Source organism: Ruegeria sp. S84 (assembly GCF_056583445.1).
Genome location: NZ_CM152618.1, coordinates 2,659,310 through 2,770,757, shown reverse-complemented (window position 1 = coordinate 2,770,757; position 111,448 = coordinate 2,659,310). Strand labels below are relative to the sequence as shown.

General features: G+C 54.6%; 118 protein-coding genes, 1 tRNA gene and 3 pseudogenes (2 of these 122 cut by a window edge). 67 read left to right on the top strand and 55 right to left on the bottom strand.

All coding sequences use genetic code 11. The features are described from left to right. The 3 genes in view from AC1DFB_RS13970 to AC1DFB_RS13960 are tightly spaced (at most 10 nt apart) and all read left to right on the top strand, a layout consistent with a single transcriptional unit that may run on beyond the window. Nucleotides 1-447 carry the end of a DUF6638 family protein gene (locus tag AC1DFB_RS13970; RefSeq protein ID WP_480921504.1) on the top strand. The gene continues 891 nt to the left of window position 1, outside the view, so only the last 447 of its 1,338 coding nucleotides appear in the window; its start codon lies off the left edge, out of view; it ends in the stop codon at nucleotides 445-447. Between the two features lies 1 nt (nucleotide 448). After that, complete coding sequence (locus AC1DFB_RS13965; RefSeq protein ID WP_480921503.1) at nucleotides 449-715, top strand: hypothetical protein; 267 nt, start codon at nucleotides 449-451, stop codon at nucleotides 713-715. Between the two features lie 10 nt (nucleotides 716-725). After that, nucleotides 726-1,370: a DUF1523 family protein gene (locus AC1DFB_RS13960; RefSeq protein ID WP_170395244.1), complete on the top strand. Its 645-nt coding sequence runs from the start codon at nucleotides 726-728 to the stop codon at nucleotides 1,368-1,370. Nucleotides 1,371-1,408: 38 nt separating this feature from the next. Here the strand turns inward: AC1DFB_RS13960 and AC1DFB_RS13955 are convergent, their stop codons facing one another. The 6 genes from AC1DFB_RS13955 to AC1DFB_RS13930 form a co-directional block, all read right to left on the bottom strand. Beyond that, nucleotides 1,409-2,503: a flagellar basal body P-ring protein FlgI gene (locus tag AC1DFB_RS13955; protein WP_170597146.1), complete on the bottom strand. Its 1,095-nt coding sequence runs from the start codon at nucleotides 2,501-2,503 to the stop codon at nucleotides 1,409-1,411. Further along, nucleotides 2,500-3,507, bottom strand: a complete 1,008-nt coding sequence (locus tag AC1DFB_RS13950) for a flagellin (protein ID WP_480921502.1) — start codon at nucleotides 3,505-3,507, stop codon at nucleotides 2,500-2,502. Before AC1DFB_RS13950 ends, AC1DFB_RS13955 begins: the two co-directional genes overlap by 4 nt. 2 nt (nucleotides 3,508-3,509) lie before the next feature. Beyond that, complete coding sequence (gene flgK, locus AC1DFB_RS13945; protein WP_480921501.1) at nucleotides 3,510-4,961, bottom strand: flagellar hook-associated protein FlgK; 1,452 nt, start codon at nucleotides 4,959-4,961, stop codon at nucleotides 3,510-3,512. A gap of 33 nt (nucleotides 4,962-4,994) precedes the next feature. After that, the gene (locus AC1DFB_RS13940; RefSeq protein WP_480921500.1) at nucleotides 4,995-6,290 is read right to left on the bottom strand and encodes a flagellar hook protein FlgE; all 1,296 of its coding nucleotides are present in this window, start codon (nucleotides 6,288-6,290) and stop codon (nucleotides 4,995-4,997) included. A 98-nt stretch (nucleotides 6,291-6,388) separates the two neighbouring features. Beyond that, nucleotides 6,389-7,228 (bottom strand): flagellar motor protein MotB, encoded by an 840-nt coding sequence (locus AC1DFB_RS13935; RefSeq protein ID WP_170636512.1) that lies wholly within the window; start codon nucleotides 7,226-7,228, stop codon nucleotides 6,389-6,391. Nucleotides 7,229-7,311: 83 nt separating this feature from the next. Further along, nucleotides 7,312-8,637, bottom strand: a complete 1,326-nt coding sequence (locus AC1DFB_RS13930; RefSeq protein WP_480922619.1) for a FliI/YscN family ATPase — start codon at nucleotides 8,635-8,637, stop codon at nucleotides 7,312-7,314. A 107-nt stretch (nucleotides 8,638-8,744) separates the two neighbouring features. Between AC1DFB_RS13930 and AC1DFB_RS13925 the strand changes: the two genes are divergently transcribed. Genes AC1DFB_RS13925 through AC1DFB_RS13885 form a run of 9 tightly spaced genes read left to right on the top strand, consistent with a single transcriptional unit; the run spans nucleotide 8,745 to nucleotide 13,275 of the window. Next, entirely contained in the window at nucleotides 8,745-9,131 is a 387-nt protein-coding gene (locus AC1DFB_RS13925; RefSeq protein ID WP_170567490.1) for a FlgB family protein, read from the top strand. 11 nt (nucleotides 9,132-9,142) lie between these two features. After that, a complete protein-coding gene (flgC, locus tag AC1DFB_RS13920; RefSeq protein ID WP_170395265.1) occupies nucleotides 9,143-9,529 on the top strand; it encodes a flagellar basal body rod protein FlgC in 387 nt (128 codons plus the stop codon). A 12-nt stretch (nucleotides 9,530-9,541) separates the two neighbouring features. Then, entirely contained in the window at nucleotides 9,542-9,832 is a 291-nt protein-coding gene (fliE, locus tag AC1DFB_RS13915; protein ID WP_170408685.1) for a flagellar hook-basal body complex protein FliE, read from the top strand. A 3-nt stretch (nucleotides 9,833-9,835) separates the two neighbouring features. Beyond that, the gene (locus AC1DFB_RS13910) at nucleotides 9,836-10,108 is read left to right on the top strand and encodes a flagellar biosynthetic protein FliQ (protein WP_170395271.1); all 273 of its coding nucleotides are present in this window, start codon (nucleotides 9,836-9,838) and stop codon (nucleotides 10,106-10,108) included. Next, nucleotides 10,108-10,818, top strand: a complete 711-nt coding sequence (locus tag AC1DFB_RS13905; RefSeq protein ID WP_170423319.1) for a flagellar hook-basal body complex protein — start codon at nucleotides 10,108-10,110, stop codon at nucleotides 10,816-10,818. Before AC1DFB_RS13910 ends, AC1DFB_RS13905 begins: the two co-directional genes overlap by 1 nt. Before the next feature lie 21 nt (nucleotides 10,819-10,839). Then, complete coding sequence (gene flgG / locus AC1DFB_RS13900) at nucleotides 10,840-11,625, top strand: flagellar basal-body rod protein FlgG (protein WP_170395277.1); 786 nt, start codon at nucleotides 10,840-10,842, stop codon at nucleotides 11,623-11,625. Beyond that, nucleotides 11,625-12,038: a flagellar basal body P-ring formation chaperone FlgA gene (gene flgA / locus AC1DFB_RS13895; protein ID WP_480921499.1), complete on the top strand. Its 414-nt coding sequence runs from the start codon at nucleotides 11,625-11,627 to the stop codon at nucleotides 12,036-12,038. Before flgG ends, flgA begins: the two co-directional genes overlap by 1 nt. Continuing rightward, nucleotides 12,038-12,769 carry a flagellar basal body L-ring protein FlgH gene (gene flgH / locus AC1DFB_RS13890; RefSeq protein WP_480922618.1) on the top strand — a complete coding sequence of 244 codons (732 nt, stop codon included), beginning with the start codon at nucleotides 12,038-12,040 and terminating at the stop codon, nucleotides 12,767-12,769. Before flgA ends, flgH begins: the two co-directional genes overlap by 1 nt. 11 nt (nucleotides 12,770-12,780) lie before the next feature. Beyond that, complete coding sequence (locus AC1DFB_RS13885) at nucleotides 12,781-13,275, top strand: flagellar basal body-associated FliL family protein (protein WP_170408681.1); 495 nt, start codon at nucleotides 12,781-12,783, stop codon at nucleotides 13,273-13,275. 11 nt (nucleotides 13,276-13,286) lie between these two features. On the opposite strand, the gene AC1DFB_RS13880 is transcribed toward AC1DFB_RS13885, so the two are convergent. The 7 genes from AC1DFB_RS13880 to AC1DFB_RS13850 form a co-directional block, all read right to left on the bottom strand. Then, complete coding sequence (locus AC1DFB_RS13880) at nucleotides 13,287-13,646, bottom strand: hypothetical protein (RefSeq protein ID WP_480437394.1); 360 nt, start codon at nucleotides 13,644-13,646, stop codon at nucleotides 13,287-13,289. 23 nt (nucleotides 13,647-13,669) lie between these two features. Then, nucleotides 13,670-14,758: a flagellar type III secretion system protein FlhB gene (gene flhB / locus AC1DFB_RS13875; protein WP_480921498.1), complete on the bottom strand. Its 1,089-nt coding sequence runs from the start codon at nucleotides 14,756-14,758 to the stop codon at nucleotides 13,670-13,672. Then, entirely contained in the window at nucleotides 14,755-15,528 is a 774-nt protein-coding gene (locus AC1DFB_RS13870; RefSeq protein ID WP_480921497.1) for a flagellar biosynthetic protein FliR, read from the bottom strand. The genes flhB and AC1DFB_RS13870 overlap by 4 nt, the downstream gene beginning before the upstream one ends. After that, entirely contained in the window at nucleotides 15,525-17,612 is a 2,088-nt protein-coding gene (gene flhA, locus AC1DFB_RS13865) for a flagellar biosynthesis protein FlhA (RefSeq protein ID WP_480921496.1), read from the bottom strand. The genes AC1DFB_RS13870 and flhA overlap by 4 nt, the downstream gene beginning before the upstream one ends. Before the next feature lie 9 nt (nucleotides 17,613-17,621). After that, nucleotides 17,622-18,290 (bottom strand): transglycosylase SLT domain-containing protein, encoded by a 669-nt coding sequence (locus AC1DFB_RS13860; RefSeq protein ID WP_480921495.1) that lies wholly within the window; start codon nucleotides 18,288-18,290, stop codon nucleotides 17,622-17,624. A gap of 72 nt (nucleotides 18,291-18,362) precedes the next feature. Next, entirely contained in the window at nucleotides 18,363-18,791 is a 429-nt protein-coding gene (locus tag AC1DFB_RS13855) for an Lrp/AsnC family transcriptional regulator (RefSeq protein WP_480921494.1), read from the bottom strand. 56 nt (nucleotides 18,792-18,847) lie between these two features. Beyond that, the gene (locus AC1DFB_RS13850) at nucleotides 18,848-20,167 is read right to left on the bottom strand and encodes an MFS transporter (protein WP_170626320.1); all 1,320 of its coding nucleotides are present in this window, start codon (nucleotides 20,165-20,167) and stop codon (nucleotides 18,848-18,850) included. 143 nt (nucleotides 20,168-20,310) lie between these two features. On the opposite strand from AC1DFB_RS13850, the gene AC1DFB_RS13845 reads away from it, so the two are divergent. From AC1DFB_RS13845 to AC1DFB_RS13815, 7 genes are all read left to right on the top strand, one after another. Next, a complete protein-coding gene (locus AC1DFB_RS13845) occupies nucleotides 20,311-20,925 on the top strand; it encodes a ribonuclease D (RefSeq protein WP_170395306.1) in 615 nt (204 codons plus the stop codon). Then, nucleotides 20,922-21,884, top strand: coding sequence for a KpsF/GutQ family sugar-phosphate isomerase (locus AC1DFB_RS13840; RefSeq protein WP_170597161.1), 963 nt, complete (start codon nucleotides 20,922-20,924; stop codon nucleotides 21,882-21,884). The genes AC1DFB_RS13845 and AC1DFB_RS13840 overlap by 4 nt, the downstream gene beginning before the upstream one ends. A 4-nt stretch (nucleotides 21,885-21,888) precedes the next feature. Then, complete coding sequence (locus tag AC1DFB_RS13835; RefSeq protein WP_170408672.1) at nucleotides 21,889-22,497, top strand: LPS export ABC transporter periplasmic protein LptC; 609 nt, start codon at nucleotides 21,889-21,891, stop codon at nucleotides 22,495-22,497. 3 nt (nucleotides 22,498-22,500) lie between these two features. Continuing rightward, nucleotides 22,501-22,992, top strand: coding sequence for an LptA/OstA family protein (locus AC1DFB_RS13830; protein WP_255611996.1), 492 nt, complete (start codon nucleotides 22,501-22,503; stop codon nucleotides 22,990-22,992). Continuing rightward, on the top strand, nucleotides 22,992-23,750 hold the full coding sequence (lptB, locus tag AC1DFB_RS13825) for an LPS export ABC transporter ATP-binding protein (RefSeq protein WP_170395315.1): 759 nt from the start codon (nucleotides 22,992-22,994) through the stop codon (nucleotides 23,748-23,750). The genes AC1DFB_RS13830 and lptB overlap by 1 nt, the downstream gene beginning before the upstream one ends. A gap of 252 nt (nucleotides 23,751-24,002) precedes the next feature. Beyond that, on the top strand, nucleotides 24,003-24,566 hold the full coding sequence (hpf, locus tag AC1DFB_RS13820) for a ribosome hibernation-promoting factor, HPF/YfiA family (protein ID WP_039541074.1): 564 nt from the start codon (nucleotides 24,003-24,005) through the stop codon (nucleotides 24,564-24,566). 59 nt (nucleotides 24,567-24,625) lie between these two features. Next, a complete protein-coding gene (locus tag AC1DFB_RS13815) occupies nucleotides 24,626-25,090 on the top strand; it encodes a PTS sugar transporter subunit IIA (protein WP_170395318.1) in 465 nt (154 codons plus the stop codon). A 70-nt stretch (nucleotides 25,091-25,160) separates the two neighbouring features. On the opposite strand, the gene dalA is transcribed toward AC1DFB_RS13815, so the two are convergent. Further along, entirely contained in the window at nucleotides 25,161-25,676 is a 516-nt protein-coding gene (dalA, locus tag AC1DFB_RS13810) for a divisome-associated lipoprotein DalA (protein ID WP_255611997.1), read from the bottom strand. Between the two features lie 169 nt (nucleotides 25,677-25,845). Between dalA and AC1DFB_RS13805 the strand changes: the two genes are divergently transcribed. Continuing rightward, complete coding sequence (locus tag AC1DFB_RS13805; protein WP_170395325.1) at nucleotides 25,846-26,445, top strand: L,D-transpeptidase; 600 nt, start codon at nucleotides 25,846-25,848, stop codon at nucleotides 26,443-26,445. 139 nt (nucleotides 26,446-26,584) lie between these two features. Further along, nucleotides 26,585-26,767, top strand: a complete 183-nt coding sequence (locus tag AC1DFB_RS13800; protein WP_010442520.1) for a hypothetical protein — start codon at nucleotides 26,585-26,587, stop codon at nucleotides 26,765-26,767. Nucleotides 26,768-26,841: 74 nt separating this feature from the next. Here the strand turns inward: AC1DFB_RS13800 and hemH are convergent, their stop codons facing one another. Then, nucleotides 26,842-27,891, bottom strand: a complete 1,050-nt coding sequence (gene hemH / locus AC1DFB_RS13795; RefSeq protein ID WP_170408671.1) for a ferrochelatase — start codon at nucleotides 27,889-27,891, stop codon at nucleotides 26,842-26,844. 55 nt (nucleotides 27,892-27,946) lie between these two features. After that, the gene (locus tag AC1DFB_RS13790; RefSeq protein ID WP_170408670.1) at nucleotides 27,947-28,777 is read right to left on the bottom strand and encodes a methyltransferase domain-containing protein; all 831 of its coding nucleotides are present in this window, start codon (nucleotides 28,775-28,777) and stop codon (nucleotides 27,947-27,949) included. Here AC1DFB_RS13790 and AC1DFB_RS13785 point away from each other — a divergent pair. The 5 genes from AC1DFB_RS13785 to AC1DFB_RS13765 are packed head-to-tail and all read left to right on the top strand — an operon-like array spanning nucleotide 28,758 to nucleotide 31,828. Beyond that, nucleotides 28,758-29,522: a double zinc ribbon domain-containing protein gene (locus tag AC1DFB_RS13785; protein WP_480921493.1), complete on the top strand. Its 765-nt coding sequence runs from the start codon at nucleotides 28,758-28,760 to the stop codon at nucleotides 29,520-29,522. The genes AC1DFB_RS13790 and AC1DFB_RS13785 overlap by 20 nt on opposite strands. Before the next feature lie 37 nt (nucleotides 29,523-29,559). Continuing rightward, nucleotides 29,560-29,817, top strand: coding sequence for a glutaredoxin 3 (gene grxC / locus AC1DFB_RS13780; protein WP_170395334.1), 258 nt, complete (start codon nucleotides 29,560-29,562; stop codon nucleotides 29,815-29,817). Next, the gene (locus AC1DFB_RS13775) at nucleotides 29,817-30,647 is read left to right on the top strand and encodes a carbon-nitrogen hydrolase family protein (protein ID WP_480921492.1); all 831 of its coding nucleotides are present in this window, start codon (nucleotides 29,817-29,819) and stop codon (nucleotides 30,645-30,647) included. The genes grxC and AC1DFB_RS13775 overlap by 1 nt, the downstream gene beginning before the upstream one ends. 14 nt (nucleotides 30,648-30,661) lie before the next feature. Continuing rightward, nucleotides 30,662-31,102 (top strand): MarR family winged helix-turn-helix transcriptional regulator, encoded by a 441-nt coding sequence (locus tag AC1DFB_RS13770; protein ID WP_170395340.1) that lies wholly within the window; start codon nucleotides 30,662-30,664, stop codon nucleotides 31,100-31,102. Between the two features lie 36 nt (nucleotides 31,103-31,138). After that, the gene (locus AC1DFB_RS13765; protein WP_170408668.1) at nucleotides 31,139-31,828 is read left to right on the top strand and encodes a hypothetical protein; all 690 of its coding nucleotides are present in this window, start codon (nucleotides 31,139-31,141) and stop codon (nucleotides 31,826-31,828) included. Nucleotides 31,829-31,858: 30 nt separating this feature from the next. Here the strand turns inward: AC1DFB_RS13765 and ubiG are convergent, their stop codons facing one another. Beyond that, nucleotides 31,859-32,605 carry a bifunctional 2-polyprenyl-6-hydroxyphenol methylase/3-demethylubiquinol 3-O-methyltransferase UbiG gene (ubiG, locus tag AC1DFB_RS13760; protein ID WP_170408667.1) on the bottom strand — a complete coding sequence of 249 codons (747 nt, stop codon included), beginning with the start codon at nucleotides 32,603-32,605 and terminating at the stop codon, nucleotides 31,859-31,861. 48 nt (nucleotides 32,606-32,653) lie between these two features. Here ubiG and pip point away from each other — a divergent pair, with 48 nt between their 5' ends. The 6 genes from pip to infB all read left to right on the top strand — a co-directional run bounded on the left by pip (nucleotide 32,654) and on the right by infB (nucleotide 39,933). After that, entirely contained in the window at nucleotides 32,654-33,631 is a 978-nt protein-coding gene (gene pip, locus AC1DFB_RS13755; protein WP_480921491.1) for a prolyl aminopeptidase, read from the top strand. Next, nucleotides 33,628-34,440, top strand: a complete 813-nt coding sequence (locus tag AC1DFB_RS13750) for an ABC transporter substrate-binding protein (RefSeq protein WP_170408665.1) — start codon at nucleotides 33,628-33,630, stop codon at nucleotides 34,438-34,440. Before pip ends, AC1DFB_RS13750 begins: the two co-directional genes overlap by 4 nt. 160 nt (nucleotides 34,441-34,600) lie before the next feature. Further along, nucleotides 34,601-35,191, top strand: a complete 591-nt coding sequence (gene rimP / locus AC1DFB_RS13745) for a ribosome maturation factor RimP (protein WP_010442531.1) — start codon at nucleotides 34,601-34,603, stop codon at nucleotides 35,189-35,191. Next, nucleotides 35,191-36,804: a transcription termination factor NusA gene (nusA, locus tag AC1DFB_RS13740; protein WP_170423355.1), complete on the top strand. Its 1,614-nt coding sequence runs from the start codon at nucleotides 35,191-35,193 to the stop codon at nucleotides 36,802-36,804. Before rimP ends, nusA begins: the two co-directional genes overlap by 1 nt. A gap of 22 nt (nucleotides 36,805-36,826) precedes the next feature. After that, complete coding sequence (locus tag AC1DFB_RS13735) at nucleotides 36,827-37,450, top strand: RNA-binding protein (RefSeq protein WP_170395356.1); 624 nt, start codon at nucleotides 36,827-36,829, stop codon at nucleotides 37,448-37,450. Between the two features lie 8 nt (nucleotides 37,451-37,458). Next, on the top strand, nucleotides 37,459-39,933 hold the full coding sequence (gene infB, locus AC1DFB_RS13730) for a translation initiation factor IF-2 (protein ID WP_170395359.1): 2,475 nt from the start codon (nucleotides 37,459-37,461) through the stop codon (nucleotides 39,931-39,933). Nucleotides 39,934-39,994: 61 nt separating this feature from the next. Here the strand turns inward: infB and AC1DFB_RS13725 are convergent, their stop codons facing one another. The 5 genes and pseudogenes from AC1DFB_RS13725 to AC1DFB_RS13705 form a co-directional block, all read right to left on the bottom strand. After that, nucleotides 39,995-40,825 carry an alpha/beta hydrolase gene (locus tag AC1DFB_RS13725; protein WP_480921490.1) on the bottom strand — a complete coding sequence of 277 codons (831 nt, stop codon included), beginning with the start codon at nucleotides 40,823-40,825 and terminating at the stop codon, nucleotides 39,995-39,997. Between the two features lie 3 nt (nucleotides 40,826-40,828). Then, entirely contained in the window at nucleotides 40,829-41,704 is an 876-nt protein-coding gene (locus AC1DFB_RS13720) for a tryptophan 2,3-dioxygenase (RefSeq protein ID WP_480921489.1), read from the bottom strand. Between the two features lie 63 nt (nucleotides 41,705-41,767). Further along, on the bottom strand, nucleotides 41,768-42,796 hold the full coding sequence (gene tdh / locus AC1DFB_RS13715) for an L-threonine 3-dehydrogenase (RefSeq protein ID WP_170396071.1): 1,029 nt from the start codon (nucleotides 42,794-42,796) through the stop codon (nucleotides 41,768-41,770). Between the two features lie 14 nt (nucleotides 42,797-42,810). Further along, nucleotides 42,811-43,995 (bottom strand): glycine C-acetyltransferase, encoded by a 1,185-nt coding sequence (locus AC1DFB_RS13710; protein ID WP_170408661.1) that lies wholly within the window; start codon nucleotides 43,993-43,995, stop codon nucleotides 42,811-42,813. A gap of 109 nt (nucleotides 43,996-44,104) precedes the next feature. Further along, nucleotides 44,105-44,667, bottom strand: a pseudogene (locus tag AC1DFB_RS13705) (helix-turn-helix domain-containing protein). 113 nt (nucleotides 44,668-44,780) lie between these two features. Here AC1DFB_RS13705 and AC1DFB_RS13700 point away from each other — a divergent pair. Further along, nucleotides 44,781-45,956 carry an acetyl-CoA C-acyltransferase family protein gene (locus tag AC1DFB_RS13700; RefSeq protein ID WP_480921488.1) on the top strand — a complete coding sequence of 392 codons (1,176 nt, stop codon included), beginning with the start codon at nucleotides 44,781-44,783 and terminating at the stop codon, nucleotides 45,954-45,956. A 96-nt stretch (nucleotides 45,957-46,052) separates the two neighbouring features. On the opposite strand, the gene ubiB is transcribed toward AC1DFB_RS13700, so the two are convergent. Both ubiB and ubiE read right to left on the bottom strand, forming a co-directional pair. Further along, on the bottom strand, nucleotides 46,053-47,582 hold the full coding sequence (gene ubiB, locus AC1DFB_RS13695; protein WP_170408659.1) for a 2-polyprenylphenol 6-hydroxylase: 1,530 nt from the start codon (nucleotides 47,580-47,582) through the stop codon (nucleotides 46,053-46,055). After that, entirely contained in the window at nucleotides 47,583-48,335 is a 753-nt protein-coding gene (gene ubiE / locus AC1DFB_RS13690) for a bifunctional demethylmenaquinone methyltransferase/2-methoxy-6-polyprenyl-1,4-benzoquinol methylase UbiE (RefSeq protein WP_170408658.1), read from the bottom strand. Nucleotides 48,336-48,421: 86 nt separating this feature from the next. Here ubiE and mutM point away from each other — a divergent pair. From mutM to recF, 7 genes and pseudogenes are all read left to right on the top strand, one after another. Continuing rightward, nucleotides 48,422-49,272: pseudogene (gene mutM / locus AC1DFB_RS13685) on the top strand (bifunctional DNA-formamidopyrimidine glycosylase/DNA-(apurinic or apyrimidinic site) lyase). A gap of 66 nt (nucleotides 49,273-49,338) precedes the next feature. After that, complete coding sequence (locus AC1DFB_RS13680) at nucleotides 49,339-50,115, top strand: enoyl-CoA hydratase (protein WP_170395375.1); 777 nt, start codon at nucleotides 49,339-49,341, stop codon at nucleotides 50,113-50,115. Nucleotides 50,116-50,342: 227 nt separating this feature from the next. After that, on the top strand, nucleotides 50,343-50,606 hold the full coding sequence (rpsT, locus tag AC1DFB_RS13675) for a 30S ribosomal protein S20 (protein WP_010442545.1): 264 nt from the start codon (nucleotides 50,343-50,345) through the stop codon (nucleotides 50,604-50,606). Nucleotides 50,607-51,148: 542 nt separating this feature from the next. Continuing rightward, nucleotides 51,149-51,949 (top strand): DnaA ATPase domain-containing protein, encoded by an 801-nt coding sequence (locus AC1DFB_RS13670; protein WP_480921487.1) that lies wholly within the window; start codon nucleotides 51,149-51,151, stop codon nucleotides 51,947-51,949. Then, entirely contained in the window at nucleotides 51,885-52,532 is a 648-nt protein-coding gene (locus AC1DFB_RS13665) for a chromosomal replication initiator protein DnaA (RefSeq protein WP_480921486.1), read from the top strand. The genes AC1DFB_RS13670 and AC1DFB_RS13665 overlap by 65 nt, the downstream gene beginning before the upstream one ends. 225 nt (nucleotides 52,533-52,757) lie before the next feature. Further along, nucleotides 52,758-53,879 (top strand): DNA polymerase III subunit beta, encoded by a 1,122-nt coding sequence (gene dnaN / locus AC1DFB_RS13660; protein ID WP_010442547.1) that lies wholly within the window; start codon nucleotides 52,758-52,760, stop codon nucleotides 53,877-53,879. A 39-nt stretch (nucleotides 53,880-53,918) separates the two neighbouring features. Then, nucleotides 53,919-55,016: a DNA replication/repair protein RecF gene (recF, locus tag AC1DFB_RS13655; protein WP_480921485.1), complete on the top strand. Its 1,098-nt coding sequence runs from the start codon at nucleotides 53,919-53,921 to the stop codon at nucleotides 55,014-55,016. Here recF and AC1DFB_RS13650 read toward each other — a convergent pair. Beyond that, nucleotides 55,013-55,579, bottom strand: a complete 567-nt coding sequence (locus tag AC1DFB_RS13650; RefSeq protein ID WP_170423365.1) for a carboxymuconolactone decarboxylase family protein — start codon at nucleotides 55,577-55,579, stop codon at nucleotides 55,013-55,015. The genes recF and AC1DFB_RS13650 overlap by 4 nt on opposite strands. A 99-nt stretch (nucleotides 55,580-55,678) precedes the next feature. Here AC1DFB_RS13650 and AC1DFB_RS13645 point away from each other — a divergent pair, with 99 nt between their 5' ends. From AC1DFB_RS13645 to AC1DFB_RS13625, 5 genes are all read left to right on the top strand, one after another. Then, complete coding sequence (locus AC1DFB_RS13645; protein ID WP_170408653.1) at nucleotides 55,679-56,251, top strand: TetR/AcrR family transcriptional regulator; 573 nt, start codon at nucleotides 55,679-55,681, stop codon at nucleotides 56,249-56,251. Nucleotides 56,252-56,353: 102 nt separating this feature from the next. Then, complete coding sequence (gene gyrB, locus AC1DFB_RS13640) at nucleotides 56,354-58,771, top strand: DNA topoisomerase (ATP-hydrolyzing) subunit B (RefSeq protein WP_170395385.1); 2,418 nt, start codon at nucleotides 56,354-56,356, stop codon at nucleotides 58,769-58,771. Nucleotides 58,772-59,215: 444 nt separating this feature from the next. Beyond that, on the top strand, nucleotides 59,216-60,577 hold the full coding sequence (gene drt3a, locus AC1DFB_RS13635; protein ID WP_480921484.1) for an antiviral reverse transcriptase Drt3a: 1,362 nt from the start codon (nucleotides 59,216-59,218) through the stop codon (nucleotides 60,575-60,577). Further along, on the top strand, nucleotides 60,567-62,699 hold the full coding sequence (drt3b, locus tag AC1DFB_RS13630; RefSeq protein ID WP_480921483.1) for an antiviral reverse transcriptase Drt3b: 2,133 nt from the start codon (nucleotides 60,567-60,569) through the stop codon (nucleotides 62,697-62,699). Before drt3a ends, drt3b begins: the two co-directional genes overlap by 11 nt. Nucleotides 62,700-63,055: 356 nt before the next feature. Then, nucleotides 63,056-63,538 carry a DUF3291 domain-containing protein gene (locus AC1DFB_RS13625; protein WP_480921482.1) on the top strand — a complete coding sequence of 161 codons (483 nt, stop codon included), beginning with the start codon at nucleotides 63,056-63,058 and terminating at the stop codon, nucleotides 63,536-63,538. A gap of 25 nt (nucleotides 63,539-63,563) precedes the next feature. On the opposite strand, the gene AC1DFB_RS13620 is transcribed toward AC1DFB_RS13625, so the two are convergent. Then, nucleotides 63,564-64,391: a hypothetical protein gene (locus AC1DFB_RS13620; RefSeq protein WP_480921481.1), complete on the bottom strand. Its 828-nt coding sequence runs from the start codon at nucleotides 64,389-64,391 to the stop codon at nucleotides 63,564-63,566. Between the two features lie 149 nt (nucleotides 64,392-64,540). On the opposite strand from AC1DFB_RS13620, the gene AC1DFB_RS13615 reads away from it, so the two are divergent. The 6 genes and pseudogenes from AC1DFB_RS13615 to AC1DFB_RS13590 all read left to right on the top strand — a co-directional run bounded on the left by AC1DFB_RS13615 (nucleotide 64,541) and on the right by AC1DFB_RS13590 (nucleotide 69,905). Then, nucleotides 64,541-65,173 (top strand): hypothetical protein, encoded by a 633-nt coding sequence (locus tag AC1DFB_RS13615; protein WP_480921480.1) that lies wholly within the window; start codon nucleotides 64,541-64,543, stop codon nucleotides 65,171-65,173. Beyond that, nucleotides 65,170-67,128 carry a Mu transposase C-terminal domain-containing protein gene (locus AC1DFB_RS13610; protein ID WP_480921479.1) on the top strand — a complete coding sequence of 653 codons (1,959 nt, stop codon included), beginning with the start codon at nucleotides 65,170-65,172 and terminating at the stop codon, nucleotides 67,126-67,128. The genes AC1DFB_RS13615 and AC1DFB_RS13610 overlap by 4 nt, the downstream gene beginning before the upstream one ends. Next, nucleotides 67,125-68,114 (top strand): TniB family NTP-binding protein, encoded by a 990-nt coding sequence (locus tag AC1DFB_RS13605; RefSeq protein ID WP_480921478.1) that lies wholly within the window; start codon nucleotides 67,125-67,127, stop codon nucleotides 68,112-68,114. Before AC1DFB_RS13610 ends, AC1DFB_RS13605 begins: the two co-directional genes overlap by 4 nt. Next, nucleotides 68,111-68,416 (top strand): annotated as a pseudogene (locus AC1DFB_RS13600) (hypothetical protein); the annotation flags it as partial. The gene AC1DFB_RS13605 and the pseudogene AC1DFB_RS13600, both read left to right, overlap by 4 nt. A 102-nt stretch (nucleotides 68,417-68,518) precedes the next feature. Beyond that, nucleotides 68,519-69,136, top strand: a complete 618-nt coding sequence (locus AC1DFB_RS13595; RefSeq protein ID WP_480922642.1) for a hypothetical protein — start codon at nucleotides 68,519-68,521, stop codon at nucleotides 69,134-69,136. Continuing rightward, nucleotides 69,078-69,905: a hypothetical protein gene (locus AC1DFB_RS13590; RefSeq protein WP_480921477.1), complete on the top strand. Its 828-nt coding sequence runs from the start codon at nucleotides 69,078-69,080 to the stop codon at nucleotides 69,903-69,905. Before AC1DFB_RS13595 ends, AC1DFB_RS13590 begins: the two co-directional genes overlap by 59 nt. Here AC1DFB_RS13590 and AC1DFB_RS13585 read toward each other — a convergent pair. From AC1DFB_RS13585 to AC1DFB_RS13565, 5 genes are all read right to left on the bottom strand, one after another. Further along, on the bottom strand, nucleotides 69,902-73,270 hold the full coding sequence (locus AC1DFB_RS13585; protein WP_480921476.1) for a DEAD/DEAH box helicase family protein: 3,369 nt from the start codon (nucleotides 73,268-73,270) through the stop codon (nucleotides 69,902-69,904). The two genes, AC1DFB_RS13590 and AC1DFB_RS13585, sit on opposite strands and share 4 nt — an antisense overlap. Before the next feature lie 238 nt (nucleotides 73,271-73,508). Next, complete coding sequence (locus tag AC1DFB_RS13580) at nucleotides 73,509-73,712, bottom strand: hypothetical protein (RefSeq protein WP_480921475.1); 204 nt, start codon at nucleotides 73,710-73,712, stop codon at nucleotides 73,509-73,511. Between the two features lie 746 nt (nucleotides 73,713-74,458). After that, on the bottom strand, nucleotides 74,459-75,517 hold the full coding sequence (locus tag AC1DFB_RS13575) for an adenylate/guanylate cyclase domain-containing protein (protein ID WP_480921474.1): 1,059 nt from the start codon (nucleotides 75,515-75,517) through the stop codon (nucleotides 74,459-74,461). After that, nucleotides 75,514-75,903 (bottom strand): DUF1987 domain-containing protein, encoded by a 390-nt coding sequence (locus AC1DFB_RS13570; RefSeq protein ID WP_480921473.1) that lies wholly within the window; start codon nucleotides 75,901-75,903, stop codon nucleotides 75,514-75,516. The genes AC1DFB_RS13575 and AC1DFB_RS13570 overlap by 4 nt, the downstream gene beginning before the upstream one ends. Before the next feature lie 10 nt (nucleotides 75,904-75,913). Further along, nucleotides 75,914-76,468 (bottom strand): SiaB family protein kinase, encoded by a 555-nt coding sequence (locus AC1DFB_RS13565; protein WP_480921472.1) that lies wholly within the window; start codon nucleotides 76,466-76,468, stop codon nucleotides 75,914-75,916. A 120-nt stretch (nucleotides 76,469-76,588) separates the two neighbouring features. Here AC1DFB_RS13565 and AC1DFB_RS13560 point away from each other — a divergent pair, with 120 nt between their 5' ends. Both AC1DFB_RS13560 and AC1DFB_RS13555 read left to right on the top strand, forming a co-directional pair. Continuing rightward, nucleotides 76,589-76,966: a hypothetical protein gene (locus tag AC1DFB_RS13560; protein WP_480921471.1), complete on the top strand. Its 378-nt coding sequence runs from the start codon at nucleotides 76,589-76,591 to the stop codon at nucleotides 76,964-76,966. A gap of 25 nt (nucleotides 76,967-76,991) precedes the next feature. Continuing rightward, a complete protein-coding gene (locus AC1DFB_RS13555; RefSeq protein WP_480921470.1) occupies nucleotides 76,992-78,458 on the top strand; it encodes a SpoIIE family protein phosphatase in 1,467 nt (488 codons plus the stop codon). Nucleotides 78,459-78,742: 284 nt separating this feature from the next. On the opposite strand, the gene AC1DFB_RS13550 is transcribed toward AC1DFB_RS13555, so the two are convergent. The 4 genes from AC1DFB_RS13550 to AC1DFB_RS13535 all read right to left on the bottom strand — a co-directional run bounded on the left by AC1DFB_RS13550 (nucleotide 78,743) and on the right by AC1DFB_RS13535 (nucleotide 81,989). Then, a complete protein-coding gene (locus tag AC1DFB_RS13550) occupies nucleotides 78,743-79,312 on the bottom strand; it encodes a carboxymuconolactone decarboxylase family protein (protein ID WP_480921469.1) in 570 nt (189 codons plus the stop codon). A gap of 137 nt (nucleotides 79,313-79,449) precedes the next feature. Next, a complete protein-coding gene (locus AC1DFB_RS13545) occupies nucleotides 79,450-79,935 on the bottom strand; it encodes a YHS domain-containing (seleno)protein (RefSeq protein ID WP_480921468.1) in 486 nt (161 codons plus the stop codon). 48 nt (nucleotides 79,936-79,983) lie between these two features. Then, nucleotides 79,984-80,850 (bottom strand): cysteine hydrolase family protein, encoded by an 867-nt coding sequence (locus AC1DFB_RS13540; protein ID WP_480921467.1) that lies wholly within the window; start codon nucleotides 80,848-80,850, stop codon nucleotides 79,984-79,986. A 161-nt stretch (nucleotides 80,851-81,011) separates the two neighbouring features. Continuing rightward, complete coding sequence (locus AC1DFB_RS13535; RefSeq protein ID WP_480921466.1) at nucleotides 81,012-81,989, bottom strand: AraC family transcriptional regulator ligand-binding domain-containing protein; 978 nt, start codon at nucleotides 81,987-81,989, stop codon at nucleotides 81,012-81,014. Nucleotides 81,990-82,216: 227 nt separating this feature from the next. Here AC1DFB_RS13535 and AC1DFB_RS13530 point away from each other — a divergent pair, with 227 nt between their 5' ends. The 3 genes from AC1DFB_RS13530 to AC1DFB_RS13520 all read left to right on the top strand — a co-directional run bounded on the left by AC1DFB_RS13530 (nucleotide 82,217) and on the right by AC1DFB_RS13520 (nucleotide 85,143). After that, nucleotides 82,217-83,089, top strand: coding sequence for a bile acid:sodium symporter family protein (locus tag AC1DFB_RS13530; RefSeq protein WP_480921465.1), 873 nt, complete (start codon nucleotides 82,217-82,219; stop codon nucleotides 83,087-83,089). A 479-nt stretch (nucleotides 83,090-83,568) separates the two neighbouring features. Then, the gene (locus AC1DFB_RS13525) at nucleotides 83,569-84,141 is read left to right on the top strand and encodes a carboxymuconolactone decarboxylase family protein (protein ID WP_480458186.1); all 573 of its coding nucleotides are present in this window, start codon (nucleotides 83,569-83,571) and stop codon (nucleotides 84,139-84,141) included. Nucleotides 84,142-84,363: 222 nt separating this feature from the next. Beyond that, nucleotides 84,364-85,143 (top strand): methyltransferase domain-containing protein, encoded by a 780-nt coding sequence (locus AC1DFB_RS13520; RefSeq protein WP_480921464.1) that lies wholly within the window; start codon nucleotides 84,364-84,366, stop codon nucleotides 85,141-85,143. A 328-nt stretch (nucleotides 85,144-85,471) separates the two neighbouring features. Here the strand turns inward: AC1DFB_RS13520 and AC1DFB_RS13515 are convergent, their stop codons facing one another. Further along, nucleotides 85,472-85,693 (bottom strand): hypothetical protein, encoded by a 222-nt coding sequence (locus tag AC1DFB_RS13515; protein ID WP_170825504.1) that lies wholly within the window; start codon nucleotides 85,691-85,693, stop codon nucleotides 85,472-85,474. A 133-nt stretch (nucleotides 85,694-85,826) separates the two neighbouring features. Between AC1DFB_RS13515 and AC1DFB_RS13510 the strand changes: the two genes are divergently transcribed. Continuing rightward, complete coding sequence (locus AC1DFB_RS13510; protein ID WP_480921463.1) at nucleotides 85,827-86,678, top strand: LysR family transcriptional regulator; 852 nt, start codon at nucleotides 85,827-85,829, stop codon at nucleotides 86,676-86,678. A 164-nt stretch (nucleotides 86,679-86,842) separates the two neighbouring features. Here AC1DFB_RS13510 and AC1DFB_RS13505 read toward each other — a convergent pair whose 3' ends face one another. The 3 genes from AC1DFB_RS13505 to AC1DFB_RS13495 all read right to left on the bottom strand — a co-directional run bounded on the left by AC1DFB_RS13505 (nucleotide 86,843) and on the right by AC1DFB_RS13495 (nucleotide 89,195). After that, a complete protein-coding gene (locus tag AC1DFB_RS13505) occupies nucleotides 86,843-87,352 on the bottom strand; it encodes a MaoC family dehydratase (RefSeq protein ID WP_480921462.1) in 510 nt (169 codons plus the stop codon). Nucleotides 87,353-87,418: 66 nt separating this feature from the next. Then, nucleotides 87,419-88,210: a class I SAM-dependent methyltransferase gene (locus AC1DFB_RS13500; RefSeq protein WP_480921461.1), complete on the bottom strand. Its 792-nt coding sequence runs from the start codon at nucleotides 88,208-88,210 to the stop codon at nucleotides 87,419-87,421. A gap of 64 nt (nucleotides 88,211-88,274) precedes the next feature. After that, nucleotides 88,275-89,195, bottom strand: coding sequence for a sulfurtransferase (locus AC1DFB_RS13495; protein WP_480921460.1), 921 nt, complete (start codon nucleotides 89,193-89,195; stop codon nucleotides 88,275-88,277). A gap of 267 nt (nucleotides 89,196-89,462) precedes the next feature. Here AC1DFB_RS13495 and AC1DFB_RS13490 point away from each other — a divergent pair, with 267 nt between their 5' ends. The 4 genes from AC1DFB_RS13490 (at nucleotide 89,463) to AC1DFB_RS13475 (ending at nucleotide 92,500) form a co-directional block, all read left to right on the top strand. Then, nucleotides 89,463-90,743 carry a tetratricopeptide repeat protein gene (locus AC1DFB_RS13490; RefSeq protein WP_480921459.1) on the top strand — a complete coding sequence of 427 codons (1,281 nt, stop codon included), beginning with the start codon at nucleotides 89,463-89,465 and terminating at the stop codon, nucleotides 90,741-90,743. A gap of 261 nt (nucleotides 90,744-91,004) precedes the next feature. Further along, nucleotides 91,005-91,160: a hypothetical protein gene (locus tag AC1DFB_RS13485; RefSeq protein WP_480921458.1), complete on the top strand. Its 156-nt coding sequence runs from the start codon at nucleotides 91,005-91,007 to the stop codon at nucleotides 91,158-91,160. Further along, complete coding sequence (locus AC1DFB_RS13480) at nucleotides 91,157-91,306, top strand: hypothetical protein (RefSeq protein WP_480921457.1); 150 nt, start codon at nucleotides 91,157-91,159, stop codon at nucleotides 91,304-91,306. Before AC1DFB_RS13485 ends, AC1DFB_RS13480 begins: the two co-directional genes overlap by 4 nt. A 34-nt stretch (nucleotides 91,307-91,340) precedes the next feature. After that, nucleotides 91,341-92,500 (top strand): IS3 family transposase gene (locus tag AC1DFB_RS13475; protein WP_480921456.1). Its coding sequence is split into 2 segments (ribosomal slippage): nucleotides 91,341-91,590 and nucleotides 91,590-92,500, totalling 1,161 coding nucleotides; the frame shifts between segments, so codons are not numbered across the junction. Nucleotides 92,501-92,692: 192 nt separating this feature from the next. Here the strand turns inward: AC1DFB_RS13475 and AC1DFB_RS13470 are convergent. The 6 genes from AC1DFB_RS13470 to AC1DFB_RS13445 all read right to left on the bottom strand — a co-directional run bounded on the left by AC1DFB_RS13470 (nucleotide 92,693) and on the right by AC1DFB_RS13445 (nucleotide 95,339). Continuing rightward, entirely contained in the window at nucleotides 92,693-93,289 is a 597-nt protein-coding gene (locus AC1DFB_RS13470) for a hypothetical protein (protein ID WP_480921455.1), read from the bottom strand. 195 nt (nucleotides 93,290-93,484) lie between these two features. After that, nucleotides 93,485-93,796: a hypothetical protein gene (locus AC1DFB_RS13465; RefSeq protein ID WP_480921454.1), complete on the bottom strand. Its 312-nt coding sequence runs from the start codon at nucleotides 93,794-93,796 to the stop codon at nucleotides 93,485-93,487. Continuing rightward, nucleotides 93,793-93,948: a hypothetical protein gene (locus AC1DFB_RS13460; protein WP_480921453.1), complete on the bottom strand. Its 156-nt coding sequence runs from the start codon at nucleotides 93,946-93,948 to the stop codon at nucleotides 93,793-93,795. Before AC1DFB_RS13460 ends, AC1DFB_RS13465 begins: the two co-directional genes overlap by 4 nt. Further along, nucleotides 93,941-94,105 (bottom strand): hypothetical protein, encoded by a 165-nt coding sequence (locus tag AC1DFB_RS13455; RefSeq protein WP_480921452.1) that lies wholly within the window; start codon nucleotides 94,103-94,105, stop codon nucleotides 93,941-93,943. Before AC1DFB_RS13455 ends, AC1DFB_RS13460 begins: the two co-directional genes overlap by 8 nt. Further along, on the bottom strand, nucleotides 94,098-95,156 hold the full coding sequence (locus tag AC1DFB_RS13450; RefSeq protein ID WP_480921451.1) for a hypothetical protein: 1,059 nt from the start codon (nucleotides 95,154-95,156) through the stop codon (nucleotides 94,098-94,100). The genes AC1DFB_RS13455 and AC1DFB_RS13450 overlap by 8 nt, the downstream gene beginning before the upstream one ends. An 89-nt stretch (nucleotides 95,157-95,245) precedes the next feature. After that, nucleotides 95,246-95,339: transfer RNA gene (locus tag AC1DFB_RS13445), tRNA-OTHER, on the bottom strand. A gap of 545 nt (nucleotides 95,340-95,884) precedes the next feature. Here AC1DFB_RS13445 and AC1DFB_RS13440 point away from each other — a divergent pair. Then, nucleotides 95,885-96,778, top strand: coding sequence for an adenylate/guanylate cyclase domain-containing protein (locus tag AC1DFB_RS13440; protein WP_480921450.1), 894 nt, complete (start codon nucleotides 95,885-95,887; stop codon nucleotides 96,776-96,778). An 85-nt stretch (nucleotides 96,779-96,863) separates the two neighbouring features. On the opposite strand, the gene AC1DFB_RS13435 is transcribed toward AC1DFB_RS13440, so the two are convergent. Together AC1DFB_RS13435 and AC1DFB_RS13430 are read right to left on the bottom strand one after the other, a co-directional pair. Further along, nucleotides 96,864-98,336 (bottom strand): DUF2779 domain-containing protein, encoded by a 1,473-nt coding sequence (locus AC1DFB_RS13435; protein WP_480921449.1) that lies wholly within the window; start codon nucleotides 98,334-98,336, stop codon nucleotides 96,864-96,866. Nucleotides 98,337-98,444: 108 nt separating this feature from the next. Then, nucleotides 98,445-99,221: a 2-keto-4-pentenoate hydratase gene (locus tag AC1DFB_RS13430; protein ID WP_480921448.1), complete on the bottom strand. Its 777-nt coding sequence runs from the start codon at nucleotides 99,219-99,221 to the stop codon at nucleotides 98,445-98,447. Nucleotides 99,222-99,344: 123 nt separating this feature from the next. Between AC1DFB_RS13430 and AC1DFB_RS13425 the strand changes: the two genes are divergently transcribed. Together AC1DFB_RS13425 and AC1DFB_RS13420 are read left to right on the top strand one after the other, a co-directional pair. Beyond that, nucleotides 99,345-99,542, top strand: coding sequence for a DUF3955 domain-containing protein (locus AC1DFB_RS13425; protein ID WP_480921447.1), 198 nt, complete (start codon nucleotides 99,345-99,347; stop codon nucleotides 99,540-99,542). A gap of 713 nt (nucleotides 99,543-100,255) precedes the next feature. Continuing rightward, nucleotides 100,256-102,628, top strand: a complete 2,373-nt coding sequence (locus AC1DFB_RS13420; protein ID WP_480921446.1) for an autotransporter family protein — start codon at nucleotides 100,256-100,258, stop codon at nucleotides 102,626-102,628. A gap of 88 nt (nucleotides 102,629-102,716) precedes the next feature. Here AC1DFB_RS13420 and AC1DFB_RS13415 read toward each other — a convergent pair whose 3' ends face one another. Beyond that, nucleotides 102,717-103,649, bottom strand: coding sequence for an SdiA-regulated domain-containing protein (locus AC1DFB_RS13415; RefSeq protein WP_480921445.1), 933 nt, complete (start codon nucleotides 103,647-103,649; stop codon nucleotides 102,717-102,719). Nucleotides 103,650-103,826: 177 nt separating this feature from the next. Between AC1DFB_RS13415 and AC1DFB_RS13410 the strand changes: the two genes are divergently transcribed. Further along, nucleotides 103,827-104,585: a hypothetical protein gene (locus tag AC1DFB_RS13410; protein WP_480921444.1), complete on the top strand. Its 759-nt coding sequence runs from the start codon at nucleotides 103,827-103,829 to the stop codon at nucleotides 104,583-104,585. Here AC1DFB_RS13410 and AC1DFB_RS13405 read toward each other — a convergent pair whose 3' ends face one another. From AC1DFB_RS13405 to AC1DFB_RS13375, 7 genes are all read right to left on the bottom strand, one after another. After that, complete coding sequence (locus AC1DFB_RS13405; protein WP_480921443.1) at nucleotides 104,586-105,527, bottom strand: metallophosphoesterase family protein; 942 nt, start codon at nucleotides 105,525-105,527, stop codon at nucleotides 104,586-104,588. After that, entirely contained in the window at nucleotides 105,517-106,950 is a 1,434-nt protein-coding gene (locus AC1DFB_RS13400) for a hypothetical protein (RefSeq protein WP_480921442.1), read from the bottom strand. Before AC1DFB_RS13400 ends, AC1DFB_RS13405 begins: the two co-directional genes overlap by 11 nt. Before the next feature lie 784 nt (nucleotides 106,951-107,734). Beyond that, entirely contained in the window at nucleotides 107,735-107,962 is a 228-nt protein-coding gene (locus tag AC1DFB_RS13395; RefSeq protein ID WP_171656736.1) for a hypothetical protein, read from the bottom strand. After that, the gene (locus AC1DFB_RS13390; protein WP_480921441.1) at nucleotides 107,952-108,257 is read right to left on the bottom strand and encodes a hypothetical protein; all 306 of its coding nucleotides are present in this window, start codon (nucleotides 108,255-108,257) and stop codon (nucleotides 107,952-107,954) included. The genes AC1DFB_RS13395 and AC1DFB_RS13390 overlap by 11 nt, the downstream gene beginning before the upstream one ends. Nucleotides 108,258-108,310: 53 nt before the next feature. Then, on the bottom strand, nucleotides 108,311-108,925 hold the full coding sequence (locus AC1DFB_RS13385; protein WP_480815069.1) for a hypothetical protein: 615 nt from the start codon (nucleotides 108,923-108,925) through the stop codon (nucleotides 108,311-108,313). A gap of 55 nt (nucleotides 108,926-108,980) precedes the next feature. Next, nucleotides 108,981-109,280, bottom strand: coding sequence for a hypothetical protein (locus tag AC1DFB_RS13380; protein ID WP_480921440.1), 300 nt, complete (start codon nucleotides 109,278-109,280; stop codon nucleotides 108,981-108,983). A gap of 363 nt (nucleotides 109,281-109,643) precedes the next feature. Next, complete coding sequence (locus AC1DFB_RS13375) at nucleotides 109,644-109,943, bottom strand: hypothetical protein (protein ID WP_480921439.1); 300 nt, start codon at nucleotides 109,941-109,943, stop codon at nucleotides 109,644-109,646. A 571-nt stretch (nucleotides 109,944-110,514) separates the two neighbouring features. Here AC1DFB_RS13375 and AC1DFB_RS13370 point away from each other — a divergent pair. Beyond that, entirely contained in the window at nucleotides 110,515-111,030 is a 516-nt protein-coding gene (locus tag AC1DFB_RS13370) for a DUF805 domain-containing protein (RefSeq protein ID WP_480815072.1), read from the top strand. A 108-nt stretch (nucleotides 111,031-111,138) separates the two neighbouring features. After that, nucleotides 111,139-111,448: the 5' end (the start) of a hypothetical protein gene (locus tag AC1DFB_RS13365; RefSeq protein ID WP_480921438.1), read on the top strand. 425 nt of this gene lie beyond the right edge of the window; the window shows 310 of its 735 coding nt (coding positions 1-310); it begins with the start codon at nucleotides 111,139-111,141; the stop codon falls past the right edge of the window.

Sequence of the window (111,448 nt, the reverse complement as noted above, 5' to 3'; positions counted from 1 at the left end):
GATCGCAGCGATATGCGACGACTGGCCCGCAACCACGCGGATCGCCTGCCCGAAGCGTACCACGGCCTCGCACAACTGTTGCGCTGGGCGACAGATGGTGGGCGCTGGCCACGCATCACCTCGGATCATCCCGCCTATTTCTACACATTGCGCGCAGCCGATACGCCGAACCGCGATCTGGTGAATATGCTGTTGACCGAATTGGCTCCGCTGGATCCGCGGCAGATGTTCATCTGCCACAAGGAATTGTTTTATAGTACTTACAGGACCTGGCCCGAGACCAAGAAAGCCTATGTTGCCGACTTCCTTGCCCGCGAGTATCAGGTGGACAAGGCAGGCGCGCGGGCGGCTTTATTTGGTCATGAACCGGATATGTTAGGCAATGACCGGGTCAGCGAAACAGTGATCGCACGGGTCGGCCCTTGGGGCGCGGTCAGGAGAGATTAAGATGTTCGGAGCGATGCGCCTGTTTCTGATCCTGCTGGTGATCCAGACGATTGCCTATTTCGCGCTGTCCTTTTATTCGCGAGGAGTTAGGCGGCGAAAGTTGGAGACGTGGTGGGACGAAAAGGGCAAAACCGGTAACAAACAAGCGTTTGTTGCGCGTGGTTTGCACGTCTACGACAACTCATTCCGGCGCAAACTGATTTTGGGTGTCTATATTGTACCTTGGGTGGCGATTGGCGCGCTGATCTACATCGTGAATTACATGTGAGGGTTAAGGCATGGCCTATGTGAAATGGGCGTTCATTATCATCTTCTGGGGCACGATCGCCGTGATCTTGCAGTATTCCCTACCGCAGCACGATGTGGTGCGGATCGTCAACACCTATGAGGAACGTCAGGACCTGACGGACTGGACGCGAATCTTCTGGTCCGAGCCTGAAGACCAATCCACCAGCCTGTCAAACCGCGATGTACAGTTCATTCAGGCCGTACGCGCCAACGGGAAGCCGATTGTCTATCGCAACGAAGACACCGGTTGGGGCTGGCCGCCTTATTTCAAGTTCGACACTGCGAACCTTTACACCGAGGCCAACGATGCCAAGTCGACCAAAGATAACCCCGATTGGGTGGTCGTAACGCACTACGGCTGGCGGAATGAATTCATGTCGATTTTTCCCAACGCAATTTTCATCCGGCATGTCGAGGGGCCGGATGTCCGCATCATCCCGTGGTTCAATATTGTCTTCCTGACTGTGTTTGCTGCGCTGGTTTGGGCCATCTGGGTTCGATGGCGGCGGTTTCGGCAAAAGAAGATCGATCCTGTTTTGGAGAACATGGAAGATGGTCTTTACGCCGCTGGTGATGCAATAGATGAAAAGCGCAAGGGCTTTCGCCGCTGGCTGGACAGTTGGAAATCCAAGTAAAGTGCTACGCCAAAAGGCGTGCGCTGTGGTCTGACTGCTCATCTCACGATGAACTCTGCATGAAGTGCCCCGGCAGCTTTGATGGTTTTCAGGATGTCGATCATATCACGTGGCGACACGCCCAAGGCGTTCAGACCGGCGACCACTTCGGATAAAGTGGTCGCCTCGGGGATTTCTGCAAGCCCGGTTCCTTCTTCCTCTTCGATCCCGGCAAAGGTGCGTGGAACAACGACGGTTTCACCCCGCGCAAACGGATTGGGCTGAACGGCAATTGGGGCTTCCTCGACGGTGAGAGTCAGGTTGCCCTGCGATACCGCCACGCGTGAAATCCTGACGTCCCGACCCATGACAATTGTGCCGGATCTCTGATCCACCACGACGCGGGCTTTGCTTTCGGGTTCGACCAGAATATTTTCAATACGTCCAATCGCATGCGCGGTTGATACGGCCCGCGTCGCCTCGACGCTTAACTCCACAGTGCCGGAATCGCGCATGAGTGCGACGGCGCGGTTGAACTCCCTGTTGATGGCGGCCTCAATGCGGCTTGCGGTCGTGAAATCCGGTTCTCTCAGCGCCAGTCTCAGTTGAGTCAAATCAGCAAGCTGAAAATCAATCTCACGCTCCACCCGCGCGCCCGCGGGTATGACACCCGATGTCGGCACCCCACTGACAACCGACGCTGCATCGCCCTCAACCGCAGCGCCTCCGGCAAGCACTGTCCCTTGTGCCACGGCATAAATCTGACCATCCGCTGCATTCAGGGGTGTCATGATCAATGTCCCCCCAAGAAGCCCTTTGGAATCTCCGATGGCAGAGACAGTAACGTCAATCTGACCTCCGACACGCGCGAATGGTGGAAGGGTGGCGGTGACCAATACGGCGGCGACGTTTTTGGGGCGAAAATCTTCGCCATTCACGTTTACACCCAGCCGTTCGAGAATGTTGGACATAATCTCTTCGGTGAACGGAGAATTGCGCAAGCCGTCGCCGGTGCCATTCAGGCCAACCACAAGGCCGTAGCCAACCAGATCATTGCCGCGGACACCGTCGAAATCCACCAGATCTTTCAGGCGTATAGCCCCGGCATTGGCAATGCACGGTAAGACTATCAAAAGGAATGCGAGTATCTTCATCTTAAGAAATTCACCAGTGACAGGTTGGCATTGCGAACGGTCACGGAATACAGACTCTCCAGTTGGAACTGCACGGTTTGCAACTGTGCCGCAGTCTCATAGGGATCTGCAGCGATCAACGCATTGCGCGCATGCTCAGCGCTGGTCCTTGCGGCGGCGTTGCGCGTTGCGGCTTGCTCTACACGCGCCTCTGCCGCGCCGACCTGGGCGCGCAAATTGACCGTCGCATCCTGTGTATTGGCCAGCTCAACACCAAGCTGCGTGAACAATGCGGTTCGTAGATCAGCCGTCCATCCAAGCGCATCATCTGTGGCCAGAGCCGCAACCGCAACATCGCGCAAAGCGTCCTTGAGCGTGGGGTCTGTCGCAGTGATCGGAAGCGTGATCCGCTCGTTCTCGGAAATCTGCATCGGAGCCAAGGTGTCTGTGCCACCTTGATATATCACCGCATCAAATCCGGCGGGGTCGTTGAACCAATCCTCAGCGGCCTGTTGGATATCTGTTAGGGAGGTCAGCCCTATCAATTCGGCCTGCAGCGCTGTCAATAATGTTTCAGCGGAGGGCAGAGGTGAGACGTCAGTCGATGTTCCAGAATACAGGCTGCGCCCTCCCGCCCGCGTATTCAGGGCTGAGATCATTGTGTCGAGCTCATTTCGTGCCTGAACCGATGCTTGTTCATGTGTCACGGTCTGGTTCGCCGTGCCGAATGATAGCAGCGACGCTGACATCTCGGCGACCGAGCCGCTTAGCGTTGTCAGGCTCAATTGCATTGCGTCCGTGAATAGCCGCGCCTCGGCGGTTGCGATGGAAAGCGCGTCCAACCGTTCCAGGCTGCGATCTAGATCCAGTAGATGCGAGTAATCACCACCCAGACGGCCCGAGATATCCTGCACCTTGCCGGTGGACATCTCATACGACAGTGTTTCGATTTGTGATTTGATCTCGGCGCTGCGAGTTCTGAGGGTAAGACCGCGGGCCAGATCCCCGATCGAATTCAGTGTCATGTTCATAACCTCAACAGGGTATCCATCAGTTCATCCACGACAGCGACGATGCGTGCGTTTGCGGCATAGGCCTGCTCGATCTGAATCAAGCGCTGCAGTTCCGCGTCACTGTCAACACCTTGCTCCGCGACGATTTTTTGCATCTCCAGCTGCGCGTTTGCTGCAAAACTGCTGCGCTGGTCAGCTGTGTGTGCGTTTGCCCCGGCTTTGGAAAGCAACGCCTCGGCGATCTCCGCCGCGCGCATCGTGCCTGTCCCAAACCCCACGCTGGGGGCCGGGCGCGAGTCGGTCAGAACGGCCCCAAAAGCTTGCAACTGGCTGGCATCACCCGGCGCACCGGGGGTCAATGCCCCCAGACCCGCGCGTAATCTCCAGCTGTCACCCCCTGCATCCGGGTCGACCACAACATTTAGTGAGATGCGCGACGCAAGACCGGTTTCAGAAACCGGATCAAAGCGGCTGCCGTTATCCGTGAAGACGCCCGGATCGGTCGCGGCAGCGGTCGGGTCCAACCCGGTGGTTTCAAAGCGCTCGATCAGGTCGCGGGCGACGGCGTCCAGATCGGCTTGCGCTTCGACGGTCAGTTCGTCGCGGACCGAGAACTGGGCCATCAATGCGCCGCCTCGGATTTGGGCGAACTCTCCGCTCACGCGAACGGGTCGGCCGTTGATCTCGAGCCCGGACAACAACCCGTTGCCAACGGTCATATACGGCATGGTATCGCCTGTGGTCGAGAACGAAAACTCGGCCGCGGTTCCTTCCAGCAGGATCAACCCGCCATCGGAATAAAGGGAAATCTGATCATTATCGCGCGCGATCGCGTTGACAGGCACCAACTCGTTGACTTGATCGACCAGAATCTGACGATGATCCAACAGCGCGCCAATATCACCGCCCGAATTGCGGACAGCGGGGATACGAGCATTCAGTTTCTCGATGTCTTTCAGAGTCTGATTCAGCGTATCGACCTGTTTGCCTATCGTGCGATCCGCATCGGATCGCATTTGCCGCACCCCTTCGGACGCTGTATTGAGCGCTGTGCTCAATGTACCGCCTGCACGGGCGGCCTGATCCAACCGTTGGGCAGAGCCGGGCAGGCTTGCAGCTGTAATCAGGCTGCTTTCGAATTGGGCCAGTCTGGCCGAGATCGAAGTGGCATCGTCGGCTGCCCCCAACAGTTTCTCGTAACCTGAATGAAATTGCGCCACGGTTTTGGCTGCCATCAGGTCTGCATCGGTCGCACGGCGGTTTGCGATCAGTACCGGATCCTGGTGCCGAGTGATACCAACGACACGAACGCCATTACCGGAAACTGTGCTGGTCGCCAGTTCAAGCGATCTGCGGGCATATCCCGGGGTCAACGCGTTGGCGATGTTTCCTGAAACCACTGCCGCACCACGGCTGGCTGCGCTCAGCCCGCCCAGAGCGTTGTTCAGTGCTGTCGACATATTCATCGGACGCATCCCTTTTGTTGATCAATCATCAGATCAGCGTTTGATATTGGTGGTTTCCTGTAGCATCTCATCCACAGTCTGAATGACCTTGGCGCTTGAGGAGTAGGCCCGCTGGGTCTGGATCATTGAGGTCAACTCGGTGGCGACATCGGTGGTCGATTCCTCGCGTGCGAAAGACACGAGATCGCCTGTCGGACCTTCACCCGCGTTCCATAAGAAAAAGGTGCCGCTGTCGCGCGAGGGGGCATAGGTCTGACTGTCCAACGCCGTCAGGCCGTTTGGATTCGGCACATCGGCCAGTGGAATCTGGAACATCCGGCGACTGACCCCAGTATCATAGAAAGCATAGACATAGCCGTTCTCATCAACCTGTACGCTTGTCATCGTGCCAACGGCCGAACCATCGCGTGTGATCGAAACCGGAGCAAAGGTATCGGAAAGCTGTGTAATGCCGTCCGCATCGCCGATCTGGCCGATGTTGATCTCCATTGGTCCGCCGGCGACGTTGACGACAACGCTGCCGTTTGCCGGGTCATAGGCACCGCCGGTCACGGCGGTGACGCTGGCTAGTGTACCACCGGCTGTACGGCTATCGGTGAAGGTCAGGGTATATTCTCCGATGACAGCGCCGCCCGAGGCTGAATCGCGCAATGTCATGGTCCATTCATTGCTGCTGCCGGTTGCAGGAACGGTGGGGACCAATTCGATATCGACGCTTTCAGACTTGCCCAAATTGTCAAAATACTCGACCGACAAGGGCTGCGTGTCACCCGGAGCACCGGCGTCAGTCGCTGTTGCAGGCAGGTTCATCCGCAGGTTCATGGATGTTGTGGGGGCGCCCGAAAGTTGATTAACGCTTAGCTGAATGGGTTCCAGAGCGGCGGGCGTATCCCTCGGGACGCTGGGGATCGAGCCATCTGGATTGGCACGCCAGCCAAGAAGTACAAGGCCGGATTGTGTGACAAGATACCCCTCCTCATTGGTGCGGAATGAGCCTGTCGTGGTCAGCAGCATCTCATTTGAACCTGACGCGATCTGCGAACTGGGACGGACAGGCAGCATGCCTCTGCCGCGCACGGCCAGATCGGTTGAATTGTTGGTGGTTACCAGCGATCCGCGCTGATCTATCAGGCGTTGGCTGGTGGTTCTGACCCCGCCTGCCGAATAGCTGCCGCCCTGACCAGATGTGACCATGGAGTGAAAGTCGGTCTCGACCCTTTTATAGCCAAATGTCGATGAATTGGCGATGTTGTCAGAGATCGCGGCCAGCCTGTTGGCGTTGGCCTTCAACGCTGCCACACCGGCATTCAGCGAAGAGGATATGGTCATCGGTACGCCCTTTTGTTGCGTCATTCGTTGATGCAACACGTACCGCACTGGCCCTTAACAGCCGGCTAACAGCTAAAATGCTGTCTATCCTTTACCCCTTAAGGGTTGCGTAAAAAGATGATCTCAATCCGATTATTGCGTATCGCCATGGGGTTTTTATCCGAAAGCTCTCGGTCCGCGTGCCCAGTCACGCGGTCCAACCGCTGTGGCTGGATGCCTTTGTTCTGCAGCAGTTGGCGGGTGCTTTGCGCCCGCGCGGTCGACAGATCCCAGACCGGGTTATTCGCCAACACGACGGGCGCAGACCGCACATGCCCTTCTACCGCGATTGCGTTTGTCACCAGATCAGAAGACCGCGCTACCAAAAGTGCCAGCGCGCGCATCATTTGGGTTGGCGTGTCTGTCCCCGATTCGAACAACGGTTGATCCTCAGTGGCGAACAGCTCGACCACCAGCCCTTCGTCGGTGACGCGGGTCACGATGTGCTTGCGCATCTTATCGGACACAAGGCTTTCCCCAGCGCGCCCCAACAACTGCGCCTCGAGCGACGAGAAATCTTCGAACGCACCCTTACCGCCGCCTTTCGCATCCACGCCGGTTGATCCGCGCGCCTGTTTCGCCTCGGTGGGGTTCCGATTGCTGGCACCTGATCCATCCATAACCATGGTTTTTTCCGAAAACATGTTGTCACCGCCGAAGGCACCATCGCCGCCGCCCGAGACCGGATTGACCGGAATCGTGGGCGAAAAATAATCCGCCAGACCCTTGCGTTGCGTCTCGGTCGTTGCATTCAGCAGCCACATCAACATGAAGAACGCCATCATGGCAGTGACAAAGTCCGCATACGCGACCTTCCACGCACCACCGTGGTGAGCATCGCCACCCGATACACGTTTCTTCTTGATGATGATTGGCGCCGCATTGGATTGCGCACCCATCTCCACCACCTTCTATTCACCCGCTTACTGGCCTAGCAGGGCAGGTGTTAAGGTGGTCTTAACACTTAAAACTGTTCTGAATTCTAAGACTGCGACACCGGGTTTACACCAGCGCGCCTTAAAATCAGAGATAATCGATTAAAGCTGTTTTCGATACCATCGGGATCGGCCTTCGCAAAAAAGCTATCTAGCTCTTCGTGGACCCGGACGGCGCGATCCAACAAAGGATCTGTTCCTTCGGCATAGAGACCGGCTTTGATCATCACCTCAGATTGCTCATAACTGCCGACCAGCTTGCGGGTTTCTGTAATCAACTGGTTCTCATCTGCGGTCGCCGCACCTGGTAGGCTGCGTGATACGGATCGGCTGAGGTCAATGGCCGGGAAGCGCCCGCGTTCGGCGATGTCCCGGCTCAGCACGACATGTCCGTCCAAGACGCCGCGCAGAATGTCCGCAATGGGCTCGTCCATGTCAGAACCCGCGACAAGAACACTGAAGACTGCGGTGATGTCACCTTGATCGGCAGTTCCGGGACCCGCCCGTTCGCACAGGTTTGCAATCAGCGGCGTGACCGATGGCGGGTAGCCACGTAGCGATGGGGCCTCACCCATTGCGGCAGCAATCTCGCGGTGCGCTTCGGCAAAGCGGGTAACTGAATCGGCCAGAAACAGAACGTTTAACCCTTGATCCCGCAGGTATTCCGCCACCGACATGGCCGACCATGCGCACCGTCTGCGTATCAGGGCCGATTGATCCGAGGTTGCGGCCACGACGACGGATCGTTTCAGACCTTCGGCACCCAGGGCGTTCTCGACAAACTCATTCACTTCGCGCCCGCGTTCGCCCACTAATGTAACGACCACCGCATCCGCCTGGACTGAGCGGGCAAGCGTCGCCAGAAGTGTCGATTTGCCAACGCCTGAACCAGCGAACAGGCCGATTCGCTGACCCTGGACAATGGGCAGCATCGTGTTGAGGATGGCCAACCCGGTTTCCATACGACCACCCAGCGGCTTGCGCGATACCGCGGTTGGCGGGGCCTGTATAAGGTCACGTTCAAGCGTGCCAGGCAGTAGGGGCTTGCCGTCCAGAGGTTTGCCAAACGGATCGATCACCCGCCCAAGCCAATGCATTCCGGGCGCAAAGGCAGGCATCTGGTCGAGAGAGACCTGATCCCCCAGGCTTACGCCATCGGGTGCGGAGGCTGGCAGCATATGGATCGCGCCTGATTCGACATGCAGGACCTCGCCCGGCAGGTCCGGGCCTTTTTGTCGGCGCAGCGTCAGATGATCCCCGATCCGGGCTTGGGCGGTCAGACCATCGATTTCAACCACGCCGCGCGCAACACCGGTCACACGCCCGATATGGTGTACCGCCGACATCCTATCGAATTCGCATTTCAGACGCATCGGATCGAGATCGGCCATCGCAGGTCCTCCAAATAGATTTGTTGAAAACGGTTTCTAAAGGAATCGGGGTTAAGCCTTGATTGAAATTGATCGAGGGAGAAGCCCCGATGTTCAATGACCTGAACGTCTTTAAGACTGCGTACGCAATGGCAACCCATGCCGGACAACGGCAAGCGGTTGTTGCGCGCAACATGGCCAACGCGGATACGCCGGGATACAAGCCCCGCGATATTGAAGCCTTCCAGACAGCGTTTGAAAACACGAGCCGAGAGGTCGCGATGACCGCGACTCGGACGGGTCATCTGAATGGTGATGTGCGCGCTCAGCCTTGGGCTGAATTCACGGTCGCGGCTTCGAGCGATCCGAATGGCAATGGTGTTTCATTGGAAGAAGAGATGCTGAAAGCTGTCGAGGTCAAGCGACAACATGACCGGGCATTAGCGATCTACAAGTCTTCAATCGGTGTGCTGCGCACGAGTCTGGGCCGGGCATAGGGGGTTTCACGATGAGCGATTTTTCCTACTCGTTGGACGCGTCGGCTAGCGCACTGCGTGCGCAAGCAGCGCGGTTGCGTCATGTGTCCGAGAACATCTCGAACGCCGATACGCCCGGATACCGGCGTAAGACAGTCCCGTTTGAGACAGTCGAACGGGACGGAAAAGAGATGGTCCAGGCGGGGCGCGTCAAACTCGATCGTCGCGACCTGAGCCGAATTTATGATCCTGGCCACCCTATGGCTGATGAGACTGGCCATTACAGAGGATCAAACGTCGATCTGATGATCGAAATCGCAGACGCCCGAGAGGCGCAGCGCAGCTATGAAGCCAACCTCAAGATGTTCGACCAGACCCGGCAGATGTCATCGAGTCTGATGGATCTACTCCGTAAATAAAGGAATACCAGAATGGATGTTCGCTCACTTACCGCCGCGCAGAATTATACGGGCGCGCGCCCTGCAACGCAGGCCGCCCCCGAACATCAGGGGACAGCGCAAGGGCTGCGATCCTCGTTTCAGGATTTCGTGGCGACGCTGAAACAAAGCGAGCAAGTCACGCAATCTTCGATGGTTGGGCAGGCCGACCCGCACGCTTTGGTTCAGGCGCTGGCGCAGACAGAGTTGGCAGTGGAAACGGCTGTGATTGTTCGGAACAAAGTCGTTGAAGCCTATCAGGAAATCTTGCGGATGCCGGTCTGAACGATGCTGAGCGAAGGTCTGTTCTACGACATCGTGCGCCAGGCGCTTTGGGTTGCAGTCATCACGTCGGTTCCGATCCTGGCGGTGGCGCTGATCTCGGGCCTTACAGTTGGTTTGTTTCAGGCGCTGACCTCGGTTCAGGAGATGACCCTGACCTTCGTGCCTAAGCTGATTGCAATCGTGGTCGTGTTCTGGATGTCGATGGGCTTCATGACCCAGACCCTTGTTACGTTTTTTACCGGGACATTGGTCCCGCTTATTGCCGGAGGTCGCTAATGGACACCGCTTATGTCACCTTGTCCCGCCAATCCGGTCTCATGGATGAGATGCGAATGGTGGCCAACAATATCGCCAATGCCAACACGACCGGGTATCGTCAGCAGGGGTTGGTGTTCTCCGAATTCGTCCGGGATATGCCGGGCAATCCTTCACTATCGCTCAGCCGTGCGCAGGTTCGAAACACTTCTCTTCAACAAGGTGTGCTGACCGAGACAGGCGGGTCCTTCGACTTTGCCATCGAAGGGGACGGGTTCTTTATGATCGAAACGCCCGCAGGGAACCGCCTGACGCGTTCCGGCAGTTTCTCACCCAATGCTGAGGGCGATCTGGTGACGATGGACGGGCACCGGGTTCTGGACAGCAATGGCGCGCCGGTCTTTGTCCCGCCCGACGCCGCAACGATCGATGTTGGCAGCGACGGCACGATGAGCGTCGATGGACAACTTCTGAGCCAGATCGGTGTCTACAACGTCGCCGATCCCGAAAACCTGGTGCGCGAAGGAAGCACACATTTTCGTGCAGGCGGGCAGGTGGACCCGGTGGACGAGCCGGTCGTGCTGCATCGGTTCCTCGAAGGATCGAATGTCAATGCCATTGGTCAGGTGACCCGGATGATTGAAATTCAGCGGGCCTACGAGCTCGGGCAGAGTTTTCTTGAGGCCGAAGACGAACGGGTTCGCGGGGCGCTTAAGGCATTGATGCGCTGATTACCGGAAGGAGAATACGACATGCGAGCATTGAAGATCGCGGCTACGGGCATGACCGCACAGCAGATGCGGGTTGAGACAATTTCAAACAACCTCGCGAATATGAATACAACCGGCTACAACACCCGCCGGGCCGAGTTTGCCGATCTGCACTATCAACAGATGGCGCGCGCCGGGGCGGTCAATGCCTCGGATGGAACGGTCCTTCCGACAGGTATTCAGCTGGGGTTGGGCGTGCGCCCTGCCGCCGTCACCGTACAGCTGGAACAGGGTGGGCTCTCGGCAACGGGCAGTGATCTGGATGTCGCCATTGAAGGGCGAGGTTACCTTGAAGTCACCATGCCGAATGGCCAATCCGCCTTTACCCGAGACGGAAGCCTGAAACGTTCGGCCGAAGGTCTGATCGTAACTTCTGATGGCTTTGCCGTTGCCCCTGAAATTACCATTCCAGACGATGCCAGATCGATCTCAATCAATGCGGCGGGTGAGGTCTATGCCTATTTCGATGATACGGCCGAGGGGCAGTTGCTGGGCGAGTTTACGCTGGCCAGCTTCTCGAACGCCAAGGGTCTTGAGGCGATTGGTAGCAACCTCTTCAAGGAAACCGAAGCCTCGGGCGCTCCGGTTGTCGGCACCCCGGGCGAAGATGGGCTGGGCACATTGCGGCAGGGCTATCTTGAGGACAGCTCAGTCGATGCGGTGCGCGAGGTCACGGAACTGATCGAAGCGCAGCGTGGCTATGAAATGAACGCCAAAGTTATTTCCGCCGTCGACCAGATGATGGGCGCGACCACGCAGGTGCGGTGATGCGTCTGTTAACCCTCATACTATGCCTGACGCCGATGCCAAGCTTGGCCGAGATCGTTGTGCCGACCCGCACGATCCGCGCCAAAGAGGTCATTGTCTCATCCGACCTCGAAGTAAAAACCTCTGAGGTCAATGGGGCGGTTCGTAGGCCAGAGGATCTTATCGGTCAGGAGGCACGTGTTGCGCTTTATCCAGGTCAGCCAATCCGCCCTGCCGATGTCGGTCCGCCTGCGATCGTGGACCGAAACGATCTGGTGACGCTGGTGTTCGATCACGTCGCGCTATCGATCACTGCCGAAGGCCGCGCGTTGGGGCGGGGCGCAGCAGGCGAGCGTATCCGTGTCATGAATCTGGCGTCTCGCACAACAGTAACGGGCGTAATCCGTCCCGATGGACAAGTTGAGGTTAAATGATGCCGAGCCTTTCGAAACCCCTGCTATTTGTCGTTCTGAGTGTTGCGGCGTGTGGACGATTGGACCACCTTGGCAAGCCGCCCAGCCTGACACCAAACACGGAATCGCCTGAGCATGTTGCGATGCTGTGGCCCGGACTACCTTTGCACAGCCAGCCTCAGCGAACCGTTGATCAGTCATCTTTGTGGAGTGGCGGTCAGCATTCCTTGCTTGGTGATCAACGGGCGATGAAAAAAGGGGATATTCTGACAGTCGTGATCGAGCTGGATGAAAAGGCCGAAATATCCAACGACACCAACCGGTCGCGGGCTGGGTCAGAAAGTCTTGCGGTGCCGGAACTCTTCGGCCTTCCTCAGCGCGCAGGTGAACGACTACCTGAAGGGGCCTCACTTGATGATGCCGTTTCAATTGACTCGGCTTCGGTCAGCAAAGGCAAGGGATCGGTCAGACGCAAAGAAAAATTGACCTTGCGCGTGGCGGCAACGGTCGTCGACGTGTTGCCAAACGGTGTGCTTTCGATTTCTGGATCGCAAGAACTGCGGGTGAATTTCGAACTTCGGGAACTGCTGGTCTCGGGCTATGTCCGCCCCGAAGATATCTCGCGCCAGAATGAAATCACTTATGACAAGATCGCGTCAGCGCGGGTGTCTTATGGTGGCCGCGGGCAGATCACGGATGTGCAGCAACCACGCTATGGACAACAGATACTTGATACCTTGCTACCTTTCTGAGGGCCGCGCTGATGGGAAAACTACTACCGATCGTTTTTCTGGTTTTCGGCCTGGCTGCCGGTGCGGGCGCCCGGATCCTATTGTCCCCTTCCGGGGAAGCTGAAGATCTTGCGGAGGCTGGGCAAAAACCCAATGAAGACAAGAAAAACAAAACTAAGCCCGGCAAAGATGATCAATCAGAAACACATGAGTATCTGAAACTCACCAAACAGTTCGTGGTCCCCGTGGTTTCCGAGGACGAGATATCGGCGCTCGTCACCATGTCCCTCAGCCTTGAGGTGAGGCCGGGGATTGCCGAAGCGTTTTATGAGATCGAGCCAAAATTAAGGGACCGGTTTCTGCAAGTTCTGTTTGACCACGCCAATATCGGCGGGTTCGACGGCGCATTCACGCGGTCAGACAACCTGACGGCATTGCGCAATGCGTTGCTGGAGGTTGCGAGAAAGGATCTGGGCGAAGATGTCTCGCAAGTTCTGATCATGAGTGTCAGCCGACAGGATACCTGAACGGGTTCCGGTTACGATTCCTGAGCCTTAGATTGTCGCACGCGTCGCTTGTGTTCTTGCAGGCGGCGCGACAGATCGGCAACGGCCAGTTTGCGCCCAAATGCCCCACGCAATTCTTCCATTGCCGCAAGCTTTTGTGATCGCAGGCGCGCCAACTCGGTGTTCAGGTTGCGCCGTGTCAAAGATTCCCAGCCGTGCCACAACAGGTCTGCGCCGGTGACCTGATAGCCATCCGACTGTGAACTCGTCGATTTTACTTCGGCTAATTGAGAATCCAGACGCGTCAATTGCTGAAGCAACTGGGCTTCGCGCTGCAACAAAGGGTGCAATTTTTGGTGTTCCCGTTGATAAACAGCTTCGGCGACGGTCAAAAGGTTGTCCATGCGATCTTGCGTCATCCGACCTGGCCCTTCGCTCGTTTGCGCATGGCTTCGGCAAACCGAATAGCTGCTGCAACGGGTCGGTAGTATTCTTCGGTAATTTCCTGTCCGATCCCGACGGTCGCGTGCAATGCGCGTGCTGTTGGTGGATCGGAATGAATAGGAATGCCTGCGTCTCCGGCCGTGGCCCTGATTGTTGCCGCGATTTCATCTACCCCTTTGGCGACGCAAACCGGAGCGCTGCAACTTGCTCGCGACCATTTCAGCGCCACCGCATAATGCGTCGGGTTGACGATCACCACATCGGCCTTGGGCACATCCGCCATCATCTGCTTGGTTGCTATGTCCTGCGCGCGTTGGCGACGCTGCTGTTTAACGTGCGGATCACCCTCGGAATCCTTGGTTTCATCCTGAATTTCTTTGCGTGACATTCTGTTTTTGCGAAGGTGTTCGGCATGTTGCCACAGATAGTCTATCACGCCGATCGCCAGCGCGATCATTATGACGATAAACAGAAATTGGCTGAGTAAGTTCATCATCAACAGAATTGAGGATCTCGGGGCGGCTGCACTGGCTGTCAGAATCTCGGGCAGGTGGGCGTGTAAAAATAGGGTCAGGCATGTTCCATAGATCAACAATTTAACAAAGCTCTTGGCGAATTCGAACAACCCGCCCCGGCCAAACTTGTTCTTTGCGTTTGAGACGATCGAGATGCGTGAACCGCGTAGTTTCAGCTTTTCCGGCGCGAAGATCAGTGCGCGCTGGGCGATCAGGCTGAGCAACACCGCGACTGCCGGAACGATAAACAACGCGGCGATTGGTGCCATAGTTGATCTCAGAATCCCAGCGACGGTGGATGTCGCGGGTCCGACGGTCAGCAAGCTTGCGAATTGATCTGATTGGTCGATCAAGACCACGAACACAGTCCCCAGATGCTCTGCCGTGAATTGCCCCGTGAGCAAAAGTGCGACGAGCAGTCCCATGTATGCAGCCACCACCGACAGATCATTGGACTTCGCCACCTCGCCTTTTTTGCGGGCTTTTTCCAGCTTTTGCGGGGTCGCCTCAAATGACTTATCACTGTCGTCGTCTGATGCGCTCATCGCAGCCCTCCAAGCGGGTTTTGGAAAAAGGTGAACAAAGCGTCAGACCAGGTTGCCAGGATCAATGGTGCCCCGGCGAAAAGCAGGAAAAGGCCTGCGAAAGTGATTGCTGGGGCACCGACAAAAGCGACCATGAGCTGCGGCATGGCGCGGTTAATTACGCCCAGTGCGAGGTTGTAGATCAGCGATGCGATGACAAAGGGCATCGCCAGCGCAAAGGCCAGTCCAAAGCTGCGGGCGACTTGCGCAACGCCCCATTGCGATAGATCAGGCGCAGTTGGAAGCGCGCCCATCGGAAACAGCATATAGCTGTGGATCATGAACTGCGCTGCACGGATATGAAGGCCAAGCAATACCGCCAGCGCCAAGCCGGCCAGCGTCAGCAGATACCCCATCGCCGGGACAGGTTCTGCGGCCGCTCCGCCAAGGATCTGAGACAAGGATGTCGCTTGCGCCGCGATTGAACCTGCAGTTTGTAGTGCAAGGACAAACAGGCGCAACCCGATGCCGAGCATAAGACCGATCAAGACTTCGATGGTGATTAATCCAATCATTTTGTGAAAGCCCGGCATAACACCCGATGCGGGTATGGCGGGAATGACAATCATTGTGAAAGCAACTGACACGCCCAGTTTGACCCGCACAGGGACGCTGCGTTCACCAAAGGCCGGTAGTAGCGAAACCAATGCGGACACACGAAGAAATACGGCAAACAGATGCCACAGGTTTTGCCCCAGATGTGGCAAAAGCTCTGACGGGACTGAGATCACGCGGGCACCGTTCCGACCAAGGCGGGGCGCGCCTCAAGCCCGATCTCTTCAAAAGACAGGACGGGGTTGGCGACGCCGCGCGCGTGCATAATGGTCCTGAGCAATCTGCGTCGGCGGGTCGTGGTTACGACCGCCGGGAACAACCCGTGATCTGCTGATTTTGCGACGCTATCGACAACTCCATCGGCCAGCTTATTGAACAGGTTGGGCGGTAGTGCCACGTCGATACCGGCGTTCGCGGCGTCGATCTGGTAGGTGGCAAATGTGTCCTCCCATTCCGGCGCGAGTTGGATCAGAGGGATCGAGCCGTCCTCGCGCTTCATGTCGGCAACCAGTTGAAAGCCCAGCCGCTGGCGGACCAGTTCGCAGATCCCTTCGGGCTGGGTGGTGGTCAATCGTGCTTCGGCCACGCTTTCAAGGATCAGCGCCATGTTTCGGATCGAGACCCGTTCGTCTAGCAACAGCCGCAGAACAGCATGCAGTGTGTCGATCGGCACCTTGTCCGGGATCAATTCGTCCAGCATTTTGCGGTTGGCTTCAGCTCGGGTCGGATCGCTGAGCCGCGTCATCTCGGACAGCAGGCGGCGAAGGGATTTCAGGGTCATAAGGCGCGAGAAATTCTGTTTGATGATCTCTAGCAGATTGGTCGCCAGAATTTCAGGAGGGGTGACGATGGTGGCCCCATTCAGTGCGGCGACCTCCTGGTCCTTGGGCAATATCCAGCGCGCCGGGGCACCGTAGACGGGTTCGGTCACATCGGTGCCATCAGGTAGAAAGTCGTGCCCGTCCTGTACCAGTGCGAGCACGAGTTCAGAATTCAGAACACCACGCGCCTGTTCGACCCCTTGTACTTTGATCACATAAGTTCCGGTCGGAAGATCGGCGCGGTCAGTCAATCGAATTTCGGGCAGGATAAGCCCAAAGCTTGAGGCGACATAGGTCCGCATGTTGGCGATCCGCGCGTCAAGGCCGGTACCGGGATTCAGCACCATGCTGACCAGATCGGGGGCGAATTCCAAGTGAACGTCGTCGAGGTCAAGGATATCACCGATGGCCTGTGAAACCGGAGTGTCAGACTCGGCCTCGGGGGTCTGAGCCTCTGCCTCGCTGGCGTTGCGTTTTCTGAGGCCTGAATAAGCCGCATAGCCCAGCACCCCGGCCCCAAGAATGAACGGTAAGAACGGCAAACCGGGCACCAGGGCGAACAGCACCATTAGAACCGCTACGGTGCCCAACGCCGCCGGGTGGCGTCCAAGCTGCGAGAAGATCGCATTGTCAGTTGCACCCTGCGTACCGCCACGCGCCAACAGCAAGGCAGACGCAATCGAGATGATCACTGCTGGTATCTGCGATACCAACCCGTCCCCAACGGTCAGGATTGCATAGGTTTCGAAGGCGGACGATACCGGCATCCCATGCACGATGACCCCCATGACCAATCCCATCACGAGGTTGAGAAGTGTGATGAGCAACCCGGCAATCGCATCGCCTTTGACGAATTTCGACGCGCCGTCGAGCGAACCAAAAAAGGTGGTTTCCTGCTGCTCGCGCTCGCGTCGTTCTTTGGCTTGCTGGTGATCGATGGCTCCAGCCGACATGTCACTGTCGATGGCCAACTGTTTGCCCGGCATCCCGTCCAGCGCGAACCGGGCACCCACTTCGGCCATGCGGGCCGCACCCTTTGTGATGACCATGAAGTTCACGATCAGCAGAACGCCAAACACCACAAGGCCCAGAAAGATGCTGCCGCCCATGACAAACTGGGCGAAACCTTCGATCACGTCACCAGCGGCGTTGGTGCCGGTGTGCCCCTGACCGATGATCAGCTTGGTTGAGGACACGTTCAGCGACAAGCGCAACATCAGTGAGGCCAGCAGGATCGTCGGGAAAGATGAAAAATCCAGAGGCCGCTCAATGAACAGCGTCAAGGTGAAGATCAGGATCGCCAGCGCAAAGGACGCCGCCAGCCCCACGTCCAGTACCCAGGCTGGCATGGGCAGGATCATCATCACGATGACCGCCATCAGCGCCAGCGCCAGCAGTATGGTTGGAGAGAACAAGTTGCGGGGATCGATTCGGGGCACGATCTGCTCCTAATTGAATGCAATGAATGCGGTGGCCGTGGAAGTTTCGGGGACCAGAGACCCTAGCGCGTTCTGGCCGACCGGATGAGCGTTCAGCGGGATGAGTGGGCTGGCAGATGCGGTGAATGGATCGCGTTCGTGGGCTTTGCCCGAGCCATTCAGCTGCGCCAGGACCGTCTGAAAACGGTCAGAATATGAGGCCGCGAGGTGCTGCGTACGCGAGTGGTAAGCCCCGGCAGCGGCGGGCCATGATCCAAGTTCCGCATAAAGCTGGGCCAGAAACCGCGCCGCATAAACTGCGTTTTCATCCGGATCGAACATCGCGTCGATCGAGCGAAAAGCCTTCCCGTGCCAGCGATAGTTGATCTGAAAGCAACCGACGTCAAAGCTGCGTACACCGGATTTGAAGATGTCGAACACGTAAGACTTTGCCTCAACCTCGGAGGCAAACCAATATCCCTGTCCTTCACGATTGACGGTCCATGGCCAGGGTTCCAGTAATCCGTTCTGCGTGCGGCCTGTTTCTACGCGGGCAATTGCCTTTAGAACATCGAGCGGAACGTCTTCGGCCAGCGCAGCCCGTTGCGCTGCGCGGTCACAAAGAGCTGCCGTTGTCGCCGCGTCTGCGGCCTGCGCCAAAAACATAAGCGCCGCAATCAGGAGGTTTTGAATTGGCATTCTGCCGGTCCGGAATTCTAATCAGTCCGGGCCAAGCTATCCAATCATCTGTTTACAGAGAGTTAGCGCGCCTTAGTTTCGATCAATCTTTCGGCCAAAAACCACACTGGTGTTGGTACGCAACACGCCGGGGATGCGCGCAAGTTCGTCGACCAGAATGTCGAGATCTTCGATCCGTGGCGCTTCGGCGGAAAGCAGCAGGTCAAACTCGCCATTGATTGATAAACACAGTTTGACCTCGGGATAAGCATCAAGCCGCTTGATGATCCGTGTGGTTTCTTTCTGCTGCACTTCAAGCAGAACGATGATCTGAACGCGTGGCGTATCTTCGGTTTCGCGCAAGACAACCGAGTACCCTGCTATAACGCCTCGCTCCTCCATGCGATTGATGCGTTCATGCACCGTTGTTCGGGCGACGCCAAGCTTAGAGGCGATGAGGGTCGTCGAATCGCGTGAATTGTGTTGCAAAGCGGCGATGATGCGTCGGTCAAGCTGGTCCATTGCGGCTCCGGGTTCAGGCAACTTCGCCTCGGTTTAGGGTAGTTTGGTGTTCGGGCTCAAGGCTGGTGCGGATAACGGGGATGCAGTTCATCAATGATGATCGGATGCGCATGAGGTTTTGGCCCAGACAGGTGGGGGTGATCCTGTGGAAGGTCAGGATGGTTATGGACCACCGCATTGTCTTCGCGCCGTGGCCAGGCAATGAGCACAAATACCAGACCCAGAATCGCGGCAGTTACCATTCCGGCCATGGCCACAGTTACGCCAAAGCGGGTCATCAGCCACCCGGCCAGGGGATAAAGCACCAGCCAGCAAGCATGAGACAGAGTGAACTGTGCGGCAAACACAGCGGGTCGATCTTCGGGGTGGGCGGATCGGGTCAGCAGGCGGCCCGAGGGCGTCAACGTGCTGGAGTATCCAAAGCCGACCAATAGCCAGGTCGTTGTCAGTAAGCCCAGCGTCATCGGTAGGGTGGCAGATAGCAGCGCCGCTGCTGCCATGGTGCCCGTCGCCAATGATGCACCACCCAGCATGACGCGACGCTCTGGAATGTGATCCAGAAGGCGTGGCAGTGCAAATGCCGCGAGCATCGAACCGCCACCGAACCCGGCCAGCGCGATGGCAACGGCGCTTTCAGAAAGACCAAGATCGCCGCGCACGATCACGACCGTGTTGACGATGACCATCGAACTGAGCGCGGCCGCGCTCCAACTCAGCGCCAGCAGGCCCCGCAGGCGCGGGGTTTTAAGGTAAATTCGAATGCCGCGCGTTGTGCGGTCATAGATGCCACGCGGCTGGGATGGTTTGGGTGAGGGCAAAGTTGCAGACACCACAAGCAAGGCCGAGGCGACAAAACCGACACAGGTGCCCAGAAACAGGCTGTCGAAACTGACGAACAGCAGCAAGGTGGCGGCCAGCATCGGGCTCAGCAGGCTTTCCAGATCGTAAGCCAGCCGCGACAGGGACAGGGCTTTGGTATAGTCCTGTTCGTTGGTCAGCACATCCGGGATGGTGGCCTGAAACGCGGGTGTAAATCCGGCTGAGGCGGATTGCAGCACAAAGATCAGCACGTAGACCTGCCAGATTTCGGACACGAAAGGCAGGCAGAGCGCAACCACAGCGCGCACCAAATCCAGTGCGACCAGCATCCGGCGACGATCCAGCCGCTCGGCAAAGGCAGCAGCAAGCGGGGCAACGGTGACATAGGCGATCATTTTGATCGTCAGGGCGGTGCCAAGGACCATCCCGGCGGCCTCTCCGGCCAGATCAAAGGCTAACAGCCCCAAGGCAACCGTCGCCAGCCCGGTTCCGGTCAGCGCCACGATCTGCGCGGCCAGCAGATGTCTGTAGGTGCGGTTTCTCAGGATGCTGAGCATTGTCGGAATTTCTCAATCGCGGTGTCGCATCCATAGTTCTCGTGTTGGCCATAAGGTCAAGGGTGCGGCTTTTCCAAGGACGGCGTTGAGTTTGCGGACCAAACCGCCTATCTCGGGGCCGAAAGCGCACAAAGGACATTTCCGTGGCGAACCATCTGTATAAAAATGACCTGCCGGACGGGTTGGATTTGGGCCCCACCGTGGCCATTGACTGCGAAACCATGGGGTTGAACCCGCATCGAGATCGCCTGTGCGTGATCCAGATGTCAGGAGGGGACGGCAACAGCCATATCGTTCAGGTTGAGATTGGGCAGACGCAGGCGCCGAACCTGTGCGCGATGCTGGAAAATCCGAATGTTTTGAAGCTGTTCCACTTTGGCCGCTTCGATATTGCTGCGATGTATCACACCTTTGGCGCTTTGGCCGCCCCGGTCTATTGCACCAAGATCGCCAGCCGGTTGGTGCGCACCTATACTGATCGTCATGGTCTTAAGAACCTGTGTCAGGAACTGATCGGCGTCGATATCTCGAAGCAACAGCAGATGAGCGATTGGGGCGCTGAAACGCTGACTGATGCCCAGTTGGACTATGCGGCATCGGATGTTTTGTACCTGCACCAACTGCGGGATGCACTGGACGGACGTCTGGCCCGCGAAGGCCGCACCGAAATGGCGCAGGCGTGTTTTGATTTCCTGCCGATGCGTGCGAAGCTTGACCTCGCAGGCTGGCCCGAAACCGATATTTTTGCGCACTCATGACTGACACCGAAGCATTCCTCAGAACCGCCCGGCAGGTCGTTACCGACGAAGCCCGCGCATTGGAGGTCCTTGCCGAAAGCTTGGACGAGCATTTCGCCGAAGCCGTGCAACTGATCCTGCAGGCCACTGGCCGCATCATTATCAGCGGTATTGGCAAGTCGGGACACATTGGCCACAAGATTGCAGCCACTTTGGCCAGCACCGGAACACCGGCGTATTTCGTCCATCCTGCCGAGGCCAGCCATGGTGATCTTGGCATGGTGTCGAAAGGCGATGTGGTTCTTGCCATCTCGAATTCTGGCGAAGCACCGGAACTGGCGAACTTGCTGGCCTTTACGCGTCGCTTTGGAATTCCGCTGATCGGGTTGTCGAGCAAGCCGGAAAGCACCTTGATGAAACAGGCGGATGTGCATCTGCTTATCCCGTCACTGGGAGAGGCCTGTGGTTTTGGGATGGTGCCTTCAATCTCGACGACGCTGACCCTTGCGATGGGCGACGCGCTGGCGATTGCGCTGATGAAGTACCGGGATTTCAAACCCGAAGATTTCCGCGCTTACCACCCAGGTGGAAAGTTGGGGGCGCAACTGTCTACTGTGCGTGATCTGATGCATGAAGATTTGCCCTTGGTGACCGCTGGCACCCCGATGAGCGAGGCGCTGCTGGTCATGAGTCAGAAGAGCTTTGGTGTTGTGGGAGTCACTGATCATGCAGGTCGTTTGCTGGGTATTGTGACCGATGGCGACCTGCGCAGGAACATGGACGGACTATTGAGCAAAAACACCGAAGAGGTGATGACCGAAAACCCAATGACCATTGCGCCAAGTGCCATGGCGGAGGAGGCGGTTGCAATCATGAACGATCGCAAGATCACGTCACTCTTTGTGGTTGATCCTGACACAAATGGCCCAGCTTTGGGTCTGCTGCACATACATGACTGTCTGCGTGTAGGATTGGGTTAGGAAGATGGCTGAAGTTGATCGCCATTCCCGATGGGTGCAGTTCCTGAAGGTACTGTTACCGCTTGTGGCGATTTTGTTGCTGTCTTCTGTCTTTCTTCTTTCTCGCAGCGTCGACACCAATGTCTCGGTGCCGTTCAGTGATCAGGATATTGACGACCGGCTGACAGACCAGGTGGTCACGCGGCCCGACTATAAAGGTGTCACCCGCAAGGGCGAGGAAATCCGCGTCGAAGCCCGAAGGGCCAGTCAGGGTGGCGATGGCGACACACCGACGGCAGCCGAAGTGCAGGGCCGCTTTGGACTAAGCAATGGGGGCGAGATCACACTCGAATCCAACACAGGCATCATCAGGCCAGACAAGGGTACTGCAACGTTTGCAGGGGATGTGGTCATCACCACCAGAGACGGCATCCAGGTCACCACCGACCTGTTGAATACGTCACTGGATGAAATACGTGGTGATAGCCCTGGCCAGATTGACGGAACCGGTCCGATTGGCGACTTTACTGCCGGAAGAATGGTGTTTGGGACCGAAAAAAAGGACGGTCCGGTTCATATTCTTTTTACAGGCGGCGTGAAGTTGATATATGAGCCGCAAAAAGCAGAAAGATAACTTGTGTTCGATTTACGTGTCGCCTTTTTGTGTCTAGCCGTGGCTGTCGGAGCCACACCTGTTTCTGCACAAGAGGCTCAGGTGGCGTTCGGCTCTGTCAATGCCGACCCGACGCTGCCGGTCGAGGTGACGTCCGAGACATTGAACGTGAATCAGGAAGATGGATCGGCCGAGTTTATCGGCAACGTCATTGTCATCCAGGGTGAGATGCGCCTGACGGCAGACCGGGTTCTTGTCATCTATAACGAAGAACGCTCGGCCATCGAACGGATGGAGGCCACCGAAAACGTGGTTCTGGTCAGTCCGCCCGACGCAGCCGAGGGCGATTGGGCAGAATACACCATCGACTCCGGCGTGATTGAGATGAAGGGCAACGTGTTGCTGACGCAGGGCCCAAGTATCATCAGCGGCGACGAGATGATTGCAAATCTGACGACGGGAACTGCGACGATGTCAGGGCGTGTCAAAACCATTCTGCAACAAGGTGGCAACTGATGAACCGGCCCGAACTCTCCATCGCTGAAGGTTCTTCCGGTCTGAAGATCGAAAAGCTACGAAAGTCTTATCGCAAGAAGACCGTCATTCGCGATGTGTCCATGGAATTGAACCGCTCCGAGGTCGTGGCGTTGCTAGGCCCGAACGGATCGGGCAAGACCACCACTTTTTATTCTGTCGCCGGTCTGGTTTTCCCCGAAGCGGGCACGGTCACGATTGATGGGCAGAGCGTCACGACCCTGCCGATGTATCGTCGTGCACGGATGGGGATCGGATATCTGCCGCAGGAGATGTCGATTTTCCGCGGGATGAGCGTTGAAGACAACATCGCTTCGGTTCTAGATATCACGGTTAAACATGCCCATCGCCGCAAGGAGCGGCTGGAAGAGCTGCTATCGGACTTTTCCATCGAACACCTGCGCCGAGCGCCTGCATTGGCATTGTCCGGCGGGGAACGCCGCCGGGTCGAAATTGCGCGCTGTCTGGCCGCCGATCCGAAATATCTGCTGTTGGACGAACCATTTGCGGGTGTCGACCCGATCAGTGTCGGTGATATCCGGCATCTGGTGGCCGATCTGAAAAAGCGTGGCATCGGAGTGCTGATCACGGATCATAACGTCCGGGAAACGCTGGAGATTGTGGATCGGGCTTATATCTTGCATGACGGCCAGGTTTTGATGTCAGGCACGCCCGATGAAGTTGTCGAAAACGAAAATGTTCGCCGGGTCTATCTGGGTGAAAACTTCCGTATTTCATAAGGTTGTGCGGAGATGCGCCTGATGCATGACGGAAATCACGTATATACACACCTGTTTTGATTGACTCTTCCCTCACCTCTTGGCTCAATTGGCATATGGCATTTCTTCGGTTCCAAACTGGATCTCGATCTCCCTTCGTTGAAGGGCCGGGCCAACGGCAACCGCAGAACATGCCGATACCCCCCACCCGATAAAAACAAGTCAGTCGCGTTACGCGACGTCAGAATGGGTGTGAATTGTGAAGGAGATCACATGCGTTACCAAATCAGCGGAAAACAGATCGACATCGGTGCGGCCCTGCAGACCCATGTGCAGACCGAACTGGGCGAGGTCGTGGGCAAATATGCCCAGCGGCCTACAGACGCCAACGTCGTCTTTTCCCGTTCGGCGCATGAATATGTATGCGAAACCACCGTGCATCTGTCGACCGGCCTGACCGCACAGGCCAAGGCGCACGCGACCGAGATTTACGCGGCATTCGAAGGCTGCTGCGACAAGATGGAGACACAACTGCGACGCTATAAGCGCCGCCTGAAAGACCACCACAAGGATCGGTCCGAGCCGGTTGAACTCTTTGGCGCGTCCTCTTATATCCTCGCCTCTGACGAATCGGAGACGGCAGACGAACCCGAATCGCTGCAGCCCATGATCGTGGCTGAGATGGAAACCAAGATCCCATCGCTCAGTGTTGGTGAAGCCGTCATGCAGATGGAACTCGCTGGTGCTCCGGTACTGGTGTTCCGAAATGAGAACAAGGACGGATTGAATGTCGTTTATCGCCGCGAGGACGGCAATATCGGTTGGATCGATCCGTAACAGGCAAGACTAATCGGCCTGCCCCCGAATAGCTGGGGGCACGGCTTAGGAGCAAAATGATGGAGCTTTCGAGCATTCTAAAGCCAGAAGCGGTGCGTGTACTGTCCGCTGCTTCCAGCAAGAAGCGTTTGTTTCAGGAAATTGGCGATGTGGGCGCCGCGACGCTTGGGCTGGATGCTCAGACGATCGTAGACAGCCTGCTTGAGAGGGAGAGCCTTGGCCCAACTGGTGTTGGACATGGTGTTGCACTTCCGCACGCACGGCTTTCCGAACTGGAATCGGTTTCGGGCGTGTTTGTCATGCTGGAAAAGCCCATCGACTTCGGGTCGGTCGACCGTCAGCCGGTCGATTTGGCGTTTTCCCTGTTTGCGCCAGAAGAGGCGGGGGTTGAACACCTTAAGGCGCTGGCGTTGGTCTCGCGCACGCTGCGCGAGCAATCGGTCTGCGCCAAGCTGCGGGCCAACCCTGACCCGGTAAAGCTGTATGCCATTCTGACTGAAGCGCAATCGATGCAAGCTGCCTGATTGGCCCACTTATCAACAAATAAAGCCCCCGATTTGTCGGGGGCTTTTTTTGTTTCTTTAGCTGGCGTGATCAGCCGCCGGATCCCATTTCCAGCGTCCACCAGATCTTGCCACCGCCTTCTTGGTGCCAGGCGAATCCCATCTGGGTGGCGCGCGGGTCCATGATCACAGCACGAGGACCGGGTTCCTGCATCCATGCGGCCAGCGTTTCGGTCTCGGTCTCAAAGGTTTCCGAGATCGCTTCACCCAGGAATGTACCGAAGTAACCGGCGCGCGCCGCGCGATCCAACGGAGACGAACCGTCCGAACCAAAATGCCAGGGCCGATTCTGTCGCGCCATGTCTTTCGCATGAGTGGCGGCAGCTGCATTCAGTTGCGAGTTCAATTGGACCTGTTGCAGGCCAGATGCTTGCCGCAAGGCATTCACCGAATCCAGCATTCTGAACTGCAGCTTTTCAGGGTTGCCACGAATTTTGTACACAGATGGCAGCGGCCTGCCATCGGCGCCAATAGCGGATGTGCCCGAATCGGTACATGCCGCAAGTGCGACAAAACAAATCGCTAGTAGAGAAAGAATACGTGTCATGATCGGCCTAAATATTGTGTCGAGAAGGGAAATAGCCTGCTTGACCGCCCGGAGCAAACCTACAATGCCCCAACCTTGCGTGATTCTGCCGGTTTGATTTGCGACTGAAGCATTCTGGCCATAAAATGCCTTAGATTTTGCATTTGCTGTTAGCAGAGGACCGATCTCCATGGTCAAGAAACATATTCTTACATCGACGCGCCGGGGATTCCTGGCCGGTGCAACCGCCAGCTTGGCCTCGCCTGCGTTGGCTCAGTATATTCCGGGCGACCCGCTACGCCCCGCCCCGGAACCGGAAGCTCCGGTACGCCGCAATGTGTCGGGATTCCGTGCGCTGGACTGGCAGCCCTATTTTTCGAACACTCGAAACGGTGCTATTCTGGTGGATACCGTATCCAGAGCGCTGCATTATTGGTCAGATGATCAATCCGTATACAAACTGTACCCCTCTTCGGTGCCTCTGACCGAGGAATTGACCCGTCGCGGACGCACCAGTGTCATTCGCAAGGTGGAAGGCCCAAGCTGGTCACCGACGCCATCGATGAAGAAGCGCAACCCTGAATGGCCGGATTATATTCCGCCGGGTCCTGATAACCCGCTGGGAACACACGCTTTATATCTGAGCTGGAAGTATTATCGCATCCATGGCACCCACGATACGCGTAAAATTGGACGCCGGTCGTCGAACGGGTGCATTGGCTTGTTCAACGATGACATCGCCGAACTGTTTTCTATGGCTAAGGTCGGCACGCAAGTGTTGCTAATTTGACGACATTTTCGCGCACGAACCCGCTTGCGGGACAAGTTGCAATTGCAATCCGCCTGCATTGCTGATTAGAAAAACTCACGAGGTAAGTCTTAGATGCGTGGTTTCGCTATTGGGAATCGCGCAAATTCTGGAGGTTAATATGAAGAAACTCGTTCTCGCTGCTGCTCTGACTGCTGCTGCTTCGACCGCATATGCTGGCAATCTGGAAGAGCCGGTTGTTGAAGCACCTGTTGTTGTCGAAGAGACCCAAGGTTCGTCGCAGGGCATCATCCTGCCGCTGATCCTGCTGGTTGTTGTTGCCGCAGCTGTTGCAGCAAGCTAAGTCGACGAGACTTTATGCACTTAAAAGGCGGTGGTGCAAACCACCGCCTTTTTTCGTGTCTGGTGAAAGCGCGATTAGTCTAACCAACCACGCAGATTGTCTTCGATCACCTTACTCAGCGCGGCGATATGCGAATCATCGTCGTTAAGGCAAGGGATATAGGTGAACGATTCACCACCTGCCTCTTCGAAGCTCTCTTTGATCTCTTCGTTGATCTCTTCCAGCGTCTCAATGCAATCGGCAGAGAAGGCAGGTGCGATGACGGCGATGTTCTTCTTACCCTGACGCGCCAGATCAGCCACGTGATCAACGGTGTAGGGCTTCAGCCATTCTTCAGGTCCAAAGCGCGATTGAAAGGTCGAGATCAGCTGATCATCCGTCCATCCCAGACGCTCTTTCAGTAGCCTTGATGTTTTCACGCATTGGCAGTGGTAGGGGTCCCCTTGCTGCAAATAGCGCTGGGGCATCCCGTGATACGAGCAGACCAGGACATCCGGTTTTGTCTCCATATCTGCATAGGCGCGCTCGACAGAGCTCGCCAACGCATCGATATAGGCAGGTTCGTCGAAATAGGCCGGAACAGTTCGGCTGGCAGGCTGCCATGTCTCTTTCATCAACGCGCGGAAGAACTGATCATTTGCTGTAGCAGTCGTGGCACCGGCGTATTGCGGGTAGAGCGGGAAGAACAGGATGCGATCACAGCCTTCTTCTACCATCTCTCGGACCTTCGACGGAGTTGAAGGATTGCCGTAACGCATGCAAAAATCCAGCATCACCCGATCGCCATACCGCTGCTGCATCGCTGCGCGCAGCTTGGCAGTCTGATCTTTGGTGATCGTCATCAACGGGCTTTCGCCCTTATCGTGATTCCAGATTGACTTGTACGCCTCACCCGAACTGAAAGGCCGCTTGGTCAGAATGATGCTTTGCAGAATCGGCTGCCACTTCCACGCCGGGTAGTCGATCACGCGCTTGTCCGACAGGAACTCGTTCAGATACCGCCGCATAGGCCAATAACTGTAGTCATCTGGAGTTCCCAGATTAGCCAGCAGGATGCCGACGCGGCCCATCTTGACCTTGGGATGGTCTGCAGGGGCATGGGTTGGACGAGTGGCATCAAACATTGAAAGCTTCCTGATTTGTGGTGTCTGGCCAGAGATATAGGGAAAAGGCCGGTCGTCAATCGGGCAGTTTGCCCTCATCCGTACCTAGCGCATCAGCCAGCCGCATCTTGGCGGATCCCGGACGCAAAGGTTTGGGTTGGCTGTCATCGGGGGTCCAGCCCGTCAGACAGATCAATTCAAATGTTGCCGTCAGGCGGCCCTGTGGCGATTTGTAATGTCCGGCATAGATGTCTTGCGCTTTGTCAAAAACAGCACGTCGGGTCGCGTGTTTCAGGCGATCGGCCAATGCGTTGGTTTCTCCCATTGCACGCAGATCACGCATCAGATGCAGCAGATCGCGGTATTCCGCAGACAGTGTCGCCTTGTCGGCGACGGGTAAAGCCAGCCCGGCCCGCTGCAGCAGCCCCCCCAGATCACGAAGCTCGGCCATAGGAGCAATACGGGGGCTGAGACCGCCAGTCACCTCGATCTCGGCTTGACCCAAAGCCGCGCGTAATTCCTTAAGGGTGTCGCCACCTAAACATACCGCTAACAGCAATCCGTCGGATTTTAGGGCGCGATGGCATTGGATCAGTTGGCCGACCGGGTCGTTTGCCCAATGCAGTGCCATCGCATGTATCAAGAGATCATGCGCTCCTGGAGTTAGGTCGAGAACATCTTCATCCCTGATCACCCGGGCCTCGGGCCACAACCCCTCCCAGATATGAGGGAAGGGGGTCACGACGGCGGGGGCCTTAAAGGTTTTGTTAACCATGGACAGACGATCCTGCACTTCGTCGACAGCGACATGGTGCAGGAAAAGCGCGTCGTCCCGCGCGCGGCTGCGGTGAAGCGCAAGGACGGCGCGGTCAAACAGAGAGGGTGTAGTGTCGGACGGAAGCTTCATAAGCCGCAAGTATCGCATTCGTCAGGGGATTCAAACCGCTGTCGAGATGATCTACCCACCGCATTGCCTGTCCTGCGGAGCACTGACCGAATCCGATTTCGGCCTCTGCGGCGCATGCTGGCGCGACACGCCGTTCATCGGTGGCACCGTCTGCGAAAGCTGCGGCATGCCACTTCCCGGCGCGCGGGACGGACACCGGATTGAATGTGATGACTGCCTCAGGGCACCACGCGCGTGGCAGCATGGTCGGGCAGCGTTGCTGTATCAGGGGCGCGCGAAGGCACTCATACTTGCCTTTAAGCACGGGGATCGGCCTGAGTTGGCCCGCCCTGCCGCACGCTGGATGGCTCAAGCCGGGCAAGAGCTGTTGCACCCGAACATGCTGATCGCGCCGGTTCCGCTGCACTGGACCCGGCTGATCAAGCGTCGCTACAATCAATCGGTGCTGCTGGCGGGGCATCTGGGCCGGGAAGCGGAGTTGAGCGTCTGCCCCGATCTTCTGGTACGCACGGTACGCACCCCTGTTCTGGATGGAAAAACTGCGGTTGAGCGATCCCTTGCGCTGTCCAACGCCATATCTCTGCATCGAAAACGTGCACCCATGATCAGAGGCCGGGATATTCTTCTGGTCGATGATGTTATGACCTCGGGTGCGACGTTGGACGCCTGCGCGCGTGTCTGTCGCGCGTCAGGGGCAAATCATATTTTCGTGTTGGTACTGGCGCGCGTTGCCAAGGATGCCTAATTCGCCCAAGAATGTGCGAAACCCAAAGGGACGGAATATGAAGCCGGTAGAAATCTACACCTCGCCGCTGTGCGGCTTTTGTCATGCGGCCAAGCGGTTGTTGAAACAGAAAGGCGTCGAATTCAAGGAAATCGACGTGCTGATGCATCCGAAACGCAAACCTGAAATGATCCAGCGCGCGGCAGGAAAACGCACTGTGCCGCAGATTTTTGTGGGCACCACCCATGTTGGTGGGTGCGACGATCTTTACGAGCTTGAACGTCAGGGCAAGCTGGACCGCCTGCTGGCGGCTTGATGAAAACCGCTTTGCTGCAGATCACCGCGTCGGATGATCCGGCTGCGAATCTCGAGATGGTGCGTGCCATGATGGCCCACGCGGCAGCGCAGGGTGCGCAGTTCATTCTGACGCCCGAGGTCACGAATTGCGTCTCCACCAGCACCACACGCCAGCACGAGGTTCTGCAGCACGAAGAAGATGACATTACTTTGGCGGGTCTGTGCGAACAGGCCGCCAAATTGGGTGTCTGGCTGCTGATCGGGTCACTTGCGATCAAAACGCATGACTCGGACGGGCGCTTTGCCAACCGTAGCTTCATGGTCAACCCGCAGGGGCAGATCGTGGCGCGGTACGACAAGATTCACATGTTCGACGTGCAGGTCACGGAATCCGAGACCTTCCGCGAATCGAAGAACTATCGCCCCGGTCAGAAAGCGGTGATTGCCGACACCGATTTCGGTAAAGTCGGCCTGACCATCTGCTATGATATTCGATTTCCCTACCTGTATGCCGCTTTGGCGCAGGCGGGCGCGCGGATTCTCACCGTCCCGGCGGCGTTTTCGCCGGTCACCGGTGCTGCCCATTGGGAAGCACTGCTGCGCGCGCGGGCCATTGAGACCGGCTGCTGGGTGCTGGCTCCGGCACAAACGGGTGAGCACCCTAAAACTCGCGGCAAGACGCGATATACACACGGCCACAGTATGATTGTCGCCCCGTGGGGAGAGGTGCTGATCGACGCAGGCACCGATCCGGGCATTCACTTTTTTGATTTGGATGATAGGTCTGTTACAGAGGCGCGACGACGCGTGCCTTCACTAACACATGTCCGCCCCTTTGACGCACCCTGATCCAGAACCGGACCATGACTGACGAAAAAAATGCCCTTGCGGTCACGCTGTTCAGCGAGATCCTGACCGCCGATCAGCTATTGCGCAACCGGCTGAGCCGGGTGCTGCCCAAGGGCATGGAAATCTCGCATTTCTCGGTGCTGAACCATCTGGTGTTTGTCGGCGACGAGCGCACCCCGGCGCAACTTGCCAACACGTTCCATGTGACGCGCGGGGCGATGACCAACACTTTGGCCAAGCTGGAATGGGCCGGTTATATCCACATCCGCCCCGACTGGGACGACGCCCGCCGCAAGATGGTCGCCATCAGCCCCGCAGGCCGACGCGCACGCGATCAGGCGATTTCCTCGATTGCCCCGCTGATCAACCGCGTGGTCGGAGAGCTGGGGCTGGAGCGGGTGCGCAGCACGCTGCCCGTGCTACGGGATTTGCGGTTGCAGTTGGAGGGGGAGTAGGGGCTTTACGCCAACTGCGCCAAAGGATCTTAAAAGATGACGGATGAAATTTGGGTTTCAGACATTACCGTCGGGATGGACCTGCAGAGGCCATTCCGGGCGCTTGTCCCCGATGATTTTCCTGAAGAACCAAGTGAACGCTTCAAGGCCTTCAGGTGGCAACCCGGATCAGGTTATCATGCGAATCTGTATCGTTGGCAGCGCCACGGGGAGCCGCTGGAGCAGCAGGATATCTTGCCGGATTTCTTTCAAGAGGTTGCACCTGAAGATCATGATTTTGAGCCTCACTACGGCAAGTATTCTGCTGTAATCACGTTGTTTGGAATTCTCGCGGTTCGATCAGATGTTGCCGATGTCCTCAAGAACTTCGACTTGGGGCAAGGGGGGCTTTATCCCGTCAACCTATTCGAAAAAGACAAGATCACACCGATTGAGCAGAACTACTCGATCCTGTGGATCGCAAACAAATCAGGCACGCTGAACATTGCTGAGTCAAAAGGCCTTCTGCGTCGCCGACCCGATCGGGATGACCTTTTCCGACTTCCTGAATGGAAGGATGCCAAGCCCGGGGATGTTTTCTGCAATGCGGATGCGGCGTCCGGGATCGACATTTGGCGCGACCAGGGCGTACCACATCGTGTTTTTCTAAATGGGCTTCTTAAACAAGCGTTAGACGAAGCTGGGTTTGCTCCAGCATTCAGTTTTCACCGTTTGGCCGTCAAATAGGCAATTGTAAGATGGGTGCAATCGCCCATCCTACCTCGGCTTCACACTCGCCGTCACATAGTTCACACTCAAATCCCGGTCCGAGATCGACCAGCTCCACAGGATCGGGTTGAAGACGAACCCCTTGCGGTCCACCGGTTCCAGCCCGGCCTGGCGCAGTAGGTCGAACAGCTCATCCGGGGTGATGAACTTGTTCCACTCGTGCGTGCCGCGCGGCAGCCAACGCATGACGACCTCGGCCCCGATGATGGCCATCGCGTAGGATTTCGGGTTGCGATTGATGGTTGAGCAGATCAGTAACCCGCCCGGTTTCAGCAATTGCTGCGATGCGGTCAGGAAACCCAACGGATCAGCGACGTGTTCGACCACTTCCATATTCAGCACCACATCGAACTGTTCGCCTGCGGCGGCCATGTCTTCGGCGGTAGTGTGGCGGTAGTCGATCTGCAGCCCCGATTGCTCGGCATGGATGCGAGCGACCGGCAGGTTGCCTTCGGCGGCGTCGGCGCCCACGACCGTGGCGCCCAAACGCGCCATCGGTTCGCTCAATAACCCGCCGCCGCAGCCGATATCCAGCAGGCGCAAGCCTTCGAAGGGACGCGGAGCTTTCAGATCACGGTCGAACTCGCCTGCGATCTGCTGTGTGATATAATCCAGGCGACACGGATTCAGCATGTGCAGAGGTTTGAATTTCCCATGCGGGTCCCACCATTCCGCAGCCATCGCCTCGAATTTTGCGATCTCGGACGGGTCAACCGTGTTCGGATGCGCTTGCATTCCTGTCTCCGTGTGCTCTTTTACGCTTAAGGACTATATAGGGCCGTAATGGATAAGTACCCGGACCAAAAGCGCGCAGTTCAATATCTTTACCCGCCGATCGATCCGTTCGATCAGCGCGTGGTCGATATGGGCGATGGGCACCGTATTTATGTGGAACAATGCGGTAATCCCAATGGGATACCAGTGGTGATCCTGCATGGCGGGCCGGGCGGCGGCTGCAGCCCGGCGATGCGACGGTATTTCAACCCGGATGCCTATCGGGTGATTCTCTTTGATCAGCGCGGATGTGGCCGGTCGCGGCCAACCGCGTCAGTCGAAAACAACACGACATGGCATCTGGTGGCGGATATCGAGCGTCTGCGCAAATTGTTCGACATCGAAGATTGGATCGTCTTTGGCGGCAGCTGGGGCGCGACACTGGCGTTGATCTATGCCCAAACACATCCAGATCGGGTAAATCGGCTGGTATTGCGCGGCGTGTTTCTGGCCACACAGGCCGAGCTGGACTGGTTTTATGGCGGTGGTGCGGGCAAATTCTGGCCTGAACAATGGGCCAAGTTCACCTCTCTCTTGCCCGAACATGAAGTAAATGACGCAATTTCGGCCTACAACAAGCGCCTGTTTTCGGGCGACCGCGCGACCGAGATCCTGTATGCTCGCGCCTGGTCACATTGGGAAAACGCTTTGGCCTCGATCCATACCAATGGGTCGGTTGGGGAAAGTCCCGGCGAATACGCGCGAACTTTTGCGCGGCTTGAGAATCACTATTTCACGAACAAGGCGTTTCTTGAGTATGACGGGCAAATTCTGGATCAGATGGACCGGATTGCCCATATTCCCGGTCATATCGTTCAGGGACGCTATGACATGATCTGCCCACCGCAGGCTGCATGGAACCTGTCCGAGGGCTGGCCCAATGCTGAACTGAAGATGGTACGGCAAGCCGGTCACGCCCTGTCAGAACCGGGCATCAGCGCGGAACTGGTTCGGATCATGGATCGCGTGTCGGAGGAAACGGTATGACTCGCATCGACCGTCGCGCATTATTTGCCTCGGGCGCCGCCGCCGCTTTGCTGGCGGCGACAGGAGCGTCTCTGGCCGATACGCCGAAACAGGGTGGTACCTTGCGGCTGGCGGTGCCACGCGACAATAGTTTGGAACAGGTGGCGCGAGGGGCTGTCTTTGACAGCCTGACCGAGATCGCGCCCGATGGTACCCTGCGCGGAGAGCTGGCTACAAATTGGCAGACCGATGCTGATGCGCGGGTCTGGAACTTTGATCTGCGCGACGATGCTGTGTTCCACGATGGCACCAAGCTGGACGTGAACGATGTTCTAGCTGTTCTGGAAGATATTGGACAGGCCGAGGCCATTGCACCTGATCGTGTGCAGCTGCAATTGGCCGAGGGCAATCCGGGACTACCATTCTTGCTGGCTGGGTCACGGTTTGTCATTGCGCGAGGGGGCGTGACGCCACTGGCTCAGGCCAACGGCACAGGATGCTACCGGGTTGAGCGGGCCGAGGATGAACGTCATTTCCGCGCACGCAGGGTGTCCAATCACTACAAAAGCGGAACGGCAGGATGGGTTGATACGCTTGAGATTATCGTGATCCCGGACGCCGGGGTGCGGGCCGAAGCATTGCGCGATGGATATGTAGATATCGCAGCGCTCCCGGCTGGTGAGGAGCTGACCGCGCAACGCGGGCTGCGATATCATCCGTCTGAGGCCGAGATGGCGTTGGCAATGGCCTCTCATGTCGGTATGCCGCGCCAGATCAGCCGGGCTGCGCTGGATGATGGGCGCATCGCCGAACGGTGGTGGCTGGCGTAAATTTGATCACGATTTGCGCCGGGGGTTGCAGACTCAGGAACTCCTGCGTATATGCAGTTGCAACAGCGGCGCGTCGGACTTCTGGTCCGGGGCTCCACCGGAAAATTCGACGGGCCGCGCGCCCGTTTTTTTGTGCCCGATAACAGGGTAGAGAACCTGAATGACAAACGACCTGATAGCCAAAGCTGCCATCGACCGGCGACTGGCCGAGATCATCACCCCTGTGATCGAGGATCTGGGGTATGAGCTTGTCCGCATTCGGCTGATGAGCGGCAAGACCACCACGATGCAGATTATGGCAGACAAGCCCGATGGCGGCATCGAAGTGGATGACTGCGCCGAGATTTCCAATGCGGTCAGCGCCACGCTGGATGTCGAAGACCCCATTTTGGACGCCTACACGCTTGAAGTTTCCAGCCCTGGAATTGACCGTCCTCTGACCCGTCTCAAAGATTTTGAGACGTTCGAAGGGTATGAGGCCAAGATCGAAACCGCAGAACTGATCGACGGTCGCCGCCGCTTCAAGGGCGAATTGGCCGGGATCGAAGGGGATGAGGTTCTGATCAACATCCCCGAGGGAGACGAGACCATTACCATCGGACTGCAATTTGACTGGCTGAGCGACGCCAAGCTGGTTCTGACCGATGACCTGATCAAGGAAATGCTGCGCCAGCGCAAAGACGCTGGTGCCCTGAACGAAAACGCTTTCGACGAGATTGAGACCGAAGGGTCCGAAGAGGAGACGAACTGATGGCAATCACCTCAGCCAACCAGCTGGAGCTGCTGCAGACCGCCGAGGCCGTGGCCCGCGAAAAGATGATCGACCCCGGTCTGGTTGTCGAAGCGATGGAGGAATCGCTCGCACGTGCCGCCAAAAGCCGTTACGGCGCGGAAATGGACATCCGCGTGTCCATCGACCGCAAGACTGGCAAGGCGACCTTTACCCGTGTCCGCACCGTGGTCGAGGATGAAGAGCTTGAGAATTATCAGGCCGAGATGACCGTCGAGCAGGCCAAGCAGTACATGGAGGCGCCCGAGGTTGGTGACGTCTTCGTTGAAGAAGTCCCGCCCGTGGAAATGGGCCGTATCGCTGCTCAGTCCGCCAAGCAGGTCATCTTGCAAAAGGTTCGCGAAGCCGAGCGTGATCGTCAGTACGAAGAATTCAAGGATCGTGCCGGCACCATCATCAACGGTGCGGTCAAGCGTGAAGAGTTTGGCAATGTGATCGTCGATCTGGGCGGTGCCGAGGCTGTTCTGCGCCGCAATGACAAGATCGGTCGCGAAAGCTATCGCCCGAATGACCGTGTGCGCGCCTATATCAAAGAGGTTCGCCGCGAGGTGCGTGGTCACCAGATCTTCCTGTCGCGCACTGCGCCGGAATTCATGGCCGAGCTGTTCAAGATGGAAGTTCCGGAAATCTATGACGGCATCATCGAGGTCAAGGCCGTTGCTCGTGATCCCGGCTCGCGCGCCAAGATTGCCGTGATTTCTTATGACGGCTCGATTGACCCCGTCGGCGCTTGTGTTGGTATGCGCGGCAGCCGCGTGCAGGCCGTTGTGAACGAGCTGCAGGGCGAAAAGATCGACATCATTCCGTGGAACGAAGATCAGCCGACTTTCCTTGTCAACGCTCTGCAGCCCGCCGAAGTTTCAAAGGTGGTTCTGGACGAAGAAGCCGGCAAGATCGAAGTTGTGGTTCCCGAGGAGCAACTGAGCCTCGCCATTGGCCGTCGTGGTCAGAACGTGCGTCTGGCCAGCCAGCTGACCAATCTGGACATCGACATCATGACCGAAGCCGAAGAATCGGCGCGCCGTCAGAAAGAATTCGAGGCCCGTACCCAGTTGTTCATGGAAACGCTGGATCTGGACGAATTCTTTGCTCAGCTGCTGGTTTCTGAAGGCTTCACCAACCTCGAAGAAGTGGCATACGTTGAAATCGACGAACTGCTGGTCATCGACGGTGTGGATGAAGGAACCGCGCAAGAACTTCAGACACGTGCACGCGAATTCCTGGAAGCTCAGGCCAAAGCGGCGCTGGATGCAGCCCGTGCGCTGGGTGCCGAGGACAGTCTTATTGAATTCGAGGGCCTGACACCCCAGATGGTAGAGGCGCTGGCCAAGGATGATGTGAAGACTCTGGAAGACTTCGCAACCTGCGCCGACTGGGAACTGGCCGGTGGCTGGACCACGGTCGATGGCGAACGCATCAAGGATGATGGTGTACTGGAGCCCTTCGGCGTGACGCTGGAAGAAGCGCAGGATCTGGTCATGACCGCGCGCATCATGCTGGGCTGGGTTGATCCGGCCGAGCTGGAGCAGGCCGAAGAAGACGGCGAAGCAACCGATGAGGAGGTCGAGGCCTGATCTCAGGCCTCGGGTGGCTGACATGGGTCGCGGTGGCGTCCATAAGGATCGGTCGGAAGGCCCTGAACGCAAGTGCATCGCCACGGGCGAGGTTCAGCCCAAATATGGCTTGATCCGCTTTGTGACGGGGCCGGATGGTCAGGTCTTTCCCGATGTCGCGGCGAAATTGCCGGGGCGTGGGGTTTATGTTGCGGCGGATCGTGCGGCGCTGGACAAGGCGGTGAACAAGAAACTGTTCTCGCGCGGGTTTAAGGCACAGGTGAGTGCCGCCAAGGACCTGACCGATGAGGTCGAGAAACAGGTGGCGCGTCGTGTGATCGAGCTGATCAGTCTGGCGCGCAAGTCCGGTGACGCGGTCGCCGGGTATGAAAAGGTCAAGTCGTGGCTGGACCGGGAAGAGGCCCAGGTGCTGATTCAGGCCTCAGACGGATCGGGGCGCGGCAAGTCGAAACTCAGCACGCCGCACTTCGGGAAATACATCGGCTGGCTGACCGCAGACGAGCTTGGGGCGGCATTTGGGCGCCAAACCGTGATTCATGCGGCCTTGGCCTCTGGCGGACTCGCCAAACGTGTTGTAGAGGAAGCGCAGCGCCTGCGTGGCTTGCGCGAAAAGGATGACGGCGGCAAGGGCCGCTCGGAAGGGTAAGAAGCTTTATGAGCGATAGTGACGGCAAAAAGACATTGGGTCTTCGTGGCGGGGCACGCCCCGGAAATGTGAAACAGAGTTTCAGCCACGGACGCACCAAGAATGTCGTGGTGGAGACCAAACGCAAACGCGTGGTCGTACCCAAGCCGGGCGCGACCAAACCAAGTGGTGGTGCGACACCTTCGGGTGATCCTTCGCGTCGCCCAGCGGGTATTTCCGATGCGGAAATGGCGCGTCGTATGAAGGCGTTGCAAGCCGCCAAAGCGCGCGAGGCTGAAGAGGCCGCTGCCCGTGAGGCGCAGGAAAAGGCGCGCGAAGAAGAACGCGCACGCCGCCGGGCCGAACAAGAGGCCAAGGAACGCGAGCAGCGTGAAGCTGAAGAGCGTGCCCGTGCCAAGGCCGAAGAGGAAGAACGCAAGCGTAAAGAGGCCGAGGAAGCAGCCCAGCGTGCTGCTGCAGCGCCCGCCCCCGCCGAGCCCAAAGCCGCGCGCAGCCCATCCAGCAAGCCTGCACCTGCTGCTGCACCGCGCAAGCAGGATCGCGAGCGTGAGCAGCGTGGCCGTGGCAAGGGCCGTGACGACAACCGCCGCTCGGGCAAGCTGACACTTGGTCAAGCCACTGGCGGCGAAGGCAATCGCCAACGCTCGATGGCCGCGATGAAGCGCAAGCAGGAGCGTGCGCGCCAGAAGGCCATGGGCGGCACGGTCGAGCGGGAAAAGGTGATCCGCGACGTTCAGCTGCCCGAGGCGATCATGGTCTCGGAACTGGCCAACCGTATGGCCGAGCGTGTCGCTGACGTTGTCAAATCGCTGATGCAGATGGGCATGATGGTCACGCAGAACCAGACCATCGATGCTGACACCGCTGAACTGATCATCGAAGAATTTGGCCACAAGGTCACGCGTGTCTCTGATTCGGATGTTGAAGACGTCATCAAAGAGGTCGAAGACAGCGATGACGATCTGCAGCCCCGTCCGCCGGTCATCACCATCATGGGTCACGTTGACCATGGTAAGACCTCGCTGCTGGATGCGATCCGCGACGCGCGTGTTGTTGCCGGCGAAGCCGGTGGAATCACGCAACATATCGGTGCCTATCAGGTGAAAACCGACGGCGGCACCACGCTGACCTTCCTGGATACGCCTGGCCACGCGGCCTTTACCTCAATGCGCTCTCGCGGTGCTCAGGTCACGGATATCGTGGTTCTGGTTGTTGCCGCCGACGACGCGGTGATGCCGCAGACGATCGAGGCGATCAACCACGCCAAAGCGGCCGAAGTGCCGATGATCGTGGCGATCAACAAGATCGACAAGCCCGACGCGAACCCCGACAAAGTCCGCACAGACTTGCTGCAGCACGAAGTGATCGTCGAGAAGATGTCGGGTGAGGTTCAGGACGTTGAGGTCTCGGCCATGACTGGTCAGGGTCTGGACGAATTGCTGGAAGCCATTGCGCTGCAGGCCGAGATTCTGGAACTGAAAGCCAACCCAGATCGCGCCGCCCAAGGTGCCGTGATTGAGGCGCAGCTGGATGTGGGCCGTGGCCCCGTCGCTACCGTTCTGGTTCAGAACGGCACGCTGCGTCAGGGCGATATCTTTGTCGTGGGTGAGCAGTACGGTAAGGTGCGTGCGCTGATCAACGACAAGGGCGACCGCGTCAAAGAAGCTGGCCCCTCGGTTCCGGTCGAGGTTCTGGGGCTCAACGGCACGCCCGAAGCAGGTGACGTTCTGAACGTGACCGAGACCGAAGCGCAGGCCCGTGAGATCGCTGCTTATCGTGAGCAAGCCGCCAAGGACAAACGCGCCGCCGCCGGTGCCGCGACCACCCTTGAGCAGCTGATGCAGAAGGCCAAGGAAGACGAAAACGTCACCGAGCTGCCTATTCTGATGAAAGCGGATGTGCAGGGCTCTGCCGAAGCCATCGTTCAGGCGATGGAGAAGATCGGCAATGACGAAGTGCGCGTACGTGTTCTACACTCGGGCGTTGGTGCGATCACCGAGACGGATGTCGGCCTGGCCGAAGCCTCCGGCGCTCCGATCTTTGGTTTCAATGTCCGTGCCAACGCATCGGCGCGGAATACCGCGAACCAGAAGGGCGTCGAGATCCGGTATTACTCGGTGATCTACGATCTGGTTGATGACGTGAAAGCAGCCGCATCGGGCCTGCTGAGCGCCGAGATTCGCGAAAAGTTCATCGGTTACGCCGAGATCAAAGAGGTCTTCAAGGTTACCGGTGTTGGCAAAGTTGCCGGCTGTCTGGTCACCGAAGGTGTTGCCCGCCGCTCGGCTGGCGTACGCCTGCTGCGCGACAACGTGGTGATCCACGAAGGTACGCTGAAGACCCTCAAGCGCTTCAAGGATGAAGTGGCCGAAGTTCAGTCGGGTCAGGAATGCGGTATGGCGTTCGAGAACTACGACGATATTCGCGCCGGCGACGTGATCGAGATTTTCGAACGCGAAGAGGTCACGCGTACGCTGGACTGATCCGGTTCAGAGAAGAAACTTGAAGCAGCGGCCCCACGAGGCCGCTGTTTTCTTTTGCCGGTTACTCGCCGCGCGACGACAGAAACGTGCCCGATGGCATGATGATGTCGAAGTGGTGTTTACCCTTCTGCAGATCAAAACTGACCGAATGCCCGGCCTTGCGCAGTAATTCCGCGTAGTCACGGCTTTGGCGGATGAACTCGGGCGTATCCCGCTCGGCGACGGTTACCCTGTAACGCGGTCCCGGTGCGGGCAGGTTGAGGCAGGGTGAGAGATCGTGAACCTCGACCTTGGTCAGTTGCAGCGGATCATTCACCGAGGTCAGGCTGATCGGAACAAGGTCATAGATCCCGCTAATCAGGATCACATTGCGCACCCGCAGGCCAGCCTGCGCAAATGCCTTTGAAGACGTCGCCATGACCATCGCGACCAGATGGGCGCCTGCACTATGGCCTGAAAGTGTGATGTTTGATGGATCAAAACCCAGTGTTTCGGCCTGTGACGCGAGCCACAACAAGGCGGTACGGCATTCGTCGACCATCTGCCCCAATCTGGCATCGGGGGCGAGCGTATAATTCAGCGTGGCAAAGGCTTGCCCGTTCTCATGCAATACCGGTGCCATAGGGGCCGACTCACGCTGGCTAAGCGCCTGCCAATAGCCACCATGAATAAAGACATGCAAAGGCGCGTTGGCGCCAGGTGCGGGGAAGAAATCCAGAACTTGCGTCGGGCTGTCGCCATAGGAACGGTTTTCGTGCATCCTAATTTCAGACCGTGCCTGTGCGCTGAGGGCAGAATAGCTGGCTAGATATGGCGTCAGATCACCTCCAATCATTGAGCTAGGGGAATACTCCTGCTCAAGCTCTTCTTGGGTGAATCCGCGATACAGCATGGCCTATTCCCCAGTATACATCAGTTCGGTTCGCACGTCGTAGAGGTCGTGGAAAAACCGCAACTCCAGCGCTTTGCGCAGGAAGGCCACGCCGCTAGATCCACCCGTTCCGGGCTGCATTCCGATCACGCGCTCAACCGCGGTTGCATGATCGAATCGCCACCTCTGGAACAGAGATTCCACATCCATCAGTTTTTCGGCCAGCGCGTAAAGATCCCAGTATTGTTCCGTGTTGCAGAACACTTCGACCCAGATTTTGACGATACGCGGATCGCCGGAATAGGGCTTTGCGTAATCCCGCTCGATCAGATCATGCGGCACGTCAAACCCTTGCCGGGCCAGCATCCGCAGCACTTCGTCATAGAGCGAGGGTTTGGTAAGAGCCGCGTTCAGCATCTCCATCACTTCTGGGTCATGCGCATGCACTTTCAGGGTCGCGGGATCTTTGTTGCCCAGAATGAACTCGATTTGGCGATAGCCATAGCTTTGAAAGCCTGACGAACTGCCTAATGCGTCCCGAAACGTCATGTAGTCCGCGGGAGTCATAGTCAGTAGCGTCTCCCACGCGGCGATCAACTGCCGTTGGATCGCCTTGATCCGGTCGAGGTTCTTCATCGCGGGACCGAAATCGTCCTGCTGCAAGAACCGGCGGACTTCGACAAGTTGATGGTGCATCAGTTTCAGCCACAGTTCGCTGACCTGATGAATGATGATGAACAACATCTCATCAGGTTGGGCCGGGTCCTGAAAGGTCTTTTGCAGGTTCAGCAGAGTCTTAAGTTGCAGAAAATCCCCATAGCTTTTGCGGTGAGTTTCTGTGAAATCGGTGACCAGAGACTCTTCGATTCCCCGTTCTGTATACCTGTCTTTGTCGCCCATGTGCTCCTCCAGACGCGCGGGTTTATCCATGTTTAGGGACAAAACCCGCACGGTTCCAGAGCGTTAGGTCCAGTCCAGAACCACCTTGCCTGATTGACCGGATTTCATGGCCTTGAATCCCTGAGCAAAGTCATCGACCGCAAACTGGTGGGTGATTACGCGGCTGACATCCAGCCCGTTCTGCAACATGGCGATCATCTTGTACCAGGTCTCGAACATCTCGCGCCCATAGACACCCTTGATGGTGATAGCTTTGAACACGATACGCGACCAGTCCACCGGAGATTTTCCGGGCGGAATCCCCAACAGCGCGATCTTGCCCCCCATAACCAGCGCTTCGACCATCTGGTCCAGCGCGGCTTGCGAGCCCGACATTTCAAGCCCGACATCAAAGCCCTGAGTCATGCCCAGTTCCGCGATGACATCCTGCAGATCCTCTTTGGACACATCAACGGTGCGTACCGTAGGTACCACGTGTTCGGCCAGTTTCAGGCGGTCGGGGTTGATATCGGTGATCACTACATGCCGGGCACCGGCGTGACGGGCAACGGCGGCGGCCATGATGCCGATAGGGCCTGCGCCAGTAATCAATACATCCTCGCCCAGCAGATCGAAGCTGAGTGCAGTGTGCACGGCATTGCCCAGCGGGTCGAGGATCGCCCCGATCTCATCCGGTACGTCGTCAGGCAGGGGCACCACGTTAAAGGCAGGCAGTTTCAGGTATTGCGCAAAGGCACCCTGTTCATTCACACCGATACCGCGCGTGCCGGGATCAAGGTGGAACTTGCCCGCACGGCTCTGGCGGCTGTCAGGGGTGATCAGATGGCCCTCGCCTGAACAGCGCTGGCCGACCGTCATCCCTGTCACGTTGCGACCCAATTCAACAATTTCACCCGCGAACTCGTGGCCGGTGATCATCGGGATCGGCACGGTGGCCGCAGCCCATTCATCCCAGTTCCAGATATGAATATCCGTGCCGCAAATCCCGGTCTTGTTGATGCGGATCAGAACCTCGTCTGGGCCGATCTCGGGTACCGGGGCCTGCACCATCCACAGACCTTCCTGGGGCTTGGATTTCTCAAGGGCTTTCATCGTGTTGGGCCGCATCAGATTATCCCCAATTCTTTGCCGACCCTGCCAAATGCCGCGAGCGCCCGGTCTAATTCGTCGCGTGTTAGAGCCGCATTCATCTGCGTTCTGATTCGGGCCTGACCACGCGGCACGACAGGGAAGAAAAAGCCCGAAACATAGACGCCTTCGTCAAACAATCGCGATGCCATATCCTGCGCCAGGGTCGCTTCACCCAGCATGACCGGGATGATCGGGTGTTCGCCCGGAAGTAGGTCGAAGCCGAGATTCTCTAACCCGGCGCGCCAGTACTTGGCATTGCCGAACAATTGGGCGCGCAGCATGTCACCTTCTTCAACCAGACGGATTGCCTCAAGCCCTGCGGCAACGATGGACGGCGGCAGCGAGTTTGAGAACAGATAGGGCCGCGCCCGCTGCCGCAGCAGGTCGATCACTGGCTGCGGCCCGGCGATATAACCGCCGATTGCCCCCCCAAGTGCCTTGCCCAGAGTTCCCGTCAGAATATCCACGTCGACGCCGAAGTGGTCCGGCGTGCCCGCTCCGTTTGGCCCCATAAAGCCGGTGGCGTGGCAGTCATCGACCATCACGATGGCGTCGTATTTGTCGGCCAGCTCGCGAATCTTCGGCAGATTGGCCAGATAGCCATCCATTGAGAACACGCCATCGGTTGCGATCATGATATGCCGCGCCCCGTCCTCGCGCGCTTGTTTCAGCCACGCTTCGAGGTCGTTCATGTCGTTGTTCATGTAGCGATAGCGTTTTGCCTTGCACAGCCGTACCCCGTCGATGATCGAGGCATGATTTAGACTGTCAGAGATGATGGCGTCTTCGGGCCCTAACAAAGGCTCAAACAACCCGCCATTGGCGTCGAAGCAGGCAGCGAACAGAATTGAATCGTCCTTGTTCAGGAACTTTGCCAGCTTCTGCTCAAGTTCGCGATGAATGTCCTGCGTACCGCAGATGAACCGGACCGAGGCCATGCCGAACCCCTTGGGCTCCATGACGCTTTTGGCGGCGTTGATCAGCGCGGGGTGATCGGCCAAACCCAGATAGTTGTTGGCGCACAAGTTGATCACCTGCTTGTCGCCCACCGTAATCTCACCGCCCTGAGGCGAGGTGATCATTCGTTCGCGCTTGTACAGACCCTCTGCCTCAATCTGCGCGAGTGTATCCGAAATATGGGACAGGAATGCATCAGCCATGGCGACCTCCGTTAATCTGAGTCGCACGTCTAACATAGCGGATGAAATTCCCAAATAGGAGAATTACAGTATTTGGGAAAAATATCCGTGAAGGCGGAATCTTGCCCGTTCAGGCGTTTTTTACGATCAGGAAAACGCGGGCCGGGTTTTCAGCGCTTATCGAATGCGTAATATCGGCGGCATACCGGGCGGTATCCCCTTGTTTCAGATCGCTGGATGCCGTTCCCGAAGTGACACGGACGGCGCCTTCCAGCACAGTCAGTTGCTCCCGTGCGCCGCGCGCATGAGGTTGGCTGTTCAGGCTCCCATTGGCCTGAAACTGAATATCATAGACCTCGTGTCCTCCGGCCTCTTCGGGGGAGAGAGGATGCGAATCCGGCATTTCTCGCCCATATTGTCGATACTGGGCACTTCTGCTTGACGCAGCACTTCGATCTGGTCGGTCGTTTTGGCGTCTTCCAAAAGTCCGGCGAAATCCACCTGCAGAGCGCGTGTCAGGTTCCACAGAGTCGAAATTGTGGGGCTGCTTTCGCCACGCTCGATCTGGCTGACCATGGAACGCGAGACGCCGCTGAGGTTGGCGACCGCCTCAAGCGACAGGCCTTTGGCGCGGCGCGCCTCTTTCAATCGGGCGGGCAGGCGCGTCAGAATATCGTCTGTGTTTTCCGTCATGACGGAATCCATGGGTGTTGCGCAACGTAATGTCAATTCCGGCGTGACAGTGAGTCTCAATATGAAGATCATGCTGCAGGTGCATAATGGGCGCGAGACTTGGAGGAGAAAACATGACGGACATAGTAATACTGGACGGTGCGCGCACAGCCATCGGGACCTTTGGCGGTGCGTTGGCCTCGACCGCTCCGATCGATCTGGCGACCGTGGCGACCGAGGCGGCAATGGAGCGTTCGGGCGTTGAAGGCGCGCAGATTGATCATGTTGTCTTTGGTCATGTGATCAACACCGAACCGCGCGACATGTATCTGTCGCGAGTCGCCGCAATGCAGGCGGGTATTCCGAACGGGACTCCGGCGATGAACGTGAACCGGCTGTGCGGTTCGGGGGCGCAGGCAGTAGTGTCGGCGGTGCAGGCGCTGATGCTAGGCGATACCGAGTTTGCCGTGGCGGGCGGTGCCGAAAGCATGTCGCGCAGCCCTTATGTCGTACCGCAGGCCCGTTGGGGGGCGAAGATGGGCGATGTCAAATCGCTCGACATGATGCTGGGCGCGTTGAACTGCCCATTCGGCACCGGGCATATGGGGGTGACCGCCGAGAATGTGGCGGATGAACACCAGATCAGCCGCGAACAGATGGACGCGTTTGCGCTGACCAGCCAGACCCGTGCGGCTGCGGCGATTGAGGCCGGGTATTTCGACAGCCAAATCGCGCCGGTGCAGGTCAAGGTCAAGCGCGACATGGTCGACTTCAAGGTCGATGAACATCCCAAGGCCACCACTGCCGAGGCGCTGGCCGGATTGCGCCCGGTATTCCAGAAAGATGGGCGGGTGACGGCGGGCAACGCCTCGGGCATCAATGACGGCGCGGCGGCGATGGTGTTGGCGACAGCGGATGCTGCAGAAAAGGCGGGCTTGAAACCCAAAGCGCGCGTGATTGGCTATGCCCATGCCGGCGTGCGACCCGAGGTGATGGGCATCGGCCCGGTTCCAGCTGTGCAGAACCTGTTCGCAAAGACGGGTCTGTCTTCAGATGATTTCGACGTGATCGAAAGCAACGAGGCGTTTGCGGCGCAAGCTCTGGCCGTCAATCAGGAATTGAGTCTGGACGCTGCAAAGGTGAATCCGAACGGTGGGGCTATTGCACTGGGCCATCCGGTGGGCGCCACAGGGGCGATTATCACGCTTAAGGCGTTGTATGAGTTGGAGCGTATTGGTGGATCGAAAGGTCTGATCACCATGTGCATCGGGGGCGGTCAAGGCATTGCCCTCGCCATCGAGCGGCTCTGAGTTGGACCGGGGCAAGGGGGGCTGTCTGCCCCCTATCGCGCCGGGGCGCGATTCCCCCCGAAGGTATTTTTAGCCAGATGAAGCGGTCGTGTTGGTTTAGCTGAGTGCGAAGATCACCAGCGTCGCGGCTATGCCTGCGGCCGCGCCGATCGCTGCTGGCAGAAGGTTTGCGATGAAACCCGGGGTCTTTGGGTCGTCTTTTTGAGTCTGGGCAATAAGGGCATTTTCCACCAGACCGGGCAAGCGGGGGCCGAAACGGGCAAGCACCAGGGCGGTTTTGCCGAAATCGCGCAGGGCGGCGCGGGGGCCGATGGATTGTTTGATGTAATCCTCGACCACCGGTCGGGCGACCTCCCAGATGTTCATGTGATCATCAAGCGAGCGGGCGACGCCTTCGACCACCACCATGGTGCGTTGCAGCAGGATTAGCTCGGTGCGGGTTTCCATGCCAAAGCGTTCAGTGACTTCGAACAGGTAGCTCAGCAGCCGACCCATCGAGATATGGGTGGCGTCCATGCCGAAGATCGGCTCACCTACCGCGCGCAAGGCGCGAGCGAATTCGTCGACGTCCTGATTGGCAGGCACATAGCCTGCTTCGAAATGGACTTCAGCCACGCGTTTATAGTCGCGGCGGATGAAACCAAAGAGAATCTCGGCATATACCCGGCGAGTATATTCATCGATATGACCCATGATGCCGTAGTCATAGGCGATAATGTCCCCGTTCGCAGCGACCTTGAGGTTGCCTTGGTGCATGTCGGCGTGAAAATAGCCGTCGCGTAGCGCGTGCAATAGGAACAGGCGGAGCACGCGCTCAGCCAGATCGCGGCGATTATGTCCGGCAGCGTCCAGCGCGTTGTTATCTCCCAAGGGAATGCCATCAGCCCAGCTGAGCGTCATGACGCGGCGTGCGGATAGCGACCAGACCACCGGAGGCAGCCAGAATCCGGCATCATCCTTGGTATTGGCAGCGTATTCCGAGGCGGCGGCACTTTCCAGACGCAGGTCCAACTCGCCGCGTACTACGCCGTCGAAATGCTCGATCACTTCCATCGGGCGTAGGCGGCGCGCTCCGGGGGCGCAAAGTTGCACCATACGCGCGGCGAAATAGAACGCGTCTACATCCTTGCGGAAGGCGCGCTCGATACCCGGTCTCAGGACTTTGACAGCAACGTCTTCGCCTGTGCTGGTCAGCTTGGCCTTGTGAACCTGAGCAATCGAGGCAGCGGCGATGGGTTCACTGAACTCACTGAATATCTCTGACGTCGGTTGGCCTAACTCTTTCTCGACCTCTGCCATTGCTTCAGCTTTGGAAAAGGGCGGCAGCTTGTCTTGCAGAACACGCAGTTGCTCGGCCAGTTCATTTCCCACCACGTCGGGGCGGGTCGAAAGCACCTGCCCGAATTTGATGTAAGCCGGACCCAATGCGGTCAGGGCACGGGTGGCGGGCGGCATCTCGGGGTCGCCCTTGTAGCCCAGCCATTGGAACGGTTTGCCCAGCGTATGCGCCAGAATACGTACGGCGCGCGGCGCTTCAAACGCGTCCAGCACCACATTCATGGCACCGGTGCGTTCCAGCGTGGCGCCCGTCCGGACCAGGCGAATGATGTTGTGGGGGCCGCGCATCTAGATCTTCCAGCCAGAATGCAGTGCGGCAATGCCCATGCTCAGGTTGCGGTATTTGGCGTTTTCGAACCCGGCGGTGCGGACCATGTTCAGGAATGTCTCCTGATCTGGGAACTTGCGGATCGATTCCACAAGGTACTGATAGCTGTCGTAGTCGTTGGCGATCAGCTTGCCCATACGCGGGATGACATTGAAACTGTAGAGGTCGTAAAGCTTCTGCAGCCCGTCATTGGGTAACTGGCTGAACTCAAGCACCATCAGACGACCACCGGGCTTCAGAACGCGATAGGCCTCGTTCAGCGCCTCTTGCGGGCGGGTGACGTTCCGGATGCCGAAGGAGATGGTGTAGACGTCGAAGGTGTTATCCTCGAAGGGCAGCGCCATCGCATCGCCCACCACCCAATTCAGGCTGTCGGACATCTGGTCGGCCTCCGCGCGCTGGCGGCCTTCGACCAGCATCGGCTCGGTCAGGTCCAGCACGGTAGCATGGCCGTGGCCTGCGCGCTTCAGAAAGCGGAACGAGATATCGCCGGTGCCGCCCGCCACATCCAGAAGCCGCTGACCGGCGCGCGGGGCAAGCCAGTCCATCATCGCGTCTTTCCAGACCCGGTGGATGCCCATCGACATCACGTCGTTCATCACGTCGTATTTCGAGGCGACCGAATTGAACACGCCCTGTACGCGGCCGGCTTTTTCAGCCTCGCGCACGGTTTCGAACCCGAAATGGGTGGTCTTGTCGTTGGTGTCGGACATTTGCCTTGCCGTTTGTCGAATTTCGCCTCTGTTATAGGGCGATAAGAGGCGGGCACAATGCGGCCCTTTGGAATAGGAGCCCTGTAATGCCCGAATTGCCCGAGGTCGAGACAGTAAGACGCGGCCTGAGCCCCGCAATGGAGGGCGCAGTGATCGAAAGGGCAGACGTGAATCGCCCCGATTTGCGTTGGCCTTTCCCGGCTCGGATGGCCGAGCGGCTGACGGGGCAACGGGTGGATCGGCTGCGGCGACGGTCGAAGTACATTCTGGCGGATCTCAGCAGTGCCGAGACGTTGTTGATCCATCTGGGCATGTCGGGGCGGATGACGGTCTCTGGCGATCCGCTCGGACAGTATGCGCATGAGCATCCGATGGCGCAGAAACATGATCACGTGGTGTTTCATATGGCTAATGGCGCACGCATCACCTTCAACGATCCGCGCCGGTTCGGGGCAATGGACCTGCTGCCGACGGCAACGGCGGAGCAGCACAAGCTGCTATCGGTTCTGGGACCTGAACCGTTGGGTAATGATTTTCACGAACAGCACCTGATAGACGCCTTCAAAGGCAAGAACAGCCCGGTCAAATCGGCGTTGTTGGATCAGGGAATCGTTGCCGGTTTGGGTAATATTTACGTCTGCGAAGCGCTTTATCGCGGCAAGGTGTCGCCACGTCGCAAAGCGGGACAGATTTCTGCGCCACGCGTTGCGGCCCTTGTGCCGATCATCAGAAAAGTGTTGCAGGACGCGATTGAAGCGGGGGGTCATCGCTGCGCGATTTCCGCCAAGCCGATGGAGAACTTGGATATTTTCAGCACAGCTTTGACGTCTACGGCCGCGAAGGAGAGCCTTGTCGAACCGAGGGTTGTGGCGCTGAAATCAAGAGAATCACCCAGTCCGGTCGCTCATCCTTCTATTGCGCGCAATGCCAAAGATAACTTGATCCAGCGAAATCGCGTGATAAGGAATCGTACCTGAACGGAACAACCGGAAGCTTACACCTCATGGCTTTTGAGACGATCATCGTCGAAATCGAAGACCACGTCGCCCTTATCAAGCTCAACCGCCCCGATGCGATGAACGCGCTGAACACCCAGTTGCTGGGTGAGCTGTGCGAGGCGCTGGAAGATGCGGATAGCAATGACAAGGTGCGCTGCATCGTCATCACCGGCTCGGACAAGGCCTTTGCCGCCGGTGCGGACATCAAGGAAATGTCCGAAATGAGCTTTGTCGATGTGTTCGACGTTAATCTGTTTGCGGACGCCAATGATAGGGTTTCCGCGATCCGTAAACCTATCATCGCTGCCGTTGCCGGTTACGCGCTGGGCGGCGGGTGTGAACTGGCGATGCTGTGCGATTTCATCATCGCTGCCGACACCGCCAAGTTCGGCCAGCCCGAGATCAATCTGGGAGTCATCGCGGGGCTTGGTGGCAGTCAGCGTCTGACCCGCTTCGTAGGAAAGTCCAAATCGATGGACATGAACCTGACAGGCCGCTTCATGGACGCTGAAGAGGCCGAGCGCGCGGGATTGGTCAGTCGTGTCGTGCCCGCCAAAAAGCTGATCGAAGAGGCAACCGGTGCGGCGCAGAAGATTGCAGAGAAATCGCAGATCACGGCCATCGCGGCCAAAGAGGCTGTGAACCGCAGCTATGAGCTGCCGCTGAGCGAAGGCATGCTGTTTGAGCGTCGGGTGTTCCATTCGATGTTCGCGACAGAGGACCAGAAAGAAGGCATGGCCGCGTTTCTGGAAAAACGTGCGGCTCAGTTCCGCGACAAGTGATCGTAATCGTCGCCTAGTGATATTAGGCGGGCAGACCCCGCCTTTTTCCCTCATCACATACTGGAAGAATCAGCTTGGCAAACCTGCCAAACTTGGTTAGAGACCGCCGTCATACATGCGCGTGCGGCCCGCTTGGCCCGACTCACACTCGTGATTTCTGATCCGGTGCGGATATGTCCGTGGCGCGCAACTCAAGATAACCGTACCGAACAAAAGGTCAGAGACACATGGCAAATTCGCCCCAGGCAAAGAAACGCGCCCGTCAGAACGAAAAGCGCTTCGCCGTCAACAAAGCGCGTCGTTCGCGCATCCGTACCCACCTGCGCAAAGTTGAAGAAGCGATCGCATCCGGCGACAAGGACGCGGCTACCGCAGCCCTGCGCGCCGCTCAGCCCGAGTTGATGCGTGGCGTCACCAAAGGCGTCTTCCACAAGAACACAGCAGCCCGCAAAATGTCGCGCCTGTCGGCGCGCGTCAAAGCGCTGGGCTGATTCTTTGGGAAAACGCGTCAAGCGTTGATTTGCGAAAAAGGCGTCGCTGATTGCGACGCCTTTTTCATTGTTGCCGGAAAGCCGCGTCTTCACGAAGCCGAGAGATTCTTTCGCCCAGAACCCCGAGTCAATATCAGAGTTTCGTTGCCCGGACCCTTGGGCTCTTGCTACGACTTAGTCAGCGATTCACTCGCTTGGGGGGACAGGCTGTTCCAAGGATCTGACCGACGGGCATCGGAAAGATTTAGGAACGAATGTTCGAAAGCTGGCTTCGGTCAGTTGGACGATCTGCTCTGGGTCTCGGGTTAGCCGAAGATCCTGGCCCTGTCGATAAATTGGAATATCATGCGCATCCCGGATTCCGGGTGTGCCCCCATTTTGGGGCCGTGCTGTATTGGACTGCGATGATATTCGAGCGTACCCGCCAGACCATCAGGTTTGGCGAAACGTTCCCTTGTGTGTGAGCGCCATAAAGGCCCGTAATTCGGGACACATTAAAAAGGCCTTAAGGCCAATAATGAATGGGATGCGTGAGGCGCCGAATGACACAAGAGAAATGGGGACAACTGCGTAGCAAATTGATGAAGGCGGTTGGGAAGAACAATTTTACCACCTGGATTGAACCCTTGGAGTTTCAGGAGTTGCAGGATGGTGTAGCGGTGTTCTCGGTGCCGACCAACTTCATGGGCAACTATGTCAGTCAGAATTTTGCGGACCTTATTCTCTATGAGCTGAACACATCGGGCGAAAAGGTTCAGCGCTTGGCATTTCGCACAGCGGCCAATTCGTCAGCCCGTCCCACATTGGTGGAAGAGCCCAAGCCATCTCCCGCGCCAGAAACCCGGCCCGCTGTCACAGATACAGCCAACGATGCGCTTGAAGCACTACAGGCTGCGCCACTGGATGCACGGTTTACCTTTGATAGCTTTGTTGTTGGCAAACCCAACGAACTTGCACATGCCGCAGCTCGCCGCGTATCCGAGGGCGGACCGGTAACTTTCAATCCGCTTGTTCTTTACGGTGGTGTTGGACTGGGTAAAACCCACCTGATGCACGCGATTGCGTGGGAGTTGAAAACCAAGCACCCCGAGTTGAATGTGCTTTATCTGTCAGCGGAACAGTTCATGTATCGCTTTGTGCAGGCTTTGCGTGAGCGCCGCATGATGGATTTCAAGCACTTGTTCCGTTCGGTCGATGTGCTGATGGTCGATGACGTGCAGTTCATCGCTGGCAAGGATCTCGACGCAGGAAGAATTTTTCCACACGTTCAACGCGCTGGTGGATCAGAACAAGCAGATCATCATCTCGGCCGACCGCGCGCCGGGCGAGATCAAGGACCTTGAAGACCGCGTAAAGTCACGCCTGCAATGTGGCCTTGTCGTCGATCTTCATCCCACAGACTACGAATTGCGTCTGGGAATCCTGCAGAACAAAGTGCAGCAGTACAGCAGCACTTATCCCGATCTGACCATTGCTGATGGTGTATTGGAGTTCCTTGCACACCGCATCTCGACCAATGTGCGCGTGCTGGAAGGGGCGCTGACCCGCCTTTTTGCCTTTGCCTCGCTGGTCGGGCGCGAGATCGATATGGAGCTGACGCAGGATTGTCTGGCCGATGTACTGCGCGCCTCCGAGCGCAAGATCACCGTCGAAGAGATCCAGCGAAAGGTCTCGGATTATTACAACATCCGCCTCAGCGATATCATCGGCCCTAAACGCCTGCGGTCCTATGCGCGTCCGCGTCAGGTGGCGATGTATCTGTGCAAGCAACTGACCAGTCGGTCGCTGCCTGAGATTGGCCGTCGATTTGGCGGGCGCGACCACACCACGGTCATGCATGGCGTGAAGCGCATCGAGGAGCTGAAGTTGACCGATGGCCAGATTGCCGAAGATGTTGAGATGCTGCGCCGGGCCTTGGAAGCCTAAACCGCACTGAATCCTTGAAAAACACCCCGGGCTATTGCGTTCGGGGTGTTTTCTTGTGCGCTATTGTCCACGGTTGAGAATGATCTGGTGTGTTTCACGCGCGCTGCTCTTGACCACCGAGGCAATCCGACCCAGAAATCCGTAAAAAATCCTTGTGCCTCAGGGCTGAGACGCTAACGTGCCAGTCCCGCCTATTTCGGCACGCAAGTCAAAGGAACAGAGGGTATGAAGATCAGCATCGAACGCGGCACCCTTCTCAAGGCCGTTTCGCAGGCCCAGTCAGTTGTCGAACGTCGCAACACCATTCCCATACTTGCCAACGTGCTGATCGAGGCCGAAGGCGATCAGGCGCTGTTTCGTGCCACCGATCTGGACATCGAAGTGGTCGACAAGGCCCCCGCGCAGGTCGAGAAAGCGGGCGCCACGACTGTTGCGGCCACAACGCTACATGAGATCGTACGCAAACTGCCTGATGGGGCGCTGGTGACCCTGACCGCAGATAGTGCAGCTGGGCGGTTGACCGTGGAAGCGGGGCGCTCGAATTTTTCTCTGGCCACGCTGCCGAAAGAAGATTTCCCGGTAATGGCGTCTTCAGAATACCAATCGAACTTTACGGCGTCGGCGGCATTGTTGCGCCGGCTGTTCGATAAATCGAAGTTTGCCATTTCCACGGAAGAGACGAGATATTATTTGAACGGCGTTTACATGCACGTTGCGGATGGTTCCGAGGGCGGAAAGGTACTGCGTTGCGTGGCGACTGATGGTCACCGCTTGGCACGGATCGATGCGGATCTGCCGGATGGTGCAGCGGATATGCCGGGCGTGATCGTGCCCCGCAAAACCGTGGGCGAACTGCGCAAGCTGCTGGATGATGACGAGATGGACATCGCCGTCTCGGTCAGCGAAACCAAGGTGCGGTTTGCAACACCTGACATCACGCTCACCTCGAAAGTGATCGACGGAACGTTCCCGGACTACACACGCGTCATCCCGCAAGGCAACACGCGCAAGTTAGAAGTGGACGCGGCTGAATTCGCGCAGGCCGTGGATCGTGTGGCGACAGTTTCGTCCGAACGGTCGCGGGCCGTCAAACTGCAGTTGGATGCGGATAAGCTGGTTCTGTCAGTGAATGCACCCGACAGTGGTGCGGCTGAGGAAGAGCTGGCAGTTGCTTACGGGGATGAGCGTCTGGAGATCGGGTTCAACGCCAAATACCTGCTCGAAATCGCGTCTCAAGTGGATCGTGAAAATGCGGTGTTTATGTTCAATTCGGCAGGTGATCCGACACTGATGCGCGAAGGCAACGACCAAAGCGCGGTATACGTCGTAATGCCGATGCGCGTCTGATTGCCTCGACTGGGTGATCTCTAACGAAAGAGAGGGGTCATGGGATTGGCCCTGACCGAGCTTACGGTCTCGCATTTTCGGTCTCATAAGCTGGCGCGCCTGTCGTTGGACGGGAGGCCAGTGGCGATACATGGGCCAAACGGGGCCGGTAAGACCAACATACTGGAAGCGGTTTCTCTGTTCTCACCCGGGCGCGGGATGCGGCGGGCAAGCGCCGCTGAGATGACACGGCGCCCCGAGGCGCTGGGGTGGAAGCTGATTGGGCTATTGAATGCGCAAGGACAGAATTTCGAGATTGAAACCTGGTCCGAAGGTGGTGCGGCGCGGCAGGTGCGGATTGATGAGAAGACCTCAAGCCAGATTGAATTGGGAAAGCTGGCGCGGGTAGTTTGGTTAATCCCATCGATGGACCGTCTCTGGATCGAAGGGGCCGAAGGGCGGCGGCGGTTCCTCGACCGGATCGCGCTGAGTTTTGATCCGGCACATGCCGAGGCATCTCTGACCTATGAAAAAGCGATGCGCGAGCGGAACCGGTTGCTGAAAGAACAAGTTCGCGATGCCCATTGGTACGCGGCGCTGGAAGGGCAGATGGCCGAGATGGGGCATCGCATCCACGCCGCGCGGTTGAGTGCGTTGGAGTATCTGCGCTCAGCACAGGATAAAGCTGAGACGGCCTTTCCGTCAGCGGATCTTGAATTGGTTCAAACCGAAGGTGCAATGCCTGAGACGGCGGAAGACTTGCGAGAAGCTTTGGATGAAAGCCGGTTTCGCGATCTGGCCGCCGGGCGGACTTTGGTCGGCCCGCATCGATCAGACCTGTATGGTGTATATTCCGCCAAGGGCGTTCCTGCCAAAGATTGCTCGACCGGTGAGCAGAAAGCACTGCTGGTATCGCTGATCCTATCAAACGCGCGAGCGTTGGCGGAGATGGTTGGAGCACCTCCTATTGTATTGCTGGATGAGGTGGCCGCGCATCTGGATGCGGGTCGGCGCGCTGCGTTGTATGATGAGATTTGCGCGCTGGGCGCACAGGCCTGGATGACGGGCACCGGGCCTGAGCTATTTGCGGAATTGGGGGATCGAGCCCAAACGCTGGTCGTTACCGAAGGCGACGAGGGCTCGGTCGTCCGCGTTTAGGCAGGCTCGCCGACTTTGCGTTCCCAAAGGAAGCCGCGCATCACTTCGTCGACCGGGGTTTTGGCCATGTGGTTGACGTAGTTCGACATGGTTTTTTGTGCCAGACCCAGTACGACATCCAGGACCGCACGGTGGGAATAGCCAGCGTCAAAGAAGGCCTGCAGCTGTTCCTCAGTCGGGTTTCCACGGGTTTCCATCACTTGCAGGGTAAAGGTGCGTAGCGCTTCCAGCTTGGCCGTGGGCAGCGGAGTTTCGTTGCGCAGCGCCTCGGTGATCTCGTCAGAGACTTTCATCATCTTTGCGATGCCGGTATGCGCAGGCACACAGTAATGGCATTCGTTTTCGACATTGATGGTTTGCCAGACAACGGTTTTTTCGTCGTTGTTGAAATCGGTCTGCAGAAACAGGCCGTGCAGAACCTGATAGCCTTCCAGATGCTGGGGGCTTTCGGCCATTACTTTATGAAGACCGGGCAGGCGGCCGAATGCAGCCTGAGATTTCTCAAGCAGCGGCTTGGACCCTTCCGGGGCGGTTTCTAGGTCGTGAGACGGGAAATTGGCCATGTCAAAACTCCTGTTTCTGGCGCGATGAGTCGTATTTAGGGTTTCTTGAGCGATCACTCAAGTATATATTTGAGCGAACGTTCAAGAATTGGTGAAACGATGCCCCGCAAACCCTCATATGACCGAGACGCGCTTATCGCGCAGGCGCGAGACATTTTTTGGCGTCACGGCTGGGCGGGGACGTCGCTTAAGGATCTCGAGCGAGAGCTGAAGCTTAAACCGGGCAGCTTCTACGCGGCGTTCGGGTCGAAAGATGCGCTCTACGCCCTGGCGTTAGAGCGGTATACTCGGGAAGGGGTTGCCAATATGAAGGCTTTGGCGCAGGAATTGGGCCCGCTTGGTGCTCTTAAGGTGCAACCTCGTCGTGTGATCGAGGCGTCGGAACTGCCAACAAAAGCCTGCATGTTGGCGAAGACTTATGCGGAATTGCAAGCCAAAGACCATGATTTGGCTGATCAGGCGCAAACCCACATGGCTGACATGAAAGCTTGTTTTGCGGACCTCTTTCGCAGCGCGCAGAAGGCCGGAGAAATCGCGCCAAGTCATGACCCGGATCGCTTGGCGGCGCGCTATCAATCCGACCTTCTGGGGTTGCGATTGTCAGCCGAACGGGACGATGTGAACGCGGCAGAAATCGCCGAGGATATTGCAGCAGACCTTGATCGGCTTTGATCCGCAAATTAAGCGGATCAGAACCACAAAATATGGGGGGAGCACGTGACAATCCCCACCAGAAAACGTATAAGTTACCAAAATAATATAGGTACTAACGGCATGTCCGAAGACGCACAGGCACCCCAAGAATACGGCGCTGATTCCATCAAAGTTCTCAAAGGCTTAGAGGCAGTTCGCAAACGTCCCGGTATGTATATCGGGGATACGGATGATGGTTCGGGTCTGCACCATATGGTGTACGAGGTTGTCGATAACGGAATTGACGAGGCGCTGGCCGGTCATGCCGACCATGTGACTGTAAAAATTCACGCGGATTCCAGCGTTTCGGTCAGCGACAATGGACGTGGAATCCCGGTGGATATCCACCCCGAGGAAGGCGTTTCAGCGGCTGAAGTCATCATGACCCAACTGCACGCTGGCGGTAAGTTCGACAGCAACTCGTACAAGGTGTCAGGCGGTCTGCATGGAGTGGGCGTCTCGGTGGTGAATGCGCTATCCGATTGGCTGGAACTGCGCATTTGGCGGGCCGGCAAGGAACATGTGGCGCGTTTTGAGGGCGGTGAGACGGCGGAACATCTGAAAGTCGTCGGCGAGTGCGGCGATCGCACAGGAACCGAGGTACGATTTCTGGCCTCGACCAACACGTTTTCGAACCTCGAATACTCGTTTGAGACGCTGGAAAAGCGCTTGCGCGAGCTGGCTTTCCTGAACTCAGGCGTGCGGATTATTCTGATCGACGAACGCCCTGCTGAGCGGCTGGAAACCGAACTGTTCTACGAGGGTGGCGTCAAAGAGTTTGTCAAATATCTCGACCGGTCCAAGACCCCGGCGATGCCCGAACCGATTTATATCAAGGGCGAGCGTGACGATATCGGCGTGGAAATCGCGATGTGGTGGAACGACAGTTATCATGAGACCGTGCTGCCCTTCACCAATAACATCCCGCAGCGCGATGGCGGCACCCATGTGGCTGGCTTCCGTGGTGCACTGACCCGGACGATCAACAACTATGCTCAGTCCAGCGGGATCGCGAAGAAGGAAAAGGTCAGCTTTACCGGTGACGATGCACGCGAAGGCCTGACCTGCGTGTTGTCTGTGAAAGTGCCCGATCCGAAATTCTCGTCCCAGACCAAGGACAAGCTGGTCAGCTCTGAGGTGCGCCCGGCGGTCGAAGGTTTGATGAACGAGAAGCTGGCTGAATGGTTCGAAGAGAACCCGAATGAGGCTAAGGGGATTGTCGGTAAAATCATCGAGGCAGCATTAGCGCGCGAGGCCGCCCGTAAAGCCCGCGAATTGACTCGCCGCAAGACGGCGATGGATGTGAACTATCTGGCTGGTAAGCTGAAGGATTGCTCTGAAAAAGATCCGTCCAAGACTGAAGTTTTCCTGGTCGAGGGGGACTCGGCTGGTGGTTCTGCCCAGACCGGTCGAGATCGGCTGACTCAGGCTGTTCTGCCTTTGCGTGGCAAAATCTTGAACGTGGAACGGGCGCGGTTTGACCGGATGTTGTCGAGCCAAGAGATCGGTAACCTCGTGATGGCGCTAGGCACCGGCATTGGCCGCGACGAATTCAACATCGAAAAACTGCGTTACCACAAAATCGTCATTATGACGGACGCAGATGTTGACGGCGCGCATATCCGCACCCTCTTGTTGACCTTCTTCTACCGGCAAATGCCAGAGTTGATCGAGGGCGGGTATCTCTACATCGCTCAACCACCACTATACAAGGTTTCTCGCGGTAAATCAGAGGTTTACTTGAAGGACCAGGCCGCGCTGGATGATTATTTGATCAATCAGGGCGTCGAAGGCGCAGTACTTAAATTAGGCTCGGGCGAGGAAATCATCGGCCAGGACCTGACCCGCGTAGTGGATGAAGCGCGCCAGCTGAAGCGAGTGCTGGACGCCTTCCCAACGCATTATCCGCGCCATATTCTGGAGCAGGCTGCTGTAGCCGGTGCCTTCGTGCCCGGCGCTGTTGATGCCGATTTGCAGGGCGTGGCCGACAAGGTCGCGGCGCGCCTTGACTTGATTGCACTGGAATACGAACGCGGCTGGCAAGGCCGCATCACACAGGATCACGGCATCCGCCTCGCGCGCATCCTGCGCGGTGTGGAAGAAGTACGCACACTGGACGGCCCCATGTTGCGTTCGGGTGAGGCCCGCAAAACCGGCAGTTTCACCCAAAGCCTGCAAGAGGTCTACAACACCCCCGCAACGTTGGTGCGTCGCGATCGGGGTCAAGTCATACACGGCCCGCTCGACCTGCTGCGCGCGATTCTGGAAGAAGGCGAAAAGGGCTTGTCGCTGCAACGCTACAAAGGTTTGGGAGAGATGAACCCCGATCAACTCTGGGAAACAACGCTGGACCCGGACGCACGGACCCTGTTGCAAGTACGCGTGGATGATATGGTCGAGGCCGATGATCTGTTCACCAAGCTTATGGGCGACGTGGTAGAGCCGCGTCGTGAATTCATTCAAAAGAATGCTCTGAGTGTGGAGAATTTGGATTTTTGAGCGGCTGTAGGTTTGCGCAAAACACTTCGCGCACCCCATAAGTTTGCGTAGTTTGCCCATAGTTTTGCGCAGCGCGATTGTCTGCCTTAGCGATGAATTCAATCAGTTCTTTGCGTAGTCGTCGCGGTTATGGCCCTTGGCGTTGCTCAATCCCGCAAAGGGTCTCCCAAAGAAACCTTGGGATCTATGCAGCCTATTTGGTTGGATTCTCGCGAAGGTCTGTGATGCGCAGAAAGCAGACTTTGCAAAGTCGGACGGACGGCCCAAACCGGCCGTTCAACTTCGGTGGATCGAATGACCGCTGTCAATTTTCAACAGTGTTCCGGCTCAGCCTTTATCTTGAAGTCCGAACTTCTTGGCAAACTGACGCGATACGTGGTTGCAACTCGTACACTTTTGAAGTGTGTTTGCCATAATTCGCCATTCATTGGGGCCGCAGACTAAGTGTTTGATCAATCGTTTTCACCTAATAACCTAAGTAGAATTACAGAAATCGAAAACCGGCGAAGTTCGAACAAGAGTCTCGAATTCTTTCCTTCTGTTCTGGTTGCCACCGAAGAGCTAAAAGATTGCATAAGGGCGACCAAACACTTCCGAGCCACTCACAAGCACAAGTATTCGGCAGCCGACCAAGCGATTTTTGACGCACTCAAGGAAGATCGTGAAAATGCTAGGAAAGCAAGGGATCAAGAGTTGCTTTCCTGTTTGGCGAACATCTCGGATGAAATATCAAAGAAGAGCTTTAGGATAAGCATACGCAGGGTGGGAGGCCCCAATGGAAAGCCTGTCTATGTTGTTCCTGAAACACCCGTGGACTCCTATGCGCAGAGCTACTACGCGATCAAACAAATCGCCAATAACATCTCCAGAATCTACAAAGTAAGGCAAGCGAATAGAAATCAAATTGTAACGCAACTGAGCGACTGCCTGAGTGACGGATTTCCGTATCACGTGGTCAAATTGGATGTGCAAGAGTTCTACGAGTCGGTCGACCACTCTATTTTGCTTTCCAAGCTGAGATCTGATCAACTCTTAAGCGCGACGACAATGCGTCTGATCGAACGCCTTCTATGGGACTATGCTGCGGCTGCAGGAACCGCGGCACGGGGTTTGCCGCGCGGCGTAGGTCTTAGTGCAATCTTGTCAGAGCTGTACATGCGAGATTTCGATGATCGGATATCGTCGCTTGAGGACGTCGCTTTTTTTGCTCGTTACGTTGATGACATCATCGTGCTTTTTGCCCCTACGAAAGGTTCCACTACCGACGACTACCGAAAGAAAGTTGTCGAAGAACTTAGGCGCAAGAGGCTCCTCGTTAATGCGAGCAAGTCTACAGAAGCTCCTCCGGCTACTGAGCTGACGTACCTAGGCTACAAGTTTCGTTCCGTGCGGAGTACTTCGTGTACGGTTCTGATGAGCGACGCAAAGTTTCAGAAATACAAGAAAAGGCTCGACGCGTGTTTCACGAGATACAATCGACAACGGGCAAAGAAGTCTAAGAAAGCATACAGGTTGCTCGTCAAACGTGTGCAGTACCTCACTGGAAACACGCAGCTAACGCACAGCAAGCAAAACGCGTTTGTGGGTATCTACTTCAGCAATCCACACCTGACCGATTTGTCTCAGCTTCAAAGACTAGACGATGCACTGGCTACGCACATTGGTAAGCTAGCACACAGCGCAAGTCTAAGGACCAAGCTTCAGGCGTACTCATTTCAAACTGGATATTCTGAAAGAACATTCCGTCGGTTCCACCGGTTGCGTGAATTTGAAGAGATAACAAAGGCTTGGAAGTATGGTCAGTAAACGCTCGATCCCGGCAAACTTTAGCTACCACAGACCGATACTCTCTGACGTTCATCCCTTCGAAGTCCCGCCGACCTTCAGCAACGGAGGTTTCTTTGACTTTGTTACCAAGCACGATGTGAGACTCGAGCAAAGAGGTCGAGATACATATGTTGTTTGGGAGTGTCCGGATGCTGGATTGGATGAGGTCATTCAATTATTGTTCGGAACCTGCCGAAAGCACCCGCTGACTTCACCACCACCGAGAAAAGACCGAAAAACTATTGAGAACCCTACGCAAAGCAATTTTCTCCGAGATGGCAAAACGATATCCAAAAGAGAATGGAAGCTTTCGGAGTATGCTATGCGAACAAAACCCTATGGTTTTGATATTGCACACAAAGAGCGCGAGTTCCGCAGGCTGTCTGTAATTCACCCGAGAAATCAACTGGCTGTCGCTCATTTTTATAATCGGAACAGTGCCAACATAGTCTACCATGCTGGCCTAAGTGAGTTTTCGATTAGGCATCCAGCGTCGGTGGCAAAGACAGTGAAGTTTTCTGATCGTTTGTTTTATGAGCGTCGATCAAGAATCGCCGACTCAGTTGAACAAAATTCAAAAGAATACGAAAATCTTGGCTCGTTCTTCTCCTACAGAAGCTACAGCAACATTTTTAAGTTCTTCGAGCACTATAAGTATCATAATGCGGAAAAGAAGTTCGACCTCCTGCTTCGGCTAGACGTGTCAAAATGCTTCGATAGCATCTACACACATTCATTACCTTGGAGCACTTTGGGAACCGCAGCGGCTAAAGACTTTCTGGATAAATCTGGAAACACCTTTGGCGGTAGATTTGATCGACTTATGCAGGAAATGAACCAAGGCGAGACCAACGGTATAGTTATTGGCCCTGAGTTCTCCAGAATATTTGCTGAGATTATTTTGCAGTACGCTGACAGGAACTTTCAGCGGTCAATGTTCGAAGTGCATGGTTACCGTCATCGAGACCACTATCAAGCTTTCAGGTATGTGGACGACTACTTCATTTTCTGCACATCTCAAGTGGACTTGAGTCACGTCGAAAGGCAGCTTGGGATCGCACTGAAAGAGTTGAAGCTTGGCGTCAACGCGTCGAAATCTACGGTCATACAAAAACCGATTATCACGAAGCTCACGATTGCAAAGAACCGTGTTCGTTCAGTGCTTGGAGAGTGTATCGAAATCTATGAAAAGGAGGTAGATGACCCAAGCGGGTCTGGAGCGAAGGTGAAGAAATTCACCCCAAGAGTTCGTTCCAATAACCTGATCGTTGGCTTCAAGAGTATCCTTCAGGAGACCGGCGTCGAGTACAAGGATATCCTAAACTACTCCTTTGCAGCACTTGAGAGAAACACTTCAAAAATCTTCCTTAGAAACGAACAAACACAGAAACCTCTGAGGGACGAGCGAAAACTGACTCAAGCCCTCATTGGAATATTGGAGTTTTCGTTCTTTGTTTACGCTGCCGATCCAAGAGCAAACATTTCGATCCGCCTCGCTAGATTGATCTCCATAGTGGTCGATCAAATGCACGAAGCTGGTATTGGACGAGATAGTAAACACCAGGTGTTCAAGTACATCTTTGACAATGTTGCGCGGCAGCTACGGCGAACTTCAACGAAAGGGCAGCCCAACATAGAGGTGATGTACTTAATTTTAGCTTTGAGAAAACTCGGGAGGGAGTATCTCGTGTCTGAAGAAGCGCTGGCTGAATACTTTGGAATGGACGACAGCGGTCAAGGCAAAAGTTACAAGGCGAGTTCTGAGATTGACTACTTCGCGGTGACTGTTGGTTTGAGCTACGCGACCGGAAAACGGCGGTATTCGAGATTTCGTCAGGCCTTAGAAGAGGCGCTTGTAGCCAGAGTCAAGAGCCGGGCGGCCTATGTTCACAACGAGGCGGAACCCTTGATGGCGTATCTTGATATTGCGTGCTGTCCATTCGTTTCGGCTCGAACCAAATATCGACTTGCACGGGTTTATGGGCATTCAGTCACAGACTTCCGCGCCATCAAATCAGCTTCGCCATTTTGGTTCACGGACTGGAAGGGTTTTGACTTGTCCATCGCGCTGGACAAGAAACGCACACGAGAAGTATACTGATGGCAGAGCTTCGCCTAAACTAAATTGCCCGCCTTTCAGGCTATGCGGCACACACACAAGCTCCAAGATCAGGCAGCCTATAAACGGCAACTGATCACGCTGGCGGGGGGCGGACCGCCGGCTTATCCTCTTTACGTTTATCCTGCAGCGAAAGTCCGGTTCCCGCCTGACCTGCGGATCGGCAATGACCGCTTCGGGCTGCTACTCGACAAACGAATAAACCGCAGAGGATGCATCGAGCGATCAGCGCCGGCGTTGTTTCTGCGTGCCGGTTTGCAGGTCTCGGACCTAAAATCGCTGGACAGAGTCCTAGCTGCTGGTGACTGTTGAAGCCACTGTCAGCGGTGGAGTTTTTTGTGGAACATATTGCACAAATGAACATGGGGTACTTGCTGCACCCGCTAGGAGATCCCCGTATTGCGGGGTTCGAGGACAACTCGGATCGTCTAAACTCTGTCGCAGATCGATCCAAAGGTTTTATCTGGCGCCTTCAAGGAGAGGGCTACGATCTACCGGAGAACGACACCGGTGCATTGTTTGGTCGGCCACAGGTCGCACTGGCGACACTATCGACTTGGCAGAGCTTTGCAGATTTGGAGCATTTTGTTCACAGGACTATCCATGGTCAGTTTCTAGATCGCCGGACGGAGTGGTTTGAGCATGTCGGTGAGCCAAGCTATGTCATCTGGCCGATCCAGGCTGGCCATATACCGAGCCTGACAGAAGGAAAGGAAAGACTTCATCGGTTGAGAACAGATGGGCCAAGTTCGGAGGCTTATGATTTTGCAACTGGTAGAGACATGGTTGCTAGACAAGCAGCTCAGCGCCTACAAAGTTAACACAACTATTCTTTGGTTCTTTTACTTACTCCTGAACCACCAAGTCTTTAAAACGCTTGGCTCCAACTTCTGGTAGTGTTGCGAAACGAATTCCATCAAGACCAATTTCATCTCGGAGCTTTGCCAGATGTTTCAGGTCATAACCAGAGTCTTGAGGTACGATTAAGAGCGCCTCTGGTACAAGTCTCCTAAGGAGCCAAAGATAGCCAAGCGTGTTTATTGCGAACTGTCTTTCTACTCTTGTCCTGTGCGCGTTTATTTCGACCGCTACCTTGGGCTTCCCGTCAACTTCGATGACGTAGTCAGGATACAATGAGCCTAGGCTCCTTCCGTCTTTGAGCACCGCGTTATCGGATCCGAACATCTTAGGCCCGTATACCCTGAGAAAAGAGAAAACAGTTTGATCAAAAATTTGCGCGCGTTGAGGAGAGGATAGTTTTGAAAGATTAGTATCCGAGTGCTTTTCTGCTCGCTCCTGTCGGAGTCGGTCGAACTCGGCCTTTAGCTCGACTTGTCTCATTTGTCCGCCGAAGACCTGGGGCGCTAGTCTTTCAGCAGTGGTCGGATCCAGTTCTTCTATTTTCATCAAAAACATGACCAGGGTCATACCCAACCAAGCTGGTCTATCTTTTTCTACGTCAGGAAATCTCTTTTTTAACCACTTGTATGCTTCGAGCGGGTTTCTCAGGGTATGAGCACGCTTCCCTCTTAGTTCCGCCACCATATTCAGAACTTCCGAAGATGTGCGAAGGTCATATTTTATTGGGTTTTCGACCGCTTCTGCTAAGGCCTCGCCAAAATCTATCCAATTATCTTTTTTTGCCACGTCTTCGAGGCCGTTGCTTTTTCGCATCGGTTAGTTCACCATTATTGTGCATCGTCAACAATTATTTGCAAAATACGACGCTAATATTGTAGGGAATACCCTATGAAAATCGACAGTAGAGCAGAAATCCCTGCGCGCCAAGCTTGGCGAAGAGGGCAAAAAAGAAGTCGCATTTCTTGTCGACAAGAAAAGCAAAAGGCGTGATCCAGACTGAAAGTGGGTTGGAGGCAAGTTTTGCCTTTGGTTGTGACCTGCACCCGAAGGTTAAGGCTATCCGGCCGCAACCCTGCACATTCGATCTGAAATCAGGTCGTGTTTATCCAACAAAAGAGGAGCTCATCACCAAGTTCAAGGGAACGGGATACAAACCAAAACCTTACACCCCTGATTTTGAAGTCATCTGTTTTGATGGCCGGAAGCTCTTCGTGGAAGTGCGACACTCTAGATTGTTGAAGCACAATGAGAGCACGTTGCTACTGCCAAACATCTTTAGAAGCCTCGGTTTAGAGCTTCTGATCCTCACCGATCAATTTCTTGCCAGAGATTTGGTGCACAATATCCGATCTCTACATCCCTATATTCGGAGGTCTCCGACTGACGAGTTTCTTCGCAAACTGTCTTCAATTGAAGCACAAACGTTCCGGCTGGAATTTCTCCTGAAAGAACTGGGTTGTAGCCAGATCGATGTACTAAGTTCAATCGTATTGGGCCACATCTCAGTTGATCTTAGAGCAGGCATGCTCCGACCCAAATCTGTTGGACGGTTAGCCCACGGCCAAAAGTCTCATCTGGAGATCTTTCCACTGTGACGCAGCAAGGCCCCAACTATGTCGGATGGAATGTTCTCATCGGAACGGAAGCTTTCGTGGTCAAGGAGTTTGATCATCAACGAGACCACGTTTTGCTTCAGGATGAACGAGGGACATACAAAGAAATTACCAATGAAGAATTCAGGACGCTTTATTCTCTCGGTGCGGTAAGCAGCCCGCATCTTCATGGTACGACTTCCAAAAGACTGGGTACACCAGAGGAAAACAACGAAACGTGCTTTCGAGAACTGATCCTTGTCAGAGTAACTGAACTACAAAGACAAGGATACTCGTGGGCTAAGATTAGAGACAAATTGGCAGATGAGTTCGCTGCGCATCCGCTTCATGTGCATCGGAAGAAACCTTTTCCGACTGTAAGGACCATTCAGAACTGGCGCACGCAGTACCTACTTTCAGGAAAAGCAGGTCTACGATCCAAGACAAGTAATTCCGGCAATCGTACTCCGAGGTATAACGCGGAGTTCCGGGAAGTCGTTTTGGATCTTTTGGAAGAACATTTTCTTAACAACGACTTAAAAACTATCACTTGGATTGCCCGGCAAGCCAAGCGGCTGTACCGAAGGCAATGCGAATCCGAAGGCAAGGTGCCCGGTCCCTGCGGAAGAAAATGTGTTGAAGCAATTGTTTACAGCCTGCCACATGCCGGACTTTTAAAACGGCGACTGGGGGACGAAGAGGCAAACAGGCGCTATCTAATGGCGCTGGAGTACCAAAGAGTATCCACCCCGCTCGAAAGGGTGGAATTGGATTGCACCACGCTCGATGTTTGGTGCGTCGATGATGACGGAACCCCAATTGGCCGCCCCCACATTTGCGTAGCAATCGACTGCGCAACCGGTGTTATTCTTGGGATGCAACTCAGCTGGAGCCGTCCCGACACTGCATTGGTCTCTCGAACTGTAAAGGAAATCTTGGAGCCCAAAACACCAGCATTTTTCATGATGCACGGTATCGAGAATGATTTTCAGACAATTGGGACGCCTCAGCTGTTGATTACAGACCAGGGCACCGAAAACAGCGGTGACGTCTTCCATACGATCATCGATTGTTCGAGCCTGGAATGGCGCAAGATGATCCCAGGTCGACCGGATAAAAAACCGTTCATCGAACGTTTCTTCTTAGAGCTGAGCCGGTTTGTCACTCAATTCCCTGGTGCTTCGCAAACGTCCCTCATTGGCCCCAGAGATCGGACGGACAAGGCACAAAAAGAGGCCCGCCTGACTTTGCAAGAGATTGAAACGCGGCTGCAAAAATGGCGCTACGATGTGTACTTACGCATGCCCAGACGACGCGTACAACACGTTCTCCGAAGACTGGAATCTCCGATGCAATCTTGGAAGAGGACTTTCCCAGAGTGTTTTGTACCAATGCCCCCAGATCCCCACGAACTCAGAGAAATGTTTATGGTTCAGGCCGCGACGAGAACTGCGCAACGGTACGGTATCTCCTACGGAGGAGTGACATACCATAGCGCTGAACTCGCCAACTACTTGAAAATGGTCGGTGTACCCACGACAGTCGATATCCGCGTTGACCCGAATGACATTCGAGAAATTGCGGTTTTGGATCGCCTGAATAATGAGCATTTCTTCGTACCCGCAAAGTATGAAGAGTGCCCGGCTCTATCCTTCGATGAGTTGGCGAGGCTGCGAAAGCAAACCTTCACCCCGGAAGACGAAGAGCTTCAAGAAAAGGCGCTGATCGCTGCGATGGCTCTGCACCTTTACGAAGAAGAACCAAAGGCAAGGACAAAGACCGCAAAGTCTCGGGAGAAGGCCGCCAAAGAGGAGCGAAGACAGGAAATCTTCGCGCAATCCAAGAAAGTCATGGATAAGCACGGGCATTCAGAGCCCGCGTACAGGGCGGAAAAACCTGAGTTTGATCTGCCCAGCAAACTGCCAAGTTTTGTCTCTAAAGGAGGGTGCCCGCAATGACAGAGCGAGTGTTTGAAGTTCTGAACCAGACAATTGAACATCCGAGCTATTTGGTTGCCAAAGACAAATTGGTTGAAGCCGTCTCCATCTCTCGCAAGTTAAACGGCGCCGCAGTCTTCTTGTCTGGGCCTACACGTTGCGGAAAGACGCAACTCTTGAATGACGTTCAAGTTGGACTCGGCAAGCGACCAGATCTCAGTAGCGACCTGCTTGAATATTCTGGTTTGAGCGGAGCAAGTGATTTTGTCATCGGAAGTATTCCGACCAAACCAAACAGTAAGACACTGCTTACAGCGATGCTCGAAGCCGTTGGGGTCAAAGCCGGACCAACCCAAAGCGCGCACGATTTACAGGCCCGTCTGTGCTTCGCTGTGCGTGAAAAAGGTATTCGCACAATCGCGTTGGATGAATGTAGCCATTGCGCCGAACGAGGTGCTCATCTGTCAAAACGTGGCGCAACCGACCATTTCAAATGGCTAATCGATCAAACAGGGGTCACGTTGATCCTCGCCGGTTTGCCTAAGTTTCAAGGGCTCATTGATGAAAACGAGCAATTGAGGGACAGAACGCTGTCGACTATCGAGCTATTTCCGTATGCTTGGTCGAATGGCGCCGATGCTACAAGCTTTGCCGCAGCGTTCTCTGAAGCTCTATGCAACATGCAAGCCGCCGGTGGCCAGTTTGACTTTGATTTCGAAGAACTGGTGGTCAGATTGTACGGCGTAACTGGAGGTCGCGTTGGAATGCTTGTGCGCATCCTCCAAGTGGCCGCGCTCAAGATGAAGTCGAAGACGCTGACATCCAAGATTATCTCGGACAGCGCAATTCAGTTGACGCAAAAGAGCCTAAACGCTGGTTACTTTTTTGGGGAGGAAGCACCTCAGAAAATCGACCTTGTTCGATCCTACATCCATGTCATGCAGGACGCTGGCTTGGATGTGACCCCAGAGTCACTCATTGACCTTGAAGCGTTAGAGGCCGCATGACATCGAGACGCTCTGACTTTCTGAGACCAAAAAATTCAGAAAGCCTGTTGGGCTATATTAGGCGTTTAGGGCGAGCAAAAGCACACTACTTCACGTCGGATTTCTTGGCAGAACTTGGCAATCGATACGGGCGTCAATTGGTTGATGATATCGCCGCAATTGAAGAGGAGTTGAGGGTCCCGCCCGGGACACTTGAACGTCTCGCACCTAGCTCGCCACCGAAAGATCCTAGTAGAGACTGGCAATACGAACGTCTTCACTCTGACCCAGTTTGCCCACAATGCCTCGCGGAAAAGAAACCATATCAAGCGCTATGGCGGCACTCCCTGGTAACTGCATGTCATGAACATCGATTGAGGCTGGTTGACGTTTGTCCAAATTGTTCGGAGAGATTGACACCACAGGTGGGTGGCTATCGATTGTGCAGTTGTGGATTTCCCCTTGATAAACTGCCACGCTATCAAGCTTCAGAACACGAGTGCGATATAGCATCCGCAATCTCAGGCACCGGTCCATTGATCCCACATGCCGAAACCGGAACCAGACCCCCGAGCAACATCGGTAAATTCGTTCATTTCCTAGCCTCTGGTTTTCAAGCTAGCCGTACGGGTAAGTTCGGAAAAACGAAAATTCCGAAGACCGTTGAAGACGCGGTTCGACTAATGGCGCCGGTCGAATCCCTTTTGGCAAACTGGCCGCATGGTTTCGAAAATTATGTGAAAAAGCTGCTGCATGAAGGTGATCCCGATGCAACTTCTGCTCCTGATCGGCTTGGCAACTGGTATCAGCGCTTAATGCGGTTTCGAGAACCTGAATACGATGTGTTTAAGGACGCAGTGGCACGTGTGATCGAGAGAGAATTCAGTGGCTTCCATCCGGGTCGTTTGGCGTCTACTTCATCGAGAGAGTGGTTGCCCGCAACGGAAGCGGCACGACAACTCGGAATTTCTGCACAGCGTCTCGTTGCGGCAGTCCAAAAAAGAGATCGCTGGCAAGATCAGTCAACGCGGATTTGGACATAATCAAACAGTCGTTCCCAAATTCGAAGTTCTCAACATTGCAGCAGATCGTCGGCGCTTCTGGAGCGCGGCAGAAACATGTGACTATCTGGGAGTTGGACGTACACAATTCCAATTTCTCAAAGAACTTGGTGTGGTCGGCGAAGTCCCAGTTTCAGATCGGCCACCGCTCGTGGATGGCCGGTTCCACTCGAATTCTGTAGAGGAACTTGTCTTTAAGATTAGAGCATCGGCCACTGAATTGACGGGAGAGGCAGTTTTGTTCAAAGAGCTTACGCTTAATCGAACAACTGACAAGACGGCGCTGAAGAAGCTCATTCGTCTCATTTGTGAAGGTTCTATCGCTGCTGAATTGGAAGATCAGGATGTCCTACTCGGTGACTTCAGGTTCCAGAAATCGGACGTCGAAAAGGTTCTGCGATCTGAGCGGCACTCGTTGGACTGGACTGCAAATGATGTCGCGAAGTTAACGGGTTGGAAGGCTCAGGCGGTGACACATTGGTGCAAGCTGGGCCTGCTCGGATCTCGCACCGTTCCGCATGGCCCAAGCGAGTCTTTCTTGGTCAAGCCGCAGCAGCTTGCGGTCTTTCAAAGCGAGTACATGCCCGTTGCGACACTGGCTAGGTCAAGAGGAACAACGTCCCGAAAGCTCCTGTCTGATTTCGAGAGCAAAGGGATTGAGACCCATGGTGCGCAAATGGAAGGTAAGACGACGCGAGGACATTTGGTGAAATTGAGTGATCTGGCTTCGCTGCTGTCTGAGGCCGCCTAGTGCTCACCTGCACCATCCGAAAAGAACACCACTGAAATGCGCTGTCCAATTGCCGGTTCGTGGTCGCGCGAAACCTGCTCAGCTTCCTCGATGACCCGGACCATCTTTTTATGGATCTCATCGGACGCCTGATGATCGCTTTCGAGCTTTTCGAGGATAACCTGAAGCGCGATGTACCCCTTGGGAAGATCCTCATAGGCGAAGCTGTCACGCACTTCGTGTTTTGCTTGTTCCCAGAAGGGATCAAGCTCACGGCTCCACGCCTCGCACACCATTTCCACGGCCGGTAGTGACAGATGGCCAAACCATTCTTGATCACTGAGTTCGACACCACCTTTGCGTCCCATAAACTCGGCGCAGGCTTTCATGAGGCTCTCAACGCGAGCGGGGCGCAAGTCCCACTCGGTCAGCTTGCCAATCTGCTCTGAAATCGTCTCGAGCGCTTCGGAGAGATCTTCCAGTGACATGTGGGCGTGTTCCATGCCGAGGCTTCTAGTCCGTTCGTACGCAGTGTCCAAGAATTGGGCACAGGCTAGCTGGTCGCGTTCCAATATCAGCCCTGGCGCAGAATCCTTGAGAAGCAGCAGGCGAGGCGGAAAGAAGCCGTTGCTCTTGCTAAGTCCCTTGAGATGCAGTGCCGTGAATTTCTCACGGGCCGATAAGAGCGCCAACTCTGCACCCCAGGTGCCCTGGATTTCGGCCTTATCGATGAAATTGTAGCGCTCTTCGGGGATTGTTTTTTTGGTGCGTTCCAGAACGTCGTGAAAGTTATTGTTGCGAAGTCGCCGCGGGGATCGCAGATATTCAACAACACTTTCGAGGATCAGTTCTGCGTTTTCGGTGCTTTCTTCTAAGACGGCGTCGATTAACGCCTCCCCAGCCAAAGTTTTGTAGTTCTCTATGCGCTGGGCGATTTTTTCGTCAGATGCAAACTGACCTACTGGCACATCAACAAGGTGGTAATTGACGACCCCGAACTCACTATCGATCCTGTCGATCCTACCCAGACCTTGGATGAGCTCTTTCAGGTTCGAGGTCAGGCCAAGCAACACCAGCGTGTCTGACGACTGAAGGTTGATACCTTCAGCCATCTTGTAAGTCAGAAAAACCGATGCAGATCCTTTTGGTTCGTTCTTTCCTCCGGGCCGGAAGTAAGACTCCACGGACTTGCCCTGTTTGATACGCTTGAAGCTGTCGGGGCCATCTCCAAAGATTGCCTTCACGGCGCGATCTTCACCCTTGGTTTGGTTCCCCACGACAAAGTTGGTGTGGTGGCCTCTGCGCGACAGTGCTTCTGCAAATATCTCGAGTGTGTCCGTCCGTTCTGCGAGAAAGACGACCCTGTCTTTTTCATTTTGTATTCTCAGGCACGCCTCATACCGCTTCTCATCAAGCTCCTTGAGAACACTGAGACCCAGTTTTTGGTTTAGAGCGTCGCATTTCTTTGTGGGTTCAGGCGCTTCTATTCCCAATGCTGAGAACATGTCGGACTGGTCGCGGTGGGATACCTTTTTCTTCGATTTTCCACCGCGCTCGAAGTCACGAAGCGATTTGCCAATAGCTCCATGAGACATCTCCCAATGGGCCTGGGCGGCGCTCACGCGCAGAATGTTCAAAAGGTTGCGGATGTAGAGTTGGTCCTGCGTGCTTTGTTGCGTGCTGACGTGCCCGAACCGACTTTTCTCTACAGCGGTCACCCTGCCACCTGGTGCAAGTTCTTTGCAAAGGGAAACAATCTCATCCAGGCGCGTTTGCTGAGGCTTTGTCACCTTAAGTTTCTTCGGGCGCCCGTGGTTTTCAAGTTTCGGGTAACTGTGCTTCTTGGGATCTTCGTCCTCGCCAATGCATCGCCTTTGTCTGCGTGTCAAAAACGGTGAAACAAGTTGAGCGAGTTCGGTGCGAGCCTCTCGCGTGAGCGTCGTGTCAGGTTCTGACAAAACGGCCAGTTGTGCATCCTGGTTGAAGATATCCTTGGGAACGTGGGTTTCACGCTCGAATAACTCGCCCATGGCCTGAATGAAAGTAGGCGTCATGAAAATGGACGCCCGCTTCTCCTGCATATGGGTCAACCAGTCGACATCCCGGTTCCCGAGCAGCGTTGCCGACAGACAGACATTCCAGCTTGGCGGGGCAAGCTCGATGGCTGAGGCCATTTGAGACGCCTGTTCAAACCCTGGTGTAACAGTGTGGCTTTCATCGATTATCAGAATACCAAACTGATCGAGCCTGAGCCCGGATTTTTCTTCATCGCCAGCGCCGCGGAGGTGTTGTTTGGCAAGTTTGCTGTTTGCGACAGGTTGGAGCGAGTTTGTCGAGTACTTGCGCCAACTGGGAATGACTTTTGGCGGGGCGATTACCGCTGCATTTTTTCGCGCAACGCCATGGACCGGGGAGCGAGGTACGACCTCCGAGAATGTCTCTGACAATGCTTCGGCCAGGTGACATCCGATCTCGGTCTTTCCCGAGCCGGTTGGCGCTTCTACGAAGGCAATACCATGATCATAGACGATAGAGCATGCCTCATAGGTCAGCTCCTGTTGATACCCAAACAGCGTATGGCTCGTGATCTCTTTTCGGTCGCCGGTGAGCCAGGGTTCGAACCCCTTTTGCTCCGAGATCGTTCGCGCCATCGCATCTTCAGCTGTAACCGGCTTGATAAGTCTTTCCAGTATCTCCAGTGCTTGGGCATTCCAATCGACGGAAATGTCCCAGGCTTGCTCAGCGGCATCTGTGCGTTCGACCTGAAGTTCATGAGTGCCCGCATCCAGGTCATCGGCATACTCAATGTTTCTGTAGAGCCCTGAGTAGGAAAAGTTCGCGGACCCGGCGACGGCACCTTTTGGTGAGCTGACGATTTTTGAGTGTAGCCGCCGATCCCCAGATATCCCCAACTTGCGTTTGGCGAGCTCCGGATCGAAGACACGCAAATCAATTTTGCCGGTTTTGATGGCGTGTTTTGCCAGCACCGCGATAAGATCGTGATCCTCTTCCACTTGAAGCCCGGAGCGCTCCAGCCAGTAGAGCCTCATTTCTTCGGTGACTGGTTTGGGGTTGGTCAAACGTTTGGTATTCGCCGTGTCGATCCCGAACGATATCCGGATCCGGATGTCGCTGTCATTTTCCAGATCCCTCAGCTCGGGCAATTCCTTCATCAAAATCGACAGCGACGACAAGAAGTCCTGATACCCGGTGACAATCAGACAATCCCCAGAGGTGATATGGGGTCGATAAAGATTGATAACCGGCCGGTCGATATTGGTGCCGACCTTCGCAACCGGTTCGGCATCAAGCTCACTTGCGGGCTTTTGATTTGCTTCGGTAAGCTGCTTTGGCTTGGAACGCAGCCAATCAGGGAGTGAAAACAATGAACAAGACTTGGATTTAGGACGCTTGGTCTAATAGTGATACTGCGGGCATCGTCCTTCAAGACATCATCGGAAGAAACATTCGTTTTCCTGAAACTGTCGGAAATTCGCACCGTTTCTACTTGGGCGATGACCAGGTTCTCGAACACAACATGAGCAGTCAGCCTGCTAGGCAAGTTTACTGGTGACTGAGAGTATTTTGAATTAGGGGCCTGGCGGCATTACAGGCCCTCTCTGGTCAAGTCGCGGCGCTAGAGACCTCGAAGTGGGTATTCACCACACGCAACAAGTGCTCATAATCACCCTGGACGGCTTCCTCCAGAAAAGTCTGAATTCTGGCTTGTTCGGCTCCGGCGATTTCCGCTGCGGATTGGCAGCGTGCCAGTACTTCAAATGCATTGGCGTTTGCTCTGGGCAGGTCGATGGTCGCTAGTTTTTTCATGTCAAATCCTCATGTAGAATACCGGGCAACCATTGCAGGTCGAAATTAATCTCAGGTATAAGAATTGCGGATTTTGCCCCCGATCCAGAGGCTGTTTTAAGTTTAACATAAGTCGCAATTGTAGAGCGTTTGCGCTCCCGTCAGCCAACCACCCGTAAGTCCGAAAATCGGACATTCGTGAACAATCCTTTAGCTGTAATCGTGAACATAAAGTTCAAAATGCTTCTTCGAATTCAAAGGTCAGCGATGCGCAGAAAGCGGGCTTTGCAAAGTTTGGCGAACAGCTCTCTTCTGACATCCAAGGGTAGGTCTTTATTCTGCGGTCGCAGATCGCATTGCAGCCGTCCGCTGCAAGAGCAATGTTTTGGGTTGGGTGAGCTCACAGTCCGCGGGGATATTGTTGAAAAACTCGAAAATCTGACAGCCGCGTTTTTCCGCCAGAATCTGTTGCCACGGCCAAATTGAAACGGACTACCCAGTGGAGCCTCTGAGAGCGTCGGACATTGCCAACGATGGTCTAGGGCCGACCTCCTCGACGAGTTTTTGGAGAGGCCTTCTATGGGCAAGTTTTTCACCCATTTTCTCGAAAAATGAAGTTTTTCAACAATATCCGGGCGAAGCTACCCTTGAGGCAGTTTCATCTAATTCAGATCTATGAACAAAACTGACCTTGTCCACAGCATGGAACAATTCTTGAGTATTCGTGGGAATTTGCCGAGACACGTTCAAACACTGGCTGCGAGACCTCAGTGTTCGTTTTTACGGAGTGATGCAAGCGCCGTCTTAAGTATCTTTAAGCTTGCGGCGCGTTCTTCTGGTGTCATCGAGCTCGGGTCCAACACCATTTGAAAATTCGGGTTTTCATATACTACTTTTTCTGCGCGAGGTCTCGATTTCTTTTGACCCAAGACGCGGTATGTCATGACAGGTTGAGCCACGCCTTTGACTTGGATAGCTCCAACTTCTTCGGTCTCTATTTCGTGGTTCACGTGCGCCCAGGTTTCGTACGAGATGTAAATCTCTCCTTCCTCGGCCTGATGCTCCAACCTTGATGCCACGTTCACAGCGCCGCCGATAATGGTGTAATCCATTCGGTCGTCACTTCCAAAATTCCCAACCGTACAAAAGCCTGTATTGATACCTATACGGCATTGTAAATGTTGCCTTATTCCATGACGACTCCATTTTGCCCGCAACTCTGTCAACTTGTCTCGCATTGCAATTGCCATTCTCACGCATGCCAAAGCATCTTCCCGCACCCCTTTAGTCTCCGGATCTCCAAAGAAGACAAGGATTGCGTCGCCGATAAACTTATCTATCGTCGCACCGTGGTTCAGAGCGACTTCCGACATTTCGGTCAGGTAGCTGTTCAGGAGTTCTGTTAAATCTTCCGACTCCATCTGATCCGTAAGCTCTGTGAAGCCGGCGACGTCCGAGAAAAACACTGTTAGCTTTTTTCGCTTACTCGCGAGTTTAACTTCTTGGCGACCGGAAAAGATCGAGTTGTAGACTTGAGGCGATAAGTATTTGGCAAGCTTTCCTGACAATGCCTCAAGCTCTTGGTTTTTTTGGGTAACCTCTTCGGCGGCGATGCGCTGTTTTTCGGCTAGTGCATTCAGTTCCCGCTCGTTACGATCACTCAATCGCATCATGCGCCGCGTGGTTCTGAGCAGCTTTCTGTATTCTCCGACAAGGTTTTCAATTGATTTGCGTGTTTCATCATTCGGAAATTTCCCACTGTTTAAAGCTGCTTCCGCGACTTCCAAAGCCTCATTCTCGCGAACAAAGAGATCGTCGATAGTCATCGATCCAACAACTTTTCCAGTGTGAAACTGGCATGTTTCAGGTCTTCCCCAAACTCCTCTCCAAGTTCTTCCATGGTCTCGTCTTCGGGGTCGTGAAACCAATAGACGTCAACGCTTTTCCCCGCCTCAGCAGCGGAATCTAAAAGCTCCATGATCATCATGATGGCCTTGGCGCTGGACGAATTGAAATAGATGAGTTGAAATTCAAAACGACATTTGGATATTGAGCCATCCGACAACCAACTTTTCAAAGCATCAAACAACGGGTTGTAGAAGGTCGTAACATCCTCAGGGTAGGATTCCCCAATCAGTTTGAGGTGGCCAACGTCAAAATCGAACACCACGGCCGGGGTGCGGTTTGTTGCCGGGATATCTATGTTCTGCATTCGTACCCTCTTAAACCGTCGCTTTAAGCGCGAAGAATGCGTGCTGATCGTCAATCCGCATAAAATCAAACTCGATTGGCTTTGACGCTCGGCGCGCAATTTCAATTAACCCGATACCTGCACTATTGCTGACAGTGTCAGTTTCCGCCCGAAGTTGGTCTTTGTACGCGGCCTTAAGTTCCTCACGATTCATTGCTCGTAGTTCTGAAAGTCGTCTTCGCATATTGTCGACGTCACTCAAAAGAATCAGATTGCCCGCATGAACGACATAGCTGTCGGCCTCGTTTCCGATAGTCACGATGCCGTAACTTATGTCCAACACCTCGGTCTCACCGTCGGCTGATAGCCGTTCAACTGAATATCTGATGATGTTCTGCATTTGCTCTACGAAAACAGCGAAAACGCTTCGGAGAGTTTTGGTGTCAGCATCTTCAGACACTAATTTCTGCTTTAACGCATCGCCAACACCACTGAGGATACCTTCAGTTACATAACCACTGTATGCAAAGACAACGCCTTGTCGGCGCAGGTTGGCGCGTAGTTCGTAGACTTCGCTTGCAAGCATCTGTTCCCCTTAGTCATGCTTGGGTGGCACCAAGTTCAATTCAGGCCTTAATATCATAAGATACACATTTATGCATTTTTGGTGTATCAATTGTGCAGTGTTATTAGTGGGGAGGTTAACATGATTAGGCTATTGTGTATGGTCGCCGTAGTAATATCGTCCAACCCGGCAGCAGCGGCCGACATTCCAACTGAGGTCAAGGCAAAGCTCCAATCTGCCATGATATCGCATGTTGATGGAGTGATGGTCGACGGTTCTTACACGTATCTGGATACGACCACCAACGCGTTTGAAACCGTTTACCCAGCAAATGTTCATCCCATGGTTATTCCTGCGGGAAGTGACTATTTCGTCTGCTCTGAAATGATAACCGAAGGCGGTGACACCGTGACCGCAGACTTTCTAGTGCGGGAAGTTTCCGGGGACTACAAAGTTGTACAGATGATCGTCAACAATCGTGACGCTCTTCAGGCCGCGATGAAGAACATCGGGAACTAAATGCCGGACACTATAGAGGCATTTAGTGCGTAAACTCTGGACATTCTTGAAGCGCCGAATATTCCTGAAGCATATTCTGGCGACCCTCCTGCTCGGAGGCGTGGTAAATGCCATTGTGCTTCTTTTTTACTATGAATTCAAAAAGCAAGCTCAAACGGATCAGGTTGCCGCGGAAGTTGCAACGATTGCCAATCGGATCGCGCGTCCGTTGGCTGAATTGGTTGAAGCAGGAAATCTTGCGCAAGCAACGAGCCTGCTGGCTGTCTATTCGGGTTTTCCTTACGTTATTTGCGCTGAACAGAGGTTAGAGCAAAGCTCAGAAACCTTGGTTTCCTGGCCTGCTATAGGATGCGACAAAATAAAAAAACCTGGTTTAGACATCGTCGTTTCTGTTCCGACGGCCGCAGGGCCGACCACGATGTTGGCCCGAATTGATCAGGAGATTTTGAACAATGAGTTAAGGACAGAAGTGGGGGTTGTGGTCCTTCTTGGAGTTCTCGGGGGATTTGCGCTCATCTTAGCAGGCGCTGCTGCATTTCTATGGCTCATCAACAGACCTCTCGGCCAAATGTTGAAAGCCATTGAAAGGTTCGAGCGATACGATGACCCTCAAATTGTCCCATACGAGTCGGAAGATGAGATTGGCAAGGTTGTTCAAAGCTATAACTCAATGTTGGATCGCGAGGTTGAACGTGTCAATGAAATCCGCGAGGCGCACCACCAGATCGTCGCAAGCGTAAACTATGCCACGCGAATTCAGCAGGGTTTGTTGCCCACGACAAGCCAGTGCAAGGCCGCCTTTGCTGATTTCGCTGTCATATGGGAACCACGCGATTTGGTTGGTGGGGATATCTACTGGATCAAAACGGGTGGCCCAATTACGACGCTCGCCGTAGTTGATTGTACCGGACATGGCGTTCCCGGAGGCTTCATGACCATGTTGGCTATCGCTACACTCGAGCGGCTCTACTACGAAAATGAAACGCTTAGCCCGTCGCTGGCGCTGTCCAAGTTGAGCGATTTGACGCGTTCACTTCTAAATCAGGATACTGCAAACGGGACTTCCAACGACGGCATGGACGCTGCGATTTGCCAGATCGATACAGCAAAAGGGGTAGCGACGTTTGCAGGTGCGCACATGTCTCTTTTGGTCAAATCCAAGACCGGCATTGACCGAATCCGAGGTGATAAGCTGAGCATTGGGTATGTGGACACTCCTATTGGTCCAAAATTCTTGGAGCACGAAGTTCAAATAGATCAAATCACAGATTTTTTTGTTTCAACTGATGGGTTGATTGACCAATTAGGTGGAGAAAAACGTTTAGCTTTTGGTTTTCAGAGAATTTTATCTGTATTTGAACAGGAAGAGTGGTCGTGTTCGGAAGATCTATTGTCGGCTATTTACAGCGCTTTTCAAGACTATAGTACGAATGAAGAACGCTTAGATGACTTAACCATGATCGCTTTTCGCACTGCCCGAAAAACAGATTAAGGTGTGTTTGTGAGGTGCAACGCCCTCTGCTTATCCGTAAACGTTGATGTCTACTCCTGTACTATCTAAGGCTTTGTTAGGCATTATTAAAACTGAGGTGACGCCGATTTTTCCTCGCTGAACAGGCGCTACAGTGGACTGACCGTTCGACAGGGCGCTTCGGTGACATAGGTGCGGCACGCGCTTTTGTTGATTTTGCGGTCGAACGTCTCAAATCGGATTCCCTTATTGACCAGAACCAAACTCAGGCCTAAGCGCAAGACCAACAATTAGGTAAAATCGCGCTATTCAGCCGCCGCCGCGGATGCGGCGGTCCATGCATTTGGGACAAACGCATCATCCAAAGCCGTTTCCGCCACATGGTTCGTATAGTTCGACAGGATTTTCAACGCTGTGCCAAGGATGACTTCCAGCATGGTCTGGCGGGTATAGCCAGCCGTCAGAAACGCCTCGACCTGTGCGTCGCTGGGCCAGCCTCGGCTTTCGTTGATCACGATGGTGAATTTGCGCAGTGCTTCCAATTTGGAGTCGGCGATAGGGCTGCCATCGCGTAACGCTGCGATCACGTCTTCGGGGACACCGGCCATCTGTGAAAGAGTGGTATGGGCGGCCATGCAGTACTTGCACCCGTTCATCCGGTTGTTAGTCATAAGGATGATCTGGCGCTCAGTCTCTGACAGGCTGGTCTTTCCAAAGATGTTGGAAAGTGTCGTATAGCCTTCCAAAATTGCGGGCGCTTCGGCCATGGCCGCATAAAGGTTGGGCACAAAACCATATCCTTTCAGCGATGCTTCCAGAATTGGTTTCGCGGCATCAGGGGCTGAGGCGATTGTATAGGTCTCAAAATCAGTCATGTCTGGTTTCCTTTGGGAAGAGTTTTCGACGCACGCGAATTGTCATTGCGGACAGGGCGTCTTGGAGAAATGCCGGCCTTTTGGGGAGGGGAGAGGCAGCGGTGGCTCCGACCGGCAAAAGCCACCAAATTCCTCGATCAAAGGCTGCCGACAGGCGTGTGGTGGATGTCTGCCCACTTAGCATGGGCGCCTTGGATCACGGTCTCTTTGTCCTCAAGGTACTTCTTGAAGATGTCCTCATTCACAAAGAGATAGAGCTTGTTGTCCACGATATCGGCATACCGAACATCGCCATCAAGCTTCTTGCCTACATAGACGCCAAAGGCGCAGAACCCGCCGAATTGAGGCAGATGTGCCGTCGGATCCGCCTCGAATGTGGCTTGCGCTGCCTGCGACGCAAAATAGTAGTCCACTCCATCATGGGTCGATGTAAAAGTGGCGTTACCCATTTCGGGTTTTTCGGCTTCAAACATCGATACAGGATCGACGCCATGCATGCCGAGGGGCTGCCCGGTCAAGGTAAGACTGTTCGAAACGTTGTATTCATCGTCAGCCAATGCCGCCGCCGCCAGGGCGAGAGTCAAAGCTGTTGTAAGTGCGGGAAATGTAAAGATGTGTGTCATGATATGTCCCTTCAGGATGTCAGGATCAAATTTGAAGATCGATTTGGGTCAGGCCGATTGGCCAATGCGCTCAACCGCGTCGTCGGTCCACCAGACGCCGTTGGCGACCATTCGGAAGTTGATTATGGCGGCGAGATACCCGTCACCTTCAGGCACCTTGGCCCCGGCTGTGGCATCGCGAACGACAGCGACTTCGTAGCCCAGCTCCAGCAGCTCGTAGAGATGCGCCTGCGTACACAGGTTCGCCGACATCCCCGCGAGGATCACCTTGTCGATCTTGCGTTTACGCAATTGCAGGTTCAGGTCATTCTGAGCAGGGCTGTAAACCTTGTGTGGCGAGCAAATGATGGTTTCGCCATCCTCGATGTACTTCTTGTATTGCGGCATCCAGTCGGCACCTGAGCCCTCGAAGTTGTCCAAATTGAGCGGTCCCAGGCGGTCAAACATGCCGATGCTGTGCATCGTGGCTTCCAGAGTGCCCTCGAACTCCCACTTGTGGTCATGCGGGTAGTAATAGTGGGGCGAGATGAAGACCGGCATCCCCGCAGCCTTGGCGGCATTGAAAAGCCGTTCGATATTGTCGACCGTGCCCTGTTCGGTCACGCTTTCGCCAACGACACCCCACGTCACACCGTCCTCTGACAAAAAATCAATCTGGGGGTCGGTCACCACAAGCGCAGTACGCCCCGGCTCAATGGTCATGTCGATTTGGGGAAGGCCTGGATTTTCCGGGTCAGCATAGTAGGCGCGTGCTTCGTCGGTCGCGGCAAGGGCCTGTCCGCCAGCCACTATTGTTGTACCTGCCGCGGCCGCACCGGCGGCTTGTTGCAAGAGTCGCCGGCGCGCCATATCAACGCGTTCGGGCGTGACGTCGCAAGCGCAGCTTGCTCCATGTTTGTGGTCATGATTGCTCATTGCAAATTTCCTTTGTCTGAGAGGGGCAAATGGGTTTGCTTTACTCGGGAGCGCCCCAGGTGGATCTGACAAAGAAGAAGTTAGGCGCCACATCGATTGAGGTATCGGCCCGCCCTGCCAAGGTTTTGGCCGAACCTGCCATGTGGTCTTGAGGTGTGTGCCTAGTCGGAGGTCGCCTGCTGCCTGAATCGTGCCGGAGCCTGGCCAACCCAGCGCTTGAAGGCGCGGCTGAACGTGCTCTGTTCCGAAAACCCGGTCATAAAGGCGATCTCGGCTATGGAAGCCTTACCGTCACGGAGCAGGTCACGAGCGAGTGCAACTTGTGCCTGACCAAGAACTTCGCGATAGGTCAGCCCTTCTTCGGCCAACCTGCGGTAAAGAGTGCGCTCGCTCATTCCCATCTCTTGGGCGACATGCGCCGCCTGCGGTGCGCCGTTACTCAGGGCTGGCGTAAGCCGGTGGACAATTGCTTGGCTCAGTGAGGTGTCGTCATCGCGAGAGTTGAGCTCCTCATCCAGGTGCTTCGTCATGAAATCTGACAAGCCCGGATCGCCAAGACGATTTTTGCTTTCCAGCATAGCAGGGCGCATAGCAATGGCGTTGTGGGCGCTCCCAAATCGAACCGGGCACCCGAAATATTCGGCGTAATGTTCTGGCTCTTGTCTGCATGCATGCTGAAACGTGACATATGCGAGCGACAACCCATCACCCACAAACCGATGCATGTTCCTCGCAAAGGCCGCAAGCGCGCATTCGTTGCGCAGCTCCAAGGCGGCGCGATGTGGTGTTTGTCCTTCAAAAATCCAAAGAACCGGGTCGCCGGTTTCATCAAGTCTGTAAACTGCGGTGTCCGTGACGAGACGAAAATAGCGCTCGATCCGTTGCAATGATTGCCGCAAGGTCGGAGCTGTCTTAACGGCCAGGCCAAGTACGCCGAGATCATCGGTCGCAATCGCGTTTGCATAGGCCTCAACTAACGCGGCCTCGTCCGCTTGTTGCGCACGAATCCAATCTATCATATCGAAATACGCATCATCCGCCAATTGGCCGTCTTGAGCTTCTGGTAAACGCAGCACGACAGCGCCATTCGAAATCAGGGCGCCATCGTCGTTCAGCGTCATCCCGGCGGCGTTGGCCATCGCGCGCGCGAATGCGTATGTTACACTTGCCATACAGTGAGATTAGCACTGGAAAGCTCTTTCACACCAGATCGTCCAACCTTGTGATAGGTATAATTAATAAAGACAGCCTCGATCTTCGGGCGCTTGAGGATAAATGCGCCAAACTGATAAAACTCGTCATCAGGTTTTCTGAACGGTATCGTCCGAAAGCGTGCGGAAGCATGCACTCATAGAGGTCATGGTAGATGGGCGAAATTTTTATATCTGTGCTGCTGCCGCTCGCAGTTGTTGTAATCATGTTCTGCCTTGGCCTCGGACTCACAGCGGCTGACTTTCAACGCATCGGACGACGTCCACGTGCCTTTTGCGTCGGGGCTCTCAACCAGATCATTTTGCTGCCTTGCATCGCTTTGATGGTGATCTTTATCTTTGGGATTTCCGCCGAGACAGCCGTTGGCATTATGATTTTAGCGGCCTGTCCGGGCGGGGCGATCAGTAACATCGTAACCAAGCTTTCGAATTGGGATGTTGCTTTGTCCGTTACTCTTACAGCAGTCTTCAGTCTGACTTGTGTCGTTACCGTACCGCTTATCCTGGGGTTTTCGATGCAGATGTTCATGGGGGCAACTGCGCCCGCTATCGACATCTCTTCGACGGCTTTAGCAATGTTTTTTTTAACAGCTTCTCCAATCCTAGTCGGGGTGACCGCGCGGTCATTGGCGCCGCGGATTGTAGCCGCTGTCGAACCAGTCTTTAGCAAGGTCTCTATGCTACTTTTTGCGCTGGTCATCGGAGGCGCGATCATTTCAAACTGGGTGGTGGTCGCGGATAACTTCCTTAGGCTTGGACCCGCACTTTTGGTTGTAGGTGCGTCACTCACGTTTATTGGCATCATGAGTTCAGGGATGCTCGGATGCACAGACATCGAGGCGAAGACGATTTCAATTGAGACCGGCGTTCAAAACGGAGCTTTGGGGATCGCAATTGCCACCTTGCTGTTGCCTAACACCAATGGGTTAAGCGAATATGCCATCCCATCCGCAATTTATAGCGTGGTCTGGATCGTAACAATGTTGCCTGTGTTCGCTTTCCTTGCGCGAAGAAGCCCAATTTTATGATCCTGACGCCTATTTGCCAGCTCTGGTTATGGGCTGGGCCAAGTCCCTTAGTTTCCATGCCGGAGCGCCATCTGGTCAAAGAGCGATCAAGGAGCTCCCAAGCCCTCTGTGGAACGGCCGCTTTGGCGATTTTCCCTGTTGAAGGGAAAAACTGTTGCTGCCAGTGCGGTGGATCCTGCGTCAGCGAAGGTGTAGACTCCAAGGTCAGTTTTGTCCGCAAGGCGGAAGTCACCACGTTTGGATGTGAAGCTCCGGTTTTGAGCTCAATCCATACTTTGAAGACTTACGAGAAAGGCTCAATTGAAACTGCCTTTGGCCAAACAAAGATCACGTTGGAGTGTTGTTGGGCAAACTTTTCTTCGGCTGTATTCCAACAGAAGCTCTGTGCGGATCCCAGAATTGCTTTAAGGTTGCGTATGCACCGTTAGGTTCCTCACTTTGAGACAAAGCTATCCAAAGCAAGACTGAAAGAGGATTGAATGAAACGCCTGTTTCCATCTCTGCCTGAGAACGCGACGCTGGGAAGTGTCTATCAAGCCTTTCCAGACAAACTCTCTCCGCTTTGTGCGTACGAAAGCCTTGTGATGAGGGGAGAGAGCGACCTCTCGGTTGCCGAGCGTGAATTAATCGCAGCCTATGTCTCTGGCTTGAATGCTTGTTCGTATTGCCATGGGGCGCACATCGTTTTCGCCAAAGCCTACGGTATTGAGGTCGAGACAATCGAGGCACTGATGGCAGACCGCGATACGGCACCGGTCGAGGATCATCTCAAACCGTTACTGGCTTACATTGAAAAGCTCACCGTCTCTCCATCCCGAATGACGGAAGCCGACGCAAATGCAGTCTACGCGGCAGGCTGGTCAGAGAGCGCGCTGTTCGATGCTATCCAAGTCTGTGGTGTCTTCAATCTCGTGAACCGCTTCATAGAAGGAACAGGTGTTCAAAGCCCTGGCACCGATCCAAGAGAAGCGGACGAAGCCACTTTGAAGCGATGCCGCAGTGACAGCTTTTACACCGATTTCGGACGGGAGAACGGCCTCGACATCCCTTGAATTGATGTTGTTCGAACTTTCGAGCGAAGACAAAAAGCTGGTTCGATAAAGCGGCAGAAGCGTCCTTACCTCCCGAGGTTAACCAATTCGTCGATACCAGTCGGCACCTTCATCTATTGTTGGTGGATCTATGTTCAAACCAAAATGATCCGTCCTGCTTTTCGTAGAAATCCCATTTTCTGATAAGGTTTTGTGGACATGTGGTCTTTGTAAGGGGGAGAGTTGCTTAAATTTGACGCTGAAACAACGAGATTGCTTGAAATCGCCTATCAGGGAGCAGAATTGACACGGCGAAGACAGGCTTCATTTGATGCGCTGCGCCCGGCTCCTGGTGAGACTATTTTGGATGTCGGTTGTGGCAACGGGATGTTAACAGCGGAGTTGGCCCGTGCAGTTGGCTCGGATGGCTATGTCATCGGGATCGACCCAAGCGAGGATATGATAGCAGCCGCAAGAGAACGATGCAGCGACTATGCGAACGTGGAGTTTCGTGCTGGTGCCGCAAATAGTTTGCCCATTGAGGATGAGAGTGCTGACAAGGCCGTCTCGGTACAGGTCTTTGAGTACATCGAAGACGTAGACGGTGCACTGTCCGACACGCTGCGGTGCGTCAAACCCGGCGGACGTCTCGTCATCAGCGATCTACACTTTGGGAGCTTGATTTGGTTCAGCGATGAGCCCGACAGAATGCAAAAGATGCTGACGTCCTGGAACCAGCACTTTGTGAGTGGCTCCGTCCCGGAAAGACTGCCTGCACTAATAAAGGCTCGCGGCGACCATGTGGAAGATGTCTTGTCGTTCACAATGACAGATCACCAGCTAAAGCCTGATGGCCTCGCAATCATGATGATGCACCTCATGAAGCAATACACTGTCGCAAATGACCATTTTGATCCCGCAGTTGCGCAATCGTGGTTTGATGAGCAGCTCAGCCTTGCAAGGACTGGACGCTTCTTCTTTTCGATGACCCAATTTGTCGTCGTGGTGCGCAAAAAGGGGTGATTGAGCTAAGTAAATCGGCCTAGGTTCTTTCGCGGGCTTCATGAAAGTCGCGGTTCAAGAGACCCCCATTGGTGTCACAGGCGCCCCAACAGGTGCTGCAAGTCTTTTGTCCATACTTAATTGTCGTCGGTGAAGCCCCAAGGAAGTGCCAGACGTGCAGGCATTGATCAGACGTTCGAACGACCGCAGCGATAGGCGTGATGACAGAAGGTCTCGTATTGGTACTTACTCAATGGCTACAACGCAGGTGCGTGGCTGCCACTTCCAGCTTGCAGCTGCATTTGGCGTGATCTAATCGCCTTATTCGGCCGATTGTCACCGAGTGTCGTCAGAACCTTCCTGGATACAGACTCATCATGTTCTGCACGTCCAGTTCACTCGAAAACGCAGCGGGATTACTCCAGATCACGTCATTAATATAGTCGCGTTCCGCGTGAAGATCGTTGGCTGTAGGCTGCGGCTTACGGGTTTCGGGGCAGGCTCTTTTGGTCCAGCCGAACAGTCCACCAAATACGGTCCAGATGCTGGGTGACATTGTATGGGAAGCCATCTCATGGTCCTTTCCGAGTTACTTGCGCTGTCGCAACAACAGTAACTGTTCACCTGTTTTTCTGGTATCCAGCACAAAATTGTGCTGTTCTACAAAAATGAAGAACGGGTTCCGAAATTGGTCGGATATTCGTGTGTTCCTCTCTGTCTTCAGAGAAGGGTCTACGCTTGCGGCCTCTAGAAAGCTAAAGGTCTCCCAACCAACGGTTGCCCGACGCATTGATGTTCTCGAAAGAGAAACAGGCTTAACGCTTTTTGAGCGCGGTACGCACGGGTTCAAACCAACCCCAGAAGCCCTTCGCCTTGTTCCTCTCGCCGAAGCAATCGAGGCTTCAGTCCTTGAATTTGCCGATTGCGCGAAAGATTTGACGTCGACACAACCCATCCGTATCACCGCTTATTCGGCAAATTTCTCCGCACGCATGATCGAAATCGTAAACGAGTTTTCCGCCAACAATCAGGATGTCGCATTCGAGTTTTTATCCAGCGTTCGAGCGCTGGACCTGACGGCCGGAGAGGCCGACATTGCTTTGCGCCTTGCAAGAACCGATCCTGAACCCGACCTTATCTGCCGGAAAATCAGCACGGCTCGCTGGTCTTTGTTCGGCAGTAGAAATTACGCGGACAAGTTTGGCTTACCGAGGTCAACGAATGATCTGGCCGGGCATCAGTTTGTTACCTTTCAGCGGGACGATGTGCCAAATGTATTCCACGAATGGTTGACCAATCACGTGGAGCCGGACCAGATCGTCATGTCTTTCACTGAACTGGAGCTAATGCATGCGGCGATCAGGTCAGGGCAAGGCCTTGGGATCAGCAATGTCAAGCTGGTGGAAACAGACATGTTTTTTATCCGATGTTTCGACGAAATCCCGGAACTTGCGGTGCCGCACCTAATGCTCATTTCGCCGGAAGCTTATCGCCGGCCAGAGGTTAGAGCCTTCGTTAAGTTCTTCGCACCTCGCTATGCGGCAATCTACAAGTAGTTATTTGGGCAAAAAAGGATTGAGAACACGCGAACAAGCTAGTTTGCATGTACGCCACGACCGCAATTGCGAATAGAAGCCTTATGTGGCGAGCCCAAGGATACTCTTGAAGATGACAAAGGGAGGTCGAATTGATCGCCGCGCCCAAGTCGCTGCAAACCGCCTTAACTCCGACATGCCATCACGTGGTGCATGACCAGGTTAAGAACTTCAACATCGTTCTGGTTAAATGTCTGGTATCGGAATTTGACCGTTCCCCGGTCTGGCTTCGAACGTGATGGTGCAATTGCCTCAACCGTGACGCGCACGCTGATCGTGTCACCGCAATACACCGGAGCCAGCCACCGTACCTCGTCCATACCATGTCCACCCAGATTGGTGCCGGTAAGTACACCAGTGTCGCGGAACAACCTGAAAGTAAGCGCTATTGTTTGAAATCCACTGGCTATGAGACCGCCGAAAATCGACTCTGCGGCAGCCACTTTGTTAACGTGGAAGGGCTGCGGGTCATGAACCAGTGCGAAGTCAATAATCGCTCCCTCGGTCAGCGTAACGCCACCGGTTTCGAAGGTTTCGCCAACCGACAAATCGTCGATGTATTTTCCGCTGGCCATGGCAAAAGTATAGTTTGATGCACACTCAACCGTCAACGCGGAGCCACGCTCGGCAGCCACTAATGCCGCATTGTCATTCGACCATGGTAAAGATCGTAATTGAGAACTGAGCCAGTGGTCGTTGACCTATGCCGTGGCGACAAAAAGGTGCGCTTCTTGCGGTACGTGCAATACGCCTTCTTTGTCATATCTAGACAAAGCGTCTGCAACCTCTTCCACGACCTTGTTGGTGACGTCAGCACCTGCATCCCTAAGATCAGTTTCGATTGGCAGCGCCATGATTTGCGCACGAAGATCAATAAATCTTCGCTCTAGTACCAACGGCTCGTGACGAGCTATCTTGAAGCCTGCATCGACCAACAAGTTCGATATGAGGTCCCCATCTCGAAACGAAAAAGGCGCTCTGGCCTTGACTGCGGCATCTGTTCCAACATGCCGTTCGAGAGCTTTTGAAAGCGCTCCATTGAAGGGCGACACAGCGCGCCAACATGTCAAAAATAGCTGACCGTCATTGCGCAAGATCCTATGAACTTCTTGCAACGCGGCGGATTTGTCGGGGAAGAACTGAAGCCCCTGTTGTATGAAGGCATAGTCAAACGTAGCCTTTCCAAAAGGTAACTCGGTTACATCTGCTGCATACCACTCGAGCACATGACGACAATCCGGCTGATTGGACTGCGCGACCTCAATCATGGTTTCGTTCAGATCTACGCCAACAACCCGGCCTTCGCCGGTCAGTTTCCTTGCTATCTCTCGCGTCAAAGCCCCGGTGCCGCATGCAATGTCGATGACACAAGTGCCGCTTCGAAGCTGAACCTTCTGCATGGTTGCTTCAGCCAATGGGCCAAACATCGCAGGCACACTGTGGTTGTTGTACTTCTGCGCAGCTTCTTTGGTCAGCCGGAATTTGTCCGTCATCAAAAATATCCTCCTAGCAACGCGTTAATAATTGGACCACCCAAAATGACCCAAAATCGTAGTCTCACGAGGTTTCAACCGGAAGGCTCTCATCGGCGCTCCACTCAGCCCATGAACCATCATACAGGCGGGACTTTTCGAACCCAATTTGGCGCAGCGCAAGGAGCCCACAAGAAGCAGCTATGCCACGGCCGCAATAGGCGATGACCTCATCGTCAATTTGAATTCCCTTGTCCTGATAGTGCTTGAGGAGCTTGGAATGATCCGCCAACTTAAATGAACCACGTTCCTTTAGTTTCGCAGCCCGTTCGGCAATGGGTGTGTGTGCCAAATCCGGATCGATGTTCGATATCGCCGGTATGTTGACGGCACTGGGGATATGTCCCGAGCGACCTCCCCATGTGTGAACGCCGTCGCCTCGGAAGAGGTCGTTTGGCAGAAAGTCCACAATTCTGACTCCGGGCTTACCTATCGCGTGCAGAACATCAGCTTTGTGGGCAATCCAATTACCCTGCACTGTTGGTTCAAAGTCACCGTGCTCAACGGTTAGATCGCCAGTTTCAGTGGGCCGACTTTCGAGTTTCCATTGCTGCAAGCCGCCGTCCAAGACCTGCACGTTTTTATGTCCATAGTGCGAAAGTGCCCACCAAAGACGCGCGGAAGCCAGCGGAAGCCCGGAGTCATCGTAGACCACGACATGACTGTCGTTGGAAACACCCAACTCGCGCATCTTTTCCCCAAAATCCTCTGGCCCAAGCATCATATCGGGAATGTTCTCAGTGCCGTCTGCAAGCTCTGTCGACATGCCAACATACACTGCGCCAGGAATGTGCTCGGCTTGGAACTCGCTCCTATCGTCATAGGCCACGCCCTTGCCGTTTTCCTCCCTAAACTTCCAGCGAACATCAATGATGCGCAGTTTCGGGTCAGTCAGGTTATTTGCCAACCAAGCCGTATCAATGAGTGGGCGATTGTGTATTACCATCCCTACGTTCTCCTCTAACCGGACGTGGGTCGAGCCTTATGGAATAATCCTCAAAATTGCTTTCGGAGTCCAATTTTGGAAAATCTGGATTTGGTGGAAGCAACTATGGTTTGAACGAAATTTCGATGATTTTATGTGGCTTCTGAAAGAAACTGATGCTGAAATCGTGGCACCTCGAAACGTCGATTTCCTTTGACTCGTTTATGGTTAAGCATGCTCATATAGCTCACTGACGGACAGGTTTGGAACAGATAGTGGAAGGTTTGGATGCTCGAAGATCGGTACGGAAGCCCGCTAACCACAACATCACAAACTGCACGTGACGCCTATGTTGAAGGCATCGACCGTTTTCTGGGTGCTTTTGACGATGTTGAAGAAGCTTTCCGTTCTGCAATGCAGGCAGATGATAGTTTTGCCATGCCCCATGTTGGCCTTGCACGCTATCTTGTTACCGTCGGGCGCGGACAAGATGCAAAGCGAGAATTAGCCGCCGCAAAGGAACTGTCGCAAGGCGTCAGCCCGCGCGAAGCCGCCCAGATCGAACTTATCAACGATCTCATTGAGGGGCGTGCACCGCAGGCTTACAGGCGCATCCGAGATCACGTCGCAGACCATCCGCGAGATATTTTGCTGGCTCAGACATGTACCAGCGTGTTTGGCTTAATCGGATTTTCAGGTCAGGCTGGACGCGAGGCGGAGCAGCTTGCGTACACAACCATGTTGAAGCCACACTATGGCGACGACTGGTGGTTTCTCTGCCAGCATGCGTTTGCCCAGATGGAGGCCGGACAGATCGGCCCCGCCGCGGAAAACATCGAGCGCGCGCTTGAGTTGAGGCCAGACAGCGCGCACAGTGCACATGTCAGGGCCCATCTCTACTATGAGAACGGGGAGACGGACGCTGGCTACGCTTATCTGCGCGAGTTCTGGCAAGACTATCCCTTCACAGCGTATCTGCACTGCCATCTCAGTTGGCACGTAGCTCTATGGGCGCTTGAGAGCGGCGATGTGACGGGTATGTGGAAGCTGTTTGATGATTACGTTTCCCCCGACCGACCTCCCGCGCCGCCGCTGAACGTTCTGACTGACAGTGTGGCAATTGTTCACCGCGCCTTTTTGGCTGGCGAGCACATTCCTCAGGAGCGTTGGCAACAACTCAGCGACTATGCTGTTCAGTTCTTTCCTTCACCTGGCTTGGCTTTTGCGGATGTTCACGCTGCTCTTGCGCATGCGATGGCTGGAAACAGAGAGCGTCTGGAAACAACCATTGACGGCGCAAAGGGACCCGCAGGCCCCACCGTTGCTTCGGTCGCAGGCGCATTCCGTGCGCTGGCGGATGGAAATGCGGACGAAGCGATTGAGAAATTCGTAAGTGTCATGTCTGAGCACGAACGCCTTGGCGGCAGCAGGGCGCAACGCGACATTATTGAGTTTTCATTGGCGCATGCGCTAGCAATTTCGGGACAATCGAATGAAGCTCGACGCATTCTCAACATGCATCGACCGCATACCTCTCACGACCATGCAGTTGCCACGCTAGCAGGATAGAGTGCCCGTATATTTGACGCCCGCAATGAGCGCAAATTTCACGTTTTCAACGCCAACTGGAACGGAAATTGCCGCACGACGCCACTAGGCCCCAAAAGTGTTAGTTGGCGGAAAAGACCAATCTGACTTCTGACATCAGTTTTCTCAAAAGCCCGTCTTAGGTGTGTGCGAGCGGTGTTTGTGGTCTTGTCGGTGGGCTACTGTGGAGGGATTGGACGGCGCGTCACTCACGCGGCCGACAAGTTGATCAGGGTAAGCCAGATGAGTGACAAGGCTACAGAAGAGGAAATCCCAATTTTCGTAATCTGCGAGACTTTGGTGAACGGCAAACTTCGAGAGATTGAAGGAAAAGGGATCACTGTAAAACCAAACAAGATCTTAGTCTTGACGATCAGTGTCGAGGATGTTGAGCGATGACAGATGATTTTTCAGAAGAAGAGATCTTCGGGCGCCCGTTACAGGATGTTCCTCTGGATGACATGATCGCAGAGTTGCAAGCCCGTCGCAAAGAGGGTCCGGAGGTCTGGCTTGTGACCTGCCCCCCGAAACTTCCCTCGTTGTGATGTAGAGTTTGCTCAACCTTGAAGGAGCAAACGAATGCGAAAGAGCCGTTTTACCGAGGCACAGATTATCGGGATGATCAAAGAGCAAGAGGCCGGAATGCCGACGGCTGAAGTATGCCGGAAACATGGTCTGAGCCAGGGGACGTTCTACAAATTCAAATCCAAATACGGCGGCATGGAAGTGTCTGACGCAGCCAAGTTGAAGGCCCTGGAAGACGAGAACGCCAAGCTGAAAAGGCTGTTGGCGGATACGATGTTGGACAACGTCGTGCTGAAGGACCTTCTGGGAAAGAGTTGACGACACCGAATGAGCGGCGAGAGGCAGCGCTGAGAGCGATGCGGGATCATGACATCTCGCAACGCCGGGCCTGCCAACTTGTCGGTGTCGATCCAAAAACGGTCCGGCGTGAACGCCCGCCGGATAACCCTGAGATACGCAAGGAAATGAAGGCTATCGCTGCCAAGCGGCGCAGGTTTAGCTATCGCCGGATCGGCGTGATGCTGGAGCGCGAAGGGTACGTTATGAACCACAAGAAGCTGTATCGCCTTTACACCGAGGAAAAGCTGGGCGTCAGACGACGACGAGGCCGGAAACGGGCCCGTGGCTCACGTTCCCCAATGCCGGAGGCGCTGAGGCCTGGCGAACGCTGGTCACTGGACTTCCTGTCTGACACGTTCGGGGCTTCACGCCGGTTCCGCATTCTGGCGGTGAACGACGACTGCTGTCGCGAAAACCTCTGTCTGATGGCCGACACATCCATATCCGGCGCACGCGTCGCGCGGGAGCTCGATGCACTTGTACGGCTCTATGGCAGGCCCGCCAGCATTGTCAGCGACAACGGAACAGAGTTCACCAGTCGGGCGATCTTGAAATGGGCAAACGACAACGGCGTCGACTGGCACTACATTGATCCCGGCAAACCGCAGCAGAATGCCTTCATCGAGTCATTCAACGGCAGCCTGCGCGATGAGCTCCTCAACGAGGAGATGTTTGACAGTCTGGATGATGCCCGCCGAAAGCTGGCGCTTTGGCGCTACGATTACAACAACATCAGGCCGCACTCGTCGCTCGGAAACAAAACGCCCGCAGAAGCGCGCCGGACGCTTGAGCAATTTGAGGGCTCCGCGCCCGGCGCGCTTGCCCAATCAGACGACGAAGAATATGAAAACCAGACCCGCAAACTCTCGTTATGAATGAGGGAGCCTCGGGGGGCAGGTCAATGACCAGTCGAGGGTTCGCGTAAGCTCTTTCACGGTCTCTGGGTCTATCCGGGGCACTTTGGTTCCTAGCAGGAGAGGCGCTTAGAAGAAGCGCGCACTACTACAACGACAGTCGCCATAGACTTCTGATGTTAAATATTGGGTAATGGCGGCAGGTAAGCTGTACTAGCGGTCTGGGTCTGTATCGAGTTTGCCCCAGAGATCATCAACCAGATCTGACAAGCCATCATTCGAGGCCTCCTTGGGCAGTAGACCAGCTCTTCGCCGGCGTTCGACCTCGGCCATTAGTTCTTCCTCTGTGGCTGTCTCAACCACATCACATCGAAGAGCTTCAATCTCGTCCGCTGTCCACGACTCAAATTTGTCAGCGTAGAAGCCCAGGGAAAACGGCTCGTCATCAGAAATCTGCTTGATCACAGCATTCCAATCTTCGCTCTGGTTCGATTCCTTTTCGACCCTCTCATCTAGTTCGCGGATAGACTTGCGGATCATCGGCAGCAGCTCTGCCTCAACGCTTTCTTCGCCCGTGCCGGTCCCCGCAAGCCAAAGGTCTGCGATCTTGCGTACGAGCGCCCAGACCGTCTGACTTCGAGGGTGGCCTTTAATCCGGCCGCCGAGACCTTTTTCTTGAATACCAAACTGCTCGGCAGCACGCTCGTTCATCCGGATATTGTAGTCGGACACGTCCGCGAGTTTTGAATCGTTCTCAGCCAGAGCTCGGGCGACCTCTTGATCACCAACATAGACAACCACCTTCAACATCCCGCTAACCCTTCCTTCGCCGGTTCATCACTCGGTCCAGGTGGCTGTAGTCCAGATCTCGCATGATCTTCTTCACTCGCTCTGGATCGACTTCGCGATCTTTTCCAGCAGTTCGGACAATGTGTCTGACGTAGATCGTGACGGCGGCAGTGATCACGACGGATAAGATCAAACTGAAATGCTCGGTCCCCATCACTAAGTCTTCTTCCTTGGGTCTTCGATCCCGAGGTCGTCGAACACGTTGCCGCTACCATCAGTGATCTCGACATCATCGTCGTCAGTCACGAGATCCCAGGTGTTCTCTTTGACCCATTCATCCCGCCATTTGGGCGCATCGGACGGACGCTGTGCAAAATCGGCGATTTGCTCGAAAATCATTTTGCGCAATGCAAGCCAGACCTCCGGACCCTCTTTGCGACGGGCTTGCAACTCTGCGATCATGTCATCCAGAGGAACATCATGTAACGGGCGCCCGAAGATCTCTTCTTCTGAAAAATCATCTGTCATCGCTCAACATCTTCGACACTGATCGTCAAGACTAAGATCTTGTTTGGTTTTACAGTGATCTCTTTTCCTTCAATCTCTCGAAGTTGGCCGTTCACCAGAGTCTCGCAGATTACAAAAATTGGGATTTCCTCTTCTGTAGCCTTGTCACTCATCTGGCTCACCCTTCGGATCAGGCACCTTTCGCGACCGGATCTCATCCGAGGTAATCGGCTTGGTTAGTTTTGCTCGACCGGCCGCAATTTCAGCCTCCCGAAGCCTAAGCAAACGCAAGGTTTGTTCATCCAGCTCAACGTCGTCGTCATCACCCATCAGACTTCTCCCGAGTACAGAAACAGTGAGAACAGAGCACTTGAGACCCGTCGGCTGTTCGAACGATGTCACCAACGTGGCCACACTCTTCACACGTCACACAGCATCGAAATCCCATCCAGTCAGCGTACTCCTGAATGAGATCGTGGTATTGACTGAAGCTGATGGAAATCTTGCCATCCCGGCCTTTCTTAATATCCGAGATCTGAATAGTTCCAGGGTCCAGTGCCCTGAAATCCTGACTGAAGGAAAGCTTGTGGAGTGCTTGCGAAATCATGACGAGCCAGCCCTTTCCGACAGCAGGAACAAGAGATGCGCAATCCGGAGAAACGAGGTCTGGATAGTTTTCCACAATGTCCAGCCTCAGGCTGTCGGGCCAGGATTCTTCGGCGCCCTCAAATCGCCGCCGCAGAGCATCATTGTAGCACCAGCTGCAAAGCGTCGTCACAAACCCAAGGAATTTCTGGCGTTGGGCAGAATTAGAACAACCTTCACAGGTTTGCTCAATCTGATCGACACGCCATTGAATCTCTTCACTCGTAGCCTGGTTGCAGCCCGGTCCCTCATAGACGCGCAAGCCTCCCCATTTCTGTTTGATCTGAACGATGGACGGGTGTTCATCACCAAACAGGTCGGGCTGCTCGTCGATCAACCTCTTCACTTTCTCAAGTGCAAGCGTAAGCTGCTCCGCCCACCCGGCACGATACTCACCAAGCTGCTTGAAGACGCTTCCCTGAATATCATTCCAGTCGAGAACACTGCTCATCACTGACCTCCGGGCCCGCGCCTTTTTGAGATCGTGTGAAACCTCCGCCATAGCAGTCATCATACGGTCGACCACTTCGCGGTCATCACACTCGACATGCAGACCCCCGGTCGACCATGTGACGTCAGAGACGTGCGGAGCTGGGTAGTTGTGCGCCATCACCAAATGCATCTCTTCGGCGTACCAGGCGTCAAATGAGCGGAGATCATCTAGCGCTCCATGGTCCTCGATCACACCTCGGACCTTTTCCCGGAATTCCTTCCAACTCTTTTCGACATCATCCATCAGTCACATTCTCCTCGACCGATTGCTTGATATCGTTGAAGTCAATTGTGTTCTTCACGTCGTCCGCCATGTCGGACTCCTCCTGAGAATGGTAGGAGGCGTCGGAATCGAACCGACTCGTGCACTCTAATCTGGAGCAATTACAAGGATATAAGCCTCGCCCGCATACCAATGCTGCCTCCCACGGATTTTGCGTGGGTTATCGACCTCAGGCCGATATTCGATGGCAGTGGATGCGTGTGAACGTCATGACCGCAAGCTGAACCAGTTCGCATAACCATGTCAAGACAGAGCGTGCTGCACTTAGAAATTCACCGCGTAGTTCTGGGAACCTTCTAGCTTAGCGTGTGCCCGATACACTGATGCATCTTATTTTGCGGGTCAGTACAGCGTCGAGTAGCTCTCAGACAGCGAAACGATTCGATACCCTGTGATCCAGACTCGAACTTAGAAACTCCGTCGATAGTTCGCTCTGAACCGACGCGCGTCTTTTGATCTGCGTCTGATGCGCTCCATTCTGGAGAAATACAAAAGTCTTGATCTGACAAAACCTCAGCGGCAGCATTGGCCTGCATCTTTAGAAAAATGGAGATACCGGTTGCAAGACTCTGTAAGTCTCATTCCATTTAGCGTCTCGAGTAATTTGTGATGATACGTTCCTCACCTGAACTGCTGGCAGTTTCGAGGCGTTGGTATGAATACTCAGAACCAAAAAGAATACTGACGAGTTGCAGGATTTTCTGTCGAAAGCAGATGAACTACGGTTCGTTGGGACAGGCGAAGGAGAGTTTTGGAGCGGGCAAGCAGTTCGCGATGGGGTTAGCGGCTTTTTCGCGGAGATCCCTGCTCCCGTCGTTTTCAATGAAGTTGAAGCTGAGGCCTTCGAAAACGGAGAAACGGGATGGTCATCCTTCGTCCATAAGATTCAGTTTGTCGGCTTTGATGAAGCCGTCTTCTACCGCACCGTTCTGATTTTTGTACTAGAGGGAGCAGCCTGGAAGATCATCAATCGCCACGCTTCAGTGCCAACTCCAAATATTGAACTCGTGGGTAAAGAGCAGCTGGCCATCCAAAAACTGGTTGATGCTGCGCGTGAAGACGGACCCGAGCTGGTCCAAACCGAAGGCTTGGCTTCGGTACTTTTCACTGATGTGGAGGGCAGCACAACGTTGGCGGAGTCGTTGGGCGATCAGCGTTGGTCGGTGCTGATCGAAAACCACTTCCAAGCCTTGGCGGCGATCATTGAAAAGCATCATGGCCAGTTCGTGAAATCCCTTGGAGACGGAACGTTGTCCGTCTTTCCGTCCGCGAAAGAAGCACTAACGGCCGCTATCAAGATTCAGGGGGCCATTGCATCGGCATCCGCGGAGCCATCTTTCGGTGTTCGGATTGGGATTCACACTGGTGATGTCGTGCAATCTCGTGGAGATTTTTTCGGTACGGTGGTCAACAAAGCGTCACGCATAACGACCCTTGGTGCGGCGGGCGAGATACTCGTTTCAGATGCGACTCGCGCCATGGTCGGAGGACGAACCGATTTCTCTTTTTCTGAAATAGAACCCAGACTCCTTATAGGTTTACGCGGTCACCACGTTTTGTATCGGTTGGATTGGCAAGATTAAGTGTTGGGGGCGCCGTAACTCCGGCAAATCGCCTAGTCTCCTAGGGGAGCAGCACCGCCAGTTGTTTTGAGGTTCGCAGCACACCTCACATCGCCAGCAATTCCCGATGAATGGCGACCATCGCCCAGGTGTCGCGCGTGCAATACGCCACAAGATCAGAGTAGACCTTCTCGCGCGCTGGATCATCCGGTTCGGTCAATGTTACGTCCTTCCAAAGGCGAGACGCGCTTGCCCCCTCTTTGATATCCAGATCATCGTATGAAAGTTCTGGCAAAAACGCTGGAAGAACGGCCTTGATAGAGGCGCTTCCCTTGAACGCGGGATCGTTGATCACTTCATCCGCAAACGGCTTCATCAGATCAACTACGCGAGCATTTAGGCCTTCCAGAAACTCTGCGTGCTCTGGATAAGTTTCTGCCATTTCCGTATTGCGCGATTTCTCGAACGGAGCATACCAAACCACTACAGAGCCAACGTCTCCTATGTCCTCACGAAGCCTTTTCAGCAAGGCTGGCATCGGGTTACTGGCGTCTCGGTGGAGATACTCCCTGTGCTCAATTTCTCCGCCAGGCTCATGCTGGATATGCAAGGAATACTGGAAAGCCACTTGCTGATAGGGGCGCGTTCCGTCCCAGGGTGGCAGCAAACTCTGAGATGTCTCGTAGTCAAAATAGTAAACCGGATACACAATCTCGCTCAGAAACCTGCTTAACTCCTGATGATCGATTGTGCGTTCACCGTTCGCCACTGCTCTCAAGTAGCGCTGTGTCGACTTGCCCAACGCAGATGGATCACTGATCTCGTCAATCTTTGTGATCCCATTTGCGATGAGTTCCGAGGCTTTTTCCGCATTCATGAACGGAAGGCGGTGGATACTGTCATGCGCGAGAGGTGGGTCGAGTTTTTCGCGGATCTCCAGCCATTCACCGTAGGATTTAAGGCGCGCACGTTCGGGGGACGGATCAGGCATCGTAACGCTGGCAACGATGCTCAATGCCTGATCTATACGCGTGCGCGTTTTTTCGAGCTGCTCAGTCACCGCATCCGTGATGTCAGTGATGCTGACAAGCTCTTGCGGATTGATTTCGCCGTTTCTGACGTAATCACGGTTCACATGTGCCACTTCGCAGCGCGCAATGGGAAACCCGGCCGCCTCAAGCACGACACGCTGGAATGCGAGATCAAAGGTGTGTTCGGGTTTTGATGATGTCCCGCTCTTGATCTCTGTCAAAACGTACCCATCGCCACTGCGGCTGACGATGTCGGAGATGCAAGTTATGGTTCCATCTTCATAGCGTCCCTGTGCCACGGCGTTCGCACCATCTCTCCAAGCCTCCAAAGTACGCGCGGGAAGAGCCTGGTATTCTGAAAAATCTGAAAAACCGAGGCGAACGAGATCACCAAAAAGCTCCTCTGCATAAGGCTCAAACGCGTGCCCCTCGTCAAAGCGTGCTTGCAATGAGGGGTCAATTGGCGGCAGCAGATGCCTGGCGTGTTTCTTGATCCATAGCCAGGCAGGGTGCCTGAGAAACATCATGTAATCTGATTTGGATAGCATCGTGTAATTTGCTTCCCAGAATTGATGAAACCAGTGGAAGACCATCATGGTCAGCTATTGAGAGCAGCTTTTCTTTGGTGCAGTCGGCGTCACCACTCTACCAAAGCCTCATGTAAATCGTACGGATAGCTCGGTGTCCATCACGCCACCAAAACCAGCTGACCATTGTTCGCCCGGCGACACTGGCCATGCGTCCGTCAATGTGCCAGTTGTGACTAGCTCGCCTCCTTGAAGCTGGTCGTCTTTGCAAAGCAGAGACACAAGATGAGCCAGGACTTTGATTGGGCCTCCAAGCGCGTTTTCACCCTTGCCGGCCTCGATAGCCTCGGTGCCCTTGAACAACGCTAGTGGCACTTCGGCCAAGCCGATCAAAACATCATGCGTCGCCGCGATTTTGTCGCCAAGAACAAGGCAGCCGTGCAATCCTTGTGCTGCGATTGAATCTTCGACTGAGAATTTCCAGTCGGGATAAATCGATTGCACGATTTCAAACCCTGGAGCGACCCACTCCACGCAACCTGCCAACTGTTCATTGTTCATTTCAGCCGTCGGCGCATCGCCGAGGCCAAGTACGATTTCTGGCTCGATTCTCGGTTCTGAATACCTTGCCAAGTTTACCGGCTGATCAGTCGAAAACAGCCCATCTGAGTGAACCTCTCCCCAAATGGGTTGATCCACACCATAAACAGGCCAAATCGTGCGGTTCGTGAAGCCGACTTTTCTGCCAACTCTTTCTTTGCCCAAAATCTCGCGGACACGACTAGCAATCGAATATGCGTCATCCAGCGATAGCTGTCCTGCCTCTGAAGACAGTTTAGGTATCTGCTGGGCAGAGGTCAGGGCATCAGCGATTGTCTTAGCGTTAGCTTCAATATCTCTTGTCATATTCGCATTATACGCGCCTACGGCTGGATTGCGATGCAATCAAGGTATTGAAGAACTAGGCTCCTCAATTCACAGGTATGAAAAACGATGCTAACTATTGGCCCATTCCCTTGGAGACCTGACATGACCAAACGTCGCCTTTTTGGTATCGTCATCCTTTTCCTTGCAGCACTAAGTGGGCTTTCAGAGCACCTGTTTTATGGCGGTGTCGACCCAAACGGCGTTCTGCAAGAAAGCTTCTTTTTGCCGCTGACTTTCATTCTCGCAGCAATTGGCGTCGTTGTGCTCGTAGTTTCGTTGTTCCAATCACCGCGTGACTGAGACGCGTCCGTCAGTTAGAACGCTGTTCCAAAACGCAAATCGGGCAATCTCCAGGATGGCGACCTCCGCCCAAGTCTAGGCAGGCCTCCTCATATTGGTAACGTTCGACCGCACGTCCCGCTAGGAACATGCATAGCCCGACCGTCAATACGGTGAGCGCCAACAGTATCTTCGTACTCCGTGTCATTGCTCAGTTTATTGTTTCATTCTCTTGGTTTCAGTCAACCAGCTTTCAGATCTTGTCGAAAATTGGCAAACTCTGAAACTCAAACTTCAAATTGGTTTCGTCGAGTTTCTGAATAAGGGACGTGCCCTCGATAAGATCAATCTCGGTCCAGAAGTTTTGGCCTACTAGCTTGAAAAGGTGCGTATCGGCGGAGCGGTGAGCATCTGCATTGATCTTAGCTATCGACTCCGAAATCCAATGATCCATGCCTATACTCAATGGCGCTGTTCAGCGCCCGTCAAGCTCGGGAAAATCGTTTCAAGGCTTGACCTTTTGCCACGGCTTCTACGCAAAGGTGCGTATGGACGGAATGCAAAACCCGGCTTGTCTTGCCTCGCAGTAATTGCACGAGCAGGTCTGCATTGGGCAGACCTTCCCGTGTTGTGAGTTTGCTCATATGCCACAACAAAAAATCCAAAAAGATAAACTTTGTTTTTCAAGTCCTAAGTTAAGGTAGCTTCGCTTGTACTGCGAGAGGAGAAAGTTGGTGACAAACAATAGGCCGTTCCCACTAAGTCGAATTGCTCAGCTCATCACTCTGGCGAATATCGCATTCGTAATTTTGGCTTATTTGATGTCGCCAACCAAAGTACAAGCCCAAAGCTCACAGGCCTGCGTAGAATTGGGGTCTCCTCGAATAGAGTATGCTTCTGGATCTGAAAGCACTCGCGTTAATCAAACAATCTCAACGACGGAACGCACGTGTCTCCCGATCCCAAACGGACCCATTACAGGACTTACAATTGGAAACTCCTCAATTACGTCCTCAGGTGAAATTGAGTTGTATGTTCCGGGCCAAAATACCGTTCCAAGCAATGCTTCAGTTTTAACACTTTTGAATGTCGATGTCGCGGCGGGTAGCGGAGACTTTGTCTCCCGGGAAGCGTTGGCAACAAACATCAACGGGAAGCTCAGAGTGAACCTCATTGGAACTTCGATTGGTTCCGGCAGATCAATGACGTTCGCTCCCTTCAACGGCGCGAATATCGACCCCACTGAAGTCTACTTCCAGTCCGACCGCCCGCTAACCTATGACAACCTTACCGTTATGGGAGCCACCGAAGTGGTTTTCGGGGCGTACTATATCCAGACCCGGATTGCTGAGGCTTCCGATTTCACACTGACCAATAGTTCAATTTCTTCAACCAGTGACATGGCGATAGCGGCAGGCACGACTGTTCGGCTTGATGCGGCAAGCAGTTTGAACACCGTAAACTTTGAAAACTTTGGCACTCTGGCCGGAACGGGAACAGTGAACGCCTTCAACTTCACAGTTAAGAACGGCGGGGTGCTTTCGCCGGGCTTTTCAATTGGTACACTCAACAATAGTGGCGGGATCGCCTTTGAAGCTGGGTCAAGGCTCTTAAGTGAGGTCGATCCGACGGCCGGGCAGAAAGCTGACTTGGTGTCATCCAGCGGGCCAGTGACGGGGATTAACCGCGCTACCATACAAGTCGAAGCCGCTCGACCTGGTCTGTCTGCACAAGACTATGCTGCTGGCAACGACTACACGGTTTTTCAAGCTTCGAGTTTTGATGGAAACTCCCCAACTCTTGTTGCCGGAGGTTCTCTACCCGCTCTTTCCAGTCTGAGTATCTCAAATACGCCAACTGTGGACGGTAGAATTGATATTGCGTTTTCGACCCTCCCTGTCTCGAGCTTACCGCAGCATCCAGCAGTTGTAGGATCACCCAATGCAAGCAATCTTGCTGGTGCGGTTGCGAACACTGCAATCAAGTCACCTGGAACCATTCTGACCAACGGTACAACCTTGGGCAATGTAGTTAACACGCTTACCAATTCAGGTTTAGTTGGGTTTAATCGTGTGCACGCAGAACCCTATTCCTCCAATTTGACCGTTGGGCTTGAGCAACTTGACCTGATAACCAACACTGTGCTGAGCCACGCTGATTGCCGCAAGTATCAAGCGGTCGGCTTCAGCAATGAGGATCAACCCGTTGCAGCAGGCGAAATCGACACGGCCCAGAGCCCGAGCGGCGCAATAGACTGCTCTGATCGGCGCTGGTGGATCGACACGGCCTATGTGAGCGGGGACGTTGATGGAAGCAATGGCCTTGGGACATTCGACTATTCGCTGGGCACCATTTTGGTCGGAGCGGATGTCGCAAGCACCGATAGAGTTGTGGCCGGCGTGTACGCAGGTTTTGGGACATCCTCCATGGATGAACACGATCAAGTCGATCAGGACTTTTCGACCGACAGCTATCATGTGGGCGTCTATGGGCGTACAACAACCGGAACTTGGGAGTTCTCCGGACTGATCGGTTACATGTTCGGTGAAACTGATGCCAAGCGAAATAACCCTTCTGTTGATGGCTTTACGGGAGGTGAGGCTAAATCGGATTTGGACCAAGAGGGAATCCACGCCGGTATCCAGGCACGGAAGTTGTTTAACCTGGACAGCGGTGCAAGGGTTTCTACGGTTTTTGGATTGAACTACGGGCGTATTCAACAAGGTTCAGGCACAGAGACTGGCGGTGGTGACTTCAACTACTCAATTGAAAAAGCGGATGCCGAGTCTCTGGTCGCTTCCATTGGAGTTGACTACCAACGGGACTTCTTGACAGAGAATGGTGTGCTAACCCCAATTGCCTTTGCTCGTTACGAGTATGACTTCTTTGCCAACAAGGATAGTGAGCACGAAATCACTGTAACGAGCCCGATATTTGGCACGTTCACACAAGTCGGACAAAACCGAGGAGCAAATGGCTTCGTGCTTGGTCTGGGGCTAGGGTATCAGATCTCTGATCTGGCCAGACTAACGGCAGGATATGGCTATTCAGTTCGTTCCAACGGCCAAGAGCATGGCCTCGGTGCAAACTTAAGTGTTCGGTTCTGATTAGGGCGGACCAACGAAGAGGAGTGGTAAGCTAGCTGCAACAACTTGCGGAAGCTATCGTGGCAATGTGAGCGTCATTCTCTAGCGACTAAAATTTGGGGATATTAAAAACATAAAGCCGCGATTTCTTGGCGTCGTCTGTCAGGATGTAGAGAAGCCCTTTGGTCTCATCGAGAGCGATACCTTCGGGATGTTTAACTTCTTTTTGTTTGCCATCTTCTGTGAACGTCAAACTGATAGACTTTACGGACTTGGATTCTGGATTGTAGATGAAGATCTGACGGCCTTTGTCACTCACAATCCAAAGAGAACGCGAGGACCGGGACCATGCTAGGCCGCTCAAATCTAGTTCATCATCATCTACACGCTCGGAGATAAAACCTGCATCGCGGGCTAAAGGAATGATCTCAATAATTTCGTCTAGCTCTGGCGATAACATCATTAACAACCTTGGTTGTCCCTCAATTCCAACGAAGACCCGCCCGGATTCCGGGTCAACGGCGATGCCTTCGGGTCCCTTGTTCAAAGGGTTGCCGACGAGTAATGCAGCGGCGGTCGGGTAACCTTTAAGAGATGCGAGAGGTATTGTCGTCAGTTGAATGGGGTCAGTTGGGTGAACGACTAGGATTGATCGGTCAGTTTCTTGAAGCACCAAAACAGACCCATCTTTTCGAGGTGCAACACCCTCCAAATCTGATCCTGCCAATGCTGACAACTTGAAAGAGTTTCCTAATACCCCGTCGGCTCCGAGTAGGTGCAGTTTAGGTTCGGCATCACTTACAGACCACAAGAAGCCTTCAGCGTTAGACATTGCCAAACCGGAAGGCTCTGAAAATCCCTCTGATTTGTCTGCCACCTTGAATTTATCGACCAGAACCAAACCAGCACTTTCGGCGTAGGCAAAATCGGACCAAGGCACGAAGGCTGCCGCAACCAAGCTGGCCGCAAAAGCCAGTCGCCTAAGTTTGCAGAAACACCGTGAAATTTCAGCTTTTGACGAAAACACTCTGTTTTCTGTCATTGGATTCTCTCGCGCTTGGACCACATCCCCGTGTCAGCGTTAGTATCACAGTCCGGATGCGATGTCCGAAGAATGCACGGTAATCTCTTTACCTGATCCCGCCTGTTGCGATTGAATTGGACAAGATGTGCCTTTGTCGGAAGGCAATCTGCTAGAGTAAGCAGGAAGGAAGTTAAGTTGAACAAGACTTTCCCACTCCTGGCCGTGCTATTAATAGTACTGTTGCCAGGCGTTGCGGTGTCACAAGTGGACCCCGCAACCATGTTGGCCGGCACTTCAGAGTCGGAAATACTTATCGAGCGACGTTGGACGCAGTTTCGCGGCAGACAGGAACTGTATTTTTTTACTCTCGACGTCATCGTAACTGTCATATTGACTGGACTGATCGTTTATCACCCTGTGAGGCGGAGAGCCCGGAGAAGTGTCAGCGATATTGTCATGCCGCGACTGTTCTTCCTATACGCGCTTGTCGGCATGGCGGTAGGGTTTCTGGTCGTACAGCACGGATCAATGATCGGGTTCGTGATCTTTGGAATAGGAGCCCTGTTGAGGTTCCGATCAAATATGGATGACCCGGTCGACACGGTGGAAATGATTATAGTCACCGTGCTTGGGCTGGCGGTAGGGCTGGGTTTGCCGTTGATGGCCACACTGGTGGCGGTTGTGTGTTGGTGTTTCATTTGGCTCGGTGGGCGAAACAAGGGCGTGGAGATTTCGCTCAAGGCTTCAGACGAAAAGCACTCATTGAACGTCAGCAGCGCCATTGAAGCTATGGCGGCAGACGCTGGCTGGAAGCTGGTCAGAAAACATCACGTTCCGGGCAAATCTCGCGTTTCATTGCTTTTCATCACCTCGGGTGGACTTTCAGAAGCCCGGATAGAAGAGATGATAAACGATCTGGTCCCTGAAAAAGTTGAGCTGAAACTCAACCTCTAGTCATTTCACAAGGTCTAATCGTTTCAACACCGCATTCGGGGATCTGATCTCTTTCGGAAGCGACTTGAAGTTGACCAACCTTTTGAAATCAGGCCCTCGATATACTGCTATCCCAAACTCGCCGTTCGGCTGGAACTTAACATGAGTGAAGCTGTGAGGTGATCTGGCGCTATCGCCAATAAGCCGTCGCGGGCCACCTCCCAAACAAGCTTGGGAAACATAAGCCACACCGTCTTTCCAGCCTGGGTAGAAGGCATGATGGTGGCCTGACAGATGCAGAACGACACCGCTTTCCAAATAGATTTTTTCAAGTGTTGGGTCACCGATGATTTCGCGTTCGCGCTGGATCGCGAAGGGCCAAAGTGGGAGGTGACTGAAAGTGACAACCGGATTTCCATTTGCACCCAGTTCCACAAGTCGGTCCTGTTGATCACCGGATAGCGGCCCTAAGGTCGTAGCATCCAAAGATGCAAACGTTACGCCCTGCATCTCAAACGCGTAGAAGAACGGGTAGTCATCCGAAACCAGGAAGTCGACGTCTGGTTTTCTTGGTGCCCATTCCTCTGCGTATATTTTTCTTTCACGCTCGAACCCACGGTAGGCGGAGGCATCATGGTTCCCAGGCGTGACCGCAAATGGAATTCCGGCGGCCGCTAGAGGATCTGATACGGCTTCGTGAAACGCCTTCCACATTTCTCTAACCTGTTTGTCTGACAAGTTGGGAATGCGCTGTCCCGCGACCATATCTCCGGTCGAAATCACCAAATCGGGATCAATCTCGACTATCCGCTCAATCGCCTTGTCGACGCGGGCATCGTATCTTACTGAGCCATAGCTTCCATTCAGATCCGATATGACGATGACATCCAATGCCACCGCCTTGCAGGCGAGCAGAGCGGTCCAAATGAACGCCGCAAAAAGGGTGGAAAGCTTACGGGGCATTACAGTCCACAGCCTCTACCTCGGTGTCGTTTCTCAAAAAGAATGCGACAGGGTCCAGGTCGAACATCAAATCGCCATTTGAACAATTGCTCTGGAGGATGGACGTTGCCAGCGCGGTATTTTTGACAACTTGGGCAATCTGCCTACCTGAAAGCCCAAGGCTTTGCGACAGCCAGTCATAAACCGGGCCTTGGGTTTGAAGGTCACTGTTCAATGCAACCAAGCGCTGGAACGTGCTTGGAGAGAAGTGCCGCATTTTCTCTAGCATTTGAGTGGATTTCGCGAAGTTGGCATACTCGACCCGCCCACCAGCATCGTTGTCGTTTAGATTGCTTCGACGGATCAAAAGCGCGTTGGCAGGAACATCTCCATCCTTTGGCTGATGGTGCTTCGCTTTCTTATGCTTCAGCTTTCCGTCTTCGACCCAATACCAATAGGGTGTGAAGTCTATGTTTCCTACACGGTCCTGCTGGCTGAAGATGAAGTCGAGTAGAACAATCTCGGTAAGTTCTTGCATCCAAAATGCCATCTGTTGGTCACTGACATTGGGACCGAGATCCTTGTTGATCATCCGGTCTTTTCTGCCTTCTTTAACGCCCTCTGCAATGGCCTCTGACAATGGTTTTGAAGACCGCAAAGCCAAAAAAGCTGGCGTTTCCTGAAAATCACGGTTTTGGCCTTTCCCCCACCCAGATTTGCGGGTGCCGTTGATTTCCGAACCGTATCGATGCCCAGGACTATCAAGCAGTACACCGTATATTTGCGTTCGATCTGCGGTGAATAGATCATCGGTCGGTTGGTATGAGTTCGGATCGGCGTCCGCAGCTGCAAAGACCCGCCAGCCTTCATGGTTCATGCGCCCGCCATGAGAGCCACCCGAAATCGCAAGGCCAGACTCTGCAACCTCGGAAAAATGTGCCTGGGCGTCCATGCTTCGCCAAACGGCGACTGGAACTTTGACAGTCGCGTCGAAATACCTGGAGAAATGATAGTAAAGCAGCGACGAGGTCGAAAATGTTCCACTGGTGCCCTTTTGGTTCATGGTGGACTTGAGCTTAGCTACCCTGTCCTTGGCCAGATTTTTTGCCGCCTTCCCCTCTTTGCAAGCGTTTCTCTCGAACTCAGAACGGTTCCCCGTGTAGGGTCCTTCCGAAATATCGTAGACGGCCATTCCGGGACTGGTGCTCCAGATTTTTGGGCAAATAGCAATTTCGGAGGCATAGAAATCGATCTCGCAATAGGCAGTTTCTTCCTCAAGATCGCTGTCCTTGTACTCGCCAGTCGGAACTTTTTCGATCCGAATACAGCGTTCAGTAATGCCGTTGGGACTATCAAATGTCGTGGCTTCACCCAGAACATCGTCGTTCGCCCACAAGGCAGTGGGTGCAATGAGAGCAAGTGACCCCAGAAGATTGAACTTCATTTAGATAGTCCTCCCGGTATCATTTAGGGCAAATCGCTGCCTGTTGTTCGGTGGAGATTTTCAACTTTGGGTCGACACTGAAGTTGGAGAATTTTGAGTCAATCCACTGGTCGCACCCGCCTGAACAAGGCGCCCCGTTTCGGGCATCATTCCAATAGTCCTTGGCCCTTTCTTCCGTCCAACCGCAAAACTGAACGAGCGCCATTGCCGACAATGCACCCGAGGAATGAACGCCCCACATGCAGTGTACAAGGACAGGGCCCTTTCCAGGGTTTTCAATCACCTCGTGTATGGACGCCATGACAGCACCGGGTCGGGAGGATCTGGCACTTTGATAGTCAAAGGATCCGTTTCCACAACTGGTGCGACCGTACTCAGTGTTTTTGCCAAAGTCGGCGTAAAACCCGGTGGAAAACCCTTCACCGCACAAAGTTTCGCGTTGTCCTTCACTCAGGCCCGTTCGGTCCTTGTCGCCGCCTTTGAAACCAGAGCGATACAATACTCCGCTTAAGACTGGGCGAAAGAAAGCGACGCCATCAACACCTCCGTCGCCGCCCTTTGATAGCATTTGACTGTTGCTTGGACCGCCGTTTCTGCTGGTTACGTCAGAATTCGCAGCGGTTGCGAGAACACCAATGAATATGAGGGACGTCAAAAACCGCATGCCAGTTCCTTTCTATTCTTAAGCGCTATATGCTCAAACTCTTCCCACTTGGTAATCTATTGGAGCGGCTCATTCTCAGCAGCCGTATCAAGTGCGCGATAGACTTTCCGACCTGAAGCTTTAAATCGGCCACACCAGATTGATGATAAAGACGACCACGAAGTAGGCCAGAAATACTTTCCAGTTCAATTGGTGTTTGTTTTCTTCGTTTATCACGCCGGCCGATTTCAAGGCCAGGTTTGTTACAATTAGAGCGACGATGGTAACCGCCGCATGTGCCAAGTCGAAATGCAAACTGAAGCTCCCTTTTGCAGATGTTTGATTGATGAAAAATGTGTCAGCAGTCACCTGATGGCAGCATAGTTACATCTGAGTACCTTCCCTCAGATGTCGTGATCCGAGCACATGCACCAGTATCTTTGTTAAACCAGTACGAGGTCAGCCCTTCGCTGCGGATGAGTTCAAATCCGAGACTTTGGATGCCCATTTCAGCTTGGCCCGCTCTTGCCCCTTCAAATGACGAAAGATCGCTGGAGCTGCCCACAGTTGGTGCACTTGCATCCACTGATCCAACACTGTCGTCGCATGCTGCAAGCGCTGTAATACACGCCGTGCCGATCACCAATAGGACCTTGGGTTTCATCTGTTTTTCCCTCGCTTGTTTGGACTTGCGTTCCAGGGTTTCTGATTGATCACCTATTCAATTCCGAAAATGACGTTGTAGTCGACAGAAGAGTTGCTGCGATTGATAACCTCCACAACATGATCACCGGATTGCCAAAGTTGTCCTCGATACTCTTTGTCCGCCGACATCAATCCTAACAATTCAGATCCATCAGGGTTACGAATAACATAGTCCAAGGAGCCATTTCGCGGCGCAACTCGGACGTAAAGAAACTGTTCGTTCTTTGCACCGAGAACATATTGCTGCGACGCTCCGGGCGCGAGTTCACCAACTAGTTCGGCGCCGGTGGAATCAGCATCGAATTTGACACGTTGGCTACCGGTAGAACCGGCGGCGCCTGCCACTGCTCCACCGCCATCATCCATCGCTTCGACAACCGACATCTCGCCGATGCTTCCATCCTTGTACGCGATGCAGCGCCAAAGCGTTCCGCCTGCGTCACGTAGCATGACGAGCGTACCCGCCTCTGAGAATTCTGAGCTTTCAATCGTACCTGATTGACCGTCTGGTCCTCCAACCTGCCGCAATTGGTCGATACACGCGTCATCGGCTTCTGACATTGCAAAAGCAGCAGTGCCCGCGATTGCGAACATGGGTGTGAGGAGTTTGAGTAAAACGAGTTTCATCAGATGGTTCCCTGTTGGCTTGTCCTTACAGTTTTGTTCCGTACAAAGCGGAACCTCACTTTGCTTCTCGTAACTTTGACAGAAATTCATCGCATGCCCGTGCGCTGCCGACGATCTCATCTGTCGTTTCAATTCCTTGCAGAGATGCCATCTCGGAATTTACGCGATTGAGGATTTGATCCGCTTGCTCGGCGGTGATCAGGTTCTCGGCTTGTGCTCCTTTCAATGTGGTGCAAACACCGGCGGACAAGCCTGTCGCAACGCCGACCCCCATTGCGGCCCCGCCACCCAAGGTCATCGCTCCAACCACGCCGAGGACGAGCCTGATCACAATTCCCAAGATTACTTTTCCCATGTTTTCCTCCTTTTGGGTGAGAAAGAGCTCCGCCTTCACTTCTGGCGCAAACTGCGTACCCATCTGCAAATCAAGACCAGCGCTAACAGGTTGAGCACCGGAACAATCGCCGCGAACCACGGTTTGGCTGACTCTGAGACCAAATCCACTAGAATTATCCAAGGCAGTCCCAACGGCAAAAGGAACACCCCGGACAAGGGGTCTCGTTCCTGTCCCAGCCAGCCGAATGTGCCGGTCAAGAATGCAATCAACGCCAACAGGTACAGGATCGAGAATACGATGATGGTGGTTCTACAAACCAAGTCGAACCTCAGCAGATCAAGCCAGTGCTGCGCAGCCGATTTCGGCTACGCGGCAGACTACTCACAGTGCGCCTTCGTCGCCCAGAAACTCGATACCAGCTGTCGCGCCATCAGTGTAAGCAATGCAATTCCAAGGAGCACGGTCCTCACCAACACCGACAGTGACTTGTGTTCCAGCTTCGCTAAACGCGGATGAGAGCACAACGACTTGCGAATTGTTCGTGGTGTTGGCTACATCTCGCAAACACGCCTGCTGAGCGGGTGTGAGTTCGGCGGACGCACTGGATGTACCCGTGTCGTCGCAGGCCGCAAGCAGTGCGAAACAAGTTGCGCTCGCAATCATCACCATCTTGTTGATCATTTTCTTCTCCCTCTGAGTCTGTTGAAGTTAATGAATTTGAATGCGCTTGTTTGAGGCTCTCGCCTTTGGGCAGCCGACATAACAGACAACGTTCCTGTGACGACCTTTCCCAAAACTTGCCGCGGGGGGCTTGGCGGGCAGAGCACTATTACGTTGACTGCCAAGACCTCCAACAACGTGGGATGGCCGAATGAAATCACTGGCAAAAGCTAGAGCAAACTCTGGAAAGAGGGCGAGTACATTAAGTCTAAGCATCGCACCCTCCCAACGACTGATCCGTGTAAAGTGCCTTCCGGCTGCCAGCACTCACTCCAGCGGCCGGAAGGGCTCGGCGAAGCGAGCAGCAACGACAACAACGGAGGTAAAATGAAAGTTGCATCGAATTCGCATGTTTGAATCTAATTTTTTATAAATCAACATTTTTTCCGCGCGCAAACTTCGCTACCTTTTCATAGGATAGTTTTTTGGCGTTCAAACACAAAAGGAAGGTGGGAAAACCCAGAAGGGCAAGTCTGTTCTATTAGGTGGCGAGGCGTTCTGAGGCCGCACAGAAACTTAGAAAGGGTTGAAAATGGGGTTTGTGGAAGCAGTTAAAACGTGTTTCTCGAAATACTTCCAGTTCTCCGGTCGGGCTATACGCTCAGAATACTGGTGGTTCTTCTTGTTTGTGGTTCTCGTGAGTGCTGCTTTGGCTGTGCTGGATACGATCATATTCGGGACCGACCCTGAAACAGGGCAGGGATCGCGGGCTCTGTCCTCTTTTTTCCAACTGGCTGTTCTCATACCTATGCTGGCCGCCGGTTGGAGAAGGCTGCATGATACAGGACGTCCTGGCTGGTACTTGCTGCTGCCGATGGCGCTCAGCATTACAACGCTTTTTGTTATGCTGGGTGGGGTGGCGTTCTTTTCGGCATTGGAGCAAGGGACGGAAAACCCCGATGCATTGCGAGGACCCGCGGCAGTTTTGGGCGCGACCGGTATTGTTGTTGTCTCAATTCTTCAATTGGTTCTGTCCATCCTGATGATCTGGTGGTTGACGCGACCTTCCCAAGAAGGCGCAAACGAATACGGCGAACCTGTTTCCTGACCAGGTTGTCCGGACAACAGGCTGGAATCTCTGCTGAATGACTGCGCGAAACGTAACACCATGGAGAGAAAAATGAGGTTCAAAACGATTTCCGTTGGAGCTTTGATGATGGCAATTGCGACCACAGCATCGGCGGAGTGGTCGGTCAACTCCGGCCCTAATCCCAATGCATTTATTCAAACCGGAAACATGACGCTGGAACTTCAGTGTAACCGTATCCGCTTTGCTCCGGCCGGATATGAGGACAGCCAGGACATCGTGGATAAGCAGGGGCTTTCCATTCGATTTTTGAAGAACGGCACCACCGAAGTTGGCGCATTTCAGGTTGGCGCAGAAAACGCTGCTGTGCAGATCGTCGACAATTATCCTGTCGAGGTCAGTTTCAATAGTCAGCAGGATTATGGTTTTGTACTGGACC

Bases quoted from the DNA above. Each gene is read 5' to 3' on its own strand.
- recF (WP_480921485.1), top strand. From the start codon at position 53,919: ATGGGATTGGCCCTGACCGAGCTTACGGTCTCGCATTTTCGGTCTCAT.
- AC1DFB_RS13550 (WP_480921469.1), bottom strand. From the start codon at position 79,312: ATGACTGATTTTGAGACCTATACAATCGCCTCAGCCCCTGATGCCGCG.
- AC1DFB_RS13430 (WP_480921448.1), bottom strand. From the start codon at position 99,221: ATGACAAGAGATATTGAAGCTAACGCTAAGACAATCGCTGATGCCCTG.
- AC1DFB_RS13415 (WP_480921445.1), bottom strand. From the start codon at position 103,649: ATGACAGAAAACAGAGTGTTTTCGTCAAAAGCTGAAATTTCACGGTGT.
- AC1DFB_RS13515 (WP_170825504.1), bottom strand. From the start codon at position 85,693: ATGGCTTCCCATACAATGTCACCCAGCATCTGGACCGTATTTGGTGGA.
- AC1DFB_RS13770 (WP_170395340.1), top strand. From the start codon at position 30,662: ATGACTGACGAAAAAAATGCCCTTGCGGTCACGCTGTTCAGCGAGATC.
- dalA (WP_255611997.1), bottom strand. From the start codon at position 25,676: ATGACACGTATTCTTTCTCTACTAGCGATTTGTTTTGTCGCACTTGCG.
- AC1DFB_RS13490 (WP_480921459.1), top strand. From the start codon at position 89,463: ATGCTCGAAGATCGGTACGGAAGCCCGCTAACCACAACATCACAAACT.
- grxC (WP_170395334.1), top strand. From the start codon at position 29,560: ATGAAGCCGGTAGAAATCTACACCTCGCCGCTGTGCGGCTTTTGTCAT.
- AC1DFB_RS13570 (WP_480921473.1), bottom strand. From the start codon at position 75,903: ATGCAGAACATAGATATCCCGGCAACAAACCGCACCCCGGCCGTGGTG.
- AC1DFB_RS13765 (WP_170408668.1), top strand. From the start codon at position 31,139: ATGACGGATGAAATTTGGGTTTCAGACATTACCGTCGGGATGGACCTG.
- AC1DFB_RS13580 (WP_480921475.1), bottom strand. From the start codon at position 73,712: ATGAAAAAACTAGCGACCATCGACCTGCCCAGAGCAAACGCCAATGCA.
- AC1DFB_RS13855 (WP_480921494.1), bottom strand. From the start codon at position 18,791: ATGGACCAGCTTGACCGACGCATCATCGCCGCTTTGCAACACAATTCA.
- AC1DFB_RS13450 (WP_480921451.1), bottom strand. From the start codon at position 95,156: ATGGATGATGTCGAAAAGAGTTGGAAGGAATTCCGGGAAAAGGTCCGA.
- AC1DFB_RS13805 (WP_170395325.1), top strand. From the start codon at position 25,846: ATGGTCAAGAAACATATTCTTACATCGACGCGCCGGGGATTCCTGGCC.
- flhB (WP_480921498.1), bottom strand. From the start codon at position 14,758: ATGAGCGCATCAGACGACGACAGTGATAAGTCATTTGAGGCGACCCCG.
- fliE (WP_170408685.1), top strand. From the start codon at position 9,542: ATGGATGTTCGCTCACTTACCGCCGCGCAGAATTATACGGGCGCGCGC.
- AC1DFB_RS13955 (WP_170597146.1), bottom strand. From the start codon at position 2,503: ATGAAGATACTCGCATTCCTTTTGATAGTCTTACCGTGCATTGCCAAT.
- AC1DFB_RS13605 (WP_480921478.1), top strand. From the start codon at position 67,125: ATGACAGAGCGAGTGTTTGAAGTTCTGAACCAGACAATTGAACATCCG.
- AC1DFB_RS13390 (WP_480921441.1), bottom strand. From the start codon at position 108,257: ATGAAACCCAAGGTCCTATTGGTGATCGGCACGGCGTGTATTACAGCG.
- AC1DFB_RS13565 (WP_480921472.1), bottom strand. From the start codon at position 76,468: ATGCTTGCAAGCGAAGTCTACGAACTACGCGCCAACCTGCGCCGACAA.
- AC1DFB_RS13620 (WP_480921481.1), bottom strand. From the start codon at position 64,391: ATGCGAAAAAGCAACGGCCTCGAAGACGTGGCAAAAAAAGATAATTGG.
- nusA (WP_170423355.1), top strand. From the start codon at position 35,191: ATGGCAATCACCTCAGCCAACCAGCTGGAGCTGCTGCAGACCGCCGAG.
- AC1DFB_RS13935 (WP_170636512.1), bottom strand. From the start codon at position 7,228: ATGGGTGCGCAATCCAATGCGGCGCCAATCATCATCAAGAAGAAACGT.
- AC1DFB_RS13400 (WP_480921442.1), bottom strand. From the start codon at position 106,950: ATGAAGTTCAATCTTCTGGGGTCACTTGCTCTCATTGCACCCACTGCC.
- rimP (WP_010442531.1), top strand. From the start codon at position 34,601: ATGACAAACGACCTGATAGCCAAAGCTGCCATCGACCGGCGACTGGCC.
- ubiE (WP_170408658.1), bottom strand. From the start codon at position 48,335: ATGTCCGACACCAACGACAAGACCACCCATTTCGGGTTCGAAACCGTG.
- ubiG (WP_170408667.1), bottom strand. From the start codon at position 32,605: ATGCAAGCGCATCCGAACACGGTTGACCCGTCCGAGATCGCAAAATTC.
- AC1DFB_RS13495 (WP_480921460.1), bottom strand. From the start codon at position 89,195: ATGGTAATACACAATCGCCCACTCATTGATACGGCTTGGTTGGCAAAT.
- hemH (WP_170408671.1), bottom strand. From the start codon at position 27,891: ATGTTTGATGCCACTCGTCCAACCCATGCCCCTGCAGACCATCCCAAG.
- AC1DFB_RS13545 (WP_480921468.1), bottom strand. From the start codon at position 79,935: ATGACACACATCTTTACATTTCCCGCACTTACAACAGCTTTGACTCTC.
- AC1DFB_RS13670 (WP_480921487.1), top strand. From the start codon at position 51,149: ATGACACAAGAGAAATGGGGACAACTGCGTAGCAAATTGATGAAGGCG.
- AC1DFB_RS13370 (WP_480815072.1), top strand. From the start codon at position 110,515: ATGGGGTTTGTGGAAGCAGTTAAAACGTGTTTCTCGAAATACTTCCAG.
- AC1DFB_RS13840 (WP_170597161.1), top strand. From the start codon at position 20,922: ATGACTGACACCGAAGCATTCCTCAGAACCGCCCGGCAGGTCGTTACC.
- gyrB (WP_170395385.1), top strand. From the start codon at position 56,354: ATGTCCGAAGACGCACAGGCACCCCAAGAATACGGCGCTGATTCCATC.
- hpf (WP_039541074.1), top strand. From the start codon at position 24,003: ATGCGTTACCAAATCAGCGGAAAACAGATCGACATCGGTGCGGCCCTG.
- AC1DFB_RS13525 (WP_480458186.1), top strand. From the start codon at position 83,569: ATGAAACGCCTGTTTCCATCTCTGCCTGAGAACGCGACGCTGGGAAGT.
- AC1DFB_RS13500 (WP_480921461.1), bottom strand. From the start codon at position 88,210: ATGACGGACAAATTCCGGCTGACCAAAGAAGCTGCGCAGAAGTACAAC.
- ubiB (WP_170408659.1), bottom strand. From the start codon at position 47,582: ATGCGCGGCCCCCACAACATCATTCGCCTGGTCCGGACGGGCGCCACG.
- AC1DFB_RS13925 (WP_170567490.1), top strand. From the start codon at position 8,745: ATGTTCAATGACCTGAACGTCTTTAAGACTGCGTACGCAATGGCAACC.
- AC1DFB_RS13455 (WP_480921452.1), bottom strand. From the start codon at position 94,105: ATGGGTGATGACGACGACGTTGAGCTGGATGAACAAACCTTGCGTTTG.
- AC1DFB_RS13860 (WP_480921495.1), bottom strand. From the start codon at position 18,290: ATGCCAATTCAAAACCTCCTGATTGCGGCGCTTATGTTTTTGGCGCAG.
- AC1DFB_RS13535 (WP_480921466.1), bottom strand. From the start codon at position 81,989: ATGGCCAACGCCGCCGGGATGACGCTGAACGACGATGGCGCCCTGATT.
- AC1DFB_RS13530 (WP_480921465.1), top strand. From the start codon at position 82,217: ATGGGCGAAATTTTTATATCTGTGCTGCTGCCGCTCGCAGTTGTTGTA.
- AC1DFB_RS13835 (WP_170408672.1), top strand. From the start codon at position 21,889: ATGGCTGAAGTTGATCGCCATTCCCGATGGGTGCAGTTCCTGAAGGTA.
- AC1DFB_RS13460 (WP_480921453.1), bottom strand. From the start codon at position 93,948: ATGAGTGACAAGGCTACAGAAGAGGAAATCCCAATTTTTGTAATCTGC.
- infB (WP_170395359.1), top strand. From the start codon at position 37,459: ATGAGCGATAGTGACGGCAAAAAGACATTGGGTCTTCGTGGCGGGGCA.
- AC1DFB_RS13575 (WP_480921474.1), bottom strand. From the start codon at position 75,517: ATGACTATCGACGATCTCTTTGTTCGCGAGAATGAGGCTTTGGAAGTC.
- AC1DFB_RS13540 (WP_480921467.1), bottom strand. From the start codon at position 80,850: ATGAGCAATCATGACCACAAACATGGAGCAAGCTGCGCTTGCGACGTC.
- AC1DFB_RS13435 (WP_480921449.1), bottom strand. From the start codon at position 98,336: ATGCTATCCAAATCAGATTACATGATGTTTCTCAGGCACCCTGCCTGG.
- flgG (WP_170395277.1), top strand. From the start codon at position 10,840: ATGCGAGCATTGAAGATCGCGGCTACGGGCATGACCGCACAGCAGATG.
- AC1DFB_RS13800 (WP_010442520.1), top strand. From the start codon at position 26,585: ATGAAGAAACTCGTTCTCGCTGCTGCTCTGACTGCTGCTGCTTCGACC.
- AC1DFB_RS13735 (WP_170395356.1), top strand. From the start codon at position 36,827: ATGGGTCGCGGTGGCGTCCATAAGGATCGGTCGGAAGGCCCTGAACGC.
- flgK (WP_480921501.1), bottom strand. From the start codon at position 4,961: ATGAATATGTCGACAGCACTGAACAACGCTCTGGGCGGGCTGAGCGCA.
- AC1DFB_RS13775 (WP_480921492.1), top strand. From the start codon at position 29,817: ATGAAAACCGCTTTGCTGCAGATCACCGCGTCGGATGATCCGGCTGCG.
- AC1DFB_RS13650 (WP_170423365.1), bottom strand. From the start codon at position 55,579: ATGGCCAATTTCCCGTCTCACGACCTAGAAACCGCCCCGGAAGGGTCC.
- AC1DFB_RS13815 (WP_170395318.1), top strand. From the start codon at position 24,626: ATGGAGCTTTCGAGCATTCTAAAGCCAGAAGCGGTGCGTGTACTGTCC.
- dnaN (WP_010442547.1), top strand. From the start codon at position 52,758: ATGAAGATCAGCATCGAACGCGGCACCCTTCTCAAGGCCGTTTCGCAG.
- AC1DFB_RS13750 (WP_170408665.1), top strand. From the start codon at position 33,628: ATGACTCGCATCGACCGTCGCGCATTATTTGCCTCGGGCGCCGCCGCC.
- AC1DFB_RS13425 (WP_480921447.1), top strand. From the start codon at position 99,345: ATGACCAAACGTCGCCTTTTTGGTATCGTCATCCTTTTCCTTGCAGCA.
- AC1DFB_RS13910 (WP_170395271.1), top strand. From the start codon at position 9,836: ATGCTGAGCGAAGGTCTGTTCTACGACATCGTGCGCCAGGCGCTTTGG.
- AC1DFB_RS13885 (WP_170408681.1), top strand. From the start codon at position 12,781: ATGGGAAAACTACTACCGATCGTTTTTCTGGTTTTCGGCCTGGCTGCC.
- flgA (WP_480921499.1), top strand. From the start codon at position 11,625: ATGCGTCTGTTAACCCTCATACTATGCCTGACGCCGATGCCAAGCTTG.
- drt3b (WP_480921483.1), top strand. From the start codon at position 60,567: ATGGTCAGTAAACGCTCGATCCCGGCAAACTTTAGCTACCACAGACCG.
- AC1DFB_RS13725 (WP_480921490.1), bottom strand. From the start codon at position 40,825: ATGCTGTATCGCGGATTCACCCAAGAAGAGCTTGAGCAGGAGTATTCC.
- AC1DFB_RS13380 (WP_480921440.1), bottom strand. From the start codon at position 109,280: ATGGGAAAAGTAATCTTGGGAATTGTGATCAGGCTCGTCCTCGGCGTG.
- rpsT (WP_010442545.1), top strand. From the start codon at position 50,343: ATGGCAAATTCGCCCCAGGCAAAGAAACGCGCCCGTCAGAACGAAAAG.
- AC1DFB_RS13480 (WP_480921457.1), top strand. From the start codon at position 91,157: ATGACAGATGATTTTTCAGAAGAAGAGATCTTCGGGCGCCCGTTACAG.
- AC1DFB_RS13720 (WP_480921489.1), bottom strand. From the start codon at position 41,704: ATGGGCGACAAAGACAGGTATACAGAACGGGGAATCGAAGAGTCTCTG.
- tdh (WP_170396071.1), bottom strand. From the start codon at position 42,796: ATGAAAGCCCTTGAGAAATCCAAGCCCCAGGAAGGTCTGTGGATGGTG.
- AC1DFB_RS13465 (WP_480921454.1), bottom strand. From the start codon at position 93,796: ATGACAGATGATTTTTCAGAAGAAGAGATCTTCGGGCGCCCGTTACAT.
- AC1DFB_RS13930 (WP_480922619.1), bottom strand. From the start codon at position 8,637: ATGCGTCTGAAATGCGAATTCGATAGGATGTCGGCGGTACACCATATC.
- AC1DFB_RS13850 (WP_170626320.1), bottom strand. From the start codon at position 20,167: ATGCTCAGCATCCTGAGAAACCGCACCTACAGACATCTGCTGGCCGCG.
- AC1DFB_RS13485 (WP_480921458.1), top strand. From the start codon at position 91,005: ATGAGTGACAAGGCTACAGAAGAGGAAATCCCAATTTTCGTAATCTGC.
- AC1DFB_RS13790 (WP_170408670.1), bottom strand. From the start codon at position 28,777: ATGAAGCTTCCGTCCGACACTACACCCTCTCTGTTTGACCGCGCCGTC.
- flgH (WP_480922618.1), top strand. From the start codon at position 12,038: ATGCCGAGCCTTTCGAAACCCCTGCTATTTGTCGTTCTGAGTGTTGCG.
- AC1DFB_RS13560 (WP_480921471.1), top strand. From the start codon at position 76,589: ATGATTAGGCTATTGTGTATGGTCGCCGTAGTAATATCGTCCAACCCG.
- AC1DFB_RS13965 (WP_480921503.1), top strand. From the start codon at position 449: ATGTTCGGAGCGATGCGCCTGTTTCTGATCCTGCTGGTGATCCAGACG.
- AC1DFB_RS13950 (WP_480921502.1), bottom strand. From the start codon at position 3,507: ATGACACTGAATTCGATCGGGGATCTGGCCCGCGGTCTTACCCTCAGA.
- AC1DFB_RS13905 (WP_170423319.1), top strand. From the start codon at position 10,108: ATGGACACCGCTTATGTCACCTTGTCCCGCCAATCCGGTCTCATGGAT.
- AC1DFB_RS13680 (WP_170395375.1), top strand. From the start codon at position 49,339: ATGGCTTTTGAGACGATCATCGTCGAAATCGAAGACCACGTCGCCCTT.
- AC1DFB_RS13385 (WP_480815069.1), bottom strand. From the start codon at position 108,925: ATGAAACTCGTTTTACTCAAACTCCTCACACCCATGTTCGCAATCGCG.
- AC1DFB_RS13960 (WP_170395244.1), top strand. From the start codon at position 726: ATGGCCTATGTGAAATGGGCGTTCATTATCATCTTCTGGGGCACGATC.
- flgC (WP_170395265.1), top strand. From the start codon at position 9,143: ATGAGCGATTTTTCCTACTCGTTGGACGCGTCGGCTAGCGCACTGCGT.
- AC1DFB_RS13645 (WP_170408653.1), top strand. From the start codon at position 55,679: ATGCCCCGCAAACCCTCATATGACCGAGACGCGCTTATCGCGCAGGCG.
- AC1DFB_RS13710 (WP_170408661.1), bottom strand. From the start codon at position 43,995: ATGGCTGATGCATTCCTGTCCCATATTTCGGATACACTCGCGCAGATT.
- pip (WP_480921491.1), top strand. From the start codon at position 32,654: ATGGATAAGTACCCGGACCAAAAGCGCGCAGTTCAATATCTTTACCCG.
- AC1DFB_RS13405 (WP_480921443.1), bottom strand. From the start codon at position 105,527: ATGCCCCGTAAGCTTTCCACCCTTTTTGCGGCGTTCATTTGGACCGCT.
- lptB (WP_170395315.1), top strand. From the start codon at position 22,992: ATGAACCGGCCCGAACTCTCCATCGCTGAAGGTTCTTCCGGTCTGAAG.
- AC1DFB_RS13375 (WP_480921439.1), bottom strand. From the start codon at position 109,943: ATGATCAACAAGATGGTGATGATTGCGAGCGCAACTTGTTTCGCACTG.
- AC1DFB_RS13940 (WP_480921500.1), bottom strand. From the start codon at position 6,290: ATGACCATATCCTCTTCGCTGAATGCCGGTGTGGCAGCGTTGAAGGCC.
- AC1DFB_RS13700 (WP_480921488.1), top strand. From the start codon at position 44,781: ATGACGGACATAGTAATACTGGACGGTGCGCGCACAGCCATCGGGACC.
- AC1DFB_RS13470 (WP_480921455.1), bottom strand. From the start codon at position 93,289: ATGTTGAAGGTGGTTGTCTATGTTGGTGATCAAGAGGTCGCCCGAGCT.